Here is a 104,355-nt window from a genome sequence, read left to right as displayed (position 1 = left end):
GAAAACCAATTAGAAACTATTAAAACTATGTTTGAAAAGGGTGCATCTATAGAAAATATAGCATACCTCTTAGATCTTGATTTAGAGTATGTAAAGGAAGTATTGAAATAAAACCATGAAATACATCATTAAGGTTTCTTAATGGTGTTTTTTTATTTTTTCTATTCTTTTTGCGATTTTTAATTTATAATAAATTAAGTATAATAAAAAAGAAGTATGAGGGATGAGTATAATGGAGAATTATTTTGCATATTATAAAGGATATAAGGAAGAAAAAGTAAGAAGGGAAATTAACCCTATTATAGTACTTGCAGTAATTATTTTACTTCTTTTAACCTTTATTGCTGGTATGATGGCAATTATTATGAGTATCTCTAAAGGTAGAAGCTTTAGTGATACATTTACTAAAGCTCCTATATTAGTTATTATGACATTCATATCTCTTATATTATTTGTTCCTTCTTTGATATTCTTTTTGTATTTAAAAAAATGGAATAAGGAAAAGAAGAATTGGAAGAGGGTTACTATCTATTTAGATGACGATGAAGAATTATCTATTTTAGCTAAATATGATTCTGATATTTTATATTTAAAAACATGGAAAACAATTAAAATATTAAAGAATCAAATAAAAGAAATAAATATATTGGATAAGATTAAAATGGTTATTTCCTTAGATAAGGATTATTATATTTTATTTAAAGAAGAGGATTTTAATCTTTTAAATATTTATTTATAGTTTTGGGGTGAGATTAATGAATTTGGAAAAAGAAAAGAAAAAAGAATTAAAAAGACAGGCAAAAGAAGAAAAGAAATCCTTAAAACTTCAAAAAAAAGAGAATAAAAAAGAATACCGTAAGCATGAAAAGGTATATATAGAAGAAGAAAAAGAAGAAAGAAGAAATGCTCCATTAACAGAAAAAGAATTAGAAATAAGAAGAAAAAATGAAGCACCTAAAAGAAGTGTATTAGAAGAAATAGGAAATTCTGTATCCCATGGACTTGGAGCAATATTTGGTATTGTAGCATTAGTATTAATGCTTTTAAAAAGTGATACACCAATGAAGGTTACAGGTTCATTAGTATATGGTATATCTATGATCATTATGATGCTAATGAGCTGTCTATACCATGCTTGGAAGCATGGTCTTAGAGTGAAAAGATTATGGAGAAGATTTGATTATAGCTCTATATATTTACTAATTGGTGGGACATTTGCACCACTACAGCTAGTAGAGCTTGGTATCAATCAAGGACAACCACTATGGGCATGGATTTGGTTTTCTATTATGTGGGCATTAATTATTACAGGTATTACATTTGTATCTATTTTTGGTCCCGGTAGAACTAAAGGAATCAATTTCCCACTTTATTTCATTATTGGCTGGAGTGGAGTTATGTTTATTCCGGGGTGGTGGCAATATAACCAAGCATTACTTTGGTGGATTTTAGTTGGTGGAATTGTATATTCCTTAGGAATGATTCCATTTGTATTAAAAAAGGTTCCAGCAGCACATTTTATTTTCCATTTATTTGTAGTTGCAGGAGCAATTACTCAGTTTATTGGTATTTATACTTGTGTATATATGAGGTAGCTTATGAATATAGTAGAAAAAGCTTATGAATTTGCAAAAAGAGCACATGAGGGTCAAAAGGATAAGGCAGGAAATGATTATATAACCCATCCTATATGGGTTTCTGATCATTTAGAGGGTGAAACATTAAAGGTTGTTGCCTTATTACATGATACAGTAGAAGATACAAGCATTACCTTAGATGACATTTCAAAAGAATTTGGCGAAGAGGTTAAAAATGCTGTAGATGCCCTAACCAAAAGAGATAATGAGGATTATTTAGGCTATGTCTTAAGAGCAAGCCAAAATCCTATTGCTAAAGAAGTTAAAATCATGGATATTAGAAATAATATGGATTTAACTAGATTAAAGGGAGAACCAAAGGATTCTGATTTTTTCAGAATAGAAAATAAATATAAGCCAGCATATAGATTATTAACTGGTCATAATTTATTATTATCAGAACAAATAAATACAGAATTATCTGATGCATCCTTAAAGCATCTATTATTCAATATTTTAAATAAAAGATTAAAATTTGAAAAAATAGATAGAAATATAGAATATATATTAAAGGGCTATTCTAATGCTGTATCGGATGAATTAAAGATTTTTGTTGAAGGAGTCTTAAATGGTGAAATATTATGCGATTAAGGATGATACCAAAAGTGAAATTGTAGATTCTTGGGATGAATGCAAAAGCCATTTAAAGAATTATAATTCACCAAAGTATAAATCCTTTAAAACCAAAGAAGAGGCAGAAGCATTCATCAATGATATTGTACTTGATGATAATATTACTGCACCTAAGGCTTATATTGATGGCTCTTATGATAATGATACTGGATGCTATTCCTTCGGTGGAATATTGATTATTGATGGGAAGGAATACCCATATAAAAAGAAATTTGAAAAAGATGAATATTCTGATTTAAGAAATGTTGCAGGAGAAATCCAGGGAGCTGGATTTATTATTGCTTACTGTGTTAAAAAGGGAATAAAGGAATTGCATATCTTTTATGACTATTTAGGTATTGAAAAATGGTTTACTCATGAATGGAAGGCAAATAGTAAAATAGCTATTGAATATCAAATGTTATCTGATAGAGTAAAGGATAAAATAAAAGTAGTATTCCATAAGGTAAAAAGCCATACAAATAATTATTATAATGATTATGCAGATAAGCTAGCTAAGGATGCGCTAGGTATATAAAATAAGGAGGGCACTAGCATGTTTAAAATTTCATCAAAATATAAGCCTACTGGTGACCAGCCAGAGGCAATAGAAAATATTGTAAAAAACTATAATAATGGGATTAAAAGACAAACACTTTTAGGTGTTACTGGTTCTGGTAAGACATTTACTATGGCAAATGTAATAGAGAAGGTTGGAAAACCTACTCTAATACTTGCCCATAATAAAACTCTAGCAGGTCAGCTTTATAATGAATTTAAGGATTTGTTTCCAGATAATCATGTAGAATATTTTATTTCTTATTATGATTATTATCAGCCAGAGGCTTATGTAGTATCTTCAGATACCTATATTGAAAAGGATGCTCAAATCAATGATGAAATTGATGAGATGAGACATGCTGCAACTGCAGCCTTGATGGATTATAAGGATGTCATAGTAATTGCATCTGTATCTTGTATATATGGTATAGGAGACCCTGAGGATTATAAGGATTCTATGCTTTGTATTAGGGTTGGAGAAGAATACCCAAGAAAGAAGCTATTCCAAAGATTAGTTGAGATGCAATTTGAAAGAAATGATTTCGAATTCAAAAGAGGAACATTCCGCTACCGTGGAGATGTACTGGAAATCATTCCCCCATCCGAGCACGCTAAGGGCTTAAAGATTGAATTCTTTGATGATGAGGTAGAAAGAATTAGAACCTTCGATGTAGTAACTGGAAAAGCGATAGAGGATGTAATGTTTGCAAATATATTTGCTGCAACACATTTCGTTACAAATAAGAATAAGCTTACGGAAGCCTTAAGAAGAATTAAAGAAGAATTAAAGGTAACTAAGGAAAAGTTTTTACTTGAGGGGAAACCATTAGAGGCTGAAAGAATAGAACAAAGAACGAAGTATGATTTAGAAATGCTAGAGCAAACTGGTTCTTGTAGTGGAGTTGAAAACTATTCTAGGCATTTAGCCTTAAGGGCTGAAGGAGAAACTCCTGCAACCCTAATCGATTTCTTCCCCGATGATTTTTTACTTATTGTAGATGAATCCCATGTTACTATACCTCAGGTTAGAGGTATGTATAATGGAGATAGGGCAAGAAAAATGAATTTAGTGAATTATGGATTCCGTCTACCTAGTGCACTAGACAATAGACCTTTAAAATTTGAAGAATTTGATAGTAAAATAGATAAGGCTCTATTTGTTTCTGCAACTCCTGCAGAATTTGAAAGTAAATACCCTATTACAGAACAAATCATTAGACCTACAGGTCTACTTGATCCTATTATTGAGGTAAAACCAAGCCTAGGTCAGGTAGATGATATTTATGCTGAAATAGTAGCAAGAGCTAAAGTGAATGAAAGAGTATTAGTTACTACTCTTACAATTAAAATGAGTGAGGATTTAACAGACTATTTAAAGAAGATGGGATGTAAGGTTGCATACTTACATTCAGAGATTAAAGCCCTAGATAGACTAGAAATCCTAAGGTCCTTAAGAGAAGGTAAATATGATGTCTTAGTTGGTATTAATTTATTAAGAGAAGGTCTAGATTTACCTGAGGTTTCTTTAGTTTGTATATTAGATGCAGATAAGCAAGGCTTCTTAAGAAGTGAAAGAAGCTTAATACAAACTATAGGTAGAGCTGCAAGAAATGCTAAGGGTAAGGTTATTTTATATGCAGATACTATAAGTGATTCTATGAGAGTTGCAATAGATGAAACAAGAAGAAGAAGAGATATTCAAAATAAATATAATTTAGAGCATAATATTATACCAAAAACAATTATTAAAGAAATTCCTAAATCCTTAACAGTTAAAAAGATGGATGGAGATATGGAATATGAAACAGGTGTATATCATAAGAATATGACTAAAGAAGAAAAGGTATATTTAATTGCTGAATTAGAAGAACAAATGAGAGCCTACGCTCGTGATTTAAACTTTGAGGCTGCAGCACAAATTAGAGATGCTATTTTGGAGTTAAAGGCTTCAAAGTAGAGAAAGGAGATTCTTATGGAAGTTGGAAGAATCTATAAAGTGGATATTGAAGATTTTGATATGAATGGCTATGGTGTAGCCCATATTGAGTCTAAGGTAGTTTTTGTTAAGGGTGCCTTAAAAGGAGAAAGGGTAACTGCAAAAATCGAAAATATCCATAAAAAATATGCATTTGCTGAAGTAGTAGATATACTTGATGCATCTATAGATAGACAAAAGCCAGAATGCCCATATTATGAGCTTTGTGGTGGATGTGATATGATGCATATGAAATATGAAGTAGAATGCAAAATTAAAGAAGGAAGGTTAAAACAAACCTTCCGTAGATTTAAGGATGTTGAATTCCACCCAATCATTCAAAATAGAAATTTACTAGGCTATAGAAATAAGGTAATGATGCCTTTTAAAACAGATGAGGATGGAGATAGCCATTATGGCTTTTATGAAAAGAAAAGCCATAAAATAGTATCTATAGATCAATGTATAATATCTGATGATATTACAAATGATATTATTTATTATATCAATCGTTTCTTAAATATATTCCATATTAAGATTTATGATGAGGATACTCATAAGGGCTTATTTAGAGAAGTAATGATTCGTCATACTGCATTAAATGAGTACATGGTAGTAATTGTTGCTACACACGATTATGATTTTTCTGTTTTAGTTAAATATTTAGTAGAAGAATTTAAACAAATTAAATCCATCTATTTAAATATTAATCCAGAAAGAACAAATGTAGTCTTAGGAGATAAATATAAGCTATTATATGGTAATCCTGTAATAATAGAGGATATCTTAACTCATAAATTTCAAGTATCTCCTCAATCTTTTATGCAAGTTAATCATGACCAATGTGAAAGATTATATGCAGAAGCATTAAAGCTTGCAGATTTAAGAAATGATATGACTGTAATTGATGCATACTGTGGTATGGGCTCAATTACATTAAATATTGCAAGAAGAGTTAAAAAGGTTTATGGTATTGAAATAGTTCCATCGGCAATAGAAAATGCAAAAGAAAATATGAAATTAAATAATATTACTAATGCAGAATTTATTTGTGGACCTTGTGAAGAAGAAATAGTAAAGCTTGTAAACAAAGAAAAAATAAATGCAATATTCTTTGACCCACCAAGAAAAGGCTGTGAACAAAAATTCTTAGATACAGTTATTCAAATGGAAATACCACAAATCGTATATATATCTTGCAATGTAGCAACCTGTGCAAGAGATTGTGCATACCTAGAAGAAAATGGCTATAAGGTAGTAGAAGCTACTCCTGTGGACTTATTTTCTAGAACTTTGCATGTCGAGGTTATAGCTGTAATATCTAAAAAAACGGCTTAGGTAAGCCATTTTTCAAAATTTAAATTTTATATAAAGTGAGTATTTTGGCAAGAATAAGTCCAAAATACTTTTTTTATAGTCAAACCTCGTGGCGGTGAACATATGGAAAGTGGACCTTTTGTAACATGTTCGCAACCACGATATGGTGGCGGTAGACATGAAGGTCGTACCAGAAGACATAATTTGTTGTTGCAATCTTTCATTAAGGAGCATAATTTGGTATAATCAGATATAAATATTATCGATTAGAAGATGGAGAAGTATAATCATGAAAAATAGTCCAAGATGTTTGTATTATGATAATTTTGTTTCCTTTTTAAATGAGCGTAATGATTCTATTTTTGGTTTCATGTGTAATAATTACCATGGCGATGCATTAACGACAACTAGAGATGCTTGGATGGAAGAAATTTCAATCATGAAGAATGTTGTTGATAAATATAAAAATGAAGCAGGGCAAATTATATTTGAATATGACATTCCTCGTTTAGGAAAAAGAATAGATGTAACTTTATTACTTAAAGGAATAATATTTTGTCTTGAATATAAAGTAGGTGAAAAAAGCATACTAGAATCAGATGTTGATCAGGTCCTAGACTATGCGTTAGACTTAAAGAACTTTCATAAATTGAGTCAAGATAGAATTATAGTACCTATTCTTGTTGCTACAAACTATAATTCATCATCAACAGTAATTCAAATGTCACCATATAATGATGGCATTATAAATCCATTAGTAACAGGGAAAAAAGGACTTTTAGATTTAATTGCAAAAGTATTGGATGAGTATCCAAATGAATCAGAGATTGATTCTAATTGGATTATTAGTCCGTATGCTCCTACTCCTACAATAATTGAAGCTGCAAAAGCATTATATGAGAATCATTCTGTTGCAGATATTACAAGACATGAGGCAGATGATGTAACAACTGATCAAACTATTTCTTATATATTAGATGTAATAGAAAACAGTAAGAAGAATGATGAAAAGAGTATTTGCTTTGTAACTGGAGTTCCTGGTGCTGGGAAAACTTTAGTTGGATTAGATGTTGCTATAAAACAAACATATCAGGGAAATGATAAACCTGTTGAAGACGAAGGTGCTGTTTACCTTTCTGGAAATGGACCTTTGGTGGCAGTATTAACCGAAGCTTTAGCTCAAGATAATGTTAAAAAGAATCCTAAAAAGAAGATAACTGATTCTAGAAGAGAAGTATCTAAATCAATTCAAATGATTCATAGATATAGAGATAATATGTTGTGTAAAATAAAGAATCCTGTAGAAAATGGAATCTTGGAGATTGATCCTAATAAGGCTATGGAAAATGCGAGTGCTGGTTTTGGTGAAGTAGAGCACGTTGCAATCTTTGATGAAGCGCAACGTTCATGGACTCATAAAAGACTTGCAGATTATTTGAGACGTGGTGGGACTTATGGTAACAAATTAAAAGTTCCTAATTTCCCAATGTCTGAAGCTTCCTTTTTGATTTGGTCTTTAGATCAAAGAAAGGATTGGGCAACAATAGTATGCCTTGTTGGTGGTGGTCAAGAAATTAATACAGGAGAAGCTGGAATATCAGAATGGATTCATGCTTTAAATGAAAATTTTCCAAAATGGAAGGTTTATATTTCCCCAAAACTAACAGAACCAGAATATGCTGAGGGAAAAGTTGATGAATTATTAAAAGACAATGCTAATGTAACTTATTCTGAAATGTTACATTTAGGTGTTTCTTTGCGTTCTTTTAGAGCTGAAAAACTATCGGCTTTTGTACATTGTTTGCTATCCTTTGATGGTGAAGCCAGTAAAATATATAATGAAATAAAAGATAAATATCCTATCTATTTAACAAGAGATATGGCAACAGCAAAAAAATGGTTGCATGCTAGAGTTGCGGGATCAGAAAGAACTGGGGTTTTAGTTTCTAAAGAATCAGCAAGATATAAACCATTAGCGATACATATACTTCAATCAGGAGATGAAAATGCGGTTCACTGGTTTTTAGATGATAAATCAAATGTCAAGTCATCAAATTATTTAGAGGATGCAGCAACAGAAATTCAAGTTCAAGGGCTTGAATTAGATTATACTTGTGTCTTATGGGATGCGGATATGAGATGTCATAATAAGAAATGGCATTATTATAAATTTAATGGAAAAGATAAATGGGTAGAACAGTTACCTGATACAGATAATAAAAAGGAACTACAAAAATATATGTTAAATGCATATAGAGTACTATTAACTCGTGCAAGGCGAGGTATGATTATATGTATACCGAAAGGAAATCCAAATAAAACAGCTACTGGCTTTTATGAAGACAGTACAAGACTTCCTGAATACTATGATGAAACTTTTAATTATCTACAGAGTATAGGAATTGAAGAGATTTAGAGGATTATATGAAGCATGTAGAAGTTGTATGTGCTGTAATTAGAAATGACAAAAATGAAATTTTTTGTTGCAAAAGAGGCCCAGGAAGAGCCTTAGAAGGCTATTGGGAATTTCCTGGTGGTAAAGTAGAAGCTAATGAAACACATGAAGAAACTATTGTAAGAGAAATAAAAGAAGAATTAAATACAATAATTGAACCAATAAGATATGTTGGTGTATCAAATCATGAATATACTGATTTGAATAAACCATTTAGTATTACTATGTATGCTTATGAATGTAAGTTAATTCAAGGAGAATTAGAATTAACAGAACATACTGAGAAGATATGGGTAAAAGTGGAAGATTTAAAAAAAATTGATTTCGCAGCTGCTGATTTACCTATCGTTGGAATGATAAAAAAAGATAAAAACTATAAGTTGTGTTGAAAAAATGAATATAGGGAATTAAAATGAGATTAGTTGGAGAATAAAGCGTGTATTATAAAGAGCATTGTTGAATTATGTTTTTTGATAAGTTATTAATAGATATTAATAAAACTGTTATTTTGTTATATTTTTATCAAAAAATATGGTATAATGAATAAATGTGTGAGTCTTTTTATTTTTTTAATATAGCTATTCACATTTTGATAATTTGTTATTTTGAATATAAGTAGAAAGAAGTTGTTTTGAGTGGAAAAGTGGAGCGATATTGAAGTAGCGTTATTGATTGATACATATTTTAATGTTAAAAATGGCAAATTATCTAGAAATGAAGGATTAAAAACTTTGTCTAGCAATCTAAGAAAGATTGGTATGAATCAAGGTAAATGTATTTCAGACTTATATCGTAATATTAATGGCATGTCATGGCAATTTGGGGTTCTTGAGAGTTTGATTAATGGTAAGGATATCAATCGAGAAGCCCCAAAATCATTTAAAAAAGTATTAGATTTGTATGAACATTATAGAGATGATTATGATAAATTGCTTGAAGAAGCAAAAGAATTGCTAGGGGTTGAGACTGTGGATATTGAGAAAATTTTATTTGATATAAAAGACTGTTTAATTAAATATTATCCATATGGCTTTAGATTTTCATCTTCAATTGAAATGAATAGATTTAAAAAGAACTTTTTGAGTAAGTATGGTTATGAATTGATATTGGATGACAAAAAAATATATGAATACTTGAATGAAAATTGTATTATTTATAACAATAAAGCTTATTGCATTTCAGAAAATGTTTTTGAAATCATTAATAATGAATTAACAAATGTAACAGATGGAGTTTCAATAATTTATTATGATATTTTTTATGAAATGGTTTCATGCAAAACTGATATGATCATATCTTCAGAAATGCTAGAAATGATTCTTAGAAAGCTATTTTCCAATTATTTATATAAGCAAAAATATTTTATTATCGATAAAAAATTTAATAAAGAGTTTGATGCTTTAATAAATGATGTGGAGTTGGCTTGGGGAAATAGTGTTATTAGAAATGTTGATTTTTTAAGAAAATCATTAGTTTTCGTGCCAATTGAAAAGATAAAATACGCTCTATCTTATGGGAATAGTTTTGTTTGGAATAGCGAAGAAACTTATGCAAATACTAATTTTTTTATTTGTGATGATATTACGAAAGATTATATATTAAACTATGCAAAAGCAGCTTGTGATAACCAAGGATTTTTCAATTTTAATGATTTAAGCATAGATGCAGTTTATGAACAGAATTATGAAATGACACGTTCTGCTGTAATGGCATGTGTAATGAAGCTTATTTTGGTTGATTATGATAAAGTGGATAAGGTAATCAGAAGAAAAGGCGATCTAAAGAGTCATGTTGATATTATTACTGATTATTGTTCACATAAGAAACGTGTAACTATAAATGAATTAGCAGATTATCAAAAAAAAGTAACAGGAACTGTTAGACAAAGTATTATTATTGATGCAGCTTCATCAATTATGATTCGTATTGACGAAACAACTTTTATTAATAAAAACATGGTTTCTTTTGATGCATATGCTGTTGATAAAACTATAAGCGAAGTGTTCCATGAAAAATCTATAGGAATGAAAGAAATAGTATCTTTTTCTTCCTTTCCTGAATGTGGTGTTGCATGGAATCATTTCTTATTAGAAAGCTATTTGCGTCATTTTAGCTTATTATTTAAGTATTGTACGAATATATCTAATTCTGGTAATGCTGGAGCTATTGTTAGAAAAGATGTAAATATTGATTATTTTGATATTTTAGTCGATGCTGTTATAAAATCAAAATGTTCTTTGAATAAGGATGAAATACTTGCTGAATTAGTGAATAAAGGATATTTGCTAAAAAGATTATATAAGAGAATTGATGATTTAATTGATGCAGCTAGACTTTTAAAGCAGTAAAGGAGTTTTATTTTTATGTACTCATATACATATGATGAATATACTGGGGGAATAGTTTTAAATTCGAGTCCAACTATTTTTTCTAAAGAACCAAGGCCGGTATATGCTTACGAATTAAATATGTTGGGATTTGATGCTTATTGGGAATATGATAATCAAAATGATATTCCTTATATGTGGGCAGAAGCAAATCAATATATCTATAGAGGTAAAATTGTTGCAAGATTGAAGGGTGGTAATATTAATCAAAAACCTGAAATAATCCTTGCAACTGATGAAAATGATAATGTAATTTATCCAGAGCAACCAGGGCATAAGTTAAAACCAATAGATATTGATACTATGATTAGCAAGAATCATAAGCTATTACAAATAATAGAAACGTCTACAGTAAAAAAGATTGTAAGTGTTTATGAAAAATATCGAGAAAAATTGGATATATTTCATGTGGCTTTTTCGGGTGGAAAAGATAGTGCAGTATTATTAGATTTAGTGAAAAAATCTTTACCCAAAAAAAGCTTCGTTGTAATTTTTGGCGATACTGGTATGGAATGTCCAGACACATATGCAGTTGTTGAAAAAACAAAAAGAATATGTGAACGAGATGAAGTGCCTTTTTATGTCTCAAAAAGCCATTTTAAACCGGATGAGTCATGGAAAATTTTTGGTCCACCTGCTAGAGTCTTGAGATGGTGTTGCTCTGTTCATAAGAGTACCCCTCAAACTTTAAAATTAAGAGAAATTACAGGAAAAAATGATTACATTGGAATGGATTTTGTAGGTGTTAGAAAGCACGAAAGTGTCGCTAGAAGTGAATATGAATATGAGAATTTTAGTAAAAAACAAAAAGGACAATATAGTTTTAATGCGATACTTGATTGGACGTCTGCTGAGATTTGGCTATATATTTATGAGCATAAATTACCAATCAATGGGGCATACATTAAGGGGAATTCTAGAGCTGGATGTTTATTTTGCCCAATGAGTGGTGGTAAAAGCGATTATGTTCAGTACCATTCTTATCCTACAGAAACCGATAAATATATTGGATTTGTTAAAGAATTAAATGGCCGTTATCAGGATGATCCTAAGGCTTTAGAAACGTATATTTCTAATGGCGGTTGGAACGCTAGAAAAAATGGTAGAGATTTAAATATTGAAAATAAAAAGTATATTGAAAAAGTAACTTCTAATAAATTGATTATTTCAATTACTGACCCTAATTCAAACTGGAAAGAATGGATAAAACCTTTAGGTGTTTTACCATTTGATTTTGATATAAAAGAAAAACAAAACGGTTATGATGTTTATGTTGATTCAAATTTGCAAAAAAAATATCCTACTGAAATAAAAAGGTTTAAACAGTTGTTTCATAAATCAGCATATTGCGTTGGATGTAAGGTTTGTGAAACAAATTGTAGACAAGGCGCAATTTCATTTGTAAATGGAATCAATATTGATAAGTGCATTCATTGCCAACAATGCTATGAGATCGATGATGGATGCTTACTATATCACTCATTAAGAACTTCAAATGGAGGTAATACAAGAATGAAAAATGGAAGTATAAATTCTTTTGCTAGTCATGCTCCTAAAAATGATTGGATAAGAGATTTTTTTGAACAAGGAAATGATTTTTGGGAATTGCCAACTCTTGGACCTAACCAAATTAATATGTTTAAAAGATTTTTACGTGATAGCGGATTAATTGATGAAAAAGGTGGAACAACATATTTATATGATATTAGTAAAATAATAGGTTGGGAAAATAGTTCACTTTGGGGTGTTATTTTGGCCAATTTAGCGTATAATCCTCAAATCAATTGGTATATTGAAAATTTTGATATTGGCATGTACTATTCAAGAGAAAATGCTGTTGAGTTATTAATGTCATTTGATGTAAGCAAAACTGATTCTGGAGCAATAGTTGGAGCGTATAAACGTTTTTGTGAAACTCCTTTGGGGTATTCCTTGAATTTTGGTAGTGTAATTGATAATGGTAGACAAATTGAATCATTGTGCAGAACCAAGTGTATCATAAATGATGCCAGGGTTGTATTATATTCTTTATTTAGGTTTGCAGAAGAATGTAACAATTATAGGGAATTTACATTGAGTTGGCTTTTCAATGAAGATGTTGATAGAAATGGTGTTTCCCCAAACAAAATATATGGGTTAGATAGAGAAGAAATTAAATCTTTTTTATTAGGATTGACATCTAAGTATCCAGATTTTATAAATGCAACGTTTACAAATGATTTGGAAAAAATTAGTTTATCAGAAAAAAAATCATCTGATGTTTTAAAATTATTTGAGGAGGTATAATCAAATGAGTGAAACAAATAAATATAGGTATTATTTTGATATAGATGAAAATTATTTTCCTTGTATTGATGATACTGCTATTGATGATGGTGCTCCGTGGAAGAATACTTATCCTCATGAAGATTTTATAGAATTGTTAAAATCTGTTGAACGAATGTTAGGTGGAACAACGAAGCGTTCAGTTTGGATACATGGTGCTTATGGAACAGGAAAATCACAATGTGCTTACGCATTGAGAAAATTATTAGAGGAACCTGAAGATGTTGTCAAAGCATATTGGAATTCTTATCCAGAGTTAAATACATCTGAAGGTAAAGATTTGCTAGCTAAGCTTTTAGGGCATAAGGACAGAGGAATTCTAGTTGCAAATCGTTATGCTTCGGGCGACATTAATACAATGAGAGAATTTTTTAGATGTGTTCAAGACAGTATTAAGCAGAGCTTAGAAAGAAGCAATTATGAATATAAAGGATTAGAAACTTTAAAAGAAGCTGTTATTAAATGGATAGATGAAGAAGGTCACGAAGAGATACTTAATATTTTATTGAAAAAACCAGAATGGAAATCATCTTTTTCTCAATCTTCAGCAGCTGAAATTAGGGATAAATTAAAGAAAAATGAAAAAGTCACAGAATTAATGAATAATATTTCCAGATTAGCTAGTAAAGAGGGGTTGACTGGAATGACTTTTGATTCTGATCAACTAAAAGCATGGATAAAAGATGTTGCCGAAAAAAACAAAGTTAAGATAGTTTTCATTTGGGATGAGTTTAGTGATTTTTTCAAGATTAATAAGAATTCATTGGGCGAATTCCAAAAGGTTATATCGCTATGTGAAGAGTCATCGTTTTTCTTTATTCCTGTAACGCATCAAACTGATTCAATTATCAGTTCAGATGATAAATCATGGTCTGTTGTACGTCAACGTTTTAATTTCTGTGAGATAAAACTACCTGATAATATAGCATTTAAGTTGATTGCACATGCTTTTAATCCAAAACCAGCAGCTATTGATGCATGGAATATATTGTCTGATGATTTAAACTCATCATTGCATACTTCCAGACAAGCAGTAATGAAAGAGGCAAAAATAACAGACGAAAATGTTATAAAGAATATTATGCCTATACATCCTATGGCTGCAATGATTTTGAAACATATTGCATCGGCCTTCCAGTCTAATCAAAGAAGTATGTTTGATTTTATAAAATATACATCTGATGTTAAAGCGTTTCAATGGTTTATAGAAAATACTGGTCCTGAAGATGATTATCCTTTATTAACCATTGATATGTTATGGGATTTCTTTTATGGTAAACCAGGCCAAAGCGGATTGTCATATGATATTCGCTCAGTTTTAGATACATATCAGCAATATCCAAATTTAAGAGATGATTTTCAGCGTGTTCTTAAAACAATACTTATAATGCAAGCAATTGATAAGCGATTAGGAGGGGTAGTTCCATTATTAAAGCCAACCGAAAAAAATATAAGTTATGCTTTCGAAGGAATTTCATCTGGATTAGACGTTAGTTGCAAGAATATTGCTAAATCATTAAAAGAAAAAGGAATTCTAGTTTTAAATCCTATTGGAAATAATGAATACGCCTATGGCGCTGCTGTTTTGGCGGGGGATCAAGCTAAAATAGAAGAGTATAAGAAGAGTATTGCATCAAAATGCACAACTTCTACTTTGATAGATGACGGAAATTTAGGTTCAGTGTTGAATTTAACGCCTGCTTTAAAACTTAGATTCGCTGATAATAATGGTAATTTAATTACAGTAACGTATTCGGATTTTACTAGAAAGATGAATGAATTAAAGAATACTCCTCTTCCATATAAGTTTAAATCAGTGATTGCTTTTGCTAAAGATGAAGAAGAGGCTAATTCTTTTACTGATTTAATAAAAGAAACAATGAAAAATGATGATTATAGTGAAATAACCGTAATTTCAGCATTGTTGTCCCCTTTATCAGAAGATTTATTTAAACAATATGTTGAATATGAAGCAATGTCAAAATATTACATGGGTAATAATAATACTTCTGCAACAGAAAATCATAATAGAGCTAAAATGATTATTCAGCAAAATTGGAGAAATGTAATTTATCAAGGGACTTTTGTGATTTATTCTAAATTGTGTAAAGAGGGAGAAAGATATTCTGGTGCGACATCTGTTTGTCAAGCACTGCAGACAATTGTAAGAAATAAATATCCTCATTGTTTTGACTTCAATAGAGGTGTAAGCGAAAATGCATTAAAACCATCTCAACCTAAGGCCTCTGCAAAATGTGGTATTATTAGAACTACGAGTGGAGCAGTTGTAAATCAGGAACGTGCTGTTTTAAATGAGGTATGGAACATAGATCAATATTGGATTAATGAATCCACAAAGAATCTTAGTGTATCTATTATAAAGAAAGACCTTGAAAATCTAATTCAAAATTCTTTTTCGCAAGAGGGTCAAATTTCTATGAGTAGAATAGTGAATCATTTAGAAAATAATTATGGCTTTGTTTGCAGTAATATTTATTCATTTATTTTAGGATTTCTTTTAAAAGATTATTCTGATAATCCTTATAGATTTGCAGATTCTGAAGGATCTCATGAAAATATGACTGCTGATAAACTAGCTGAAATGATTGCTAATGAACTACAAAGAAAGGCAAATGATACATACATTGTTAGAATGACACAAGAAGAAAAGGCATTTTATGAATTGACATCAAAAGCATGGTCAATTGATATTGAACACTGCGTTAGCGTTAAACAAACAATGTTGGATGTTCAAATGAAAATGAGAGAATTTGGATTACCAGTATGGTGTTTAGAAGATGTTTGTGATTCTAGTACTTATGATATCATAAAAAAAATACATTGACATTTTACAGTCTTCTGCCGAGGATAAATCACATTCAATCGCCCTTTCTTTGGGTAAAATATATTTAAATAGACCAAGTATTGCTTCCAATTTAGAAGCACTACTTAATCTTGAAAAATGCAAGCAAGGCATGTTTGAGTATTTGAAACATTATTCAGGTGGAAAACTAGTGGATTTATCAAATAAAATAGGTGCTAGTGATATAATTTTATCCGATGTTAGTAGATTATTTGAGGTAGATTACTCTAATCTTTGGGATAAAGAAACCGGTAATAAACAAATTGATTATTTGATAAGCGATTATAAGTTTATACATTTGACAAATGAAATATTAATGACTCACTATAACAAGAAAAAAGATGCGCTTGTTGGTTGGAAAGAGAAAATAAGTTTTATTATGTGCTCTTATGAATCTCTTGAAAACAAATATCCTTCTGCTAAGATACTTTTTGATTTTTTATTAGCAATTTTTGAAGATAAAGAAATATTACCAGATCAATTCGCAAGATATGTTTACAGTATGGATGAAAATAAGGATTTACTTTCAAATTATTTATCTAATGAGCAAAATGTTTTTTATGATATATATGGACCATATCTTGATGGTATTTCTTTAGAAGAAGTTCATAATCTTAGAAAAGGTGAGCTTAATAACATATTTAAGAAGAGGAGAACAGACTCTAATCAAATTGTTAAACAACTTGCTGATAGTTATAAAAAGGATCAGTTGAAAAATCAAATTATTACTCTTTGGAAGGATAAAACATCTTCTAAAAATCCTAAAGACTGGTCTTATATTCATAAAACACCAATTATCTTATTAGTTGATAATAAAGAATTTGATGAAGCCAAAAAAGCATTTGATGTTCTTAATAGACAAGTTGCTATTGATAAAGAATTGAAGGATACAATGGAATTCTTAAATAAAACCAGCTTGTTTGAAAAAATTAATTCTAAAGAAGAAATAAATACTGCTTTTTCTAAATTACTTCAAGGATATGACCAGTTCTTAAATTTGGATAAGGTTAGAGATAAACTTTCATTATTAACTATTGAACCATTTGATTGGTATGGAAATCCTACTGTATCAGCTGAAATTGAACGAATGGCTCAGGCTGAATATGACGCAGGTGGAAGCGATAAAATTGTTAAAAAAATAGAGAATATGACGAGCGAAGAAGCCAAAAAATACTTAATAGATATGGTTAGAAATAATATTAAATTAGGTGCAGAAATCATTAATAAAGAGGAGTGATTTACATGATTATTGATAATATTGTTGCTTTTTTTCAATCGAAGAATTACAAGCCTTATTTTGCTGTTGTTGGCGATGAAGAATACAACTCAATATTATTAAAACTTAACCATATGGATGTAGATTTCATTAGGTTGAGTGATCATTGCTTAGATGACGATAAATTACCTGATTTAGATAATCTAAAGGAACATTTGTTAACTGCTGATGTAGATTGCAAAAGCAATAATGTTGTGGTTTTAGGTGTCGGTGAATGGCTATCGTTATTGGGAAGTAAAAGAGCTTTTGACGTTTTGAATTCCTTAAAAGACTCTAAAGTTGGTACAGCACATGTTGTTTTTTTGTTGAAATGTGTAAAAAAAGAAATTGAAATGCTTGCAAAAAATGATTTGCGTTTTGATGAAAGAAGATTTTGTGTTTCTAACAATTGTGGATTTTCTCTTAAACTAATTTTTGCATCTAAGGAAATAGGCATTTCCAATATAGATGGAATTAGAGGACTATTACATTGCTTGGAAAATGGTGTTAATGGTGAATTAACAGTAAATACATCTTTTGTATTTCCTGATTCTAATATTAATATAAGAATTGTAAATGATCATTATGAGGCATTAAATAGAATAATTACTAATTTTAATATAAATAAGGAATGTGGAAACGATGAGAATTGGGAGTTTTTGTATAAAGAAATAAAAGAAATAGGCTCCTTAGAAAATATTTTTAAAAAGTATAATTTAGCATATGATGAGCAAGAGTTCTACAAATCTTTATATGGTAATTCCAATGTTCATTGGTTATATTATGTGTATTTACTTAAAAATGGTTCATTGCTAGAAAACAAATACTTAAGGTACTGTTTATCTTTTTTGGATACTTTCGACGATTTCAAGAGGAAATTTTTGAACTATATTATAGATGTTAGTTATAAAAGCCAAGGTTTTAATGAATTGTATAATGATAGAAAAAGATTAATAAAATTTTTCCCTGATTCGGAAGTTGCGCTTTTTGTATCAAATAATAGAATAAATCCAACAGAGGAAATATACAAACTTACTGATTGTCATATTGTTGAAAAGGAAGAAATAATTTCATATATTGCCCAAAATGGGATGCCATCGTGTCTTAGGGATGTATATCCAGATTTGTATTATTATTCAAAAAAGTATGAGTTTATTTCGGATAAGCCAAACAAGTATTATGAATTTTTGACAGCTTATTTTTATGAATATAAAAACTGTAAGTTAAAAAATACTGTGTCACCTAAAATTGTGGAAATGGTAGAAAAAGAAGCTGTTGATAGAAACTTTAATCGTTTAGAAACAAGGGATATTCTTGTAAATTCATATGATAAAAATGGCAGTTTTCTTTGCTGGATCGATGCGTTGGGATCAGAGTATTTAAGCTATATTGTTGAAAAAGCTAGAGAATATGGTTTAATGATAAGTGTTAATTACGGTAGAGCTGAATTACCTACTATCACAAGTATTAATAAAGGCTTTTATGCAAATTGGAAGCATAATAAGAAAAAAATTGAAACTCTTGATGATTATAAACATGAAGACAAAGGTGGATTTTATTATGGTGATGATAATAAGTATTCTATCCATTTAGCTTCTGAATTGGAAGTTATAGATTCTGTTTTACGTGACGCTGCAACTTCATTGTCTTTGGGCAAGTATAGTAACTATATAATTGCAAGTGATCATGGTGCTTCAAGACTAGCAGTACTATACAACAAGAATGAAAAATATGATACTGATACTCAAGGAGAGCATTCTGGAAGGTGTTGTAAAGCATTTGAAGGATATGATTTGGATTTTGCAACTGTTGAAAATGGTTATATTGTGTTAGCTGATTATGGTAGATTTAAAGGTAGTAGAGCTGCAAATGTTGAAGTTCATGGTGGCGCCACAATTGAAGAGGTAGTTGTTCCGGTTATTTCTTTATCTTTGAAGGATAAAACTATTAAAGTACTTCTTGTTGAGAATAATGTAAAAGTAGATTATAAAACACCGGCTACTATACTAATTTTTGTTAATAAGTCTGTATCTTCTTTGACTTTGCGATACGGTGGTAAAGAATACCATTCTATCCAGGTTGATGATACTCATTATAAGTTTACTATCGATGAAATAAGAAAAGCTGGATTATTTCATCTTGATATATTTAATGATGGAAGTCTATTATCGCGAATTGACCTTACCACTAAAGGCAAAAGTGCTTCGATAAATGATGATTTTGATATTTAATAAATGGAGGTTATTTATGTTAGATGAAAAGTTGAAAAATTGTTTTGACGAAATGGTAGTATACAAAGATTTAAAGAAAAGTAATTTTTTCAATTCTTTAAGTTTGCCTTCATTTATGAGGGATTGGATATTAAAAAAATTTGAAGATGAATCTGGCTTTTTTAGCGTTGATGAAGTTACAAATTTTGTTCACACGTATTTACCAAGAAGAGAAGATTGGGATAGCATTAAAAATAGAATTGTAAAAGAAAATCAACATGTAAAGTTCTTGGCAAAGATTTCTATTGATATAAACATTCAAACTGGAAAAGTATCTTTTAATTTGCCTGATTTTGGACTAAGTAATAAATTCACTATTATTGAAGACGATGTATGGCAAAAGTATAAAGATGATTTGATTCACGGAGAAACTTGGGGTATGGTTGAATTGGGATATTTATCTCCTGATAATTTTGATTGGTCTTTTGAATTTGATACCAATAAATCAAAAGCAAAAGATGGTAAGAGCGGTAAGATTTCGCTTTTATCATTTAAGACATTTTGCCCATATAAAATAGATTTAGAGTATTTTAAAGATGTTAGGAAAGAATTTACTGTTGATGAATGGTTAAATGTGATTCTTGGAGCTGTTGATTATAATTCAAAAGGGTATAAGAATGAAGAAGAAAAATTGACAATGATTACGAGATTGTTACCATTTGTTGAAAAAAGATTAAACCTAATTGAGTTGGCTCCTAAGGGTACGGGAAAATCATATTTATTTGGTCGCGTCAGTAGATATGGTTGGCTTTCTAGCGGTGGTGTTATGAGTAGGGCAAAAATGTTTTATGATCAAACACGTCATACAGAAGGTCTTATTGCTACAAATGATTTTGTCACTTTGGATGAGGTTCAAACTATTTCTTTTAGTGATGTTGATGAAATGCGAGCTGCTTTGAAAGGCTATTTAGAATCTGGCATATATACTGTTGGAAATCATGAGGGTCGTTCTGATGCAGGTATGATTTTATGTGGAAATATTAGTAAGGAGATTATGGATGCAGATGGATATTCTAATATGTTTACAGAACTTCCAAGTGTTTTCCATGAGTCTGCTTTGATAGAAAGATTTCATGGTTTTATTAAAGGATGGAATATTCCAAGGATGAATGATGACCTTAAAGTTTGTGGATGGGCGTTAAACTCTGAATATTTTTGTTCTATTATGCATGAACTTAGAAATGATTCATCATATAGAGCTATTGTGGATGAATTGGTTGAAGTACCTTATGCGGCTGATACAAGAGATACGGAAGCTGTGAAAAGAATTGCTACTGCATATTTAAAACTTCTATTCCCAAATGTTCGAAGTTCAAAAGACATTTCTGTGAGAGAGTTTAAACGCTATTGTCTTGATAGAGCTAGGAAGATGAGGGATACTATTATTTATCAATTAGGTTTATTGGATATCGAATACCATGGTAAGAATTTGCCTCAATTTTCTATTCGTGAGGAAAAAAATGAGAATAATTAAGTGTTGTATCTGTGAAAAAGAAAAGCTTTCAAAAAATGAAATTGCTTTGTCAAAAAAATTGATTAGTTTGAAAACAGATAGATTTTATTGCATTAATTGTTTAGCAGATTATTTAGAAGTTACAGTAGAGGAATTACAGGATAAAATAGAGGAATTCAAGGCTGAAGGATGTACATTATTTAATTAAGAGAGAGTGTGATGTTCTATGAATAAGATTTACGCAGATAATGCAGCCACAACTAAATTATCATTAAGTGCATTTGAAGAAATGAAGAAGTATTTAATAGACGATTATTCTAATCCATCTCAACCTTATTCATTTTCAAAAAAAAGCAAATTAGCGTTAAAAAATGCTAGAAAAATGATTGCTGAATACATTAATGCTTCTCCAGAAGAAATATTTTTTACTTCTGGAGGTAGCGAAAGTGATAATTGGGCTATTAAGTGCTTTGGATTAAGTAACGATGTGCGTAATATTTTTACATCAGAAATAGAACATCACGCTGTATTAAATAGTTGCGAAGCAGTTAATCATTCTTTTGTTAAATTAAAAGTAGATTCAAATGGGATAGTTAATAAAGAAACATTAGAAAAAGCTTTAGCCCAGGAAAAAGAACAGGTTGCCTCATGTGAAACATCATTTGTATCTATTATGATGGCTAATAATGAAATTGGAACTATTGAACCAATAAAAGAATTAGCTCAAACAGCTCATAAATATGGAGCTTGTTTTCATACTGATGCTGTTCAATGTGTCGGCCACATGAAGATAGATGTTAAAGAATTAGATGTTGATATGTTATCAGCGTCAGCTCATAAGTTTAATGGTCCTAAAGGAATTGGCTTTCTTTATATAAAAAAAGGAACAATCCTCCATCAATTAATTAATGGCGGAGCTCAAGAAAATGGTTATAGAGCTGGTACTGAGAACGTTGCATCTATCGTTGGCATGGCAACAGCTTTAAAAGAGAATCTAGATAATTTAGATGCAAATGTTAAACATATAACTGAAGTTGAAAATGCATTTGTTTCAAAATTAATAGAGTATAAAATTGATTTTATAAGAAATGGTGCAGAATACCATATGCCTGGAATTGTTAATATTTCTATTAAAGATAGTAACGGTGAAATGCTACTACATAGATTGGATTTAATGGGAATATATATTTCAACAGGATCAGCTTGTGATAGTGTTAATAACCAAGTATCTCATGTTATAAAAGCAATTAGAGTTCCACAGGATTATTCTGAAGGAACAATTAGAATTAGTTTTGGTAAAGATAATACAATAGAAGATGCTATTGCAATTGCTGATGCAATAAAAAAAGTGATTGATGGTAATAGCATTATTAATAAAAAAAGAAGTTAACTGTTGTTCAATTTGCCTTTTGTGCAATTGATTTTACATGTTATAGAATGATAATTAGTGAGGCAGGCACCAAAATCTTTAAAAGTGCGAATATTTAATTGTGTTCTTTAACTTTCCACAGAGTGAGAAAATTCTGTGGTTTTCTTTTATTATCCTTATCTTCCTTGCTAACTTTTCTCAAAAATGCTATAATTTACTCGTTATTTTTTAGCGATTAAGAGGGATTGTTTTATGGAGAAGTTATTATATAGAAAAGATAATAAAAAGCTATTACTATGGGTGTATATAGCTTTTTTAGCACTTATTATTACATCACTTGTAATTAACATATTAAATACTAAAAAGATATTAAATATGTATATTATATTATTTGCTATTGTAGGTTCTATAATAGCTTATTTCCTTTTTTATATTGTATTTGTACATAAGCATAAAGAACCATTGAAGCTAGAGGATAATAATCTAGCTTTTTATGTTTCCTTCAATAAGCATAATACAAAATTAAAGGTATTTTCCTTATTAATAGATATATTATCCTTATTAACTCTAGCTTCAGTATCTTTTTATTATTTATATGTAATGAAATTAAATGAGGTATATGGATTATACCCAATATTTGGTATAGGTATTATATTATTACTTAATTTATCAATTATTATAAGAGATATATTAAAACTTAAGTCAATGGATAGAATTGATGCTAATACATCTAGTCATCAATTCTCTATTTATGATAAAAAGATAATATTTGCATTAAATCTATTATTAATAGCATTTTCTAATATTGGAATATTATCAGTTAAGAAGCCTCATTTTGTAATTTATTATAATAATCTATTGATATTTGAAATCCTAGCTACAGTATTATTAACTCTATCCTTATTATCAATCCTTATTACTAAAATATATTATTACTCATATTCAATTAAGCAAATAGAACAAACTGAATTTAATACCCGCTTCCTAGAGGAAATAGGAGAAGGAAAATATGCTAAGGTTTATAAAGCCTTTGTACCATCATTAAATACTGTATATGCAGTTAAAAAGCTAGAATCAAAGGATGTATCCGATATTGAACGCTTTAAGGCTGAGTTTAATATTATGAAGATGCTAGACCATAATAACTTACTTCATGTATATTCATTTGATGAAATCAAATATGAATATGTAATGGATTATTGCAATTATAGCCTAGAGGACTACTTAGAAAATCATAAGCTATCTAATGAAGAAAAAAGAAATCTAACAATACAATTATTAGACTCCTTTGATTACCTTCATAAGCATGGCATTATGCATAGAGATGTATCACCATCAAATGTAATGATTAAAGAGAATAGTGATACAAATGAAGCTACAATTAAGGTATTAGATTTTGGACTATCTAAAAATACAAATGAGCTAAAGAAAACAAGAACCTTTACAAGAATAAGAGGAACTCTATTTGATCCAACACTAAAGGATTTCTCTAGATATAATGAACAAAATGATATTTATGGCCTAGGTGTATTAATTAATTATATAAATTACCAGGATGATTCCATAATCCAAGATGATTCAGATGTATCTAAAATAGTAAATAAATGTATGGATTTAAACCTATGCAATAGATATCATCATGTAAATGAAATAATTGAAGCATATAAGGAGGCATCCTTATAATGAAAAAATATATATTATTGCTATTATCACTTTTAATAATCATTCCCCTTGCATCATGTGATACATCATCAATAGAAAATGATTATCATGATTTTAAGCTATCCTATGATAATCAAAATCACTATGATATATGCGAATGTGGTAAAAAAGAAAATGAGGAAGCTCATATCTTTAGTGATGAGGTAACTGTAATTGCAGCTCCAACATGTACAACTGAAGGTATAGAAGAATACCATTGCATAGTCTGTGGATATAAGGAACAAAGAGCTACTGCACCATTAGGTCATACGTTTGATGACTGGCAGGAGGCAGTTTCTGCAACCTGTATTTCTAAAGGACAATTAAAAAGAGTGTGCTCTAAATGTGGTCAAGAGGAATTCCAGGAAACTGATTATGCAGCACATACTCCAGTTGCTGATGACACTTTGGAGGCGACATGTTCACATGAAGGTCATACAGGAGGTACTCACTGTAAGGTATGTAACCAAGAGCTTACAGAGCCTACAACAATTGAAAAGAAGAATCATAATTATGGACCTTGGACTACAACCATTGAGGCAACTTGTACTCATAAGGGCCAAGAAAAAAGAACATGCCAGGATTGTAATTATGAGGAATATAGAGAGGTAGCTATTAAATCTCATACAATTGTACCTAATCTAGAGGTAGAGGCAACCTGTACTAAGACTGGCTTAACAGGTGGAACTCATTGTGAGGTATGTAATTTAGAAATAACTCCATCAACAGTTGTTCCAATGAAGGTGCATAATTATGATGCTTGGTCTACATCAATTGAAGCTACTTGTACTCATAAAGGCCAAGAGGTTAGAGTATGTAGTGATTGTGGCCATGAAGAATATAGAGATGTTGCAATTAAATCCCATACTATAGTTCCAAATGAAGAGGTATCTCCAAGCTGTAACCATACAGGCTTAACAGGCGGTACTCATTGCAAAGATTGTAATCTTGAAATCACCCCATCTATAGTAGTAGATAAAACTGATCATGATTATGGCGCTTGGACTAATACTCAAGATTCAACATGTATATCCGAAGGTCAGGCAAAAAGAGTATGTAATATTTGTGGTCATGAGGAATATAAAACTTTAGATATGATTCCTCATACACCAATACCTGGTACACCAGAGGCATCAACTTGTATAACTCATGGTCATACTGAAGGCTCTTACTGCTCATTCTGCCATAAGGAATTAGAAGCACCAGAGGAGCTACCTTTAGGAAGCCATAATTATTCTATAGAAACAATCATTAAGCAACCAAACTATAATGAAGCTGGTATAAAAGAAATAACATGCTCTGTATGTGGAGATTCCTACCAAGAAGCTATTTCTAGATTATCTTTAACAAAATCCATGTGGGAAGACTCCTTTACTTCAGATTATATAAAGGATAAATATATAGAAATAGAATATATGGATATTCAAAATAATATTTCATATTCAATTAAGCTATCTAATAAGAATAATACTTATTATTGCTATCTATATGATTATGCAAATGGAAAGGAATATGAATACTATTACGATGGTGATGAAGTAATAGAAACAGCCTTTGAAGGCTATAAGCATAGATTATATGATTCTAATAATGATCCATATAATGCATACAAGAATATGCTAATCAATGCTATATTAAATACCTCCTCCATCTATAATACATTAGCTTATGATACTGATTATTCTTATTACAAGGTTGAAGAAGTATCGACAAAGAATTATAAAGGAAATAATGAGACTGCAAGAGTAGCAATAAGCTTCACAAATGATGGATTATTAACTATGTTTGCTTATAGTTCTAGTACATATATGATTAATATCCAAACAGTTAGAGAAGAAACTGACATTCATGTCCCTTCAGCAACTCATCACCATATAGTTGATGGTAAATGTCAGGTATGTAATGAAGAGTATTATACATACACTACACAAAAGGATAATTTCAATTTATATTATTATGTGAATAAGAATAATAAATCTGTTGAATTTGATTATTCATTAATAAATTCAACAGGAGAAAATGTACAATTCCTAATGCCAACCTATTATGAAGAAGGAAGCATAAAGAGATTTAATACATTATATTATGAACCGGATTCATATTATTACTCCAAAACAGTAAAATCTTATACTGTAAACTCAAATAAACTATTAAAAATATCCTATAAGGATTATTCAACAGAAAGATTATTATTACTAAGTGATGGAACTATTGCTATAGCTACATCAGATACTGACCATTCAGCAAATCCATATAATGGAGATGTAATTGGTAAAACATTTGACTTAATCCAAAAGGATAAAACAATAAGATATTATATAAAATCAAGCACTGAAATAATAATTACAGTATATAAAGAAATTAATTTTTATATCATGAATGGTAAGCAATTTACAAGCTTCAATACAAGAACCATGAGTAAAGCACTAGGCCATTACATACCATCAGATAGTGGTCAAGGCCTAAAGCATACAGGCTCATATGGTGATATTTGCTTTGAATTAGATACTAATTTCAAATTAACAATAGATTATGACTATACTGACAATTCAGCCTTCAGCGCAATAACCTTCCAAAGAATAGAAGGATACTATAGTGAAGCAGGTAAGGAATACACTATCTACTTTAGAGGAGATAATGTAGACTATAAGCTTTACTACGATGGCAAAAAGATAGAAATTACAAAAGCTTAAGGAGGTAAAATTAATGAAAGAATACAAGCTTGTTCAATTAAATGAAAAAGCACATTTATCTAGAGAAAAAGATTTAAATGATGCAGAAATAAAGTTGAATTCTTATGTAAAAAAAGGATGGACATTGCAACAAATTGTATCACCTAATGATATTGGTGGCGCATTAATTGCAGTATTATATAAAGAAGTAGAATAGTTTATCTGTGCCCAAGAGTAAGTGCAAAATACTTTTGGGCTTTTTTGAACCACTGGTTCATTTTTTATAATATAGCTAGTGATAGAATATAGTTGATGAAAGGAAATAGAATTATGAGAGCGGGAACAATATCAAGTATTTTTATAGGACAAAGAATTAAAGATTTAAGAAAAAACAATAATGAGACTATAAAAGATTTATCAAAAGTATTAAATGTTTCTGAAGCAACTATTTATTCATGGGAAGCAGGTCAAAGAATCCCTAGATTAGAATTACTAGTTAATATTTGTAACAAATATCATGTTTCTTTAGATTCATTTGTATTCTACGAAAATTAAAAATTATAGGAATATTAGACTTTTTATGTTAAAATAAAGTAGTCAAGCATATTATTCGTGAATTTATGAAGGTTTTTCGTAAAGGAGGAATAATAATATGATTGACGAAAAAATTGAAATTACTCTTGATGTAGAGGTTATGGGAGCTAATCTAAAGAAATTTAGAAAGGCAAAAGGTTTATCACGTGAGGAATTTGCTGACCGTATCGGTGTAAGCTCAAGAATCATCGCTGATTATGAGGATGGTTTCAAGAAACCAAGCCTACCAACCTTTTACAAAATCTCAGTGATATTAGGAGTATCAATGGATAGCATCTTACGCAAAGCGTAGGATGTTATTTTTTATTTTTGTGATATAATTGATTAAACGAGGTGTTGACTATGTACGATTACAGTTATGCAAATTCAATTTCAAAAAAATTATCTTCTCGAATTGATGATTTATTTAAAGCAGTAAATATTTTTGATGGTGATTCTATACAAATATATGTTTTGGCTAGTAACATTATTGAAAATGCTATTATAAGCTATATTAATTGTAAAAATATTTGTGTTACGCAAGGATTATTTTATTATGATATTATCACTAAAAAAGAAGTTATAAACGAGTTATCAAGTATTAATATTGATTTGGCATTTGTTCATTACTTGAGAAAAGAAAGAAACAAACAACATAGTTCTTATGAAAGTGTAAATGATCCGTTAAGCATTGATGGAATAATGAAGAGACTATTTGAAGTTATTGTTTTGATTTATAACAATATGTTTGAAAAAATGCATGTAGCAATACCATCTAAAGATGAGTTAAATGAGTTATGTGGAAAATATAAGACTATTTCAAAAGAAGAAATAAACAACTTGTCTCTTGAATTATCAAAATTAAAAGACAAATTTGATATGGAAATGAATCAAGCATCGATCAATGCAAAAAATAATTTAAAAAATGCAATTGAAAAAAAGTATCCTTCAAAAGATGAGATTAGATTATGTGCAACAAATTACTTGCAAATTGAACCGGATAATTTTATGGCAAGATTTTATCTATTATGTGTTGATGGCAGTTCATTAGCGATTAACGAGTTTATAAATAAAATTAATACATATGATAATGCTGAATTTGTGCCTCAACTATTAGATTTTATGATTTATAAATATGATTTGAAGAAGTCTAATATAATACCATTAAGGAATTTGATTGAAAATACGTTAGATGGTAAAGAGAAAAGTATTTATAATGAAAAACTGGAATTAAAAGCAAAAGAAATTGATGAGGGTATTTATATTGTTAACTATCCTAGGGACGTTTTTGTTGCTTATAGTTCTAAAGATTATGAAAAGGTCTTTGAAATAGTTGATTTTCTAGAATCTAATGGAGTATCATGTTTTGTTGCACTTAGAAATTTGCCAACTACAATTGGGGCCATGGAAAACTATCAATCGAATATTGAAATGGCTATTAAATCTTGTAAGGTATTTTTATTTTTAAGTAGTCGAAATAGTAGAGATCGTGAGTGTGATGTTATTAGTAAAGAAATTCCATACTTAAGAGACCACCCTGAAATTAATAGAATTGAATTTGAATTAGAGAAGTATGATTATAACTGCAGTTTAATATCGCGTAAAATAATAGAATCAGCATTTGAAAATTTACAAAGATGTATTAGTAAAGACGATTTGCTTGATAGGTTATCAATTAATTTGACAGCGAAACATTATTATTGTCCAAATTGCAACAATGAAATTAATTTTAATGCAAAATATTGTTCTTTTTGTGGTATTAATTTGACAGGTGAAAAAACTAATGTTGAATTAATAGATTTATCGACTAATTTCGTTAATAAAGTATCATATAAAACAAAAGATTACTCTGATAATGATGAGAAGATATTTCAGTTTTATATTAATAAAGTTGAAAAAGAATTATCTTCATCAAATTTTAATCAAGCATCTGAAACAATTGATGAGGCAATGCTTCTAAGAAAAGATGATGCAAGAATATATGTTTTTAAGTTACTTATTAAGAATAAACTTAAAAGTATTGAAAACCTAGCGAGACTAGCAGAGCCATTAGATGATGATGGGGATTATTTCAAAGCAATTACGTATGCAAATAATGATTTGAAAAACAAATTAATAAAATATAATAATACGATTTGTACAAATAAATATAATAATCTTACCCAAGAATACAAAAGAATTCTTATAATCAAAAGTTTGGACGATAGATATAAAGAATGCGCTTCGTTTGTGAAGAAATATATGAATTTTGATTATGAAAAATCATTGACTATGGTGGAAAATATAAATGATATAATAAATAAACTTACAAATAAATATAATACGTTTGTCAGCGAGTATAAACGATTATATGAAGCCATTCCTCAAAAAGATAATGTAGATGAATTAGCGAAAAAAACACTAGAGTTTTGTAACAAGTATAAAAATTATAATTATTCTGATTCTTTAAAATGTATTAATAAAATAATTGATAAACAAAAGGAGATTTCATATTGCCAGTTTATTTTTGAATGTGATAGTTTTATAGAAAGGATTAAAAAAGGCCAATGTAAAGAAGAGTATATTAAAGATTTTTTGAAAAAGTATGAGAATTATGATTATAAAGATTCTAGAAAAAAGTATGAGAAAATCATAGATGAAATCAAACATTATAAAGCAGCAAAAGAAACTTATGAGATTTTTATAAAGGAATATAAAGAGGTATTGAATTTAAATGTTTCAAACGAAGAAATAAAAAATTTTATAAAAAAATACAAGGATTATAAATATAATGACTCTAAAACTAAATATTCCCAGGTTGTTGATATATATGACCTTAAAAATAAAAAAACAACTCCAAAAACCAAAAAGAAATCTGACAGAGTAATTATTAGAGAAGAAACTATGACAATAGAGGGTTTAGAAGTCAAACTTATTTATTCTAGAATAAGAGAACGGGTTCAATGCACTATAGATTGTGCACGTCTTCATTACAAAGTTACAACTCCAAAATTTAAGTCAATTGAACCAGCTAAACAATTAGCAATTCAAGGTTTCTTGACCTCCAAGAAATTAAAAAAAAGGCAAGAGTATTTTAATTCATTAAAAGGCAAAAAGAAGAAATAACTGGTATAGGAGTATCATTGGATAGCATCTTACGCAAAAGTGGGATGTTATTTTTTTATTTGAACCATTAGTTCATGGATGATTACTTTTATCAAAACTATAATGTAGATGTAATTCAAAAGAATAAGAAAATAGTTTGAACCAGGTGTTCATTTTATAGACTTATCAATTGAATTAAAATATAGGTGTAAAAAGGAAAGAGGTAATCAACATGATGAATGAAATGGAAATTAAGTATTTTGCAGTAGAAGCCAAATGTGGTCACGTAGGTCGTAAGAACTGTATCATTATTACATTCCCTATAGTTGCTGATGATAAAAAAGATGCAGCTAGAATAGCAAGAAAAATGCCAAGGGTAAAACATGATCATAAAGATGCAATCTTATCAGTCAAACAAATATCTGAAGATGAATACTTATCTTTAAAAGAGATTAATTCATCTGATGATTATTTAAGATGTGAATCTAAACAAGACCAAAGAATGCTATGTAAGAATTTAGATTCTAGAGTGATAAAAGATACTTACTTTGAGGAGGTGGAGTATAAAACAAATAGACAAGATAGAATTAATTATAAAAGAAAAAAATATTTGTCTTTCCTTGTAGGAGACAGATATTGCTTAAATAGTTCATTTATTTAGACGGCTTATTATGGTATAATAAAAGAAATATACAGACGATGAAAAAAGGAGAAAATAACAATTATGGAACTAGAAAAGTTTATTACAAATACAGGAAGACCACTACCAGTATTCTTATTATTAGACGTGAGTGGCTCTATGTCAGGAACAAAAATTGATACATTAAATCAATGTGTTAAGGAAATGATTAAAGATTTCCAAAATGAAAGAATGTCAGAAGTAGCATTAAAACTTTGCGTAATCACATTTGGTGGAGCAGGAGCCAAACTTCATACTGAACTTGCACCGCTTAAGGATGTAGTGTTTGAAGATTTACAAGCTAGTGGTATGACTCCAATGGGAGCCGCATTAACAATGGCTTCAAATATTATCAATGATAAAGAAAAAGTTACAAGCAAGGGTTATAGACCTGTCGTAGTACTTGTATCTGATGGTTATCCTAATGATTCATGGGAACAACCTTTAGATGAATTTGTTAATGGCAAGAGAACATCTAAGTGTGAAAAATGGGCACTTGGAATTGGCGATGGTTATGATGCAAATATGCTTCAAAAATTCCTAGGAGACTCCGATAAAAAAGTATTTGATGCAAGTGTAGCAAAAGAGATTACTAAATTCTTCAAGTTTGTTACACTATCAACAATTGCACGTTCAAAGAGTCAAGATCCTAATACAATTATTAATATTACTGAATTAGAAGAGCAAGTTAAGGAAGAAATGCCTAAATTTGACTTTGGTATCTAATGATAGAAAAAGCATATGGTGCCTCAGTAAGAGGTAAGATGCATATCCAAAATAAGCTTCCTAATCAGGATGCATTCCTAGTAGACAATAGTAAGTATTATACTCTTGCTGTTGTCTGCGATGGACTTGGAAGTAAAAAGCATTCCAGAGTAGCAAGCCATAGGTTATGCAAGATTATAAAAAAAGAAGTCCATAAGAGATTTAAGAAACGTGCCTTAGAACCTTATGATTTGGTAACCTCTATACAATCTAAATATAAAAAAAGAATATGGCCTTTCAATCTTACTAATTGTGACACTACATGCTTATTTTCTTTAATTAGTTCAACAAGCATTATGCTATTTCAATTGGGTGATGGATTAAATGCCGTAGTCTTTAGTGATGATATAGTAAAATGTGAAATTGCTGAGAAAGATTTTACTAACGAAACAAGAGCGTTTGGTAAATCTAAAAAAAGCGATTGGTTATTTAAAATGATAAAAAAAGAAGATAATACTAAGTATGAATTAATTCTTTGTACTGATGGTATATCTGAAGATATTATTGATAATACAGCAGTTGAATTTGTTCATACTGTATCTAGTAAAACCATAGGTAAGAATAAAAACAATCCAATTTTAAAGGATATATTAGATTCATGGCCTAATAAATATAGTAGTGATGATAAGACAATAGTGGTGGTGAAATAGTATATGGAAGAACTATCAATAAAAACAATAAAAGATGTAAATGGTAATATGTATGTTTTAGATTCAATTCTTGGCCAGGGTGGTCAAGGTATGGTATGTAAAACAAAGGATAGTACTATTGCTGTAAAGTTTGTTTTGAAAAATGAGCAAATTTTAACAGATGAAAAGTATTATGAAATTTATAAGAATAAAATAAATGATGTCGTAGTTATGAATATTGATTCAGATATCAATTTGTGTCATCCATATACAATGCTTGAAAAACCATATTGTGGATATGTGATGCATATGCTATCAGATTTAAAACCAATTAGTAATCTAATTTATGATCAAAATATTGATGGTAATTTAAATGATTATTTTAGAAATACTAATGGTTTAAAAAAGAGAATAGAAGTGTTAATTGAATTATCACGTACTTTAGCTAGACTTCATTCAAAAGGAATTGTATATTGTGATATTTCACCAAATAACGTCTTCTATTCTGATATCGATAATTTCTCTAAGGTTTGGATTATCGATTGTGATAATTTAAAATACACTGGAGATGTTAAAAGTGGAATATTCACACCTGGATTCGGAGCTCCAGAAGTTGCTTCAAATCAGTCAAGTAATACTATATTTAGTGATTGTTTCTCATTTGCTGTTTTAGCATTTAGAGTATTAACTTTTAGAAATCCATTTGAAGTGAATTATGAGGAAGAATCATCAAGTGATGGCTGGGATGCTTCTACAAATACAAATAATTCAGGCGATGCCATATCAAATAATAATATTCCTTGGTTATTTGAAAATGGAGTCACAGATGAATTAAAAGAATATTTTAATCATTTCTTAACAAAAGAATTATTGAGCTTATTCAATCAAACCTTCGGAAAAGATGGAAGAAATATTCCAACATCTAGACCTTCAATGCGTGAATGGTATTCAGTCTTAAAAGAATTATCATTAAAGCTAAATCTATGTGAATGTGGAGCATTTATTTATGCTGGTGAAAAGATTTGTCCATTTTGCAATAAGGGACCAAGGTTTACTTATTATGGAACAATGATGAATTATTATCCAAAGTCAGTAGATGCCATTGGTGATGTTAAGTCACAGTTAAACAATGATGATTACGATGATTTGGATTTCATTAATGAAGTTGTTGATAAGAAAATCAGTCCAAATTACGAAAAGTTATATAACTTTACGATTTATGATAATTGTAGAATTTATAATTATTCAGTTAATCAAATATCAATTTATGAAGTTCCTTATACATTAATTGAATTTAGAATTAATAATTCTTATCTTTTTATAAACAATAAATCTTCGAAAAACATTAGTTATATTTATAAAGGAGAAAAGGGTACTTTGTTATCAGGAGATAATATGCATATTTCTGGCAAAGATGCGATGTATTTATACATAAATGATCCTGATTCAAAAATAATTCATTGTATCATGATTAAGGGTATATGAGAGAATTAGATGTTGTATCGTTTTCGATTTCATTAACAGAAGAAATCTCAAAGTTAAAAGGTTTATTGTTTAAAGTTATAAAGCATAAAAGTAAATTTTATATATCTAAATTTGATGATGTAATCATTTCGGAAATTAATCCTATAAACTTGAATGCAGATGCATCTGATTATTTGGATAATCTTCCTAATAACTATTCTTATATTACAACTTTAGATAAGAGAAATCATTTTGCAATGATTGAATCTAAAAGAGTATTTGGAATAAAAGCAGGAATTGAAAAACTTCATCTTTATTATGAGGATGAATTACCAAATGATGTAATTACATATAATACTTTCGATAATGCCAATGCTATATTGGCTTATTGTCATATTTATGATAAGTCTGAGTCTGCATTTTTAATTGAAAGTAGAAACAGGAATAAAGCATTTCCTATTATTAGAAAAATTGAATATGATAGCTCAGATGAACATAAAGAGCAAACTTTATTATATTTAGAACCTAAAGAAAAAAGTATTAAACTTGAGAATTATCAAACATTTTTATTGGTTGGTGATATTAGTTTTACTGATACTAAAGAATATGTTTCTGAAATGGATAGATTAGCTTTATATCATATTCGAGCAGATGTCCAAAATTATTTAAATCTTTGGAAAGAATATAATAGGATTGAATTAGAAAGAGAATATAAACAGTTTAAAAAATCATCATATGTTAAGTTTGATTCATTAACATATGGTGATGAAATTAAACTATACTTTAATAATGAAGAATTTGGTAAAGTTACTAAGTTTTTTATAGATAAGATGTGCTTTGTTGGTGGCAAAGAGCTTTTACATTTGTTTAATAGTAATAGTTTAGATAGTTATAATAAGATTGAAAAAGAATTATTATCCAATGAAGCATTAACAGTTGTTGAACTTAGTGCCAATGGGGTTAATTCAACTGAAAAATCAATTAAAATAAGAACAAGCGATCGAGCATTTTTTAGAAATTTGAAAAATGGTAACATTTGTTTATCTTTATTGGGAAATAAAATATCATATCAAAGAAGAGAGAAGGCTAAGGAAAGGATTATAACAGGTAAAGCTGGTATTCAAAAAATGTATACATGGTTTACTGATAATCCAGAACCTAATGAAAAGCCTGAGATAATTGAAATTGATAGTACATTACTCCCAAGTACAAATCTAACCCCTAATCAAATTGAGGCGATTAGAGTAATACTTAATACACCTGATTTTGTTATCATTGTAGGTCCTCCTGGAACAGGTAAAACAACAGTTATTAAAGCCGCTTTGATTCAACTAAATGCATTAACAGGAAATAAATATAATTTTGGTAATAATCTACTATCAGGATTTAGACATGAAACAGTTCTTAATTTGACAGAGAATATTGATTTATTTGGTTTACCAGCAGTCAAGGTTGGAGATAAGAATAATTCCAATAGTGAAGAATTAGAGCCTAGAATCATAAAATTTATTGATGATTTAATTGATGCTTTAAAAGAGAAGTATATTAATCTTACTGAGAGTGATGATGAATACATTGAGTTTAAGAAAAAATATTTTAATTATATTTCATTTAATAATTCAATTGATTCGTCTATCGAGATTTTAAATGGAATAAGCCAATTAGATATATTTATTTCAAATTCTGAGGTAAATGAAAAAATAAATAAAATGATTCAGAGTCTTAAGCAACAAAACAAGAGCATGTCTTATGAAGAAGATTCCTTTGTGAATTTCTTATATGGAATGCCTATATCTGAAGAAGCATATAATGATGATAAGGAAAGAATAGAGATAGAATTATCAATATTTGAAGATTATAAAGCATTAAAGGAAGATGTGAAGAAACTTAATAATGCTTATAATAAAAAGCCATATTCTAGCGAATCAGTTAAAGCAATAAGAAGAGATTTAATTCTGAAATATAGAAAGAAACCTGAAATATTAACATCACCAGCTAAGAAGCAAGAAATAGTGGATTATTTAAATGAACTTTTTGATATTATTAAATGCGAAAGATTAAAAAAATTTGATGGTGATAAGATTGCAGTTTTAGATTATATTGATAGTTTAACTGAGAATCCATATTTAATAAGGGAAACATTGTTAGCATATACTAAGGTTTTAGGAGCTACTAATCAACAATCTATTTCTAAAAACATGTATTTGATTAAGAACGATGATGTCATGTTTGATAATGTATTTATTGATGAAGCTGCAACATCATCTCCTCTAGATTTGTTCATTCCAATGTCTGTGGCTAAAAAGAAGATTATTTTAGTTGGAGATCACAAGCAATTACCAAATATTACTGATGAAGGTATTATTGATGAAATAAAAGATGGTTTAAATAAGAACTCTGATGATTCTGAAGATAAAGACATATCAAGTACAATGAAGAAAACATTATTTGAAATCCTAATTGAAAAGGCTCATCAATTAGAAGCCAAGGATGGAATAAGAAGAGTCATCATGCTTGATACTCAATTTAGAATGCATCCAAAATTAGGTGAGATAGTAAGTAATAGTTTCTATGAAGGAATGATTAAGTCAGTTAGACCTGAATCAGATTTTATTCACAATTATCATAATTTAAAAGACAAGTATTTATATTGGTTAGATACTCCATATGATGAGTATTATAAGAATGATTATAGAGAAAGAGGAAGCCATTCTAGAAAGAATGTACCTGAAGCAAAGAAGATTGCTAAGCATATAAAAGAAGCGTTAGATGATAAGAATTATACTAAAGTATCTATTGGTATCATCACAATGTATCGAGATCAAGTGAAGGCTATAAAAGAAGAATTAAAAAAGATTGGTATATTAGATGAAAAATATGATTTGATGCCTTCTTATGCTTCACAAGAATTATTAATAGGTACAGTTGATGCGTTCCAAGGTCGTGAATTTGATATTGTTTACTTATCATTAGTATATACATTTAATTTTGATAATAATTATAGCCGTTTAGCTAATGAAAATAGTAAGAGTTTATTGTGTGTTGCTTTAAGCCGTCAAAAAAGAATGCTTATTGTTGTTGGTGATATGAGTGTTTATAACATTCCAAAGGCTAAAGAAAAGGTTAGACCATTATATGATTTAGCAATTCAATGTTCTGGAGGTGAAAATCATGAGTGATATTATTTATAGTTCAAGATTTGCACCATCGGGAACAAAGAATGTATATGAAAAGTATTTTGCTATACCAGTTTCGTTAATTAAAGTTTTATTAACAACAAGCGAAAAACCAGAATTAAATCATTTTGAAAGAGCAGTATTATCTTTATTGATTAATGATTATTATTCAATTGGTCAATTATCTGAGATTCTTTTGTTAAAAAATGATTTGGTAGAGTTAATTACTAACGATTTAAAGAAAAAAGGATTAATTGATGATAATTATAAAGTAACCGAAAATGGTGAAAACCAGCTAAAAAATGTATATAAAGAGATGAAGCAAGAAATATGCTATCTATTATTTGATCATAATAGAGGATGCTTGCTTTCAAATTATTGTAATAATAATGACTTAGTTTTTAGTCAAGGAAGAAAGAATGAGAGTTCTTATTCATTTACTTTAGATAAAGATGCATTTAAAGAGGAAATTCCTTATCGATATATCAAGATTAATCAAAATGATGAAAAATACAATGATGATTTAATTAAGAAAATAGTTGCAAGAGATATATTCAAAAAGAATACAGATAAGAATTTAGTTAATGTAGAAGTTGTCGAATTAAACAAGAAGAAGTATCATTTAATAACTTCTATAATTACTTATTCTGATTTTAGTGGTAAATGGATAGTTAAGAATCCTATTACTATGGAAAATGATGATAATTTATATGATTTTATATATAACTTTAGTACAGATGACCAGGTGAAGGATTTATTAAGAAGCGTAATGCAATATAGAATAAATCAACAAGATTCGGCTGATGTAAAGAAGAAGTATGAAATCATTAAAGGAAAACTATTTAATAAGAGAATTAGTGATTTACATGATGATTTTATAAATCCACTAATAAATGTTATTAATGTTTTAAATGATTCAAAATCAAAAAGTTATAATGATAGAATTCATAGAAATGAAATCATAAAGAATTCTATGGTCAATCTTGGAGACTTATATGAGAAGGTATTATATCAAGCAGCATTAACAAGTCCAAAAAGATTTGAATTTGATACACTTGGTAATGACGCAAAAGATAATAAGATTAAACTCATAAACATTGCCAAATCGATTGGGTTTGAGGTGAGCGATAATGGTGAGAGATTATTATTTGCCAATAGGAAATCATTACAACGAATCGCTAGAGATCCTAATAAAGCCCAGTTAGCAGAATGCATCTCCTGGAATGTATTATTAGCCACAAGAGATAATAAATTCTATATTTATAATTTTGCAAAAAAGCATCCTAATTTCATTAACCTAATGTATAGATTTAAAAGAGATTATCGAGATGAAAACAAGCATTCAATAACTGTAGAAGATATTTCTCCTAAACTATACATAGATTTATTGTTTGAATTATTAGAATGTGCTTTTGGTTATAAAGTTGACCAAAAGGTTCTTAATGAATTAATTAATTTTAACGGAACAATTTGTGATTATTCTTTTTCTGAAGAATTATTAAGAACTGAATTAGGTAATAAGATATTTAATTCATCTAATAAAGAATTAACACAAATGAAGTTTAATTTAGTATCAATGTATGATTTATACATTACAGAAAATAGTAAATTCTTATCATTTGGTTATCCAATATTAGAAAATACTATTAAATTATTGGTTAATTCCATAAAAGAAAAATATAAATGCAAGTATAAAGATTTTAATCAATTATTTAGTTCTAATGTTGAGATGGAAAATTATTTGATTGGCTTAGGATTTGAAATGGCTGCAGAAGAAAGAATTGGAAATAATGTAATTGATTCTTTAGCAGTAGATATTAATGCGATTTCAAATGTTGAAAAAGGTTTTACAGATAATTTTAATAACGCAACATTAAGAGTAAAACTATTAGCATTAATCGATATGCTAAAACAAAATGATAGAATAGCAGATGAATTTATAAATAATGGATTAAAGGATTTATTTGTAATAACTTCAACTTTGAGTTTTTTACAAAGACATCAGCAAGTTCATACTTTTAATAATGAACAAGCTAAAATAATTACAGATGGTATAGTAAAAATAGTTGATTTTGCTGTTAATAAATCCGATTTAATCAAATGGTAAGGAGTGATGAATCATATGCCAAAAAAAGTAGAAGAAATTAAAGATGATTCAACTAATGAATTATTAGAAGAAATAGAACGTAGAGAAAAAGCTGTTAGCCAAAGAGAAAAAGAAGTTTCTAGATTAGAAGAAATCAAGAGAACTCTAGAAAATGATTATCAAAATAAAAATGCTGAATTAGATAGGCTACAACAAAAAGTTTTGACCGAAAAGTCAGAGGTTATAGTTTCTAAAAATTCTGAGATTAATAAATTAAATGAATCTATTGCAAAGGTAAACAAAGAATTAGTTGCCAAAAATGAAGAATTAGCAATAAAAAAAGCATCAGTTGATACTGAGGTTAGTACATATAAAGAAAAGCAGCTTAAAGAAGTTTATGATGTAACTATAAAGAAACTTAATACTGAAATTAAGAGAATACAAGATGACTATGAGAAGTCCTTAAATACAGCAACATCTACTGTTAGTTGGTCAGAAGAAAAGTTAAAAAAAGCATTTGATGACTTGAATGCTGAATTCAAGAAGTTATTAGAAAGTAAGGAGAAATTAATTCAAGATAGAATTAATGATCTTGAAGCAGCAAAGGCTGAATATGATAAAGCTATATCTGAAACAAGTAACATTGAGCAAGTACAATCTAAACTTGTTATTAGAGAAAAGAAAGTTGAATTGAAAGAAAAGAATATTCAAAAGTATATTGATGAAGAGGCTAAAAAGCAAGCACAATCAATTGCTATGGAATTAGAAAACTACAAGCAACTTTATGAGCAAGCTTTAAATGAAAAGAAGGATATTTCTTTAAAGTTCAAAAAATTAGTTGCAGATTCAGCCGCAGTTGAAAATTTAGATAAAGTACAACTTGAATTTACTAATAAAAGACTTCTTCAAGAAAATGAGCAATTAAAGAAGAATTTCGGTAAATATTCAACTGAAGATTATCAAGAATTAAAATCTAAGGCTGATAGAGTAGATAATATTGAAAGTAAAAATAGAGAACTTCAATATACTATTAGAGATTTACAGGCCCAAGTTGATTTATTGAGTAGTGATCAAGCCAATGCCGAGCATTTAAAAATCACAAACGAGAAATTACAAAATCAAATTAGAGTAGAAAGATTATTAACTCTTGAATTAAAAACTGAAATCGATAATTTAGCATCTAGAGTAGATAATGTTAAGAGCGGAATTATTGCTTCAGAAGCAATTGAAGAAAAATATGATGATTTTGTTGATTGCCCTAAAGATGAAAGAGAAAGTATTGATGAAAATCAATGGATTAATGAAATCATTAAAAACTGTAAGGAATCTGGCTTTGAGTTCTCAAAAAGATTATTTTATTCATTCCACACAGCTTTAAAAACATCTGATATGTCACCACTTACTGTTTTAGCTGGTGTATCTGGTACAGGTAAATCTAAATTACCACAATTGTATTCTAGATTTGGAGGAATTTATTTCTTATCAATTCCCGTACAACCAGACTGGGATAGTCCACAATCATTATTTGGATATTTTAATAGTATTGAAAAGAGATTTAATGCTACATCCTTATTGAGAGCATTAGTATCTTTCCAAGCTAATAAGTCTAAATCATCATCAAAAGATAAGATTTATGATTTATCTGATAATGTCTTAATTGTTTTGTTGGATGAAATGAATTTGGCACACATTGAATTATACTTTGCTGATTTATTATCGAAATTAGAAGAGCGTCGTGGTGAGAACAAAGATATCACCTTCGAGGTTGATTTAGGTGCCGGTAATGATAAATACAAGGTAGTATTAACTGATAATGTTAAGTGGGTTGGTACAATGAACGAGGATGAAACAACAAAGTCTTTATCAGATAAGGTTGTTGACCGTGGTAATATTATTTCATTCCCTAGACCAGAAGGATTTGTTAGATATAATAATACATCATTAAAACCTGAATATAATAAGATAAAAAGAAGTGTATGGGAAAACTGGGTAAATGATAAATATTCTTTAGATGATAAAGAAGCTAAGTATTATATGGAAATTGTAGTATCAATTAATAATGCTTTAAAGGAAGTAAATAGAGCTTTAGGTCATCGTGTATGGCAATCTATTGAAAACTATATGATTTCTCATCCATTAGTTAAAGAATATAAAGATGATGAGAATAGAAGAAAGAAAGCATTAAATTATGCATTTGAGGAAGCTTTAGTACATAAGGTAATGCCTAAATTAAGAGGTATCGATACTGATGGTACTCAAAGAGAAAACTGCTTGGATAAGATTGAATCTATCTTAAGCAGCAATGAATTAAAAACAATTTTACCTGATTTTCAAAAAGCAATGGAATCTGTTACAGGTACATTTATTTGGGATTCAGCTAAATATTTGACTGAAGATTATAACATGGAGGGCTAATATAATGAGCTTAATAAAATATTATGATGCCTTATTTGAAGATGAAAAACTAAATAGTGAATATGTTACTTATTTGTCAGCAATTCATATGATGAATACTATTTCTAAAAGGGATAATATTAATAATAAAATCCTTAAAGATTTAGGAGTGAATTATTCTAAAAAGGCATTAGTATTTTATGAAAGTGCTCAAGCTCCATTAACTTTTTTGAATGATGATGTTCAGATTATTTATGATTTCACTAAGGAACATATAAATAAAATTCTTAAGAATCCTCATAAAGCAATTGTTAAAGAACAAAAATTAATTAAAAAAGAAAAAATAAAATCTTTAGATTCAAAATCATTTAAATGGTTAGCTAATAAACCTGGTTCATCAGTTAGAGAAAAACTTGCCAATGTTGAAAAAATATCATCAACTATAAAGAGATATAGCTATAACATAAAAGAAAACCAGGTCTTATTAGCATATTTCAAAGATATAGCAAAGATTTTAAATAAAAAGATTGGTATTATGAATTCTAATCCTGAACTATTTGGTCAAGATAATCTAGAATTAGAAAAGTTAAAAAGAGAATTAAATAAGAAAAATTTTACTTTTAGAACAGAATTTGAAGAAGTAGTTGAAAAAGATTATTCCTCTCCAAATAATGCATTGATAGGTAATGTGGATTATTCTAGTGTTTGGAGTTCATATTTGGATTTAAAGCAAATGAATATTGATTATAGCAATGCATTTGAAGATTATAAGAAAGCTTTAGTTAATATGCTAATTGCATATTTAATGAATTATTATGATTTCATTGAGGATATGAATGATTCATCTAATCTTTCTAATTATGTTTTATATAGTAAAGAAAATGATGAATTACAGGAGTTGCTATTTGATAATAATGATTACAAGGTCATAGTAAACAAATTCAATGCTTTGAATACTATTGAATTATTATCGAGTGATGAATATGTTTTAAGGTTTGAAAAAGTTGAATCTGACAATACTCGTGGATTACCTTATAACTTATATATTAATGATAAAATGGTTGGAAAATTTTATTCTGATATCTTGGGATTTAAGGAAGCTCTAGTAGAAATATTAAAAGAATTAAATATATCATTGCTTAAGCAAAAGGAACATATTATTGATAAAAAGAATTACAATTTCATTTCTATTAATTCATTTGATAATAGAATGTATAATTCCACAGATTCTATTAGATTAAGCATTTGTGACAATGGAAGTATATTTAATAATAATAGTATTTGTTTTGCTAATGACAAAAACTTATATTATTACTCATATAAAAAAGAAGGTTATTCAAGGTTTTTAAGACAAACTTCATTGGTTAATGAAGATTTTAATAAGCATGTAATATATGATATAAACGATACCTTTGATGAATTCTCATCAGCTACTGTGAGAAGAGTATTTTCGTCAATATATCCTAAGAGTTATCCAGTATGGAGATCTATCTTAGCTGGTGAGGCATCCTATAATAAGGCTAAGGTAAGAACCATTTTGGATTTTTGTGGAAAGAACTTTTCTATCTCTAAGTTAGAAAGAAAGAATGATAGATTTGTTCATTGTGGACCAGTAGAAGTGCCAATTTATTATCAAATTTTTAATGAATTTAATTTCTATGAATCATATATTAGCAAATATCAAAATAAATATAGTGTTTCATATCCTAATAATGTAATCAATGAATTTATGGCTAGTGGAGCATTACATTCTATATTGAATAAGAAATTAGATAATTACATAGTTTGTGATGGAACAATTAATAACCACAAGTATTATATTATTTCATTTGATGATGAACTATTTGAATCAACTTTAAGGGATTTTGAAGCTTCATACAGTGCTATTATTGAAAAATTTGATAAGGAATCAACATTATCCATATTACCTGATTTCTTAGAGTGTTTAGTAGATAAATATGGTTATATAGTTTGTAACAAGTATTTAATTAATGGTGCTAATGAAATAATAGAGAGACTAGAAAATAACGAAATAACCTGGTATGAGAAGCTTCCTAAGTTATCATTGGAGATTATTAAAGATGGAATGTTTGATAATCTTGTTTTGGTTGACAATCAAGAATGTGAAAATATCATTGGTAAGAAATTTAGAATTGTTGTTAAAGACAAACTTACTCTAAGCAAAGGTAATAAGAATTATATACTACCTCTTAATAAATCCTTTATTGGTGCTGAAAACGATTCTTTTGTTGCAAAGGCAGAAGATCCTTCATTCCCGTTAGCTAAAGATGTTCAAGTAAGGTTAATTATTGAATATAGTTTTGGTGCTGAAAATAGCTATTTGTTAAAACTTATTCCTGTCTTAAAGACTGCACCATTTGAAGAAATAATCGTTAAATGGGAAAAAGAAAATTTGATAGAAAATTTGATATATCCTAATATAATAGATGTAATATATTCAGATGAATCCTTAGATAAAGAATTTAATGAAAAACTTCCGAGAACATTAGAGTTATTTAATAACCATATGACTTGTATTAAAAGAAATCAAATTAAATATACTACTAAAAGTGGTAAAACCATAAATTATGTTCAGGAAGCTTCTAAGGATATTCAAATTCTTATAAATAAAAACCAAAGAATTTCACATTATACAGATGATTCAAAAGAAAAAATAAGAAGAATTATTTCTCATTATGATGTTTATAATAATGCGATGTTTTTATTGGAAAGGGCTAGGGGTCCATTAAAATCCGCTAATGTTGATGAGGGATATAAACAAGTAATGGTTTGGAGGGCATCAGAATTAGAAGAAGCTTTAATTGAATTATCTTTTGATTCTAACCTTTATAAAAATGATTTTCTTATGTTTCCTGAGGCAACATATGGAAGATATTTTGCTGAAAGACCTGATGATGTTGAGGTTATTAACATTGCATATTCGCAATTAATTAGAATAACATCTAATGATGATTATTTTGATTCTGCAGTATTTAGAAGATATTTAAATAAACTTACATCAGCAACAGCAGTTAATCATATGTCTATTTATGAAATGGCAAAAGCACATCCAACCTATGTTTCTTATTTGTTAAAAGTAATAATTAAGACTTTAGAAAAATTATCATTATATGATTGGAATATGAAACCAGAAGAATGTTCGTTTTATAATACTCCAAAAGAGAATGGTTTTTTAACAAGGTATTGTGTTGAACTATTAATTTCATTTTTATATTGTAGGGATTTGGCTTATTTTAGTGATTTAAAACCGGGTGGAAAATTAGCTAATGAAATTATTTTTCATTTGAAAAATTTTAATAGAAATATTGTTGATGCAATGAAAAATTGGGATGATGAAAACAAAAAATCAAAAATGCTCAAGACAAAATATCACATAACTTTAGATAAACCTAATGAACTAGTGAATATGTGGAATGAAGCATATTGTTTAATATTATATCTATCAGGCGATGAAAGAGCTAATTATATTAAGATAGGATCAGGTGATTAGTTTATGAATGATATATTAATATCTATGCAAGAAGAACTAAAACTGATGCGTGATGATTCTAATATTCAAAAATTATATAAATATTTTAAGAATAAAACATACTTAGTATTATTTTTGAAACAATATAATGGGTTAATCATTAATTTGAAATCAATTGAATTGTTGGTTAATGCGAATAATATTGAGGATGCTCTAACAATATTTAGAAAGTATCTAGAAACTTACTTTATAATGATGAGTATCATAGAGCATCCTGATTTAGTAGAATCATATGTTAAACATGATATTTATATTGGTAAGAAAGTCTGTAAAAAAGATTTGAATGAAGTAAAATCTTTCTGTTCAGGGAAACCTGATGGTTATTTAGAATATGGCTATCTAGAAAAATATGTTGATATAGATGATGATTTTAAGTACACTACTAAAATAGTGGCTGAAGTTGGAAATGTTTTGAATTTTCATATTTGGTATAAGATGTGTAATAATTTTGTACATAATAATTTAACATCAGTAAGTGTTAATTCAAAGGATGCATTGGAGTCATTAGTACAAGGTGTCGAGAGAACAACTTCTTATTTAAAAAATAGAATTGAAAACATTCTAAGTTTGAACTAGTGGTTCATGGTGACTACTAGTTTTTTCTTTTATACTATAGCTGTCTTAAGAAATAAGACAGAAAAGGAGATAAGTACCCACTATGAAATATTATAAAATTACAGTTACCCCTCTAAATGAGAAGGATTTGAATCAAGTCGTTGTTAACGATGAATCAGTGTTCGAGTATGTGATGGTTGAGTCAGATGCTGAGTTACAAGAAAAAATAGACAATTGCATATTTAATTTTCCTCTAGGCTATGTAGAAAAGAAAGCAGCTATAGTAGAAGAGATTGCTGTTTGGGATTATATAGAATGGTATAGAAAAAGATGTACCGGCAAAATAGTTGTAGATTATATTGATAAATTCTATACAGGTTCTCTTAGAGGCGATGAAATCAAGTTTGAACTTGAAGCCAAAGCATTGACCTACTTCTTAGAGCACCAAAACATCTTTGAGTTAATGGAGGTGAAGTAATATGAAAAAGCTTTTAGACGAAATCGAAAGAATAAAAATGATCCGGATCCGCTTCTTGATAAGAAGTGTATCGGATTATATAATACTATGGTTATCTTCATCGATGATGGAAGGAAAATGAATTTAACAGAATCCTATTTTAAAGAAAAGGATTCATGCTTTGATTATTCTTATGCAGGATGTTATATTACTCCTGGTAAGGAAACAACTTTAAGGAAGATTCATATCAATGCCTTAAAGTGTGAAATTATAAATAAGCAATTACAGGAAGTTTGTGAGAAATATCCTGGATCTGATTTTATATATTACGCTTATTATATACAGGATATTTTACTTGATGATATAATGTAAGTGTACACAGGAGGTATTGCGATGCTAGGAGCTATTATAGGTGATATGGTTGGAAGACCATATGAATTTACAGGTAAAAAGGATTATAATTTCCCATTCTTTAATAGATATTGTACAACTACAGATGATTCATATATGACAGTGGCAGTTGGTAGAGCTTTACAGAACTGTATTAATGATTTGGATGATATTGAAGCCTTAAAGAAGGAAACTATATTTCAAATGAGAGATATTGGAAATAGACATCCTGATGCAGGATGGGGCCAAAGCTTCTGGAGATGGCTAAGTGTATCTCCTACTCCATATAATTCTTATGGAAATGGAGCTGGAATGAGAGTTTCTGCAGTAGGCTGGATTGCAGATAATGAAGAACAGGTAAAGAAGCTATCTAAGGCTGTTACTGAAATATCTCATAATCATCCAGAAGGTATTAAAGGTGCTGAAGCTATTGCTATGTGTGTTTATCTAGCAAGAATAGGTAAATCAAAAGAAGAAATTAAACAATATGTAATAGATAACTATTATCCTGAGATAAAAGGAATGAGTTATGATTGGTTACATTCTTCCTATGGATTAGATGAAATGGGGAATTGGGTATCTTGCCAAGGCTCAATCCCACAATCTATTGTATGCTTTCTTGATTCTACAAGCTTTGAAGATGCTGTTAGAAAGGCGGTATCCCTAGGTGCTGATACCGATACTCAAGGTTGTATGACCGGTGCTATTGCAGAAGCTTATTATGGTGTACCAACCAATATGATGCTAGAGGCAGAAGACTATATGCCACAAGATGTGTTAAGCTTATATCTAGCATTTGATCAAGTAAAGAAAAAAAGAGTTTTAAGATAATTGAAATATCATGTCCTCCTCCCAAGAGTAGAAATATTCTTGGGAATTTTTTTTGACTTTTTTATAATTTACATATTTTTATCCCTGAGCCTTCTTAACCATTTCCTAAACTATAGCTGTAATCGATAAGGATAGCTTAAAGATTAACAATAAAAGAAATGGAGGGATGCTAAATGCTCTTGACAAAAGAAGACATAATTCAAATTCAAGATCTACTTGCAAAATGGATCATTGAATCTGATATACCATTAGCCTATCAAAAGATAGCCTTACATCATATATCAGAAGAACTTGTTGCAAGTGGTAATGATATAGCATTAATGCTACTTAGACGTGTAAGTATTGAATTATGTCCAAGAACTAAGAAATAAAAAACTAAATATTAATAATTAAATAGGTTGACTTGTCCCTATTAAAGAAAACTAAAAGCTTTTAAAGCATTATAGGTTATAAGGCTTAGCCTAGAAAAGCCTAAATAAACTAAAAATTATGAAAAGAGGGAAAAAACAATGAAAGGTCATGTAGACGTAAAATTTTATGTACAAAGCTTTAATGGAGTAAAGAGAGTAAATGCTGAGGCAATTATCTCTGATACAGAAAGATTAAGAAAGGCAAACGATAAAAGATATGCTGATTTAAGTGTTGCAGGTAAGGATTTAATTGATTTTGAAACATTACAGTGTCTTGCTATCGATGCTGGAAAAATTGATCAATTAGATTCTAAGGAAGGCATTACATTTGAAAATGTACCTGCAGAATTCAACAGAAAGAAATATCCAACTAAGGATGAATACTATCATGAAATCAAAGTTCATTTAGGAAACGATGAATTCTATGTTAAAAGATGCTTCTTCCTAAACCGTAAGCATCTTCATATGCTAAGCAAGATTAATACTAATGTAGAGTTTACTGATTCAGTAGCTGAGGATGGAGACTTAACACCAGATGATTTAATCCAAGATGAAACTGAATAATGATTAGTTTTCTTGCATTAATAATTAATTTAGCGTCAAAGGTATTTGGCGCTTTACTTATAATTCTAAGGCTAATTTTTAAAGTTTTAATTACTATAATTAAGTCTTTTATACATTTAATAAGAGGAGATAAAAAATGCCAAAAAGAATAAAAATAATTATAACTACATTTCTTTTTGTATTCTCTATATTTATTTTACCTATTAATACCTTTGCCTCATACTATGAAGAAATAAAGGTAGAAGTAGAAGCTTTGGTAGATGAAGGAAAATTACCAGAATATCATAAGAAGCTATCATCGAATACAGGATATCAAACTCTATATACAAAGATGTATAGACAAGCCTCAGCTGGTACAAAAGAATACTTTGCTTCTATGGACTATTCCAATCTTTTATATTTTATACAAATGTATGAGAATAGCTGGAATACGGTTTGGTATGATATTTTAACTAATCTAGATATTGAACCTAAATATTTAGACCCAAATCGAATACTAGGTTTATATTATGATGCTTATGCTGGGGATGAATCATCCTACCTATATCTAGTATGGACTTCAAAGTATTTACCATCTGAATTCATGACTATTAATTCTTTAGAATTAAATGGGAAGGAATACACTCAGTATCCAACTAATGATTTATTTAGCCCATTCTGGTTTGATTCAAAATATTACTATTTTGAAGCATACGATCTGGCTATTCATTTAACACCTATTGGTGGCTTTGATGGAGGTAAAGAATTTGGAGTACCACTAACTCAAAAGTATAAATTTTCCAATATTAAAACAGGAATAGATAAGCTTCAGTTTGATGATGACCCGGATCCTAATAACTTATATTCAGCTACTATAGATTCCTATACTGAATTTGATTTAGGAATAGTGCCTAAATATCATGAAAAGTCTGCATGTCAATTAGTAACTCATGCTTATAAGCTAATTAAGGATTGTGAGGTACAGTCTTATTATGATTTTGGCTTTGGTGGTTATATGCACTATGTTCATTTCAATACCACAATACCAATCGATAAGATATACAGGGTAGATGTATCCTATGTATTAACATCAGATAATAAGGAATGGTATCAGTTTTGGTTAAATGAAGAACTAAAGAAGGTAACTAAATCGTTAAGACCTGAAAAGAAATCAACAGGTATATTTAACCTATATCAAACATATGGCTTTAAAGAAGGAATCTTTAAATCAAATGAGAAGGAATCTATAACCTATAAATATGAAATGATGCTAAATTATTCAGAACAAAACTGGGATATATTTAGTGATGCTTGTGTTGAATCTAACTATAAAAGAATTAAAGATTTTCAAATACTTAGACTAAATTATTTAGTTGAAGATGAGGTCTATGATGTAAAGGTCACTATGGATAATGTTGATGGTAAGACCCTATCTATTATTGATAGAGAATTAATCCTTGATACTGAATCAGCACTTTGGCAAATAAAAGATAAAACCTACAATATCTTAGATGGCTTTAGTGTAGCTAAGAATGTTTTAATCTCAGTTTTGGGTATTATAGGCTTCTTATTACTTTTCTATTTTGGATATAAGGTTGTAATTACAGTCAAGGAGGTAATGAGGGATGAAAAATAAAAAATTATTCATCTTGTCAATGCTCTTTGTGCTGATGACTTTTACTATATTTTCTTCAACTAAAGTTTATGCCTATGAATGGACTGATGAAGAAGTAAAGATGACTAAAACCAAATGGGAAGCAGATAAGCTTTATACTATTTCAAATATTTATGTAACAAAGAATATAGATACAAAAAGAGTAGTAGAATCTATCTCTAAATACTTAATATGGGAAGGCTCATTTCCTAAGGAGGATAAGGCTAATGATATCTATATGGAATTTGGTGAGTATATATCAGATTCAGATTCGATAGTCTTATCACCACACCTAGGATATAACCAACCTGTATTTAATAAAATGATAAAACCAAAGGTTATAGAATCATATGATTCTAAAGCTGAATATTTAATTGCTACTACCAACTATGATCAAGTACTTATCATCATAGATGGTAATACTTATAAGGATAATTTAGGTGATATAGTCAATAATTTACTTACTAAAGAAAAAGAATACTTAATACCACCTACATTTTATCAGCCTTATAAATATGCAGCTAAAGAGGATGGTTCTATCTCCTATACAAGATACAAGGATAAGAATAACGATATCTACCAAACGGTTTGTAAGTACTTAGTTGGCTTTAATCTAACTAAGGAATCTACGCAAACTAACCATGAAGATAATGTAGATGATCCATCAATCTATGGTGGAAATGATGAAGTACAAATTGATGATACACCTACAGAAAAAGAAGTAAATCAAAACCAAACTTTAAAGATAGTAGGTATCGTTATTTCCTCAATCTTATCAGTAGTAGGTATTTATTTAATCTACCTACTAATTAAAAAAATATATAGAATAATGAAGGGATAAAAACATGAAAAAGAAAATTATAACTATTGTTTTAATAGCATTAGCTATTTTATCTATAATTGGATTATTCATCCTTATAGGATGCTCTAATCAAACAACAAAAGAAGTATCTAAGCTTAATTCTTATGAGACTAAGCTAAATGCAGAAACCATCACTTATGATGATAAGGATCTATCAGGCTATACCTGTGCTACACAGTTTACATTTACTAAGAATATTGATAAAGATAAAGCTGCTAAAGCACTAAAGGACTATATGGTCTTTTATGATGGAAAACCAGTTCATACAGCATCAATTATCACAATCAGCTTTACTGATACTGGAGCTAAAGTAAACTGTACATTTCCTAATGGAGAAAAAAGTATTACTTATACAGGCTTTAAGGTAATCGATTCTCCTGATGGTGTAGAATTTGCGGGAGTAACAGTATATAGTGGCTTCAGGTATGCTTGTGTAGTTGAAAAGACTACTTGTCCATCTGGTTATGATGTGAATAAGATTCCGGTATATGTAAATAACTCATTCTATCATAATTTAAAGAATCCTACATATGATTTAAAATATAATGATTCTTTACAAGAGGAATGTGAAACCTGGAGCGAATCTACAATTCAAACAGGTAATGGTAAATATTATCATACACTTGCTAATGTAAGAATATTAAATGATTTATGTGTGGATGGATTTTCAGGTTCAGTAAACAATCAGGATTCCTACCAAGCAAACGATAATACAAATTCTCAATTTGAACAGCAGTTTCCTGAATCTGAAGCACCAAATATCACAAATCCAGATAACCCTAATTCAGGTATTAAGCACGATTTAGAATCCTTTGGTAATTCTATTAAAGAAGGTTTTGAAAACTTCAAAACAAATCTAGAAAACAATCAAACCTTCAGAATTGCAACTATAGCTATATCAAGTGTCATTGGAATCGGAGTATTATATATTATCTTTTTAATCATAAGAAAGCTATGGCGCGTTATCAAAAATTAACCATAATAGGTCTAATAGTAGTAGGGCTAGGGTTATCCCTCGCCCTATTATTTTTAAACCTAGATTCGTTTGTTAAAACAACTATAAGATTCCAAGACATATTTGATATAACGAATATAAAAACATTCTTTGATAACTATATAGCTAATCATTCAAATACATATGCTGAATTTGAAGAGAAATGTGCTGATGCAGCTAATAGTGTCTCAGCTTATTTACAGAGCTTTAATTATGAATCATTTCAAAATATATTTTCAAATGTATTGAATTTTCTATACACATTGCTGATGTATTTTTTGAATATAGGTCTAAATGTAATTGTACTAGTATTTATCTTTATTAGAGAGTCTATTTATGGTACTCAATTGAAGATTAAAACTTCAAAGCCAGCCCTTATATTAATTAAGATAAGGGAATGTATATGCTTTATTATGAATAAGCTAAAAGTCTTAATTAAACAAATAATCTGCTTTGTAAAAGAGAATAAAAGACCATTAGCTTTACTCCTATTAATCATTCTTGTATCTAATGGATTTCTATATAGATTCTTAGTAGAAATAATCATATTTTTAGAAGCCTACATATTCCATATGTTTTGCTTTGATATTCATGTAGTATTTGAATCCATGTTAAAGGCTTTTATTATATGGGTGATTCCAATAATTCAGAAAACTCCAAGAATACTATGGTATATACTAATCTATATTTTTATGTTTTTGTTAGGCTTATCTAAAGCTAAATATAAGCTAAAGAAGAACCATGAAAGGCTAAAGAGCTTTGCCCATGATGAGCTAACTCAAACTACATTTATTAATGGTGCTCCAGGTACTGGTAAAACCTTACTTAATGTATCATTATCCTTAGCTTCAGAGGAAGCCTATATCGATGAACTAGAAAAGAAGATATTAGATTATGAAGCAGAATACAGATATCTTAATTTTGCTGAAATAAGAAACAAACCAGACCTTTATCCTGAACATAAAGATTATATAGACACTCTAAAAGCACTTAAAGATAGAGGTACCTTTCTAATATCTAACTATGCAATCTATTCTCCATACTTTATGGAGTATTCTAAAATATTCAATTTTGATTATATGAGAAAAAATATTGAGGCAAAGGAATATCCATTAGAAGAATATATCGTAATATCATTATCTGAAATTGATAAGGAATATAATTCTCATGATAATGTGAAGGAAGTAGGAAGTGATGGGGCACATACCTTCTTTTCCACTGTTTCTCACGACCTTAAGCGACACTGTAAAATCTTCTGTGACTACCAGCTAAAGGACCAGGTCCCCCTTCGAATTCGCGGTAACGCCGAATACTTTATAAATATAAAGAAAAGAAAACTAAAAATGCCTCTAATCCTTAAAATGTATTATTTACCATTTAAAGGATTAAAAGCATTAATAGAAAAGCTAATAGTTTCTTATGAATTAAAAAAGAAAAGAATTAATAAAGAAACACAAAGAAAAACAGTAGGTATATATAAACGTAATGATTATAATACTACTTATTTTTTCTTGCGTAATATGAATACTACACTCTCAAAAATATGTGCCTGGTTTGAAAAATACCAGTACTTTAAATTATCAGCTCTAAAATCTCAAGAAGGAGATGATAAGGGCGAAAAAATTACATTTAATATAAATTTATGTGACCTACATATTAATAATCAAAAGCTATATGATTCAACATTCTTATCCTATGCCTATGAACAAAAAAAGAATATGGATTTTAAAGATATAGATTCATTTACACAATTGACTCCATCAATTGAAGAATTAAATAAATGTAATTCTAAATTCTATAACAAAATAAACAATTAGTTACAAATATGATGGATCTTAATGACATTTCCAAAAGCAGATTTAGGCAAAGTGGGCATGTGAAAGTGTGGGGTTATAGTAATACCCCCACTTTCACACCACTTGCCTAATGCTTTAATGCATTAAACCGTTATAAATAAATTACTAATTTAATACGAATTGAAAGGAATAATATGAATAACAAAAGAGTAATAATAGATTATTTATCCGTAACATTTGCGGAAAGATATAATAATCTATCTGATAGAAATGAAGCATATTTAATTCTAGATATATTTAGAGAATATTTTAAATTAGATATGTGTCAAATAGAAGAATCTAATTATGCAGTAAATAATTTTAGATATCAATTTATCTTAAATAAATATATTATACTTCGTTGCTGTGGCCCCTTAAATGATTTTGGATATCGTACCTGTCAATTAGAATTAAAGGGAGATGGCTGTAGGGAATTTGAAAGACTGAAGGAAGGAATATCATCCTGGTATGATTTTTTTGAATTCCTAATGGGTTTTAACCCAACATTCAAAAGAATAGATATAACCATTGATGATATATCAGGAAAGGAAATGCCTCTTAAATATCTATATGACAAAATAGAAGGTAATGCATATACATCCATATTTAAAACAGAACCTAAAATCCTAGGCACCCTAAAGCGAGGCTTAACTATCGATTTTGGCTCACGTAATTCCAAAACAGAATTATGTATCTACGATAAATATAAACAACAGAGAACCCTAAAAAAAGAAGTTCCATATGAATACTGGACTAGATATGAAATGAGATTTCGTCAAGGTAAGGCTGATGCTATAGTCCTAGATTTATTAGAAAATTATAAGGACGAAGAGGATGTAATCTATGGCATTAGACTAAAGGCATTTGCAACTAAAGCACTATACTCCATATTAGATATAAAAGAAAATAGCAAGCCAGATAAGAATCATCTTTATAGAGAAAAAACAGATTCTAAATGGTTAAGCTTCCTAGAAACTACAGAAAAAGGAATCCTACCTAAGGCGGAAATGAGAAAATCAACAAGCGAAACCTCATATAATTACATAATGCCAAAGGCAAAAATGATATTGCTTTTATGGTTTGTGGAAGCAAAATGTGACAAGCAATTATTTGAAGAAAGACTATATCATGAATTATTTACTCTTTTATCTAATACCTCAAGAATGCAATTAAAAAGATTTAACCAGTTCATGATAGAAAGAAAAATGTCAACCTATACAGATGAAGCATTTAAGGAATTATTAAAGGAAATATCAAAAATAATAGAGGAAGGAGAATTACCATTTTAATGAATGAATGTACAATTTGGAGAATAAGAGAAAAATATAAAAACCTAATATTTCCAAATCTTCCAGTTCTAATAATAAATTATATAAATGATAATCATTATAATGATTTACCATTAGTAGAATCTAAATACATAAATATAGATGATATTTTATATTTTTTAAGAAATAAACCATTCCATACAGAAAAGGAATTATTAGAGCTAACATTATGGTATATAAAAATAAAGCATGGAATATTTGAACCAATTAAATAAAGAGCAATACAAGGCAGTGACAACTAATTCTAAAAGAGTATTAGTTGCATCAAGTGCAGGATCAGGTAAAACTAAGGTATTAACAACAAGAATCAAATACCTACTTGATAATGGAGTATCTCCAAATGAAATAATAGCCTTTACCTTCACTAAAAGAGCGGCTAAGGAAATGATATATCGATTAAATAATAAATTTAATAATATATATACCTTCCACAGCTATTCTTATAAGATGCTATTAAATGCCAAGGATGAATTAGGCTTTAATAAATTTGATTCCATAAGAATAGTAACAGAAGAATATGAATTATATATTTTAAATGAAATAATCAATGATCTAAATATAAAATATAGCCCTAAATCCTTAATGCAATTTATCACCAAAAGAAAAAATAATCTAGAATATAAATTCAAGACAACAGACGAGGCAAGAATCTATAACCAGGTATATTACAAATTTCAGGAATACATGATGCAAAGAGGAGAAATTGATTTTGATGATATGATATCTCTATTTCTAAATAATATTGATAATATATCATTTAAGGATTCTATATTAAATCAATGTAAATACATATTAGTGGATGAATTCCAGGATACAAATCAAATTCAATATGAACTATTAAAAAAGCTATCATCAAAATATAATAACCTATTTTGCGTAGGAGATATCAACCAGCTAATATATTCCTTTAGATCATCTGATGTAAGAATAATTAATGAATTTAAGGATAGTGCTGATGAAATCATCTATTTAAATCAAAACTATAGGTGTGCTTCAAACATCCTAGAAAAAGCTAATAACCTAATAAAGCATAACCATAATCTACAAAGTGATATCTATTCTAATATTAACCCTAAATTCAAGGTAATCTACCATGAGCTACCGGATACATCCTACCAAGCCTGGGAGGTTGCAAGCACAATAAAAAGGTTCATAGAAAAAGGTAACTATAAGCCAAATGAGATTGCTGTACTATTTAGAAATAATTATCAATCTACTGAAATAGAATATGAGCTAAAAAGAAATAATATCCCATTTATAGCCTATGGTAAATTAAAATTCTTTAAGATAGCTTCAACCAGAAGAATGATTGCCTTATACCAATTTCTAGATAATCCAAGTGACTATATATTGCTTTTACAAGCCCTTCAAATTGATGATATCTTTTATGATTTAATCATAAAAAGAATCAAATCAACGAATAAATCTCCTTTAGATATTATCATAGAAATGAATATTAGTGATATATCCACTAAAGCTCAAGCGATCAAAGAATTATTAACTATTATATCTAAATATGACCGTAAGCAATTATTTGAATCCTTACTTGAAATACTATTTAATAACCCAACAGATAAAGAACTTGAATACCTAAGAGCCCTAAAGGATATTATGATAAATAGCCAATTAAAAACTAATAAGGAAATATTAGATAATATATTATTATCTGATGATGAGGATATAAATGAAATGGGAGTTAACCTAATAACCATTCATAGAGCCAAGGGCTTAGAATTTAAATGTGTATTCATCATCTCAGTAAATGATAAAATAATTCCTCAAAGCTTGAAAAATGAGGATGATATAAAAGAAGAAAGAAGATTATTGTATGTTGCGATGACAAGAGCAAAGGAATATCTATATCTATCCTCAGCAGAATACCATATTATTCACGGAATGAGAAAAAGATTAAATCCTAGTATATTTGTAAATGAATTGAATTGAACTGGATTTTGTCTTTTTGAATGCTTTACAAAATTATGTATTTTTGATAGAATTGTTCTAGAGGTGATTAAAAATGACAACTGGAATTATATCCAACAAATTGAAATTGTTGAAATTTAAAAAAATAGATTTGATAGAGTATTTACCTCTTTCTAGAGCGACTCTTTATGTTTATATGGATTATTATGAAAAGAATATGAAGGACCAAATTCCAAATTCGGAATTTATAAAATTATTTGATTATATATTACGTGATGATGTTACAAAAAATGATATTATAAAGTATATGCTTGATAATTTTCAAAGTGATGATAGTATTGATTCTAAAACCTTTAGTTCTAAAGATTATGTGATTGATGAAAATGTATTATTGTTACAAAAAAATTTAAAGGTGTTGAGAAAAGCTGCTGGTTGGGAGTATGATTACCTGAGTGAAAATACAGGAATTCAGGAAGAAAGATTAAAGAAAATCGAAGAAGGTCAAGCAAAACTCACTAAAACGGAGGCAATTGCTATATTTACTAGTTTATGTAGAGAGAGTCGAGAGAGGGATGAGGATGATATTTTGCCAATTACTTTTTTTGTAATATTTGATGAACATCATTTATTACCAGAAGAAAGAGAAATTGGTTTGAACTATATATCGGCTGTTGCTGGTTCAAAAGAAAAAATAGGAAAAGAAGAGTTTAAAAATACCTTTGAAAAAATGACAGGTAAAGAAATAGGACCCTTAAAGGGAACTACAGTTGCTGGAGTTGTTGCTGCTGCAGTAACTGCTATAGTCGTAGGGGGATTAGTATTTAGGTTTATTAAAAAGTAAAAGAACTTTATAAAAAAGTTCTTTTTTTTGTGCTTTTGTTTTGTAAGACAAAAATATATCTGATGATAATAGACAAACCCTTGACAAAATTCAAGCATAATGCTATTATTTAAATAGCTAAACTTTTTAGGAGGAAGAAAAATGAAGGTTCATGTTTTTAGATGCAAATGCCAAGGATGGAATAATAAATATGTTGTGGTATGTATCGATGCAGAAAAATTCACTGAAAATGAGGCTAGGGCTCAATTTATAGCAAAAACAGGCTTCACAGAGAAATCAAATGGTCAAGACTATCCATTTACTTATTATGAATATGAGGGCAATAAGTACTATAAAGTTGGTTATTGGGGTGTTTACGATTCTGATAATTTGCCTGATTTGAATTATTAGGAAGTTGAAAAAAGGAGAATAGTGTAATGGAAAATATTATTAAATGTCAAAATCCTATGCAATCATATCTTGATTTAACAGTTTCAGCAAAAGAATATGGTGGACCTCAGAGATTTTTGAATCAAATCTATTTGAAGGGCTGTAAGGATACTGCTCAAGCAGCAATAGATTACTACACTCCCAAAATTAAAACACGAGACGGAATTATCGTTGCTCTTGTTAATGCTATTTTATTACGTGAGGCGATATCTATTATCTCAAAGAAACGTAAATATCATAAAGAAAAGAAGAAAAAAATGGAAATTATTAATATTTAAATAGTTGTAAAAAAGTAATTATGGAGAGGATATAAATGAATAATATTTTTGATGCAAGACAATATGTACTTAATGAACTTGGTGATAAAGTAAATGACCCAAGAGTTAGAGAAGAACTATCTCTAATGACTGATAAGAATTTTATGGAAGTATATTATTCAAAGAAGATATCAGACTTCTTAAAGTCTAATAATGAATACTATATCGTTAGAGGGTTTTACGGGAATCTTTATATTAATTTTTTTCTTGATATAACTGATTCAATTGAACCATATGATTTACCATATGAATTTGTATTTGACAAAAAAGAACAATCCTTTATATATGACTTTAATGTGTCTACATCATTTGAGTCTAAACTTATTGATTATTTAAATGAAATAAGTAATGGAGTAATGGTTAGAACAACTACCTCATGTTTAATCCCATATACTAATCAAACTATTAGTCTTGATGATTATGAAAATAGGAATCATGAAAAATTGATAGAAATTGGCATAATGGGAATGGAAGGCTTATCCATATTAAATAAAAATATAAAAAAGTATGGTTTACCCAATTATGATATTACCCAAAATAATGAAATTAGTTATGAAATATTTAATAAGAGAAATATTGAGGGCATTACTGGAATTAATACAAATATGTTATCTAGATTATTAGAACGTTGTGATGAATCTACAAAGAGCTTTGACACCTATGTATACCTAACAGCAGGAATGCATGGTACAAATGTGATATCCCAAATTTATAATTCGCCGATAACTGAAGATACAATAAAGAAATATCCAACAACAAGAGAAGGCTTATATGCATTATTGATAGAAAGTAAGATTGATAAGCAGACGGCATTACAAATTTGTGAATATACTAGGAAGGGAAGAAAATATAGGGCCAATAATAAAGCAAAATGGGAAGAGCTTACAAGTAATATAACTGTATCATTGAGAAGATACCTAGATAATATCGATGGATTATTCCCTCTTGCACATTGTATTTCATTTGCGAAGCTAAATTATCTTGAGATTTTTTATAAGCTTATGAATGAACCTTCTAATGAAAGTAAGACAGTTAATGATTATTTTAAAGAGGAACTAGGGCATAACATAAAGAAACGTGATGAATACTTAACTGAGTATCAAGAGATTTGGGACAATGTTAGAAAGCTGATAAAAAAGGAAATTAATAGATATGCATATGATGAATGCTTTGAAGATACAGCTGTGATTGCATATGAAAATGGTATTGTATCTGTAAAAGTCCCAAATACAATAGTGAAATTTAAATTGAATCAATGCTATTATAAATTAATAAAACAATCGCAAAAAGAAGTAACTGGAAAACCAATAATGTTTAAGTTTGTTTAAAAGAAAAAGTATACAAGGATGGTGAACTAATATGACTAGGCTTTTTAATATATTCAATATTGTGTGGGATTCATCTCAATCTGAGGATGATGAGTGGTTATTTGAGATGGAACATCCTAGTTCAATAAATGCATATGAGTTAGAAGTCGGATATGATGAAAAAGAATCCATTAAAGAATCATTATGGGAAGAATACGATGCAGAACCTATTGATTTTGAATTTGAAGAAGTTGACTATGGAGATTAATTGAAAGTAACATAAGCTTTGTTTCAAAAAGCATAAGTGATATATTTTATGTTAGATATGTCATTAAAGAGGATATTATAATGATATCCTTTTTTTCTCCTTCCCCACCATATAATAAAGAATTAAATAAAAAAACACACCCTATCTCAAATAAACAAAGATAGGGTGTTTTATTAATTAATCTTAAGTTTTTCTTCTAAGTATTGTTTTATTAAAACATTATGCTTTCCTCTAGGAATAGTAAATCCTTGAACGAAAGTCTTTTTATATTTTCCTGCTTCCAATAGTTTATATGCATCTATGTTAAGCTCAATAGGCTTTGACATAATGAAGATATTAGGCCAGATAAAATCTGGATTTTTTTTATTTTTCCAGAATTTTTTACTGAATTTAGTGCTCTCACATTTATATAAAAGAGTAGATGTACCTATGATTTTCTTTTGCTTTGAAAAAACACAAACATCATTTATATTTAATTCTCTAAATTTGCTGGTATTTCCACTTGATGTACCCCAAATGTATATTAAGCCATTATCGGCAAATTTTTTTATATTCTCTGCATCATTTTCCGAAAAGTATTTATCTATATCAGATACTTTTACACCATTAATCATAGTTTTATTGTAATTATCTGTGTCGCAGCTAATTAGGAATACTTTATTAGCGTCAGCTGTTGGATATATGTAATTTTCATCAAAAAAGTTTTTAAATGTAATATTTAATGATTCAGTAATTCTTTTCAAGGATACTAAGGTAATATTTCTTTTCCCCTTCTCAACAGCATTAATATAGGTTCTATCTAAACCACAATTATTTGCAAGCTCCTCTTGGGATAAGCCCTTAAGAGATCTTAGCTCCTTTATTCTATTACCAATCTCAATTGGTTTTTCAATTGCCATATCGCATCACCATAAAAATTTTATAAAAATTAGTCAAAATTGCCAATAGACTATAAGTCACAACGAGAAGTTTTCTCAAAAAATAGTGACTTATAGTCCGTTGAATAAAGCGCTTTACCCCAACTTAAATTGAAATAGATTGATTCGATTTAAGGAGGGGAAAAAATGGCTAAGTATAGTTATATCGAATTAGGAATTAGAAATAAAGGATTAGTAGGACTAGATCTATTAAGTAATGATCAGCAAAATGCATTGAAATACAATAATTGTATTTATATTTATCGAGGCACTACATCCAAGAAAATTTATATAGGCCAGACAAAGCATTTTATTGAAAGACATAAGCAGCATTATGACGGTACAGAAGAGAAGTTTAACACTGCTCGCTTTAACCAGGTTATAGTTTTATTTTCTGTATATTTAGATAATGGTACAGCACTTGATGATGTTGAATCTCAGTTCATTACATATTTTAATGCGGACAGAAAGGATGCAGCTGCACAGTTTTTAAGCTATGACGATGATGTCATCAATAGAACAGCAGGTAATACAGTAACTCAATATAGAGATAGAGAAAAGGTTGCAACTGATGTAATTCTTCCATATTGGGAGGAAGTTCTTGCCCCTAAGGGATGGGTATTAACCCCAACTCTTGAGGAATTGAGAACTAGAGCATTAGTTAAGTATTCCCCAATTAAGGCATTAACACAAGAACAAACAGAATTAATAAGGGAGATAATTGATAATCCAACTAAAAATTATGTGATTAATGGAGATGCTGGTACAGGGAAAACTGTACTATTAACTCATTTAGTTGCTTCAGTTTTAAAAAATAATAAGAATGCAAGAATAGGTGTAGTTGTTCAGCCAAATTGGGAGGCTACAGGTAGAGAAATCTTTAAAATATTTGGAATGAATAATGATAATTTAAAGGTCACTACATCTACAAAGCTAATTACCGAAGGAGAACACTTTGACATAATTGTTGTTGATGAGTCTCATAAATTATCTAGAAGGGGCTCAAAGCAAATGGCAGCCTTCAATGCGGTTTATGATATTCCTGCATTTGCAAATTGCCAATCACATTTGGAAATCTTACAACAGCTAGGTTCTCAAATAATACTAATGTATGACGTATTACAGGCTATTAGACCAGCAAATGTATCTAGAACTGAGTATGCAAGATTAACAGAAGGATATGAGAAGAAATTCTTAAAGACTCAATTTAGAATTCAAGCTCCAAGAGGTAAGACATATACATCTGAAGATTATGTTAATGGTATCAAGTATTTACTATATAAGGACACAGGATTGTTATCTTCTCAAAATACTAATTTTGATGAAAACTTCAATAGAGAAGTATTTAACGATAGAACTGTAAATGCATACTTTGGATATTTTACTGAGAATCCATTACATAATTTAATTGACTGGCTTGAAGAGGATAAGAATTATAATCCTGAGCACGTCAATAGAGTTCTAGCAGGTTTAATTGAGGATTGGAGACAAGAACACGGTAGCCATCCTGAAATAACTCATTTTCATGAGGGGGATTTATCTAGAAGATGGAATTCAACTCAAACAAACTGGATTAATTCTAAGGATGAAGATGCAGAAGACCAAATTGGTTCAGTATTTGCTGTACAAGGAATTGATTTGAATAAGGTTGGAGTCCTTATTGGAGAAGACCTAGAATTAGATGAAAACGGACATCTAAGAGCAAATCCAGATAAATTCTATAATGTTAATGGTAAGTTCAATACCGATGAAATGGTAGACCCAGCCAATAAATTTGAATTTACACTATTTGTTTTAAATATTTATTATATTCTGATGACAAGAGGAATAGATGGTATTCGTTTAGGCTTTTGGAGAAATACCACATTCCAACGCTATATGGAAGAAACCTTGGAGATTCACGAGTAGGCATTAATATGAGTGAATTGTCTATGTGGTTGTCTGAAAGACTATGTAAGTATAATAAGAAAGAAGAATTCGAAAATTTACCTATTGATATTGTTCAAGAAATTGCAAAAGTAAAGCCTAACAATCTTAGACCAAGTAATAGATTTCTTGGTGAAGCTGAAAATGTTATATTTTGGGTTTTTGATTTGCCTAGAGTTATTACATGTCCTGGTAGAACCACTATTTGCTTGGAGCATTGCTACCAAAAGGATGTTGTAAAAATGCATAAAGAAAAAGGTAAAGATTCTCCTATTGAGGTACATCATAAAATTAATTTCTTTAGATCATTGCAAAATGATTTTGTTGACAATATGGTCAAGGAGATAAATAATAAAAAACCTAATGGAAAGGATTTGTATATTCGAATTCATGCCTGTGGTGATTTTTATGATGAAGAATATTTAAATAAGTGGATTGAAATCGCAACTGAAGTGAAGAAAACACATCCAAAGTATTACTTTATGGCATATACAAAATCATATAAAATCCTAGATAATGTAATGAAAGAAAAAATTGCGAAGGATTCGCAGTATACATTAGATGATACTAATATCCATTTTATGGCTAGTATTATGGATGATACAAAAAAAGAAGATATGGAAATAATTGAAAGGTATCATATGCCAAAATATATTGCAACCAGCAAAGATGTTTCTAGTAATGTCCTAAATGATTGCAAGAGTATTGATTGTGCTAAATGTTTGAAATGTTATAATAAACCAAAAGGTGAAATAGTAACAAATTTAAGATAAAGTATATATTTGAAGAGTACCAGAACATAGAAATTTGGTGCTCTTTTTTTACCTTGTGGGCGATTATCCTAGAACCCTTGCTATATGAAATGTATTTTTTATATAATATATATACAAGAGGAGGTATTTATATGTTTATTATGTCATGCTATACAAATTTAACTAAACAAAATATTATAGATTCTATAAAGAATCCTAATTCAAGATTCTCTATGATCTTCTTTTATGAAAATGGTGATCCTGATGCTATACTTATGCTAAAAGATTACGGTAGGGAAATTAATAATATTTCTGATTCTATTAATATATTTACAATATATGATAAGTATTTTGTTGATTCTTGGGGAAAAACGAAAGGTAAAAATCACTTATTAGCTCAAAGTGACTGTCTTGACACATCAGAAGAAAGCTTTTGCTTAATGCATAGAATTGCTAATGCTTTTTCTATTAGTAGAATAGAGTATCCCGCACTATTAATTTATGATTCTGAGGAAAACCAATATACATATAAGTCCTTTAAGAAAGAGCCAGTAACTGGAATATATAATGGTATTAAGAAAATAATAGACATCTTAAATAAGGATTATTCTGAAGCTTTTACTAAAATTAGAGATTTAATTGGTTCTTTTAAGGTACAAAGCTTTACAGAAGAGCAAGTTAGAAATGCAATTGATGGGAAAGCATTTATAGATTTGTATGAAGAATACAAGAAATCTAGCGATGCTGTTAAACCAATAGAGAACTTATGTGATTTTGCTGAAATCAATAGATCAACGCTTAAGAGAAGAATTGATTCTTTAAATCTTACTCGAGAGGATATTATAATTCTTTCCATATTCTTAAAAATTGATAGTTTCAAATGTAGCACACTATTGTTATTAAAAGGATATTTGATTTTAAACAAAGAAGAGCCGTTTGATGCAACAATAATAGATGCGTTGAATAAGCATTTGGACGTAGATACTTACAATGAAAATTACAAAGGTTATTATCAATTGATTTTTAGTAAAAGGGGAAACCAATAGTATATATAATTAGACTTCTTAGTTTGAAAAAATTAAGAAGTTTTTTTTATGTTGCGTTTAATGCAACCTACACATTCATTTTTTTGATTATCATATAGATGCAAATAGTAAGAAGGATTTGCTAAATGCAAAAATACATATTATACGAGGAGAAAACATTATGAAGTTTGAATTAATTAATGAATTAGTTGTAGTTGAAATAGAAGGAAGACAGTACTTAGTTGACACAGGGGCTCCATTATCCTTTAGCTTAGGAAAGGATTTACTTTTAAAACTAAAGAATAAGGAGTACTTATTGAAAAGAATTCCATTGGTGGATACCTTTAAGAAAGCACTAGACCATATTTTACCTGAGGTTCAAATTGATGCAGTTATTGGAACCGATATATTGGTAGAAACAAATTTAAGCATAAATTTCTTAGCAAGAGAGATTTATTTTGATTTAGTTGATTTTCCATATGATATCGAAACAATGACTTTACCACTTGAATATAAGCTTAATCATTTCTTTGTTAAGCTGTTAAGCGATTATGGTTATCTAAATCTAATAGTCGATAGTGGTTCAACTATGTGGTATATCAAGTCAAAGTATTTAAACTTAAATGATCCTGATGGAGAATACGAGGATTATTCACCAGAAATCGGGAAAATAAATGGTAATTACTATGAATTCTATGATGGTGTACATAGAGAATGTATTTCAGTAGGTGAACTTCCAAAGGCGTATGAGTTTTTCACAGATGGTATTATGCCTTTATATAAGTTTTCATTACCAGGTCATTGTCAGTTTAATTTCCAAACAGGTGAATTTACTATTACAAGACGATTTCTGTAAAAAATGTGCATGTTGCGTTTAATGCAACCTAAGCTCAAAAGTAAAAGAGTATTATAAAGATGTAAGGTGGTAATACATCATGTATTCGTTCCTTCAGGGGTTTCTATAAGGGTAGTTTTTAATATATCTCCAAATGCCTTTCTAATTATTTTTAGCCCTTATAGATAGCCTTGAGGGAATGAATATAAATTATCAACACAAGGGAGGAAAACACAAAAGTATATTTGAATTTTAAATTCGATTGCTAAGCTAAATGTTTTATTGAGATTTTATATACTAGGAGGAACAAAAATGACAAGCTTTAAAAATAGTATTAGATTAAAAATTGAATATTCTAAGATAGAAGAGATTCTCTCTAAGATTCTTTTTCCAATTCATTTTTTAGGGGTGGAATATGCCTATAATGAAGATACTGGTAAAGATGATACTTTGATAAGTATTGACACACTTTCTTTTGATGGTGAGATAAAGCATATACAAAGCTTTGATAGATATATATTGTTTCATGAAGTATGTAGTGGATCAATCATTTGTTACAACAAAGACAAGGTTAAAGAGGTTTCAGATTGGACACTCTTTTATACAAATATCTACGAAATGATAAAATCAAATATCATAGATTTTGGAGAAATCTATGAATATATAACAAATTGTAATGAGGAGGAATTGAAGCATTCTAATAACACCGAAGAGTTAGTAAACATTTACAAATGGTTACTAAAATCTTTAAGAAGACATCAAAAAAAAGAATTGAATACAAAGTATACTGCAATAGCACTTGATAGTAGCTATTTAAGAGGTTGCTATTTAGACTACCAAAAGTATTGGTCTAAAGATCCAAGAATTTGTGTAAGGGGATATAAGACACTAAAAGAGGCAAAATCTTTTATCAAAAATGATTCTCATAAGCAATTTGCCATACTTACTAAAGATAAGGTGCTTTTAGAACTTCCACCTGTAAAGTATGTACTATTTTGGTCTTATTACCCAGATTTTATCGAATATACCAATTTCAAAGATTATAAGAATGGCTTCTATAATGATGTTCTTTATAATGAAGCAAAATCTTTGAAGGAAGCAAGAGAAATCAGAAAAAGAAAGAAAGATGGAATTTATAAGTATACATGTATTATGCGAATTAGTGATGGAAAGATTTATTTAAGATAAGTGAAAGAAGGGATGATTATATGAAAAACTATACATTGATGATAAATAGAAAAGAAAACACTCCATGGGATTATAAGAGTCCTAGTGATTCAGTAGATGAATATGAGAATTTAACAAATGAATTATTATATATCATTTATACCAATGAGTGTTTATATAAAAAGCCTAGTGACTTCGTTATACTAGTCGATGGTACTCCATTATCTAATACTGAATTAATGGAATTAGGATTATTAGATAGTAATAATAATTATCTACATTATCCTAATGCTAAAAGTGATTTATTGGATAGCTTTATGGAATATATAAATAACAAGCAAGGTATTTATCTATTCGGTGATTTTGCCGCAGTTACTGCCTTTTTAATTAACTTTGTTGCTAATTATAAAGGTAAAGAGAAAATAGCACTATTTTGTAGAGCATTCTTGAAAATTCATACATATAGGTTGAATGGAAATGTATTTGAAAGACATACGTATAATCATTATGTCTCAAAGTATGAAGAGGATTATTCATTGCTAAAAGAACAGATTAGTCAGTTCCCTAATGATAGCTTAATCATTATTGATGGAATTAGAGATTATGATTTTGAAATAGAAATAATCCATTATTTAAAGGATAATGGCTATAGGTTTATCATTGCAAATAGAACAACCTTAGATAGACCATTCAATTATGAGGAAAAGAAAGACTTTATTGATTCATTTATTAAATTAAGAGATGGATATGAAGAAGAGGCCTATAAGGTAATGAATCTCTATTTAGAGGATGAATATTATATATCCTATAAGTATGACGAGAAGACTAGAAGAATATTTGGAACAGAAGCTTTAAATCAAAACACTATTACATTTGATAATGTTGCAGGCTTTGAAGAATTAAAGAAGGAATTAATCAAAATATCTAAGTGGTGGAAGGACTATAAAAAATATGGAGCAAAGGGTATAGACCTGCCCCATGGAATATTATTTTATGGTTGTTCAGGCTGCGGCAAATCATTAATGGCTAGAGCGTTCATTAATGAGATTAAAGATTTTAAGATAATATCAATTGATAATGAGCTTGAAATCCTAGAAAAGTTTGAGCTGGCTAAAAAGCATAGTGGTTTAGTAATTGTATTTATGGATGAATTGGAATACCTATATAAGAAGAATCATAGGGATTTATTAACAGCGTTTGATTCCCTAAATTCATCTTCCAATGTATTTATTGTAGCAACTACTAATGAATTAGATAATGTAGAAGGTCCACTAACAAGAAGAGGCAGATTAGATTTTCTAATTGAAATTGGAAGACCAAATGAAAAAGAAAGAATTGAAATCCTAAAATATTATTTTTCTAAGTGTAATGTAGAAGCTGACATTAATTATGATTATTTATCTTATATCACTACATATTTAACATCTGCTGAATTAAAGGCTTTAGTTAATGATTCAGTTTTAAGATATGGTAATCATCTTACTATAACTGATTTAGAAGCTGAAATAGATAGACTTAGAAATAGGAAATCACTATATTATGGTGATTTTGGGGATTCCTCAGATTATATGACCGCAGTACATGAAATTGGTCACACTATTGTAGTACTAAAGAATTCTAAATACTTCACATTCTATAAAACAACCTTAGAATCAAATTCAAGATCTCAAGGAATTTGTAGATATATAGCAAAGAAGGAAAGTATTGATGATTCTAAAAAGATGATTGCGGATATAGATATATCTTTAGCAGGTTATTTAGCATGTAAAGTATTATATGATTATGATTCTACTGGCTGTAGATTAGATTTAGAAAATGCACGTCATAAAGCTTGCTCCCTTATCAATTCATATGGATATGGAGGCTTTGATAGAGTATTAAACCATAGTGCTAATTCATTTACTCCATCGAATAAAAAGATGCAACACAATGAATTATTATCTGAAAAGATTCTCAAGGATTCTGAAAAAAGAGTTAGAAAGCTTATTAAGAAGAATAAAACGAAAATAATTAAATTATCCAATATTTTATATGAAAAGAAGACCATTACAGCTGAGGATATAAAGACGTATTTATAAGAAGGTGAACTATGGATAAATACAATGAGATAATTGACTTAATGGATTATCCAACAAATTATGATTTAACCTTATCATATATGTGGATACATCCGGAGTACATACCAAAGAAAATAATAAAACTAGGTAATTATAATTATGGATTCTATAAAATGCCAGAAACTCATATAAATTATAATTACCTAGTTTCTAAAGAGCCTTTACCAAGGCCTATTACTGTACCAATTGATGATTTCAAATCAGATATATTTAAGAATAATTTAGATATAACGGATCTAATATTATCAAAGCATGTGTCTAGACTTCCAAAGGAAGCTTTCTTAAATATGAAGAATTTAAAAAGAATATGGATACCTAAAAGAATAACCTATATTCCTAAGGATTGCTTTAAAGGATGTGATTCATTAGATGAAATATATTATGAAGGTACAAAAGAAGAATTCGATGCAATAGATATATTCTATAAGCAGTATAGAGTTATTCATAAATTAGGTATTAATGATGAAATAGAAGAGTACTATGATCAAGGCAACACCCCATTCATTAATGCGAAGGTTTATTATAACCAAATTAGAAATAAAAAGAATGTAACAGAAGCAATTAAAACTAAAATAATGAAAACACTAGGAGGACATACAAAATGATAGAAGAAAAGTTAACAAAAATTGCTGAAAAGGTTTCAAATTATAATTATGGAAATTATGGTAGAATTTTTACCCCTGAACAGGTATTTTCTGAATATGTGCTTTATTATGAAGGAATTGATTTTGAAATTGATTGTGAGGCCTTTGAGAAGATGATTGATGATTTTTATATGGAAGAAGCAGCTTCTTCATATGAATTTCCAATGCACACATTAAAACTGGATAATCTTGCAAAGGATGAGTATGAATATTTCTATGAGAGATTAAAAGATATATGCATTAAAATTCATGATGCTACTGATAGTAATTGGTTAAAAGAGAAAATCGAGTCTTGGTTCGTTACAAAATAATTAAAAGGAAAACTTAATTAATTTAATATCAATGAAAATATCATATAATTATATAAAGGAATGAGGCGATTTTAATGTTTGATATGACAAAATCAAAGTATGTTGATTACATGGAGTGTAACAATCGAGGTTGGTTAGATAAGAATAGAAGAAATGAAAAGTTAGAAGAAGATTTATCTGAGAATGCTACTGTTCAAGGTGGTATAGAGGCTGGTATTATGGCTCGTGGTATATTTGGAGATTATACTTTAATTGATGATGGCTCAATTGATGAACTAGCATCTAAGACACAATTAGCTATCAATAATCATACCTCAGTCATTTGTGAAGCTACATTCAAATATAATAACAATATCTGTAAGGTTGATATTCTAAAGAGGAATGATGATGGCTCATATTCAATATATGAAGTAAAGGGCGTTACCAATCCTTATACAACAGCCTCAAGAAAGACAATGGATAGAAAATATATTGATGATATCGCATATCAATACTATGTATTGACCAATTTAGGAATTAATGTGACAAGTAACTATCTTGTTTATTTAAATAATGAATATGTATATGATGGTCATTATGATTTGAATAATTTGTTTATTATTGAAAATCTTACAAACGCTATATTATTAGAATTCCCTAATGTTGAATCTAATATAGAAAAGATTAATCGATGCATTAATCAAGCTGAAGAGCCAGAGATTATATTTGCTTCTAAAACATGTAAGGAATGCCCATATAATAAGCATTGTTACAAAGTAAAAGAAGTACCTGAAAAGAATAGTGTACTTGGTTTATATAAGGAAAACAAGAAATATGATTATTTAAACCAAGGTATTAAATCATTTGAAGATTTAAGGAAAAATGGTATTAAGCTAAAGCCCTTTAATCAAAGAATGATTGATTCTAGATTGGATAATTTACCTCCATTTATCAACAATAATGAGTTAAGATATTTCTTAAATAGTTTTAAATATCCTCTATATTTCTTTGATTTTGAAACATATCAAAATGCTATACCAAAAACAATTTGTACAAGACCATATCAACAGATTCCATTCCAATATAGTCTACATATTATGCATGAGGATGGAAGATTAGAACATAGAGAATATCTAGCATCTAATTATAATGAACCAAGATTAGATTTAATTATTCAAATGATTAATGACTTAGGTAATACAGGTTCAATAATCGCATATAATGATTCATTTGAAAAATCAAGAATAAAGGAACTTGCAAGAGACTTCCCTGCTTATTATGAACCATTAATGAATATGCTAGATAGATTTAAGGATTTAGCAGAGGTATTTGAAAAAGGCTATTATTACCAAAAGGAAATATCTAGAACTTCAATTAAGGATGTATTGCCATCATTATTCCCTAATGATCCTAGCTTAGATTATCATAACCTAGATGATGTTCATAAGGGTGATGAAGCATCTAAAGCATTCGTGATGTTACCAACGTTAGATAGTGAATCAGCATATAAATTAAGAAGTTCTTTACTAAAGTATTGTTGTCTTGATACATTTGCAATGGTTAAGATTTATCAATTCTTAAAGAGTTTAGTTTAAAAATATTAGGAGGAGTATAAAATGACAACATGGATTATTAATTTTTATCATACTGAAGCAATGTATAAGGCTGGTATAGTTTCATTCTCTCAGAAGAGAACTGGTTCTAGAGAAGCCGTATACAATGAAGCAAAGAATCTTGCAAAAGCAAGAGGTGACTTTATGTTTGAAGTCGTTCCTGAATAAAGTGGCAATAATTGGTTTTATTGGCTATAATAGTAATTAACAATACATTAAAAAAAGAGGTAGCAGCGATGAAAAAGAATATAGAAGGAATAGAAATTGAGGTAATAAACAATCATAGATTTTACCTTTATCCAATCGAAAAGAAGGATAAACAGCTTAATTTTACTACACCACAAGAAATCTATTATGCAGGTAGGGCAATAGATTTTGTAGCAGGGCAAAAGTCATGGAAAACAACAATTGTTTCATTATTTAATTATTTATATAATATGAATCCTATAAGCGATTCAGAAATAATAAATTATGTCATTCCTTGGCTTGGCAGACCAATTATTAGTAAATCTGAGCATTATAAGGCATCTACTGTATTATGCAATGGGCTTTATATTAATTTAAGCTTTAATTCTACACAGTATTATTGGATACTAGGAGATATTATAGATTTATTTAAAATGGATAGAAATCTTTTTAAGGTACTATTATTCTTTGAACCTATTGCAGAAAATAGGAAATTACTTTCCTATATTAAGGATAAGAATCGTAATCAATTCGAACTATACTTAAAAGAGAAATCATTAAATTTTGCTACTATTATGAAAAATGTAGATACTATTAATACGATTTTTGCCAAAGAATCAAGCTATGTAGATTTATATTATTTTGATGATCACACTAGATTCTACAATGAGGTACATAGATTCCTCAGAAAAATAAGTCAAAAGGGGAAGCTTGATTATGCTCAAAAATTCGAAGGAACGCTCAAGTATTTAAAAGATTTCTATAGTGATACTAAGAATATAGAATTTAGATATTAAGAAAATGGAGGAGGATTTGAAAATGAAGGTAAAATATGTAGTAAAAGATCAAACAACATTAGAATTACAAGAAACAGCACAAAAGGGAGATATCATTGATTTAACAGAAGAGATTTCTATTGATACTTCTAGCATAGAAAAAAGAATTAATGCTGAAATTGATGCAGGTAAGGATAGAATTTATGCACAAAAGATTGAAGCTGAAAAGAAAGCACTAAATGCCGAAACAGAAAAAAATAGGGTTGAATTAAAAGCGGAATTAGAAGGTAAAATTAAAAACCTAGAGAAAGAACTTCAAAAGCAACAAGAATTAAATGCTGAAAAACTAAAGCATGCTGAAGAGAATAAGACACAAGCATTAGTTAACTTATCTAAACAACTAGAAGCCAATTATTCTAAAGAAATTGCTGAATTAAAAGGAAAACTTGAAAGAGCTGATAAAGAAAGAGAATTAGCAGTTGAACAAGAGTCAAAGAAGAACTCTGAAGAACTTTCTAAAAAACAACAGGAGATTTCTAGATTAGAAGTTGAAGCCAAAAATTTCAAGGAAGCTGCTCAAATGGAAAAGAAAATTGCTGTTGAAGAAGAAATTAAAAAGAAAAATGAAGAATTAGCGAAAAAGAATGAGGAAATTACTAAGCTAAATGCTGAGGCAACAGCATTTAAAAAGCAAGCAGAGGCTGATAAGGAACTAGCTGTAAGCAAATCATTAGCAAGTCAAAAAGAATTATTAGCTTCTAAAGAACAAGAAATTATTAAACTAAAAGGTGATTTACAGGTTCAAGAGCAACAAAGCAAAAATGAGCTAGAGTCTCAAAGGAAAACATTTGATACACAATTAAAGCTAATGCAAGAGCAAGTAGAACAGTATAAAGATTTTAAGCAAAGCTTATCGACCAAAAAGCTTGGCGATACTTTAGAAGAGCATTGTTTAAATGAGTTTAATAAATACCGTATGACTGCATTTCAAAATGTGTATTTTGCAAAAGATAATGATGCTTCAAGTGGTTCTAAGGGTGATTTTATTTATCGTGAAAATGGTGAAGACGGCTCAGAGGTTTTATCCATCATGTTTGAAATGAAAAATGAAATGGAGTCTACTGAATCAAAGCATAAAAATGAAACATTCTTTAAGGAACTTGATAAGGATCGAAAAGAGAAAAAGTGTGAGTATGCAGTATTAGTATCTATGCTTGAAAAGGATAATGAGTTCTATAATCAGGGTATTGCAGATGTATCTTATCAATACCCTAAAATGTATGTTATACGTCCACAATTTTTTATTCCGTTGATTACTATCTTACGTAATTGTGCATATAATGCATATAAATATAAGGTGGAAATGAATCAGTATAAAATGGCAAACATTGATGTGACTAACTTCGAAAATAAATTAAACGATTTTAAAACAGGATTTATGGGTAATTATAATTCTGCTGCTAAAAACTTTGAGGAAGCTATTAAGGATATTGATGCGACAATTAAGAAAATGGAAGATATTAAAAAGCATCTACAAACTACTCAAAACCAACTTCGTCTTGCAAATAATAAGGTTGACGAAGTATCTATTAAGAAGCTAACTTACAATAATCCAACCATGAAAAAGATGTTTGCAGAAGCAAAAGAAGAAAATACATCGAGTGACTAGCATTTACACAAATATTTAAGTGTTAATATAAAGGTGGATTTAAAATATGAAATCAAAGAAGAGTATTGAACAAATTGAATATGAAATTTATCATGAATTATGGGAGCTTGTAAGGCAAGAATTTAAAAATGAAAAATTTCAATCATATTATATATTTGAAGGCTTTTTTGATGGCTATAGATTATTTCATTCTGAAGAGAAAGATGACGATTATTATTTGCTGTTAAGAATATTTGATTATATATTTTCATTAGGTGAAAAAGGTAAGATATATTTATGGAACGAAGTATGGGATTCAATAATTTGCCGTGAATTTGATCCACCAACTATTTATAGAGAAGATTTCACAAAGGAGCAATTAGCTTTTATTGATGAAATATTAAGTACAAATGAACAAAATAAAAAAGTATATGGTGAGAATTATTTATATAATAGAAATATAGATATCACTATGAATATAAATAAACCTACAGTTCTTGAAAGAATAAGGCTATCTAGGTTTGAATCAAAACTAAATTTAAAATACTTAGAATTCTTTAGAAATAACCCTGAAGAGTACGAAATGTACTACTTAAATGATTATGATGAATATTTTCTTGATAGATTTTGTTCACAATTACATAAGAATTTATCCTTCGCAATTCTCGATGATTTTACTAATGAATTTTATGGTGTAATATCATTATCTTCAGTAAGAAACGATTCTCTATATAATATCGAATGTTTTATATTTCCAGAGTATAGAGGAAATGGATATGCAAAAGAGGCTGTGAAAGGTTTATTAACTAAGGCAATTAATAAAGAACTATACATCCTATTAGAAACTATAAGAAAAGGAATAGTAGAAAAAGAAGTGGCAAATATAAAATGCATTGAAGCAAAAATACAGACAGATAATTTACCTTCACAAAAACTTGTTGAATCCTGTGGCTTTAAGCTAAATGGTTTAATACCATTTGCAGGAAAGCTTAAAGATAATTATTACGATGAAAAAATGTATCATTTTATTATAAAATAAAAGCAAGAACACAACCTAGTTGATTGATCCTAAGTTGTGTTTTTTCATTCTTGCCATGTATGACTTGTCAGGTTCTAAATTGTGGATTATACTGAATTAGAAGGAAGGCGATATTTAATGTCATATAGTAATACAAAATTAGGTAAGGCTTTAAAAGGCAGTAAGCATTGGATTCAAGAATATATAAATACTCCTTTGTTAACAAAAGAATTAAATGAAAAAATTGAATTTCAAAATATTGAGTGGATTTCACCGCTTGAAAAGGATAATTATAGGGAATACTCTTCTTTAAAGGGGTTAAAAAGAAAGGATTTATATTTAGATAAATTAGATAATAAAAAAATATGGCCAACGGGTAGAATGCCACAATGGGATGCTATTGGAATTGTAGGTAATGACTTAATATTGGTTGAAGCAAAAGCTCATGTCGAAGAAATATATTCTAAAATGTCAGGAATTGATGAGCAAAGAAAAAAATATATTGAGGATTTATTTGGAAAAATCAATTTAAATAAATATTATCAAATAGCAAATAGAATTGTCGTCTCTAAAAACTTGAATCAATATTATATTGATAATGAATTGCCTAATAGGGTCACTTTGATTTTTATATATTTTTTGAATGATAATACTCTTAGTCCAAACTATAAGAAAGATAGATTAAGCTTTGAAGAAGCTTTAGATAAAATTAATAAAGAAATAAATTATAAAAATAAATATGATAACGTTAAAATCATTCTTTTAGATGTTGGAAATAAATGATAACGATTCTAATTCAAAGAATAATGATGATATTAATCCTTGTCAAATTTCAAACAAATTTAATATAGAAATAGAAAAATTTCTATTTTTTGCACTTACAACTAGGCTTTTATAAAATGCCTAGTTTTTCAGTTTTTATGAATTTTTTTACATTCAAATTAGACTTTTTTCTTAATATGTCCAAATAACGTTGTTTTCAGCAATGTTTTTTTCTCTGAAATTCGTATATATATGTATCCAAATTTTTTTCTAGAAGTCTGTATATGAAAAAATGAATTATGAAGGAGTGAAAAAATGAGTAAAGAATTAACAAAAGAAGAATTTTTATCTAGACTAGAAAATAGGACATGTAGATATTTATATCAAGTAGGAGTTATTGCAACACCAAATGATAATTATGTAAAGCACGCTTATGAGTATATTTTAGAAAATGAATTAAGTTGTGAAAAAGAACTTAAGGGGATTAAGGAAATAGTTAGAGAGAAGAATTATAAGGTTGACCATTCTAAAAGCCATTTAGATGAAACTAATAGAATTGAAGAGCATTTAGTAATGCAATTCTATTCAGATAACGGTAAAGGGTATATTAAACGAATATTTGGTAAAATCTTAGATTATCAGGTTCCTATGAAAAATAGTAATGAGGATAAAGGTGTAAAGGCCATTGATTTCATTAATCTTAAGAATAATATATTATATCTATCTGAAATAAAGGCTCCTAATAGTAAGGAATCCCTATTAAAAGCAATCCTAGAAATTCAAACCTATTATCAAATTGTATCCAAAAGTAAATTAAAAAAGGATTTCCATATTAATGACAATGTATTAATTAAAAAGAGTATAGTGATTTACTCAAACACTAAAGCTTATAAGCAATTTCAAAATAATATCTATATAAAGAAGCTTATAGATTTATTTGAAATTGAAGTAATTGTTTTAGAAAATAATGGAGTAAGGAGGGTAAACTAATGAATAATAAAAAAATTAATAGATTTAAAGAAATGATTTGGCTTGCTATGGATGATGATACTATACTTTATAAAAGTCTAATTCCTTTTGATTTAGATAGATATTTTTATGATTTTTATGAATCTGGAAATATTAAAAAAGAATATGTATTATTAAATCAATTATTAAAGCTACTTGGTAATGCGATTATAGATGAATCATTTGATATCCATGAGCTTATACATAAAAACTATCATTTTCATTTAGATAAAAAAGGAGAAGATAATCCATTTGATATTTCAATTTTAAGCTATGATGATGAAATAATCTTAGAAATAAATGAGCTTACAAATGGATACTATCTAAAAACAAATGCTTTTATCATGGATAACTTAGATAAGGAATATTATTTTATGTCAAAGCGGAAAATCCATGTGATAGACCCTAGATTAAATAAAGATCTAAATGATTTAATAGAAATTAATTTAAGATTAAAGAATAATAAAATAACACAATTAATAACAGAAGAAAAAGGAGAATAACAATGACAAAATACAATAGTACATATTATAGAATAATCCCTTTAATGGAGTATTTATCTAATAATTTAGATAAGCTAAATGAATTAATGATGCTTTTAAATATATCATTTTCTACATCGCCAATAGAAATAAAATATGGTGATGATGAAAAGCTTTTAAAGCCTAAAAAAGAATTTTTAATTAAAATCCTAGATTATATAAGAACTATAGATCCTTCATTATTAGAATATAAGAAAAGTAGACATGAATTATATTTTGGAAATAGAGATTTAAAAACAAAAGAGGCTAAGGAGCTAATTGAAAAGATTTATGATACATTAAAGCCTAATTCAAAGCTTTGGTATATATTTGAAGAATTCACTCACCCAGATATTTTCATTGAGGGTGATGACTATATTATCATTGGTGAAGGTAAATGGACAGAGAAATCTATCACCACCCATACTACAAATCTACCAAAAAGATGCCAAATGATAAGACATATTGAAGGTGCCTTAAATTATTCAAATAAAAAGGTATATGCCTTCTATTTAGTAGATAAGAATTGTGGTTATTTAAATGATTTAACTAAAGAAGCATTAGCTAGTCAAATAGATGAAGAGACAATTATGGTTTCAGATAATGAAAAAAAACAAATATTAGATTCCTTCTATGGCTATATTACATGGCAGGATATTAATAATATATTTCCAGATATTAAATTCAAAACTAAGGAAGAAATAAATAATGAGCATAAAAAGTAATGAATTATATAATCATATATTTTCATTAGAGCATTTAAACCATGAATGCTCTATTCATTATTTACAAGAAAAGTATCAAATATCATTTGATTATGCTAATAAATTAAATGATGAAATAAAAATATATCAGGATGAAGATAAATATAATTCATATTTAGATGATATGAAATTATTAGATTTCAATGAATTATTTATTAATAAATTATCTAAAAGATTTAATCTATGTTATGTATTTGTAGAAGAACTATTAAATAGATATAAAGATGAAGAATTAGAATTACCTAATATAGATTCAAAGGATACCTTAAAAGAAGGCAATCTATCATTCTATAATTATTTAATTCAAAATAATTTAATAGATTATTTCTTTCAACCAACAGGTTTAATTCAATATGATGATGTAGATATATTAAATTATGTTAAAGGCTCTAATTCCTACCATTATATTGAGCATAATCCTTTAGATTTTAATTTGACTCCAAATAATAGGAAAATAATAATCCTAGTATTTAACAAAATAGTATCATTTTTTAATATTGATCCTATAATCAATAAATTTGATAAAGCATCTTTCTATTTTGACTCTTATGACTTTGGTTTAAAAGAATCTAAACTAATAGAAATAGACATTAGCTAAATGTCCATATTTTAGTACATAGCATTTCATATAATTTAAATAGAAAGGAATGATTATATGAAGATTATATTTTTAGATATAGATGGTGTATTAAATACATTTGGAGATAAAGAATTAATAAATAATATATTTGAAAAGAAAAAGCTTGAAAGATTAATAAATCTATCTAATGAAACTCATTCTAAAATAATTATTACATCCGATAGAAGAATACATTCTGATGAAAGAATCGTAATTGATGATGTGTTTGATAGATATAACGCTCTAATAGATTATTTATCTTATAAGATACTCTATCGAAATAGAAGTGATGAAATTAGCTATTATTTGAATCATAATCAAAATATTACTAATTATGTAATACTTGATGATAATGATTTAGGCTTTAGCCAAAATCAAGAATTATCTAATCATTTTATAAATACGTATAAAAATGGATTTAGTAATACTGAATATAATCTTGCTAAAGATATATTAAGGGGAAATATGATTATGACAAAATATCAATTGAAGATAAATAATGAAATAGAAGAATTTAATAATTTTAAAGATGTATTAAATAAAGCTAGAGATACAATATTAAATCATATGGAAGAAGAAACTCAATGCTATTGGAATTATTTACCATTTAGTGCAGGAGCTTATATGTCATCCTTATATGATGATTTATCTATTACGGATGAAGAAATAGTCATATTTGAAAAGATACATTTAGTTAAAGAACGCCTATTTTACGATAATGATAGTATATTTAGATACATTAAGAACAATATCAACTATAACAAAAATGAGGCTAGCTTTAGTATTATAAAACAGGATGATGATTTAATACTAATGATTAAGAGAGATAATGATTGTTTAATTACAAATATGTTTTATATGAGAGAAAACCATAATTATTATTTCAAATCAAAACAAGAGGTTGTAGTAAAGTCTCCTGATGATTTTAGAGAGTTAGGTGAAATCGTAGTAATAAATGTTGAATTGAATTGTTTAGATGTCCAATAATATGGACATCCTTTCTTTTATAATTTATAATGAATTAAAGGATGTGTTACGATGCTACAAGAAAAGAAAATTGCTATATTTTATATTCTTGAAATATTAAAGGAGTATACAGATATAGATCATCCATTAACTCAAGCAGAAATAGCTTTAAAGCTTAATATAATTTATCATATTGAGCTAGAAAGAAAAAGTATTGCAGCTAATCTGCAAATACTTTCTGAAGATTTAAATTTTGACATTAATAAATGTCAGGGTGGAGGCTATTACCTTGGTGAAAGAGAATTAGATGAAACTGAAATCAAATTCTTAATAGATGCAATATTCTCATCTAAAATAATACCAGGAAAAGAAGCCCATACTTTAGCTAAAAAGCTATCTAATAATCTATCAAAATATAAAAGAAAAGATTATAACTTCATATATAAATCAGAAGATGTTTCAAGAACAACAAATAAAGAATTATTTTATAATATTGATATTATAAATGAAGCTATAAAGAATAATAAAATGATATCCTTTAAGTATTTAGATTATGATGAAATGGGTAATGAAACTGAAAAGTATGATGGCTTTAGATATAAGGTATCACCATACTTTATGATTAATAATATTGGTAAATATTACCTAGTAGGTAAATATTACAAGTATGATAATCATACTAATTATAAAATGGATTATATAAAGGATATTAAGATAGAAGATGAATCATTAACACCAATTGAAGATGTAAAATCATTAGGAGAAAACTTTAAGATATTTGAATACATTAATAATCATGTATATATCTTTGGTGGAAATGTTATAAATGCTAAATTAGAATTAATATCAAATGCAGCTGTAATGGTATTAAGAGATTGGTTTGGTAAAGAAGCTAGAATAGTAAAAGAAAATGATAAAAGATATGCCTATATCAAATCAGAAGAAAGGGCATTATTTTATTGGCTACTACAGTATCAAGAAGATGTGATAGTTGTAGAGCCAAAAGAATTAAGAGATAGAGTAGTAGAAAGATTAAAGAAAACACTAGAAAGGTATGGTGAATAGAAGATGGCAGAAACAAAAAAGATCAAGTTTATTCTGAGTAGAAAAGGATTTGATAGCGGTTTTGGAGGTATCCCAAGTCCCATATTAAGAGATAATACTTTATTATCAATGCCAATTCCTAATAAAAATGATGATGAATATCCTGATAAAGAAACTTATAAGGATTTAAAATACAATGATAAGGAGTATATTGAAATAATTAATTCTTTAAAGAATTTTAGAAAAAAAGCTAGGGAGACAAATTTCAACTATTGTCACTTAGACCCTGATCTTAGAAAAGATGTTATCGGACGAAATGGTAAGTGGTTTGCAGCTTTTGGTCAGTCTGAAAATGCTCAATCTTATTTAAATAACTGTGATGTAAAAGAGGGAGATATTTTCTTATTCTTTGGTTGGTTTAGAAAACTCAATCCTAATAGTGATAAATGGGAGTTTGAAAAAGGGGAATTTAAAGATTACCATGTTGTTTATGGCTATTTACAAGTAGGAGATAAAGTCGAAAAATATGAAGATATGGAACAAAAATGCCCTTGGCATCCACACAATAATAAAAATAAATATGGAGGTAAACCAAATTGTGTATATATAGCTAAACAGTATCTAGAGCTTGATGGCGTAGAATCAAAAACATATCCTGGAAGTGGAGTTTTTAAATTTAATTCGTCGACAGTACTCACAAATGAGAATAAAAGTAGATCAAAATGGATTTATAGAGGATTCTATGATGCTGGGAACATTTACACAGAAACTAGAAAGAATGCGATGGAAAATGATGAGGGAGTTCAGTATAAGGGCCAGTGGCAAGAAATTGTTTTGAAAAATGATAATAAGAAATTATACAATGAAACACTTGATTGGTTTAAAAAAATGCTTGAATCTAATAAGGATGAGTTACTTAAATCAATAAATCAAGATTATGATGATTAATAGTTTGGATGTCCGTAATTTTGGACATCTTTTTCTTTATAATGAAGGTAAAGGGGGCTATTATGGATGAATATGTATTTGAACTAGATGATGCTATATTTAATAATTCTAATAGAGATATAATAAAGAGAGTGGATTTTAAGAGCCTAGAGGAATTTTATAGATATTGTGATGATATTATTAAAAGTAGAATTAGTCTTATTAAGAAATATAATATGGTTGATTATAATGATTGCTTAAATAGTGATCTATATGAATTAAATAGCTTGCAACCAATTATAATAGATGGATGCTTTAATGATTCTTATATAATAGATGAATTTGCATATTATTTTGAGAATAAATATGATCTACATTCTTTAAAGAATAAGTATGGAATACTAATAATTGATTTATAATACATTGTCCGCTCATATGACATTAAACGTGGAGTGCTGAAAGGAAGCATCACAGAAAACCGAGTAAGGTAAATTACGCTGAGTGGTAATGCTTTCCCTGCGTTATAAATTTTATTAGAGGAGGAATGAATATGAAAACTATAATGGATTTTATACAAAATGGAAATATTACTTTACTAGCTGGAGCCCCTAGAATTGGTAAACAAACATTTTATTTAAACTTTCTGATTGATATTTTTTTAAATAAAAAAGTATGCATTATAAATAATAAGAATGGTAAAAACTTTATTATTAATAAGCTTAATAAAATATTATATGGCGATAATGAAAGAATAAATAAGTTTTCCAATTTCGTAATTTATGAACATGCCACAGACATTGATGATGTATGTAATTTATTGATTAAGCATAAAGACTTTGATTTGTGTATAATTGATAGGATTAATAAAATTAATGGTGATATTTTAACTAATGTTGATAAATTAAGAAAAATATCGATTGATAATGATATTCAATTATTATTGGTTAGAGATACAAATAAAAATAAATATTTTGATGAATTCAAAATCGAAGATTTTAAAATAATGTTAAATAAAGTTGATTTAGTTGATAATACTATATTGGTTGATAGGGAATCATATTATTCAAAGCATGGCGATGAGGAATTACTTGTAAGGCTAATAGAAAACAAGAAAAAAGGTAAAGAATTAAAATATGAATTTAATTTCATTGAAGATTATAGCAGATTGTTTGTCAGTGAAGATGATCATATTGATTCGGAGATTAGAAGTAGTAATTTTGATAAAATTGCAGGCTATGATGAAATTAAAAAAGAATTGTTGTTGGTAAAATCATGGATTGATAATAGAAAGGAAATACAAAAGAAAGGAATTGATATTCCTAAAGGGATACTATTATATGGACCAATTGGTACGGGTAAAACTTTATTTGCTAAGGAGTTTGCGAATCTATTTTCAGATGCAACTATTCTAAAAATTAAAGATGATAGTTATCGGAATGATGATAATGTAAAAAAGACATTTGATTATGCTAGAAGTTTAAAAAGGTTTGTCATTATTTTGATAGACGAATTTGATATATTTGCAAGAAGTGCAGAAAGAGAATTGTTAACTCAACTTGATGGATTAGGTGGTGATAGTTCTAATATATTTGTTGTTGCTACATGTAATGGTTATGACAATCTTAATCCTGCTTTAACACGACGTGGTAGACTTGACTATATCATTGGCCTAGGTAATCCAACAACCGAAGAAAGAATCAATTTATTCAAATATTATTTTGAAAAATATGGAATAGTTGGTGATTATGACCTTGAATACTTAGCATTAATAACTAGCGGTGAAAATGCTGTGAATATCAAAGCGATTGCTAATGAAACTCGATTAAGATTTGGTGAAAAGCCATCCATATCTAATATTGAAGAAATGATTGATAAAATTAATAAAAGAGATAGTGAGTATTATGGAGATGTCGAAGAACATGATAGATATTTAGAAGCAGTTCATGAGGTTGGACATGCAGTAGTTGCTTATTATCATCAGGATTTCTTTAAGTTCTATAAGGCTACATTAGAAGTAAATAGTCTTAGTGGAGGTCTATGTAAAGTTTTTCCTACAGATTATAGACCAGGCTCAACCGAAAGGAATATTGCTGATATTGAAATATCTTTAGGTGGGTATTTGGCATGTTTGATGCTTCATAATCATAGAGATAGAGGGGCAATTTCAGACCTAGAACGTGCAAGAAAACAATCAGCACAGTTGATAAATGATTACGCATACGATGGATTTGAATCTTTAATTAATAATTCTCCGGATAAAACTTCTCCAAACAAAAAAAGGATTAATGAGAAGAAATCAGAAAAAATATTAGCAAAATGTGAGAAGAATGTTAGAAGGATAATTAAAGAAAACAAGGCGAACATAGAGCTATTAGCTAGACAATTGGTTGAAAAGAAAGTATTAACTATTGATGATTTAAAAAGAGTAATAGCCTAAAAGTCCATTTTTATGTACTGTCTTTTTAGTAACATTAGGCTGAAAGGAAGCAACATAGAAAACCGAGTAAGGTAAAGAGAGTGAAGGGTATTGCTTTCCCCACTTTCAAGTAAAAATTATATTTTATTTATGTTATACTATTATAAAGAAATTCATTAATCAGTAATATGAAAAGAGATGAGATAATTTGAAGAATTTATTCGATTTTGCGACTAAAGAATTAAGCCAAGATGCTTTCTTAAGATGGCTATTTGAAAGCTATGATAGTAGTGATGATGAGGTTAAAGATGCCTCAAGAAGCCTTCTAATAGCTTTTATTAATAACCATAAATATACAGTTAATAGCATCCAAAAATTGTGGACTAAGGCACAGGATCATAAGGCTGATATAGTTGTTTGGTTAGAAATGAATGATGGCTATAAATATGGCATCATAATTGAAGATAAAACATATTCTAGCGAGCATAATCAGCTTTTAAAATACCAGTGCATATTTGAAAAAGATAAATATTGGAAAGAGAATACTAACGAAAGAAAATATATCTTTTATAAAACCAGCTTTATTCAAGACTGGGAAAGGGCAACAGTTAAAAATGCTAAATGGGAATTGTTTGATTTAAAAAGAATAAGAGACTTTTGGCAAAGGTATTCCAATGGCTCTAATCTGTTATTAAACTGGTATGCTAATCACATCAATAAATTATATGAGTTTTATTCAAATACAGAATTAGTTACTGAACCTAATTCTAAATTTAATACTATTGCTTGGTTTGGCTTTTTCAACAATGTATTAAAGGAAAGATATAAAAATGATTTTAAAATATATGTAGAAAATTCAAACTATGGCTATTCATATATTACATTTAGACCATTAATACCAATAGCAAAGGAAGATAATACTCCATATTTGGAAATAACAAGTAGAGATTGTAATGTATACGCTGATGGCAAGATTATAGGCACTAATTTGATAGCCAAATGGTTAGTATATGGTATGGAGTGGAGATTTAAAGAGTATAGTATAAAATTATATGTGGATAAATTAAGAGACACTCTTGATGACATACAAGATTCATTATTTATAAGTGATAGAAAGTTCGATAAAGTAATTGCCCATACAGAAAAAGAAGAAATAAAATCAAAGGAAGAATTCCTTTTGAAACTTGATAAAATATTAAATGACTATAAAAGAATTTATGAGGCTGCTAACATAGAAAGCATAGATCTCGAATATAAATATAACAAATCACATGATGACAAAATTGAAATTATTAAAAACCTTTCAAATAAACTTAAAGAGGTAAAAAGTGAAGATTTTAAATATAAAGAAATTGGTTGCTATAATTTAGAAGGAGTTTATAAATCATATTTTAGTTCCTATATAAATATTGAAGATAATGGATTAACTCTTGAATCATACATAATGAATGAGCCAACTGATAGAGAATATGATGGCTTCCCATTTGAAGAGGCGGATATCTTATACATTGCATTATGGAATAGAGGAAATCGTGATTATGACTTTGACAAATTTATTACCCCTGATTGCAAAAAGATTGTAACAGAAGGAAGAAATGCTTGGGGTAAGCACTATATTATCAAAAGGTATGATTTAAAAGCCAATTCCTCTGAATTTATAATTAAGGCTGCAGTCGAATTTATTACTGAAGAGGTAAAAAAAATATACTCAATCTAAAAATATAACTTTTTAATATAATAGATTAAGCACATTTTAAAAGGTGTTTTTTTATTGCTTAAAGAGGACATTTTATGTCCTATATATATTATGTATAATATATATAAACTATTGAAAAAAGGCCTAAAAAATGGTATAATTTAAGTACATAAAGGCAGTACAAATTATATATAAAGGAGAAATAAAAATGGCATTTAATATGAAAAGAAAGAAAGAATTGGATAATGCAAAGGCTATGTCAAATTCTTTATATCCTGGAGTTGAGCATGATGAAATTGCCCTAAGGGAAGTTGAAGAAGCAAACAGAAAATATATCTATGAAGAAATAGATGCAAAGGAATTTTCCAAATTAATTGGAGAGATCGCAGATCGTGAGTTAGAACGTGGAATGGCATCTAAAAGGGAAAATAAATAATGAGTTATATAGAAGGTGCTTTGCAAAGCACTTTCTTTTATCTAAGAAAATTGAGGTGGTTTAATGGATAAGTATAAATTTGTAAATGAAAATATTACTGATGCAGGTTTAATGCAAACACTTATTGTTTCTATTATGCATAATTATTTAGGATTATCAGGTTATAAATTAGATGATATGGAAAGAATAGCTTGGAAAATAAAAAAACAATGGGGTTATGTTTTTGAATTTAAATATGAAAATTTTAAGAAACAGAGCGTTATTGAAAACTATCATTTAATTCCAGAAACAGATGTATATGTAAAATTAAATAGCCCAAAAAATATTACTTTTGTTTTCGACAAAAAAACAAAACTCAATCTCCAAAGATTCCTATTTTTAAAAGCCTGGGCTTATGATGTTTTTGATGCTTGGAAGCCGGGTGATGAACTTTATTTAAATGTAATGACATGCAAAGACAAATTTGAAAGAAATTGGGCTGAGAGATTTGCAATAGAACTTACCCTTTCAGATGTAGATTACCAAAGAATAAAAGATGGTTCTAAAGCTGGAGATATTCTTGCAATCAAAAAAATAATGGAACCAGAGCTTTATGCAATACGAGAACACGAATATGAAGAAGAAAGGTGGATTGATAGAAAATGGATGAAACCAGACTTCTAATAAAAAAAAGGGCGTGTGAAATATGGCAATTACAGAAGAAGAAAAAATTAGAAGAATAAAAATTATTGAGAAAACTTTTAATATTGTTGGCGCAGGTTATGGCAAAGAAATTTCTCCAGTTGTAAGAAAAGCACCATACTGGGAGCAATATATAATTGGTGATATTACATTAGAAGAATTAAATAAAGCTGTTCATAACGATATAGCTTCGAATTAGGAGTGACGAATTAATTAAAGCCATAGAGAGTATATGAAAAAAAGAAGGGATGTGGAACTGCTACATCAATTACTAATATTTTTATTAAGGCTGGTATAGAATGTAGCATAATTGAACGTTGATTTTTACCCTGTATTGCATTTCTTTGCAATACAGGGTAAAATATAAATGCCGAAACGAAGGCTTTAATTTTGGCTATATGCCAGATCAATAATTGTCGCTTCCCTATAGGCGACTAACAAGTGGTAGGGGTTCATAAAATAATTGTCGCTTCCCTATAGGCGACTAACAAGTGGTAGGGGTTCAAAAAGGGCGTATTGCCCTTTATTTTTTTGTATTAAATGGGGACATTTTAAGTCCTTATATATATTATATATAATATATATAAAATGTTGAAAAAAGACCTAAAAAATGGTATAATTTAAGCATCAAAAGGCAGTACAAATTATATATAAAGGAGAACATGAAATATGGCATTTAATATGTTAAGAAAGAAAGAAGTTGAAAGAGCTAAGGCTATGGCTCATTCATTACATCCAGAAAATAATATTCCAGATAGTGATGAATTAATTGCATTACAGAATCGTTACATCTATGAAGAAATAGATGCAGAAGAATATGCAAGGCTTGGTAAAGAATTAGCTATGCGTGAATTAGAAGAAGCAATGAAGGAAAGAAAAAATAATAATCAATAGGAGCAGGTATAATGGATAGATATAAATTTTTAAATGAAATAATTACTGATTATGTTTTATTTAAAACATTAGAAGAAGAAATAAGAGATACTCTACTTTTATATAGTCATAAAGATGATTTACGTGTTCTTTCAAATAAAATAAAAGAACAATGGGGTTATTCTTTTGACTTTGAGTATTTAGATTTTAATAAGAAGAATGTAATAAGCTTATATGGTAATAATAATGATTTTGATGTTATTGCAACCTTAAATTCAGAAAAAAATATTTCATTAAAATTTAGAAAAGGGTTAAAGCCTAACTTCTACAGATATTTATTCCTAAAGGTTTGGGCTTATGATGTCTTTGAAATGTGGAATCCTGGAGATGAAATCAAGCTTTCTGTTAAAAAGAATTTTTCTGAATATGATGAACTAGCAGAAAGGTTAGCTATAAGTTTGACTGTTTCAAATACAGCTTGGAACGCCAAATTATGGGGTGCTACAAATATAAAGTTAGATTTTATATATTTAGAACCAGAACTTGAAGAAATTAAAAAGAAAGAATATGTTGATAAGAAAGGAATGATGCGAAGATGGAATCTTGTTTCAGTAATGAAAAAATAAGAGCATTAATGCAATACGGTGGAAGAAATTATTCATCCACTGTTGTTGATTTTCTAGTGAAGGAGTTGATGTAATTATGTCAATTACAGAAGAAACGATTAGAAGAAGAAAAGAAATCAATACAGATTTAAATATTATTGGAGCTGGTATGGGTGGTGAAGTTCATAAAGAACTTAAAGAACTTCTAGCACATGAGCTTTGGATAAATGGTAAAATATCACATAATGAGTATATAAATTTAATACATAATTATGTAGAATCCTTTAGAAAGGAAAAACAGTGATTACAGAAGAAGAAAAAATTAGAAGAAGAAAAATCGTTGAAAAGAACTCAAATATTACAGGAGCTGGTTTTGGAGAAGAAATTGATTCATCCATTAATAACCTTCCAGAGGTTGGAAAATGGATTAATGGGGAAATTCAATTTGATGAATATCAAGAAGCAGTAATTAAGTTTATAAAGAATTTATAATATTTGAATTTCTTTGCAATTTATAGTAAAATATATATGCCATAAAAACGGCTAAGAACTTTGAATGATTGTCGGTTTCCTGTAGCCGACTAACAAGTCGCAGGATTAAGAAATGATTGTCGCTTCCCTGTAGGCGACTGATAAGTCGCAGGGTTAAAAATTAGGCTCGTTGACAAGCCTTTTTCTTTTTCTCTGAATGAGGGATAGAGGCGAGTACTTTAGTTTATTTGAAGCCGAAAGCCCGCTAGCTCTGCTACATTCCCATACTTTAATCTTACTATTTAATATGCTACAATATTAATGTTTTGTGAGGATTCAGTTATGGATAATATATTAAATTTAAAAACATATAATAAATATTTAAACCTAATAAATGAAGGATTAGTAATCATACCAGATAATAAATTATCATCATTAATAGATGATGTAAATAATGCATATCGAGATAAGCCTATAATGAAAAAGAATGAGGTACATGAGGTAACCCTAAAAGCAGGAAAAAAGGTGAGAATTACCTCTCGTGGATCCCTAAGAGATATAGAAATCGATGGCATAACCTATGATTCAATTGAACAAGCAGCTTGCTCTATATATGACCCATATAGCAGCTACCATGACCTATATCATGAAATAAGAGAAAACGTATATGAATTTACTCTAATTCCCATAGTAGATCCTCGTACAGATTCAATAAGATATACAATATCAAAATACTCTAAAGGTCTAGAAAAATACTTTGACCCTAAAAAGGTAATAAAGGCAGTATATACAATAGATAATATACTATTCTATGTAAAGGATAATGATGATATCCTAAGAAAACAATACTTTAAAATAGGTGCTATAAGCCTAAATGATGTCCTACCCCTAATATGTAAAAAATATACAGAAAGAAATGGCACAAATAAAGAATTCTACCTAGCATTCTTTATCCAGGATGAAGATTTACCATTTACAATAGGGGCATGCAAAGAAGATTTTTATTGCCTAAAGGATATCCTAAACAAAATATCATTTAAAGGAACAACTCCTCTAAAATATATGCTATTTAGACAATTATCAGACTCACCAAACCTAAAGCTAAAGGAAAAGGAAAAGCTTGCTTACTCCATCCAAATGCAGCTAACATGCAAAAATAAAAAAGAGCTATGCAATGAACTGGATATAACCTTAGATGATTATGATACAATGATGGAAAGGCAGCTATTAGATATAAAAAACCAAAAAGGCAAAACCATCACAAGACATCATATAACAAAATATTTACACATAACTGAAAATGTAAATGAGCTAAAATTCTATGAAAAAACGAATCTTTTATGGAAGGTAAAATACAATGACATACCAGATTCAATATAATACCAAAACCTCACAGGCAATCCTACAATCCCTAATACTACTATTAGACAATGTAGAGCTAACCTATGAAAAATTTGCGGAGGTATCAGAGCTATCCCAAAGAACCTATAATGAAATACTTCATGATCTAGCAAATCTAATAGAAAAAATAAACCTAGGTGAGCTACATAAATACACCTATGATGTAATCGCTAGGGGAACCTCCTACAAAACCTATTCCTATAAGCTATTAACCTGTGATACACAAGATTTCGATTATTACAACCTATCAGATGAGGAAAGAATCAAATATTCTCTATGCATAGTATATCTAAAGCTAATAAACCATCACTATGTAAGCTATGATTCTTTAGCAAAAATATTACCAGACTTTAAAAGAAAAACATTCTTCTATACAATAGAAAAGCTAAAGGAAATTGTATCCGAAGACTTATACAAGGATGAATTTCAATCCTATGTCATAGAGGATTTTGATGAATAAAAAAATGCAATTACTCACTAATTGCATTTTTTACATTATCTATAAGCTCACTTGTTAAAACAACATCTAAATCATCATCTAATTCTTTGATTTCCTTATCACTAGGAAATCTTTTTTTATTAAATAAGGCATCAATCCTACCAATTCTTGCAAACTCTAAAACAATCCCTAAGGCATCACCATTAATACCTAAAAGACCATTTAAATCAATATATCTTTTATTATCCTTAAAATAAATAAATCCCTTTTCCTTTAAGTCTTTATAATAATTCTCTCTAATCTTAAAGGTAAATGATTTCATCTCATACCCAGCATAAATATAACAGCTACTATGATTCAGCATATAATCAATAGAAACCTCGAAAAAATCAGCTAGCTGCTTAAGTGTTGCAGTAGATGGGTCCCTTGTTTCATTTTCATATCTATTAATTGAATTATGATTAATACCAATTTGAGTTTCTAAGCCTCTAATTGAATATCCACGTTCCTCACGTAGCTCCTTAAAACGATTCATAAACTATCACCATGTTCATTATAATCCATTAAAAAATAAAAATCAACAATTTGCCTCCATTTTGGTTGCAATGGTGTTGACAATAAGGTGGCAATGATGTAAAATGAAATTGCCTCCAAAGAGGTGGCAAAGGAGAAATAGCATGGATAAAGAGAAAATAAAGGAAGATTTTATAAACGCCTTTGGGCATGAAAAATGGGATGAAGAGGAAATGCTTGAAAGACTTATCCCAATTCATAAGGAATTAGCAGAATACTTAAATGTTCCAATGATACCAGTGGTGGTAGAGGATATAGAAGAGGACTCAAGATTTTATTTTAAGGAACAATTTATTGTCATCTCTAAAAGAATGCTAAAGGATTTTAATGATGCAGTGAAATCATTTGTCCATGAGGTTAGGCATGAGTTTCAAATATTATGCTGTATAACAGATAAATATGATAATAAAGTAAACCCAAAACTATTATTACAGTGGATGAATGAAATCCCCTATATCCTAACTCCAGTAAATATTCAGGATGAAAATTCTATGAATAAATATTATGCAATGTCCTTAGAACTTGATGCTCATGCATTCTCTAAATGGTATTTGAAGAAGTATTTAGGAATAGAAACTCATTTTCCAAATAAGGATTATGACAAAATAATAGATAAATATATAGAAAAATATATTAACAAATAAGAATAAAAGGATTATTATCCCTGAGCCTTCCAAGCCGTTTTTTACTATTAGGCTAAAGGAGGAGATAGGATGAATAATAAGTTAATTATTTATTTAGTATATTTATTAAGGCTTAAGGATATGAAAATCATAAATGAAGAACAATATGGAAAATTAAAAATGCATTTTTATTGTAAGTTTAAGTAAGAAAAGGAGAAAGTAAAATGGTAGTAGAAAAGATAAAGGCAACCCCAACATTATATGGTAGAAAGCAAGAACAGACACAAAAGCTAAAGGTAGCAGCTTATTGTAGAGTATCTACAGATACAGAAGACCAAATGAATTCCTATAACTCTCAAATGAGCTATTACAAGGATCTAATTACTAAAAATAAAGAATATGAATTTGTTGGAATCTATGCTGACCCAGGAATTACTGGTACCTCAACCGCTAAAAGAGAGGAATTCCAAAGAATGATTGCGGATGCAAAAAATAAGAAAATAGATTTAATTTTAACAAAATCTATCTCTAGATTCGCAAGAAACACCCTAGATACCCTAAAGTATGTAAGAATGTTAAAGGAGGTTGGTGTTGCAGTTAAATTCGAGGAAGAAAACATTAATACAGTTTCTATGGATGGAGAATTACTTTTAACCATCCTATCCTCAGTTGCTCAACAGGAGGTCCAAAATATTTCAGCCAATGTAAAGAAGGGCTTAGATATGAAAATGCAGCGAGGAGAGCTAGTAGGCTTTAATGGCTGTCTTGGCTACAATTATGATATTGAAAAGAAAACCTTGACGGTAAATCCTGAAGAGGCAGTAGTAGTTAAATATATATTTAAAAGATATATCGATGGTCTTGGTACTCACATGATTGCGAAGGAATTAATGAAGCTAGGATATAAAACCAAAAAAGGAAATACCCGTTGGAGCTCCTCAACTGTAGGTGATATTCTAAAGAATGTTAAATATAAAGGAGACCTAGTATTAGGTAAAACCTATACCCTAGATCCAATATCTAAAAAAAGATATGATAACACCGGACAATCAGATATGTATTATATTAAAAACCACCATGAGCCTATTATCGATTCTGATACCTTTGATTTAGTCCAAGAGCTTATAAAGAAAAAAAGAGACTACGCATTTAGAAGAAATCCAGAGGATTATGATTTACCAAGAATGCCATATAAAAGAAAATATGCCTTTACTGGCCTAACCTATTGTAACTATTGTGGCTCTAGATTAATGAAAAGAGTAGTATTTGCTGGAACTAGGAATGAAAAACAGGTTTGGTGCTGCTCTAACCATATAAGAAACGGAGCCCCTGCCTGCCCTGATGCTAGAAACATAGAACAAAAGGTTATTGAAGAGGCCTTTGTAAAATCATTTAATATGCTGGCTAAATCAAGTGCTAAGGACATAGATGAATTTATAGGTGAGGTATCATTTGCTCTATCAGGGAAGGATTATACAAAAAGGCTTAAGGAAATTAGTGAGAGAAAAAATAAAATAGAGCGTAAAAAGAATAATCTACTTGAAATGAGATCTGATGATCTTATTACAAAGGAAGAGCTATATCAAAAAATGTCTAGCATTAATCAAGAGCTTGAGGCATTGAATAAGGAAGAGGCTGAAATTAATTCCTTAGATAAATCAAATAATAGCTTTAGAGAAAAGGCTATGGATTTTAAAAATACCCTAATGAATTCTAATTTGCTTGAATCCTTTGATAGAACTATTTTTGAATCATCAGTTGATAGAGTAATCATTGGAACTGATAGTGACTCTAACGGAATTACATTAGTATATAAGCCAGAATATAGCACTGATGAAAGAAAATTTGATGGAAAATATGGTCCAATCAATTTTAATATGATAACTCACTTTTGTTGTGAAAATGCCGAAGAAACAAATGATGCGCTAAAATATATAAATTCTGACATGAAGGAGATGTTTACCTTTAATTTGCCATATGAGCATTTTACATTCTTACCAGATAGTGAGGGCTATAGTACTGCGAAGGTCTTGAAGCACACAGTTCCAGTTAGAATAATGATGGCCACAAAGTAGAGTGCCAAGTGTCAGTGCCATGTGTGGTGTATGATTGGCACTAGAAAGGATGAAAATGGATATTAAGGATAGATTATTAGAATTATTAAATGAAAAGGGATGGACAATAAATAAGCTTGCATATGAGGCAGGATTAACAGCCTCAACCGTATATTCCATAGTGAATAATGGTAATTCCCCAACAATACAAACCCTAGAAATTTTATGTGAAACTCTAGGAATAGGAATTGGTGACTTTTTTAATGACACCTTTGACCTATCAAGTGAGGAAAACACATTGCTTTCTAATTACAATACTCTATCTGAGGGGAATAAGAAAATTGTCCAAAATATTACATTACATATATCCGAATGGAAATGATTACGAAATAGCGTATATACTATTACGATATATCGTTCACTAAAATTTTAAGATCAATTTATAATAGCCTGGTAGTGAGGTGCATTTTATGTCTAATACTGCCAGGCTTAAATTTTATAGTACAGTAGAGGCTAAGAGGATAAATTGGCTTTGGCAGCCCTATATCGCATATGGAAAGCTAACCATCATTCAGGGTGACCCAGGAAGTGGAAAAACAACATTAGCCATTCTTTTAGCATCAATACTTTCAAATGATGAATCAAGTATAAAAATAGAAGGTCTAACAAACAACAAAATCAATATCGTATATCAGACTGCAGAGGATGGTATAGAGGATACAATCAAGCCAAAGCTAGATAAATTTATGGCAAATTGTAATAGGATATCCTTCATAGAAAATGAATCCTACATTGATTTATCTAATGAATCTATAAGAAAAATAATAGAGATATCTAATGCTAAACTATTAATATTAGACCCGATTCAATCCTTCTTAGGTAAAGGTAAAAGTATATTACAGGTTTCAGATATAAGACCACTTTTAAAAAATCTAGTGACGATAGCGAATGATACAGGCTGTGCGATAGTTTTAATTGGACATTTAAATAAAAGTGAAAGAAGTAAGGATTTATATAGAGGACTAGGAAGTGTAGATATTGCTGCTATAGCTAGAAGTGTTTTATTTGTAAAAAAATCAGAAATAAGCCCAGATATAAGAATCATATCTCAAATAAAAAATTCACTAGCCCAAGAGGGATGCCCTAAGGCATTCAAGCTTATGGATAATGGAAATATTAACTGGCTAGGAGATTACCTAGAGGAAGAATCTCCTCAGGATTTTGATGATACTACTATTGCCAAGGATTTAGTCATAGATTTCTTATCTGATGGTAAAAAGCCAATCTCTGATATACAAAGCCTAGTAAAGCCTTATATATCTAGAAGAACATTATTTAGATTAAAGCACCAGCTAGATATAAAAACTGAAATAGAAAATAAAATTTGCTATTGGAAATTATAGGAGTAAATTATGGCAACTGAAGAGGAAAAACAAAAGGTCAGGGATAGACAAAAGGGCTATAGACAGGATGAAATCGTAGTAATAAAGGCTAAAGAGCCAGTATCCCTAAGAGATACAAGAAGTGAATTAAGAGTATGTGCATACTGTAGAGTATCTACAGATAATATAGAACAAACATCATCCTTTGAGTTACAAAAGCTATATTATGAGGAATATATCTCTAAGCATGATAATTGGAAAATGGTAGATATATTTTCAGATGAAGGAATATCTGCAACATCCCTATTGCATAGAGATGGCTTCAAAAGGATGATAGAGGAATGTAAGAAGGGGAGGATTGATTTAATAGTAACGAAATCGGTATCTAGATTTTCAAGAAACGTTGTTGACTGTATTGATACAATAAGAATGCTAAAATCACTTAATCCTCCAGTAAGAGTATTCTTTGAATCAGAAGGAATAGATACTGCAGATTCAACATCGGATGTAATGCTAAATATTCTAGCAATATTTGCCCAGGAGGAATCTCATACTAAATCTGAAATTATGCAGTGGTCAGTGGATAACCGCTTCGCAAGAGGTAACTTTTTAACCCCTAGATTATTTGGCTATAAAATCGATAAGGATAAGCCAGACCGCTACATCATAGTTGAAGAGGAGGCTGAAATCATCAGGCTAGTATTCTCTATGTATGTTACAGGCTATTCACCAAATGAAATTGCAGATACTATGATGCGCCTTGGCTATGTTGCCAATATTAAAGGAGAATACAAGTGGACTTCAGCCACAGTAAACAACATTCTATCTAACGAAAGACGAAGTGGAATGATTATCGCAAGAAAAACTTACACTCCAGATTTCACTACCCATAAGGTAAGAAAGAATGTTAACCAAAGAAATAAATACCAAATGGTGAACCATCACGATGGTATAGTCGCAAGGGATATATACAACGAAGCCCTAAGAATAAAGGAGCTACGACGCCATAGAAATTATGATATCATACCATCCCTATCTGTAATAAAGGAAGGGGCTTTAAAGGGCTTTGTCCCTGTATCCGTAAAATATTCAGGCTTTACTATAGATAATTATTTATTCGCAAGTGACTTTGCCTATGAATTAGATTCAAATGGTAATAGAAGAGAAGAAAAATCAAAATCAATTGATAAAAATAGGCTATCCGCCTTCGATTTAACAGGCTTTGAAAAGGTAGATTCTCAACTTCTAGCATCCTATGAAAGACCAATTCTATGGTTTAGTAATAATAAAATGTATTTCAATAGAGCCTGTATCGATAAAATGAATGGTGCCCATTATATAGAATTATTATTTGAACCAAGAGAAAAGCTACTCGCAATAAGAAGCTCAAAATCAAACCACCAATTCGCGATTAAATGGGTAATCGATAAGGATGATAAGCTAACTCCATCTACTAAAACCTCATCAGGAATATCTGAAATCTTATTTGATACTATGGAATGGGATAATAGCCTAAGATATAGAATGTTTGGAGTTAAAAGGCAAAAAAATGATGACATAGTAGTCCTATTTGATCTAAATAATGCAGAAGCATTAAAAAGAGAGGAATATCAAATTATAGATACAAATGAAATCAAGCATAAAACCATATCCTTATATGATGATTATTACATGAATCATTTTGGTAATGACTTTTATCAGGATATTTATTCAATGAGGCTATATTTAATGGATGTATTCAAAAAATGGAATCTGGATGCCAATCTAATCTCAGTTGAAGGTGATACTGAATGGATAACTATTGCCAAGCAAACTGTAGATAAGCATCTAGCTAAGCTAATGGAGGTTGAAAATGAGCAAGGATGATTTAATTCTAAAAAAGGAAGATATTGATGGAGATGAGGATGTAGATGAGGTTGAAGAATTCAGCTTTAACGGCTACCAGGTAGTAAGAAGAGAATTCTATGCCCATACCTTTGATGCGGCAATAAGCTTTAAATATGATAGCTTCACCTTTAATACAGCCTGTATCAATAAGCTAGATACAATGTATGTCCATCTTTTAGTAAATCCTACTGAAAAGAAAATGGTCATAAGGGGCTGTGATGAGGATGCTAAGGATGCAGTTAGATGGTGTCGATTCAACAAAAAGCTAAATAAAAGAATGCCAAGAAAAATCCTATGTCGCTTGTTTGCTGCTAAGGTATATGATTTATTAAACTGGTTTGGAGATTATAAATATAAGCTTCAGGGTAATATAGTAAAAACCCCAGAGGAAAAGCTTATTGTATTTGATTTAACTGAGACAGAGGTTTATTCACCAGTAGATAAGGATGGTGTATCAAAGGGGCAGGTATTCTTCCCAGAGGATTGGAAAAACTCCTTCGGTATGTCTGTTGAGCAGCATCACCAATCTCTAGTTCTAAACCTACTAGATGGCTACCAACGCCTAGAGGTTCAGCAAAAGCGTCAATCCCACGGAAGAAGAATTACTAATGATTCTATTAAGGCAAAGGATGGTACTAAATAATGACTGATCTAAGAAGAATCACAACCTCCTTAAGCTATAGTGGAGTCATAAGAATTTCCATAACAACCCTAGAGCTTTTAGGCTACCCTAAGGATTTATTACTTTTAATTAATGAAAAAATGCACAAAATAGCCTATGAGCCCTGTAGTGATAAGGACAAAAGAAAAATAAATATCAAATATTCAGATTCAACAATTAATAATGGAAGAATAATTAATTCCTATCGTTTTACAAAAAAGGTATTTCAAATCGAAGGCTGGGATACCAAATATAGGTATCAAATTCCAGGAAAATATATAGAAGACAAAAAGGTAGTAGTTTTCAATTTAAAGGAGGCTCATCCGGTCAAAAATAATACCTATAGTGATGATGAGGATGAGGACCTTCTATACGATATAAATATTTAAGGAGAAAAGAAAAATGGAAGAAAACATTATGGAAATGGATATTGATCCAGTAGATATTATTATTCAAAAAAGAGAAGAAATGAATATAAGCCCTAAGCAGGTTGCTGAAGCCATAGGTATTAGTGAGGAGTATTATAAAAAAATAGAAAAGAAGATAGCTCCTATTACAGAGGTATCCGCAGAAAAGTTATCTGCATTCTATCAAACAAATATAAGAACTATCAAACGAGATCGTCATGCTATTAAACCAAAAAGATCCTATAAAACTAAACAGGATGTCATACCAAAAAGAAAGCCTGAGGAGCCAGACTTTGCAGAACCACAATATAAGGTTTTAAATAGAGAGCTTAAAAGACAAAATAAAATTTTAGCTCAAGAGGTAATACGCTTATCCAATATTATTGAAAAAATATTAACTATAGGAGAGACAGTAGATGAATATACTCCAGGCCTAATGCCATCTGAGGAGGAGTAATATTTATGGCTGATGACTTTAGAATATTAAGATTAAAAAGAGAAGAAAGAGGATACACTCTATCTAAGGTTGCAAGCGACATAGGAGTTTCAACATCAATGATATGCAAGCTTGAAAAGGGAGTAACCTCCTTCACTAAAGAAGTTGTTGATAAGCTAAATAGCTATTATGGAATAAAGCTAGTCCCCTTAAAATATAAATGCTCATTAACTGTATATACCGATAGAAAGGATTGGTATATGAAAATAAATGATGAGCTAAAGGAAAAAAATAAAAAGCTTATTAATAGAATCAATGAACTAGAAAAAGAAAATAGAAAGCTTAAGCTAAGAGTCAATGCAGTAGAAAAGGCAGTATCAGGTAATTATTCAATGGCTTATAGGCCTATCAATAAAGCAAAAGAATCAAATGATATTTAATAATTCATAAAAGAAAGATTTTGTATGAAATATTTATTACATTGCTCAATAAGCCTTTAAAAAATTGGACATTTTTGTTATAATTTTAACGATTGTGATTAAAAATATAACGATGTTCAATTTTTTTATTTTAATAATACTAAAATGATTTTTGGAAAAGAGGTAATTAGATATCATGCCAAAATATGAAGTTGAAATAACAGAATATCTTCAAAGAAGAATAACAGTAGAAGCCGAAAGTGAAGCTGATGCAGTCTCTAAAGTTGAAGAAAATTATAATAACGAAAAAGAAGTATTAGATTATAGTGATCATACTAAAACTGAAATAGAAATATATAATCCTAATAAATTTAAATCTAAATTGGATTTATTAATGGAAAGAATAGATAAATTTAATAAAGATAGAGATTGGGACCAATTCCATACACCAGTTAATTTAGCTAAATCTATATCTATAGAAGCAAATGAATTACTTGAATGTTACCAATGGAATGATAATGCTAATATAGAAGATGTAAAAGAAGAATTAGCTGATGTAATGAATTATTGTTTACAAATGTCTATGGTTCTAGGAGTAGACCCAATAGACATTATGAATAAGAAAATGGATAAAACTGAAAAGAAATATCCTATAGAAAAGTCAAAGGGAGTATCGACAAAATATAATAAGTTATAGATTAATATAAGCAAAAAGGCGTTTTCGTGAAAAGCTGTAAAAGAAATCTATAAATAAACGCGCATAGTAAAATTTAAAGTTGTAATTATGGTAATAAAATTATTAAAATGATATAATATAAAATGTATATTATATCGTATTGTTTTGTATTAGAAAATCTAAAAGGAGGATAAGAGTATGGAGAATGTTTTTGAAAAATATACAAATGAATTTTTAACATTTAAAGACTATAAGAATAATGGACTAAATGGAATTGCTCTTTATCCTGCTATGATGATTGATGAAATGCAAAAATGTATATTGGAAGAAATACTAAAAATTTATGAAAAAAAAGAAAATTTAGTGTTGCTTGATCCTTTTCATGGAGCAGGAACAACATTATTAATAGCAAAACAATTGGGTGTTAATTCAATTGGCTTTGACATTAATCCATTGGCTAATTTAATTACAAAAGCAAAACTATATGATTATGATAGAGATGAATTAATGTCTGATAAGAATAAATTGTTTGATATGTTGGATTCTAATATTAGATTTCACTTACATAGTTTTGACAAAATTGATAAATGGTTCAGATTAGATATTATTGAAAAGCTATCTAAAATAAGATTTTGCATAATGAAGATTGAAAACAAGTTCAATAGACTTATATTTTGGACAATTTTTTCTAATGTTGTACGAAAATTTTCTAATTCTAGATCGTCAACATTTAAATTGCATATGAAGGAAAAACAAAAAATAGATTTAATGACAGATAATGTTATATTTGAGTATAAAAAAGAATTGGAGGACGCATTAACAAAGTTATCTTATGATGCTTGTTCTGTGAGCACTCAATTGCTTTGTGGCGATTCTTTAAAACTTCTTGATAGTATTAAAAATGAATCTATTGATATAATTTGTACTTCTCCACCTTATGGGGATAATTCTACGACTGTTACATATGGACAGTTTTCTAGTTTGGCTTTGCGATGGATTCCAAGAGAAGATCTTGATGGTTATGCTGCATCGGTAGACTATAATTATTCGTCTATTGATAAATTAAGTTTAGGTGGCAGCAAACGTAAACCATCAAACAATTTAGTATATTTGAATGAATATTTAGAATTGATTTCTAAATCAAAGCAACAAAAAATCATTAATTTTACAGAGGATTACATTGACGTCTTTGAAAAATTATCATCTAAAATAAAAAAAGGTGGATATATTATTTTTACAGTAGGAAATAGAAAAGTTGATAATCAATTATTCCCTTTTGTAAAAATAAATGATGAGCTTGCAACTATGTATGGTTTTTCAAAAGTGACAGAGTTAAAGAGAAGTATACTTCGAAAGAGAATTGCAAAAAAAGTATCAAGCGTTGATTCTAAAGCTGTTGAGTCAATGTCTGAAGAATATATATTGATTTATAAAAAGGAAGGGGAAAATCAAAATGCCTAATTTTTCTTTTAAGATATCTGCTAGGTTAATGAGTCATCTTGGAGAAGCTCTTATTTCAGATGAACTAGTGGCATTGCTTGAATTAATAAAGAATTCATATGATGCTGATGCCAATCGTTCTATTATTAATATAGACACTAATTTCATTAACGAGTACGGTCAGGGCAAAATAGAAATATTTGATGATGGAAATGGAATGTCATTGGATATTATTGAAAATTCTTTTTTGAAATTGGCTACTGATTATAAGGTGAAAACTCAAAAGGTTTCCCCAAAATATAATAGAATGTCTTTAGGTAATAAGGGTGTAGGTAGACTTTCATTACAAAGACTAGGAACTTACGTAAATGTTTTAACAAATGACGGGGTTACAGAAAGTTATTTTAATATAGATTGGACATTGTTTAATGATGATGTTGATATTCAAAATATACAAATTCCTGTTAATACAAATGATGTACATGTACTAGAAAAGCATGGGACAAAAATGACTATTTATGGAATAAAAAATATTGAGTTATGGAAAGACAAAGATACTTTTCCAAGATTTAAAAATGAAATTATATCAATGTTAAATCCCTATGAAGATGGTGAAAGTAAATTTTTGATTGATTTTTCGTTGGATTCATTTAGATTTGCCTCAGACAAATATGATGTAAAATTGATTGATAAATTGGCTGATTCGGTTGTAAGTTTCAATTTTGAAGCCAAAACCTCTAAACTTTACATTAATATTACGAGAAAGAAAAAATATGCCGAATATCGCTTTGCTGAAACGAAAAAAAGATATGATGATCTTGGTTTTGATTTAGAAGAAATTGATGATTCAGCAAAGTACAGGAATTTAATTGATTCTTATGAGATTGATTTAAACAATATCTCCCAAAGCTATGGTAAAATTAAAAATAACATTTTAATTAAAAGTTCAATTGATGAATGTAAGAATAGTAAAAAAATCAGCAAAAATATTTTTCTTCCTGGAGATTTTGAAGGAAAGTATTTTGCATTTGATAAAACTCCTGGAAAATTTTCTGCAGAAGAAAAAAAATTCTTGGAAAATATCAATGGTGTAAAACTATTTAGAAATAATTTTAGAATTTTGCCATACGGAAACAAGAATTATGATTGGTTATCTTTTACTAAGTATAGTCAAACAATTTCTGCAAATATTTATAAGGCACATTCAGTGGCGGGATATATTTACATAAATGGAGAAGAAAATCTTTTGAAATTACAAGAAATGACAAATAGACAAGGACTTTTGGAAGATAATTATGGAAAAAACTTTTTGACTATTTTGCGAGATATTATCACTAAAATAATTGTTGATTCTGACAATAATTTTAGAAATGATTTTAATGCAAATTTTGAGCAAATAAGAGATGCGAAAGAGGGGGATATTGTCTATATCCTTGGCGGAAAAGTTTCTTTAACGAAAAGAGAAAATCATGCAGAGATTATTATGCAAAATGCAACGGAATTAAGTGAACAAACAAAAGAATCTATATTCGATACAGAAGAAGTAGCGAATTTAAAATCTGAGATTAAAAGGCTTACTTCCTCTATAACTAATAATGCCAATAAGATTCAAATGACAATTTCTTCTGAAAAGAAAAAAATTAATGAAGAAGAAAAATTGTTAGAAAAATATAAGATTGTTATGGCTAATTCTATTGTGGCAGAAAGCTTGGCTCATGAGATTTTAAAAATAGCTATTAAAACAAAGAATTGTGCTCAAAGCATTCGTAAAGAAGTATTGAAAAAAGATATTAATAGTCAAATTGTTAATGCTAATGTTGATATGATTACCTCTTCCATGCAATTTTTACAAAGAAACGCGTCAATCTTAGATTCGAATTCATATATTAAAAAAGCAAATTTTGAAGAAGTAGACATTAAAGAATTGCTGGAAAACATAAAAGATACCTTTCCACTATTTTCTTCTGAATTAGATAATACTTGTTCGATTGTGTTGACGGGTGAGTCTTTTATGGCTGATATAATAAAAAATAATTTTGTTGTAACTATAGAAAATTTGCTTATTAATTCAAAGTATTGGCTTGAAAAAAATGAAATTGATAATCCAACCATTAATATTCATATTGATGGTAGAAAAATAATTCTTTATGATAATGGAATAGGAGTATCAAAAGATGTTGAAAATAATCTATTTGAAGCGTTTGTTACTGCTAAGCCAGATTCTGAAGGAAGAGGTTTAGGATTATATATATCTAGTCAATTAATTAACGAAATTGATGGAAGCCTAACACTTGATGATGAAAGAAATATTTATGGAAATAAATATAAGTTTGTTATTAAACTATAACGGGGAAGATTATGGAATTAATAGATGTAATAAAAAAGTTTAATTTTACAAATATTGTTGTTCTTGATAATGAAAATTATTTTAGTAAAAAAGTTGGAGAAGTTATAAATGATACACTAGAAATATATCAAAGAATAATAGATAAGTTTGGGATTGATGTCTTAAAAAAAGAAATAACTGAATGTGATGCTGAGCTATTTGAAATGTTATCGCCATATGTTGAATATAATCCATATGATAGTATTGATAGAATAAAGAATGATGTAAATTTTAAATATATTTCATCAATAGATCAATTTGATATAAATACTATAAATAACGGTAATGTTTTGTGGTTTGTTGATATTATGATGAATATCCCATCATATAATCATATTAATGTTTTGTATAATTATTTTTGCTAAGTTCAAACAAAAAGTTGGTAAATAGACATCAATAATGTAAAAATAGAGTTTATACTTCAGTCAAAGTGAGGTATTTAACCATGACATTAGATGATTTAAAGAAATTAACACCCGTAGAACTAGACTTTATATCTGCACATATTTATAAATTGGTAAAGGATAGAGTAACTGAAGACACCAAGAATGAAGAAAACTTTAATCATGATCCAGATTGTTGTCCGCATTGTGGATCTCTTTCCTTCATTAAATATGGCTTTAACAAAGGAAAGCAAAAATATTACTGCAAAGACTGCAATAAATTTTTTTC

97 protein-coding genes and 1 pseudogene are annotated in these 104,355 nt (G+C 28.8%); 96 read left to right on the top strand and 2 right to left on the bottom strand.

The window, feature by feature from the left end:
* Positions 1-232 precede the first annotated feature (232 nt).
* From EI71_RS03750 to EI71_RS03515, 48 genes are all read left to right on the top strand, one after another.
* Positions 233-739, top strand: coding sequence for a hypothetical protein (locus EI71_RS03750; RefSeq protein ID WP_119015923.1), 507 nt, complete (start codon positions 233-235; stop codon positions 737-739).
* 16 nt (positions 740-755) lie between these two features.
* Positions 756-1,595 (top strand): PAQR family membrane homeostasis protein TrhA, encoded by an 840-nt coding sequence (trhA, locus tag EI71_RS03745; protein ID WP_119015922.1) that lies wholly within the window; start codon positions 756-758, stop codon positions 1,593-1,595.
* Between the two features lie 3 nt (positions 1,596-1,598).
* Complete coding sequence (locus EI71_RS03740) at positions 1,599-2,228, top strand: HD domain-containing protein (protein ID WP_119015921.1); 630 nt, start codon at positions 1,599-1,601, stop codon at positions 2,226-2,228.
* Complete coding sequence (locus EI71_RS03735; protein WP_119015920.1) at positions 2,206-2,787, top strand: ribonuclease H1 domain-containing protein; 582 nt, start codon at positions 2,206-2,208, stop codon at positions 2,785-2,787. The genes EI71_RS03740 and EI71_RS03735 overlap by 23 nt, the downstream gene beginning before the upstream one ends.
* A gap of 18 nt (positions 2,788-2,805) precedes the next feature.
* Positions 2,806-4,767, top strand: coding sequence for an excinuclease ABC subunit UvrB (uvrB, locus tag EI71_RS03730; RefSeq protein ID WP_119015919.1), 1,962 nt, complete (start codon positions 2,806-2,808; stop codon positions 4,765-4,767).
* Positions 4,768-4,782: 15 nt separating this feature from the next.
* Entirely contained in the window at positions 4,783-6,123 is a 1,341-nt protein-coding gene (rlmD, locus tag EI71_RS03725; RefSeq protein WP_119015918.1) for a 23S rRNA (uracil(1939)-C(5))-methyltransferase RlmD, read from the top strand.
* 268 nt (positions 6,124-6,391) lie between these two features.
* Positions 6,392-8,518 (top strand): DNA/RNA helicase domain-containing protein, encoded by a 2,127-nt coding sequence (locus EI71_RS03720; RefSeq protein ID WP_119015917.1) that lies wholly within the window; start codon positions 6,392-6,394, stop codon positions 8,516-8,518.
* Positions 8,519-8,526: 8 nt separating this feature from the next.
* Entirely contained in the window at positions 8,527-8,946 is a 420-nt protein-coding gene (locus tag EI71_RS03715) for a (deoxy)nucleoside triphosphate pyrophosphohydrolase (RefSeq protein ID WP_162849738.1), read from the top strand.
* A 246-nt stretch (positions 8,947-9,192) separates the two neighbouring features.
* On the top strand, positions 9,193-10,905 hold the full coding sequence (locus EI71_RS03710) for a hypothetical protein (RefSeq protein ID WP_119015915.1): 1,713 nt from the start codon (positions 9,193-9,195) through the stop codon (positions 10,903-10,905).
* A gap of 15 nt (positions 10,906-10,920) precedes the next feature.
* On the top strand, positions 10,921-13,230 hold the full coding sequence (locus EI71_RS03705) for a phosphoadenosine phosphosulfate reductase domain-containing protein (protein WP_119015914.1): 2,310 nt from the start codon (positions 10,921-10,923) through the stop codon (positions 13,228-13,230).
* A gap of 4 nt (positions 13,231-13,234) precedes the next feature.
* Positions 13,235-16,114, top strand: coding sequence for a hypothetical protein (locus EI71_RS03700; protein ID WP_162849737.1), 2,880 nt, complete (start codon positions 13,235-13,237; stop codon positions 16,112-16,114).
* Positions 16,115-16,163: 49 nt separating this feature from the next.
* Entirely contained in the window at positions 16,164-17,369 is a 1,206-nt protein-coding gene (locus EI71_RS03695) for a hypothetical protein (protein ID WP_211321021.1), read from the top strand.
* Between the two features lie 5 nt (positions 17,370-17,374).
* Positions 17,375-19,618: a BREX-4 system phosphatase PglZ gene (pglZ, locus tag EI71_RS03690; protein WP_119015911.1), complete on the top strand. Its 2,244-nt coding sequence runs from the start codon at positions 17,375-17,377 to the stop codon at positions 19,616-19,618.
* Between the two features lie 16 nt (positions 19,619-19,634).
* The gene (gene brxL, locus EI71_RS03685; RefSeq protein ID WP_119015910.1) at positions 19,635-21,131 is read left to right on the top strand and encodes a BREX system Lon protease-like protein BrxL; all 1,497 of its coding nucleotides are present in this window, start codon (positions 19,635-19,637) and stop codon (positions 21,129-21,131) included.
* Complete coding sequence (locus EI71_RS03680; RefSeq protein WP_119015909.1) at positions 21,118-21,318, top strand: hypothetical protein; 201 nt, start codon at positions 21,118-21,120, stop codon at positions 21,316-21,318. Before brxL ends, EI71_RS03680 begins: the two co-directional genes overlap by 14 nt.
* A gap of 18 nt (positions 21,319-21,336) precedes the next feature.
* Positions 21,337-22,500, top strand: a complete 1,164-nt coding sequence (locus EI71_RS03675; RefSeq protein ID WP_119015908.1) for a cysteine desulfurase family protein — start codon at positions 21,337-21,339, stop codon at positions 22,498-22,500.
* 231 nt (positions 22,501-22,731) lie between these two features.
* Positions 22,732-24,162 (top strand): serine/threonine-protein kinase, encoded by a 1,431-nt coding sequence (locus EI71_RS03670; protein WP_119015907.1) that lies wholly within the window; start codon positions 22,732-22,734, stop codon positions 24,160-24,162.
* On the top strand, positions 24,162-26,873 hold the full coding sequence (locus EI71_RS03665; RefSeq protein ID WP_119015906.1) for a hypothetical protein: 2,712 nt from the start codon (positions 24,162-24,164) through the stop codon (positions 26,871-26,873). Before EI71_RS03670 ends, EI71_RS03665 begins: the two co-directional genes overlap by 1 nt.
* A 13-nt stretch (positions 26,874-26,886) precedes the next feature.
* Positions 26,887-27,069 (top strand): hypothetical protein, encoded by a 183-nt coding sequence (locus EI71_RS03660; protein WP_119015905.1) that lies wholly within the window; start codon positions 26,887-26,889, stop codon positions 27,067-27,069.
* A 95-nt stretch (positions 27,070-27,164) separates the two neighbouring features.
* Positions 27,165-27,407, top strand: coding sequence for a helix-turn-helix domain-containing protein (locus EI71_RS03655; protein ID WP_119015904.1), 243 nt, complete (start codon positions 27,165-27,167; stop codon positions 27,405-27,407).
* Between the two features lie 97 nt (positions 27,408-27,504).
* A complete protein-coding gene (locus EI71_RS03650) occupies positions 27,505-27,738 on the top strand; it encodes a helix-turn-helix domain-containing protein (RefSeq protein WP_119015903.1) in 234 nt (77 codons plus the stop codon).
* Positions 27,739-27,788: 50 nt separating this feature from the next.
* A complete protein-coding gene (locus tag EI71_RS03645) occupies positions 27,789-30,530 on the top strand; it encodes a TIR domain-containing protein (protein ID WP_119015902.1) in 2,742 nt (913 codons plus the stop codon).
* A 211-nt stretch (positions 30,531-30,741) separates the two neighbouring features.
* Entirely contained in the window at positions 30,742-31,170 is a 429-nt protein-coding gene (locus tag EI71_RS03640) for a hypothetical protein (protein WP_119015901.1), read from the top strand.
* Positions 31,171-31,233: 63 nt separating this feature from the next.
* Positions 31,234-31,914 (top strand): vWA domain-containing protein, encoded by a 681-nt coding sequence (locus EI71_RS03635; RefSeq protein WP_119015900.1) that lies wholly within the window; start codon positions 31,234-31,236, stop codon positions 31,912-31,914.
* Positions 31,914-32,603, top strand: a complete 690-nt coding sequence (locus EI71_RS03630) for a protein phosphatase 2C domain-containing protein (protein ID WP_119015899.1) — start codon at positions 31,914-31,916, stop codon at positions 32,601-32,603. The genes EI71_RS03635 and EI71_RS03630 overlap by 1 nt, the downstream gene beginning before the upstream one ends.
* Before the next feature lie 3 nt (positions 32,604-32,606).
* Positions 32,607-34,067: a protein kinase domain-containing protein gene (locus EI71_RS03625; protein WP_162849734.1), complete on the top strand. Its 1,461-nt coding sequence runs from the start codon at positions 32,607-32,609 to the stop codon at positions 34,065-34,067.
* Positions 34,064-37,225, top strand: a complete 3,162-nt coding sequence (locus EI71_RS03620; protein WP_162849733.1) for an AAA domain-containing protein — start codon at positions 34,064-34,066, stop codon at positions 37,223-37,225. The genes EI71_RS03625 and EI71_RS03620 overlap by 4 nt, the downstream gene beginning before the upstream one ends.
* Complete coding sequence (locus EI71_RS03615; protein WP_119015896.1) at positions 37,218-39,329, top strand: hypothetical protein; 2,112 nt, start codon at positions 37,218-37,220, stop codon at positions 39,327-39,329. Before EI71_RS03620 ends, EI71_RS03615 begins: the two co-directional genes overlap by 8 nt.
* A gap of 15 nt (positions 39,330-39,344) precedes the next feature.
* Positions 39,345-41,723, top strand: coding sequence for a hypothetical protein (locus tag EI71_RS03610; RefSeq protein WP_119015895.1), 2,379 nt, complete (start codon positions 39,345-39,347; stop codon positions 41,721-41,723).
* A gap of 4 nt (positions 41,724-41,727) precedes the next feature.
* Complete coding sequence (locus EI71_RS03605; protein ID WP_119015894.1) at positions 41,728-45,213, top strand: DUF2357 domain-containing protein; 3,486 nt, start codon at positions 41,728-41,730, stop codon at positions 45,211-45,213.
* Positions 45,214-45,216: 3 nt separating this feature from the next.
* Positions 45,217-45,828 (top strand): DUF5677 domain-containing protein, encoded by a 612-nt coding sequence (locus EI71_RS03600; RefSeq protein ID WP_119015893.1) that lies wholly within the window; start codon positions 45,217-45,219, stop codon positions 45,826-45,828.
* A gap of 82 nt (positions 45,829-45,910) precedes the next feature.
* Positions 45,911-46,285 (top strand): hypothetical protein, encoded by a 375-nt coding sequence (locus EI71_RS03595; protein ID WP_119015892.1) that lies wholly within the window; start codon positions 45,911-45,913, stop codon positions 46,283-46,285.
* Between the two features lie 117 nt (positions 46,286-46,402).
* On the top strand, positions 46,403-46,636 hold the full coding sequence (locus tag EI71_RS03590; protein ID WP_119015891.1) for a hypothetical protein: 234 nt from the start codon (positions 46,403-46,405) through the stop codon (positions 46,634-46,636).
* 21 nt (positions 46,637-46,657) lie between these two features.
* Complete coding sequence (locus EI71_RS03585; RefSeq protein ID WP_119015890.1) at positions 46,658-47,485, top strand: ADP-ribosylglycohydrolase family protein; 828 nt, start codon at positions 46,658-46,660, stop codon at positions 47,483-47,485.
* A 173-nt stretch (positions 47,486-47,658) separates the two neighbouring features.
* Entirely contained in the window at positions 47,659-47,856 is a 198-nt protein-coding gene (locus EI71_RS03580) for a hypothetical protein (protein WP_119015889.1), read from the top strand.
* A gap of 138 nt (positions 47,857-47,994) precedes the next feature.
* The gene (locus tag EI71_RS03575; RefSeq protein ID WP_119015888.1) at positions 47,995-48,459 is read left to right on the top strand and encodes a hypothetical protein; all 465 of its coding nucleotides are present in this window, start codon (positions 47,995-47,997) and stop codon (positions 48,457-48,459) included.
* 136 nt (positions 48,460-48,595) lie between these two features.
* Positions 48,596-50,074: a hypothetical protein gene (locus EI71_RS03570; RefSeq protein ID WP_119015887.1), complete on the top strand. Its 1,479-nt coding sequence runs from the start codon at positions 48,596-48,598 to the stop codon at positions 50,072-50,074.
* The gene (locus EI71_RS03565; RefSeq protein WP_119015886.1) at positions 50,064-50,933 is read left to right on the top strand and encodes a hypothetical protein; all 870 of its coding nucleotides are present in this window, start codon (positions 50,064-50,066) and stop codon (positions 50,931-50,933) included. The genes EI71_RS03570 and EI71_RS03565 overlap by 11 nt, the downstream gene beginning before the upstream one ends.
* Before the next feature lie 4 nt (positions 50,934-50,937).
* Entirely contained in the window at positions 50,938-51,930 is a 993-nt protein-coding gene (locus tag EI71_RS03560) for a hypothetical protein (protein ID WP_119015885.1), read from the top strand.
* A complete protein-coding gene (locus tag EI71_RS03555; RefSeq protein ID WP_162849732.1) occupies positions 51,909-53,765 on the top strand; it encodes a hypothetical protein in 1,857 nt (618 codons plus the stop codon). Before EI71_RS03560 ends, EI71_RS03555 begins: the two co-directional genes overlap by 22 nt.
* Before the next feature lie 173 nt (positions 53,766-53,938).
* On the top strand, positions 53,939-55,072 hold the full coding sequence (locus tag EI71_RS03550) for a replication initiation factor domain-containing protein (RefSeq protein ID WP_119015883.1): 1,134 nt from the start codon (positions 53,939-53,941) through the stop codon (positions 55,070-55,072).
* Positions 55,072-55,326 (top strand): hypothetical protein, encoded by a 255-nt coding sequence (locus EI71_RS03545; RefSeq protein WP_119015882.1) that lies wholly within the window; start codon positions 55,072-55,074, stop codon positions 55,324-55,326. Before EI71_RS03550 ends, EI71_RS03545 begins: the two co-directional genes overlap by 1 nt.
* Positions 55,301-57,055 carry an ATP-dependent helicase gene (locus tag EI71_RS03540; RefSeq protein WP_211321020.1) on the top strand — a complete coding sequence of 585 codons (1,755 nt, stop codon included), beginning with the start codon at positions 55,301-55,303 and terminating at the stop codon, positions 57,053-57,055. Before EI71_RS03545 ends, EI71_RS03540 begins: the two co-directional genes overlap by 26 nt.
* A gap of 73 nt (positions 57,056-57,128) precedes the next feature.
* The gene (locus EI71_RS03535) at positions 57,129-57,875 is read left to right on the top strand and encodes a helix-turn-helix domain-containing protein (protein WP_119015880.1); all 747 of its coding nucleotides are present in this window, start codon (positions 57,129-57,131) and stop codon (positions 57,873-57,875) included.
* Between the two features lie 141 nt (positions 57,876-58,016).
* Complete coding sequence (locus EI71_RS03530; RefSeq protein ID WP_119015879.1) at positions 58,017-58,265, top strand: hypothetical protein; 249 nt, start codon at positions 58,017-58,019, stop codon at positions 58,263-58,265.
* A 26-nt stretch (positions 58,266-58,291) separates the two neighbouring features.
* Positions 58,292-58,582 carry a hypothetical protein gene (locus EI71_RS03525; RefSeq protein ID WP_119015878.1) on the top strand — a complete coding sequence of 97 codons (291 nt, stop codon included), beginning with the start codon at positions 58,292-58,294 and terminating at the stop codon, positions 58,580-58,582.
* Between the two features lie 35 nt (positions 58,583-58,617).
* Positions 58,618-59,949 carry a DnaA N-terminal domain-containing protein gene (locus tag EI71_RS03520; protein WP_119015877.1) on the top strand — a complete coding sequence of 444 codons (1,332 nt, stop codon included), beginning with the start codon at positions 58,618-58,620 and terminating at the stop codon, positions 59,947-59,949.
* A gap of 31 nt (positions 59,950-59,980) precedes the next feature.
* Positions 59,981-60,196: a hypothetical protein gene (locus EI71_RS03515; RefSeq protein ID WP_119015876.1), complete on the top strand. Its 216-nt coding sequence runs from the start codon at positions 59,981-59,983 to the stop codon at positions 60,194-60,196.
* 173 nt (positions 60,197-60,369) lie between these two features.
* Here the strand turns inward: EI71_RS03515 and EI71_RS03510 are convergent, their stop codons facing one another.
* Positions 60,370-61,095 carry a helix-turn-helix domain-containing protein gene (locus EI71_RS03510; protein ID WP_119015875.1) on the bottom strand — a complete coding sequence of 242 codons (726 nt, stop codon included), beginning with the start codon at positions 61,093-61,095 and terminating at the stop codon, positions 60,370-60,372.
* A gap of 165 nt (positions 61,096-61,260) precedes the next feature.
* Here EI71_RS03510 and EI71_RS03505 point away from each other — a divergent pair, with 165 nt between their 5' ends.
* The 33 genes from EI71_RS03505 (at position 61,261) to EI71_RS03355 (ending at position 90,760) form a co-directional block, all read left to right on the top strand.
* Positions 61,261-63,021: a DUF2075 domain-containing protein gene (locus tag EI71_RS03505; protein WP_119015874.1), complete on the top strand. Its 1,761-nt coding sequence runs from the start codon at positions 61,261-61,263 to the stop codon at positions 63,019-63,021.
* An 8-nt stretch (positions 63,022-63,029) separates the two neighbouring features.
* Positions 63,030-63,812, top strand: a complete 783-nt coding sequence (locus EI71_RS03500) for a GP88 family protein (RefSeq protein ID WP_147387554.1) — start codon at positions 63,030-63,032, stop codon at positions 63,810-63,812.
* Between the two features lie 131 nt (positions 63,813-63,943).
* A complete protein-coding gene (locus tag EI71_RS03495; RefSeq protein WP_119015872.1) occupies positions 63,944-64,837 on the top strand; it encodes a hypothetical protein in 894 nt (297 codons plus the stop codon).
* 160 nt (positions 64,838-64,997) lie between these two features.
* Positions 64,998-65,672, top strand: coding sequence for a hypothetical protein (locus tag EI71_RS03490; protein WP_119015871.1), 675 nt, complete (start codon positions 64,998-65,000; stop codon positions 65,670-65,672).
* Positions 65,673-65,963: 291 nt separating this feature from the next.
* Entirely contained in the window at positions 65,964-66,839 is an 876-nt protein-coding gene (locus tag EI71_RS03485; RefSeq protein WP_119015870.1) for a hypothetical protein, read from the top strand.
* A 20-nt stretch (positions 66,840-66,859) separates the two neighbouring features.
* Complete coding sequence (locus EI71_RS03480; RefSeq protein ID WP_119015869.1) at positions 66,860-68,896, top strand: AAA family ATPase; 2,037 nt, start codon at positions 66,860-66,862, stop codon at positions 68,894-68,896.
* 11 nt (positions 68,897-68,907) lie between these two features.
* On the top strand, positions 68,908-69,540 hold the full coding sequence (locus tag EI71_RS03475; protein ID WP_162849730.1) for a leucine-rich repeat protein: 633 nt from the start codon (positions 68,908-68,910) through the stop codon (positions 69,538-69,540).
* On the top strand, positions 69,537-69,890 hold the full coding sequence (locus EI71_RS03470; protein ID WP_119015867.1) for a hypothetical protein: 354 nt from the start codon (positions 69,537-69,539) through the stop codon (positions 69,888-69,890). Before EI71_RS03475 ends, EI71_RS03470 begins: the two co-directional genes overlap by 4 nt.
* Positions 69,891-69,964: 74 nt before the next feature.
* Complete coding sequence (locus EI71_RS03465; protein WP_119015866.1) at positions 69,965-71,464, top strand: DUF2779 domain-containing protein; 1,500 nt, start codon at positions 69,965-69,967, stop codon at positions 71,462-71,464.
* A gap of 21 nt (positions 71,465-71,485) precedes the next feature.
* Positions 71,486-71,650 carry a hypothetical protein gene (locus EI71_RS10115; RefSeq protein WP_162849729.1) on the top strand — a complete coding sequence of 55 codons (165 nt, stop codon included), beginning with the start codon at positions 71,486-71,488 and terminating at the stop codon, positions 71,648-71,650.
* A gap of 68 nt (positions 71,651-71,718) precedes the next feature.
* On the top strand, positions 71,719-72,465 hold the full coding sequence (locus tag EI71_RS03460; RefSeq protein ID WP_119015865.1) for a hypothetical protein: 747 nt from the start codon (positions 71,719-71,721) through the stop codon (positions 72,463-72,465).
* Between the two features lie 22 nt (positions 72,466-72,487).
* On the top strand, positions 72,488-74,113 hold the full coding sequence (locus EI71_RS03455; RefSeq protein ID WP_119015864.1) for a DUF2130 domain-containing protein: 1,626 nt from the start codon (positions 72,488-72,490) through the stop codon (positions 74,111-74,113).
* 46 nt (positions 74,114-74,159) lie between these two features.
* Positions 74,160-75,131, top strand: coding sequence for a GNAT family N-acetyltransferase (locus EI71_RS03450; protein ID WP_119015863.1), 972 nt, complete (start codon positions 74,160-74,162; stop codon positions 75,129-75,131).
* Between the two features lie 117 nt (positions 75,132-75,248).
* Positions 75,249-75,893: a hypothetical protein gene (locus EI71_RS03445; RefSeq protein ID WP_162849728.1), complete on the top strand. Its 645-nt coding sequence runs from the start codon at positions 75,249-75,251 to the stop codon at positions 75,891-75,893.
* 294 nt (positions 75,894-76,187) lie between these two features.
* Entirely contained in the window at positions 76,188-76,862 is a 675-nt protein-coding gene (locus EI71_RS03440; RefSeq protein WP_119015861.1) for a hypothetical protein, read from the top strand.
* Positions 76,862-77,383: a hypothetical protein gene (locus EI71_RS03435; RefSeq protein WP_119015860.1), complete on the top strand. Its 522-nt coding sequence runs from the start codon at positions 76,862-76,864 to the stop codon at positions 77,381-77,383. Before EI71_RS03440 ends, EI71_RS03435 begins: the two co-directional genes overlap by 1 nt.
* A gap of 2 nt (positions 77,384-77,385) precedes the next feature.
* On the top strand, positions 77,386-78,126 hold the full coding sequence (locus tag EI71_RS03430; RefSeq protein WP_119015859.1) for a hypothetical protein: 741 nt from the start codon (positions 77,386-77,388) through the stop codon (positions 78,124-78,126).
* Positions 78,110-78,763 (top strand): hypothetical protein, encoded by a 654-nt coding sequence (locus tag EI71_RS03425; protein ID WP_119015858.1) that lies wholly within the window; start codon positions 78,110-78,112, stop codon positions 78,761-78,763. The genes EI71_RS03430 and EI71_RS03425 overlap by 17 nt, the downstream gene beginning before the upstream one ends.
* Before the next feature lie 57 nt (positions 78,764-78,820).
* Positions 78,821-79,771, top strand: coding sequence for an HAD domain-containing protein (locus tag EI71_RS03420; protein ID WP_119015857.1), 951 nt, complete (start codon positions 78,821-78,823; stop codon positions 79,769-79,771).
* Positions 79,772-79,822: 51 nt separating this feature from the next.
* Positions 79,823-80,815, top strand: a complete 993-nt coding sequence (locus tag EI71_RS03415) for a helix-turn-helix transcriptional regulator (protein ID WP_119015856.1) — start codon at positions 79,823-79,825, stop codon at positions 80,813-80,815.
* A 3-nt stretch (positions 80,816-80,818) separates the two neighbouring features.
* Entirely contained in the window at positions 80,819-81,742 is a 924-nt protein-coding gene (locus EI71_RS03410; RefSeq protein ID WP_119015855.1) for an Nmad3 family putative nucleotide modification protein, read from the top strand.
* Positions 81,743-81,804: 62 nt separating this feature from the next.
* Positions 81,805-82,140: a hypothetical protein gene (locus EI71_RS03405; RefSeq protein WP_119015854.1), complete on the top strand. Its 336-nt coding sequence runs from the start codon at positions 81,805-81,807 to the stop codon at positions 82,138-82,140.
* Between the two features lie 131 nt (positions 82,141-82,271).
* A complete protein-coding gene (locus tag EI71_RS03400; RefSeq protein WP_162849727.1) occupies positions 82,272-84,158 on the top strand; it encodes an AAA family ATPase in 1,887 nt (628 codons plus the stop codon).
* Positions 84,159-84,345: 187 nt separating this feature from the next.
* Positions 84,346-85,854, top strand: a complete 1,509-nt coding sequence (locus tag EI71_RS03395) for a hypothetical protein (protein WP_119015852.1) — start codon at positions 84,346-84,348, stop codon at positions 85,852-85,854.
* Positions 85,855-86,041: 187 nt separating this feature from the next.
* Positions 86,042-86,269, top strand: coding sequence for a hypothetical protein (locus tag EI71_RS03390; RefSeq protein ID WP_119015851.1), 228 nt, complete (start codon positions 86,042-86,044; stop codon positions 86,267-86,269).
* 63 nt (positions 86,270-86,332) lie between these two features.
* Positions 86,333-86,932 (top strand): hypothetical protein, encoded by a 600-nt coding sequence (locus EI71_RS03385; RefSeq protein WP_119015850.1) that lies wholly within the window; start codon positions 86,333-86,335, stop codon positions 86,930-86,932.
* 22 nt (positions 86,933-86,954) lie between these two features.
* Positions 86,955-87,149 carry a hypothetical protein gene (locus tag EI71_RS03380; protein WP_119015849.1) on the top strand — a complete coding sequence of 65 codons (195 nt, stop codon included), beginning with the start codon at positions 86,955-86,957 and terminating at the stop codon, positions 87,147-87,149.
* A gap of 470 nt (positions 87,150-87,619) precedes the next feature.
* Complete coding sequence (locus EI71_RS03375; protein WP_119015848.1) at positions 87,620-87,844, top strand: hypothetical protein; 225 nt, start codon at positions 87,620-87,622, stop codon at positions 87,842-87,844.
* An 11-nt stretch (positions 87,845-87,855) separates the two neighbouring features.
* Entirely contained in the window at positions 87,856-88,449 is a 594-nt protein-coding gene (locus tag EI71_RS03370; RefSeq protein WP_119015847.1) for a hypothetical protein, read from the top strand.
* Positions 88,450-88,525: 76 nt separating this feature from the next.
* Positions 88,526-88,732 (top strand): hypothetical protein, encoded by a 207-nt coding sequence (locus EI71_RS10110; protein WP_162849726.1) that lies wholly within the window; start codon positions 88,526-88,528, stop codon positions 88,730-88,732.
* Positions 88,729-88,920 carry a hypothetical protein gene (locus EI71_RS10105; RefSeq protein WP_162849725.1) on the top strand — a complete coding sequence of 64 codons (192 nt, stop codon included), beginning with the start codon at positions 88,729-88,731 and terminating at the stop codon, positions 88,918-88,920. Before EI71_RS10110 ends, EI71_RS10105 begins: the two co-directional genes overlap by 4 nt.
* Before the next feature lie 321 nt (positions 88,921-89,241).
* A complete protein-coding gene (locus tag EI71_RS03360; RefSeq protein ID WP_119015845.1) occupies positions 89,242-90,279 on the top strand; it encodes a hypothetical protein in 1,038 nt (345 codons plus the stop codon).
* Positions 90,257-90,760 (top strand): hypothetical protein, encoded by a 504-nt coding sequence (locus EI71_RS03355; protein WP_119015844.1) that lies wholly within the window; start codon positions 90,257-90,259, stop codon positions 90,758-90,760. Before EI71_RS03360 ends, EI71_RS03355 begins: the two co-directional genes overlap by 23 nt.
* A gap of 10 nt (positions 90,761-90,770) precedes the next feature.
* Here the strand turns inward: EI71_RS03355 and EI71_RS03350 are convergent, their stop codons facing one another.
* On the bottom strand, positions 90,771-91,274 hold the full coding sequence (locus tag EI71_RS03350; protein WP_119015843.1) for a helix-turn-helix domain-containing protein: 504 nt from the start codon (positions 91,272-91,274) through the stop codon (positions 90,771-90,773).
* Positions 91,275-91,416: 142 nt separating this feature from the next.
* On the opposite strand from EI71_RS03350, the gene EI71_RS03345 reads away from it, so the two are divergent.
* The 15 genes and pseudogenes from EI71_RS03345 to EI71_RS03280 form a co-directional block, all read left to right on the top strand.
* Positions 91,417-91,956, top strand: coding sequence for a hypothetical protein (locus tag EI71_RS03345; protein ID WP_119015842.1), 540 nt, complete (start codon positions 91,417-91,419; stop codon positions 91,954-91,956).
* A gap of 203 nt (positions 91,957-92,159) precedes the next feature.
* Positions 92,160-94,010 (top strand): recombinase family protein, encoded by a 1,851-nt coding sequence (locus tag EI71_RS03340; protein WP_119015841.1) that lies wholly within the window; start codon positions 92,160-92,162, stop codon positions 94,008-94,010.
* A gap of 55 nt (positions 94,011-94,065) precedes the next feature.
* On the top strand, positions 94,066-94,371 hold the full coding sequence (locus tag EI71_RS03335) for a helix-turn-helix domain-containing protein (protein WP_211321019.1): 306 nt from the start codon (positions 94,066-94,068) through the stop codon (positions 94,369-94,371).
* 88 nt (positions 94,372-94,459) lie between these two features.
* Complete coding sequence (locus tag EI71_RS03330) at positions 94,460-95,392, top strand: AAA family ATPase (RefSeq protein WP_119015839.1); 933 nt, start codon at positions 94,460-94,462, stop codon at positions 95,390-95,392.
* Between the two features lie 9 nt (positions 95,393-95,401).
* Entirely contained in the window at positions 95,402-97,237 is a 1,836-nt protein-coding gene (locus EI71_RS03325) for a recombinase family protein (RefSeq protein ID WP_162849723.1), read from the top strand.
* Entirely contained in the window at positions 97,224-97,901 is a 678-nt protein-coding gene (locus EI71_RS03320; RefSeq protein ID WP_119015837.1) for an integrase, read from the top strand. The genes EI71_RS03325 and EI71_RS03320 overlap by 14 nt, the downstream gene beginning before the upstream one ends.
* Positions 97,901-98,308, top strand: coding sequence for a hypothetical protein (locus EI71_RS03315; RefSeq protein ID WP_119015836.1), 408 nt, complete (start codon positions 97,901-97,903; stop codon positions 98,306-98,308). The genes EI71_RS03320 and EI71_RS03315 overlap by 1 nt, the downstream gene beginning before the upstream one ends.
* A 13-nt stretch (positions 98,309-98,321) precedes the next feature.
* Positions 98,322-98,783 carry a helix-turn-helix domain-containing protein gene (locus EI71_RS03310; RefSeq protein WP_119015835.1) on the top strand — a complete coding sequence of 154 codons (462 nt, stop codon included), beginning with the start codon at positions 98,322-98,324 and terminating at the stop codon, positions 98,781-98,783.
* 5 nt (positions 98,784-98,788) lie between these two features.
* Positions 98,789-99,202, top strand: coding sequence for a helix-turn-helix domain-containing protein (locus tag EI71_RS03305; RefSeq protein ID WP_119015834.1), 414 nt, complete (start codon positions 98,789-98,791; stop codon positions 99,200-99,202).
* A 175-nt stretch (positions 99,203-99,377) separates the two neighbouring features.
* A pseudogene (locus EI71_RS10530) lies at positions 99,378-99,506 on the top strand (DpnD/PcfM family protein); the annotation flags it as partial.
* Between the two features lie 57 nt (positions 99,507-99,563).
* The gene (locus EI71_RS10525) at positions 99,564-99,878 is read left to right on the top strand and encodes a nucleotide pyrophosphohydrolase (protein ID WP_342769484.1); all 315 of its coding nucleotides are present in this window, start codon (positions 99,564-99,566) and stop codon (positions 99,876-99,878) included.
* 177 nt (positions 99,879-100,055) lie between these two features.
* Positions 100,056-101,318: a DNA methyltransferase gene (locus EI71_RS03295; protein ID WP_119015832.1), complete on the top strand. Its 1,263-nt coding sequence runs from the start codon at positions 100,056-100,058 to the stop codon at positions 101,316-101,318.
* Entirely contained in the window at positions 101,311-103,644 is a 2,334-nt protein-coding gene (locus tag EI71_RS03290) for an ATP-binding protein (protein ID WP_119015831.1), read from the top strand. Before EI71_RS03295 ends, EI71_RS03290 begins: the two co-directional genes overlap by 8 nt.
* Positions 103,645-103,655: 11 nt before the next feature.
* Positions 103,656-104,048: a hypothetical protein gene (locus EI71_RS03285; protein ID WP_119015830.1), complete on the top strand. Its 393-nt coding sequence runs from the start codon at positions 103,656-103,658 to the stop codon at positions 104,046-104,048.
* Between the two features lie 80 nt (positions 104,049-104,128).
* Positions 104,129-104,355: IS1 family transposase (locus EI71_RS03280; protein ID WP_147387551.1), on the top strand; the 227-nt coding region annotated here is incomplete at its 3' end.

Source organism: Anaeroplasma bactoclasticum, assembly GCF_003550015.1.
In the GTDB taxonomy this organism is placed as follows: Bacteria; Bacillota_I; Bacilli_A; order Acholeplasmatales; family Anaeroplasmataceae; genus Anaeroplasma; species Anaeroplasma bactoclasticum.
The sequence above is the reverse complement of the archived record's forward strand: the minus strand, read 5'-3'. Positions and strand labels throughout refer to the sequence as shown.

Excerpts from the sequence above, each read along its gene's own strand:
- EI71_RS03460 (WP_119015865.1), top strand. The coding sequence starts at position 71,719 with ATGAAAAAGAATATAGAAGGAATAGAAATTGAGGTAATAAACAATCAT.
- EI71_RS03320 (WP_119015837.1), top strand. The coding sequence starts at position 97,224 with ATGAGCAAGGATGATTTAATTCTAAAAAAGGAAGATATTGATGGAGAT.
- EI71_RS03750 (WP_119015923.1), top strand. The coding sequence starts at position 233 with ATGGAGAATTATTTTGCATATTATAAAGGATATAAGGAAGAAAAAGTA.
- EI71_RS03305 (WP_119015834.1), top strand. The coding sequence starts at position 98,789 with ATGGCTGATGACTTTAGAATATTAAGATTAAAAAGAGAAGAAAGAGGA.
- EI71_RS03705 (WP_119015914.1), top strand. The coding sequence starts at position 10,921 with ATGTACTCATATACATATGATGAATATACTGGGGGAATAGTTTTAAAT.
- EI71_RS03375 (WP_119015848.1), top strand. The coding sequence starts at position 87,620 with ATGGCATTTAATATGTTAAGAAAGAAAGAAGTTGAAAGAGCTAAGGCT.
- EI71_RS03540 (WP_211321020.1), top strand. The coding sequence starts at position 55,301 with ATGGAATATTTGAACCAATTAAATAAAGAGCAATACAAGGCAGTGACA.
- EI71_RS03580 (WP_119015889.1), top strand. The coding sequence starts at position 47,659 with ATGCTCTTGACAAAAGAAGACATAATTCAAATTCAAGATCTACTTGCA.
- EI71_RS03390 (WP_119015851.1), top strand. The coding sequence starts at position 86,042 with ATGGCATTTAATATGAAAAGAAAGAAAGAATTGGATAATGCAAAGGCT.
- EI71_RS03510 (WP_119015875.1), bottom strand. The coding sequence starts at position 61,095 with ATGGCAATTGAAAAACCAATTGAGATTGGTAATAGAATAAAGGAGCTA.
- EI71_RS03400 (WP_162849727.1), top strand. The coding sequence starts at position 82,272 with ATGAAAACTATAATGGATTTTATACAAAATGGAAATATTACTTTACTA.
- EI71_RS10110 (WP_162849726.1), top strand. The coding sequence starts at position 88,526 with ATGTCAATTACAGAAGAAACGATTAGAAGAAGAAAAGAAATCAATACA.
- brxL (WP_119015910.1), top strand. The coding sequence starts at position 19,635 with ATGTTAGATGAAAAGTTGAAAAATTGTTTTGACGAAATGGTAGTATAC.
- EI71_RS03670 (WP_119015907.1), top strand. The coding sequence starts at position 22,732 with ATGGAGAAGTTATTATATAGAAAAGATAATAAAAAGCTATTACTATGG.
- EI71_RS03635 (WP_119015900.1), top strand. The coding sequence starts at position 31,234 with ATGGAACTAGAAAAGTTTATTACAAATACAGGAAGACCACTACCAGTA.
- EI71_RS03560 (WP_119015885.1), top strand. The coding sequence starts at position 50,938 with ATGAAAAAGAAAATTATAACTATTGTTTTAATAGCATTAGCTATTTTA.
- EI71_RS03330 (WP_119015839.1), top strand. The coding sequence starts at position 94,460 with ATGTCTAATACTGCCAGGCTTAAATTTTATAGTACAGTAGAGGCTAAG.
- EI71_RS03475 (WP_162849730.1), top strand. The coding sequence starts at position 68,908 with ATGGATAAATACAATGAGATAATTGACTTAATGGATTATCCAACAAAT.
- EI71_RS03570 (WP_119015887.1), top strand. The coding sequence starts at position 48,596 with ATGCCAAAAAGAATAAAAATAATTATAACTACATTTCTTTTTGTATTC.
- EI71_RS03535 (WP_119015880.1), top strand. The coding sequence starts at position 57,129 with ATGACAACTGGAATTATATCCAACAAATTGAAATTGTTGAAATTTAAA.
- EI71_RS03515 (WP_119015876.1), top strand. The coding sequence starts at position 59,981 with ATGACTAGGCTTTTTAATATATTCAATATTGTGTGGGATTCATCTCAA.
- EI71_RS03385 (WP_119015850.1), top strand. The coding sequence starts at position 86,333 with ATGGATAAGTATAAATTTGTAAATGAAAATATTACTGATGCAGGTTTA.
- EI71_RS03505 (WP_119015874.1), top strand. The coding sequence starts at position 61,261 with ATGGCTAAGTATAGTTATATCGAATTAGGAATTAGAAATAAAGGATTA.
- EI71_RS03675 (WP_119015908.1), top strand. The coding sequence starts at position 21,337 with ATGAATAAGATTTACGCAGATAATGCAGCCACAACTAAATTATCATTA.
- EI71_RS03585 (WP_119015890.1), top strand. The coding sequence starts at position 46,658 with ATGCTAGGAGCTATTATAGGTGATATGGTTGGAAGACCATATGAATTT.
- EI71_RS03325 (WP_162849723.1), top strand. The coding sequence starts at position 95,402 with ATGGCAACTGAAGAGGAAAAACAAAAGGTCAGGGATAGACAAAAGGGC.
- EI71_RS03355 (WP_119015844.1), top strand. The coding sequence starts at position 90,257 with ATGACATACCAGATTCAATATAATACCAAAACCTCACAGGCAATCCTA.
- EI71_RS03625 (WP_162849734.1), top strand. The coding sequence starts at position 32,607 with ATGGAAGAACTATCAATAAAAACAATAAAAGATGTAAATGGTAATATG.
- EI71_RS03410 (WP_119015855.1), top strand. The coding sequence starts at position 80,819 with ATGGCAGAAACAAAAAAGATCAAGTTTATTCTGAGTAGAAAAGGATTT.
- EI71_RS03555 (WP_162849732.1), top strand. The coding sequence starts at position 51,909 with ATGGCGCGTTATCAAAAATTAACCATAATAGGTCTAATAGTAGTAGGG.
- EI71_RS03345 (WP_119015842.1), top strand. The coding sequence starts at position 91,417 with ATGGATAAAGAGAAAATAAAGGAAGATTTTATAAACGCCTTTGGGCAT.
- EI71_RS03500 (WP_147387554.1), top strand. The coding sequence starts at position 63,030 with ATGAGTGAATTGTCTATGTGGTTGTCTGAAAGACTATGTAAGTATAAT.
- EI71_RS03370 (WP_119015847.1), top strand. The coding sequence starts at position 87,856 with ATGGATAGATATAAATTTTTAAATGAAATAATTACTGATTATGTTTTA.
- EI71_RS03520 (WP_119015877.1), top strand. The coding sequence starts at position 58,618 with ATGAATAATATTTTTGATGCAAGACAATATGTACTTAATGAACTTGGT.
- EI71_RS03440 (WP_119015861.1), top strand. The coding sequence starts at position 76,188 with ATGAGTAAAGAATTAACAAAAGAAGAATTTTTATCTAGACTAGAAAAT.
- EI71_RS03660 (WP_119015905.1), top strand. The coding sequence starts at position 26,887 with ATGAAAGAATACAAGCTTGTTCAATTAAATGAAAAAGCACATTTATCT.
- EI71_RS03425 (WP_119015858.1), top strand. The coding sequence starts at position 78,110 with ATGAGCATAAAAAGTAATGAATTATATAATCATATATTTTCATTAGAG.
- EI71_RS03295 (WP_119015832.1), top strand. The coding sequence starts at position 100,056 with ATGGAGAATGTTTTTGAAAAATATACAAATGAATTTTTAACATTTAAA.
- EI71_RS03605 (WP_119015894.1), top strand. The coding sequence starts at position 41,728 with ATGAGCTTAATAAAATATTATGATGCCTTATTTGAAGATGAAAAACTA.
- EI71_RS03550 (WP_119015883.1), top strand. The coding sequence starts at position 53,939 with ATGAATAACAAAAGAGTAATAATAGATTATTTATCCGTAACATTTGCG.
- EI71_RS03480 (WP_119015869.1), top strand. The coding sequence starts at position 66,860 with ATGAAAAACTATACATTGATGATAAATAGAAAAGAAAACACTCCATGG.
- EI71_RS03315 (WP_119015836.1), top strand. The coding sequence starts at position 97,901 with ATGACTGATCTAAGAAGAATCACAACCTCCTTAAGCTATAGTGGAGTC.
- EI71_RS03310 (WP_119015835.1), top strand. The coding sequence starts at position 98,322 with ATGGAAGAAAACATTATGGAAATGGATATTGATCCAGTAGATATTATT.
- EI71_RS03435 (WP_119015860.1), top strand. The coding sequence starts at position 76,862 with ATGAATAATAAAAAAATTAATAGATTTAAAGAAATGATTTGGCTTGCT.
- pglZ (WP_119015911.1), top strand. The coding sequence starts at position 17,375 with ATGATTATTGATAATATTGTTGCTTTTTTTCAATCGAAGAATTACAAG.
- EI71_RS03490 (WP_119015871.1), top strand. The coding sequence starts at position 64,998 with ATGAAGTTTGAATTAATTAATGAATTAGTTGTAGTTGAAATAGAAGGA.
- EI71_RS03650 (WP_119015903.1), top strand. The coding sequence starts at position 27,505 with ATGATTGACGAAAAAATTGAAATTACTCTTGATGTAGAGGTTATGGGA.
- EI71_RS03665 (WP_119015906.1), top strand. The coding sequence starts at position 24,162 with ATGAAAAAATATATATTATTGCTATTATCACTTTTAATAATCATTCCC.
- EI71_RS03445 (WP_162849728.1), top strand. The coding sequence starts at position 75,249 with ATGTCATATAGTAATACAAAATTAGGTAAGGCTTTAAAAGGCAGTAAG.
- EI71_RS03415 (WP_119015856.1), top strand. The coding sequence starts at position 79,823 with ATGCTACAAGAAAAGAAAATTGCTATATTTTATATTCTTGAAATATTA.
- EI71_RS03715 (WP_162849738.1), top strand. The coding sequence starts at position 8,527 with ATGAAGCATGTAGAAGTTGTATGTGCTGTAATTAGAAATGACAAAAAT.
- EI71_RS03610 (WP_119015895.1), top strand. The coding sequence starts at position 39,345 with ATGCCAAAAAAAGTAGAAGAAATTAAAGATGATTCAACTAATGAATTA.
- EI71_RS03630 (WP_119015899.1), top strand. The coding sequence starts at position 31,914 with ATGATAGAAAAAGCATATGGTGCCTCAGTAAGAGGTAAGATGCATATC.
- EI71_RS03470 (WP_119015867.1), top strand. The coding sequence starts at position 69,537 with ATGATAGAAGAAAAGTTAACAAAAATTGCTGAAAAGGTTTCAAATTAT.
- EI71_RS03740 (WP_119015921.1), top strand. The coding sequence starts at position 1,599 with ATGAATATAGTAGAAAAAGCTTATGAATTTGCAAAAAGAGCACATGAG.
- EI71_RS03615 (WP_119015896.1), top strand. The coding sequence starts at position 37,218 with ATGAGTGATATTATTTATAGTTCAAGATTTGCACCATCGGGAACAAAG.
- EI71_RS03525 (WP_119015878.1), top strand. The coding sequence starts at position 58,292 with ATGGAAAATATTATTAAATGTCAAAATCCTATGCAATCATATCTTGAT.
- EI71_RS03545 (WP_119015882.1), top strand. The coding sequence starts at position 55,072 with ATGAATGAATGTACAATTTGGAGAATAAGAGAAAAATATAAAAACCTA.
- EI71_RS03735 (WP_119015920.1), top strand. The coding sequence starts at position 2,206 with ATGGTGAAATATTATGCGATTAAGGATGATACCAAAAGTGAAATTGTA.
- EI71_RS03495 (WP_119015872.1), top strand. The coding sequence starts at position 63,944 with ATGTTTATTATGTCATGCTATACAAATTTAACTAAACAAAATATTATA.
- EI71_RS03485 (WP_119015870.1), top strand. The coding sequence starts at position 65,964 with ATGACAAGCTTTAAAAATAGTATTAGATTAAAAATTGAATATTCTAAG.
- EI71_RS03405 (WP_119015854.1), top strand. The coding sequence starts at position 81,805 with ATGGATGAATATGTATTTGAACTAGATGATGCTATATTTAATAATTCT.
- EI71_RS03575 (WP_119015888.1), top strand. The coding sequence starts at position 47,995 with ATGAAAGGTCATGTAGACGTAAAATTTTATGTACAAAGCTTTAATGGA.
- EI71_RS10115 (WP_162849729.1), top strand. The coding sequence starts at position 71,486 with ATGACAACATGGATTATTAATTTTTATCATACTGAAGCAATGTATAAG.
- EI71_RS03680 (WP_119015909.1), top strand. The coding sequence starts at position 21,118 with ATGAGAATAATTAAGTGTTGTATCTGTGAAAAAGAAAAGCTTTCAAAA.
- EI71_RS03640 (WP_119015901.1), top strand. The coding sequence starts at position 30,742 with ATGATGAATGAAATGGAAATTAAGTATTTTGCAGTAGAAGCCAAATGT.
- uvrB (WP_119015919.1), top strand. The coding sequence starts at position 2,806 with ATGTTTAAAATTTCATCAAAATATAAGCCTACTGGTGACCAGCCAGAG.
- EI71_RS03430 (WP_119015859.1), top strand. The coding sequence starts at position 77,386 with ATGACAAAATACAATAGTACATATTATAGAATAATCCCTTTAATGGAG.
- EI71_RS03700 (WP_162849737.1), top strand. The coding sequence starts at position 13,235 with ATGAGTGAAACAAATAAATATAGGTATTATTTTGATATAGATGAAAAT.
- EI71_RS03340 (WP_119015841.1), top strand. The coding sequence starts at position 92,160 with ATGGTAGTAGAAAAGATAAAGGCAACCCCAACATTATATGGTAGAAAG.
- rlmD (WP_119015918.1), top strand. The coding sequence starts at position 4,783 with ATGGAAGTTGGAAGAATCTATAAAGTGGATATTGAAGATTTTGATATG.
- EI71_RS03530 (WP_119015879.1), top strand. The coding sequence starts at position 58,017 with ATGAAGGTTCATGTTTTTAGATGCAAATGCCAAGGATGGAATAATAAA.
- EI71_RS03600 (WP_119015893.1), top strand. The coding sequence starts at position 45,217 with ATGAATGATATATTAATATCTATGCAAGAAGAACTAAAACTGATGCGT.
- EI71_RS03620 (WP_162849733.1), top strand. The coding sequence starts at position 34,064 with ATGAGAGAATTAGATGTTGTATCGTTTTCGATTTCATTAACAGAAGAA.
- EI71_RS03450 (WP_119015863.1), top strand. The coding sequence starts at position 74,160 with ATGAAATCAAAGAAGAGTATTGAACAAATTGAATATGAAATTTATCAT.
- EI71_RS03455 (WP_119015864.1), top strand. The coding sequence starts at position 72,488 with ATGAAGGTAAAATATGTAGTAAAAGATCAAACAACATTAGAATTACAA.
- EI71_RS03285 (WP_119015830.1), top strand. The coding sequence starts at position 103,656 with ATGGAATTAATAGATGTAATAAAAAAGTTTAATTTTACAAATATTGTT.
- EI71_RS03655 (WP_119015904.1), top strand. The coding sequence starts at position 27,165 with ATGAAAGGAAATAGAATTATGAGAGCGGGAACAATATCAAGTATTTTT.
- EI71_RS03645 (WP_119015902.1), top strand. The coding sequence starts at position 27,789 with ATGTACGATTACAGTTATGCAAATTCAATTTCAAAAAAATTATCTTCT.
- EI71_RS03420 (WP_119015857.1), top strand. The coding sequence starts at position 78,821 with ATGAAGATTATATTTTTAGATATAGATGGTGTATTAAATACATTTGGA.
- trhA (WP_119015922.1), top strand. The coding sequence starts at position 756 with ATGAATTTGGAAAAAGAAAAGAAAAAAGAATTAAAAAGACAGGCAAAA.
- EI71_RS03360 (WP_119015845.1), top strand. The coding sequence starts at position 89,242 with ATGGATAATATATTAAATTTAAAAACATATAATAAATATTTAAACCTA.
- EI71_RS03590 (WP_119015891.1), top strand. The coding sequence starts at position 46,403 with ATGAATTTAACAGAATCCTATTTTAAAGAAAAGGATTCATGCTTTGAT.
- EI71_RS03465 (WP_119015866.1), top strand. The coding sequence starts at position 69,965 with ATGTTTGATATGACAAAATCAAAGTATGTTGATTACATGGAGTGTAAC.
- EI71_RS03720 (WP_119015917.1), top strand. The coding sequence starts at position 6,392 with ATGAAAAATAGTCCAAGATGTTTGTATTATGATAATTTTGTTTCCTTT.
- EI71_RS03335 (WP_211321019.1), top strand. The coding sequence starts at position 94,066 with ATGGATATTAAGGATAGATTATTAGAATTATTAAATGAAAAGGGATGG.
- EI71_RS03350 (WP_119015843.1), bottom strand. The coding sequence starts at position 91,274 with ATGAATCGTTTTAAGGAGCTACGTGAGGAACGTGGATATTCAATTAGA.
- EI71_RS03380 (WP_119015849.1), top strand. The coding sequence starts at position 86,955 with ATGGCAATTACAGAAGAAGAAAAAATTAGAAGAATAAAAATTATTGAG.
- EI71_RS03290 (WP_119015831.1), top strand. The coding sequence starts at position 101,311 with ATGCCTAATTTTTCTTTTAAGATATCTGCTAGGTTAATGAGTCATCTT.
- EI71_RS03595 (WP_119015892.1), top strand. The coding sequence starts at position 45,911 with ATGAAATATTATAAAATTACAGTTACCCCTCTAAATGAGAAGGATTTG.
- EI71_RS03565 (WP_119015886.1), top strand. The coding sequence starts at position 50,064 with ATGAAAAATAAAAAATTATTCATCTTGTCAATGCTCTTTGTGCTGATG.